A 111,770-nucleotide genomic window follows, 5' to 3' on the forward strand; every position below is an offset into this window, starting at 1 on the left:
TCCCCGAAGACCAGATCACCGACCGCAGCAGCCGCTTCCTGGCCGCCGAGCTGGTCCGCGAGAAGATCATGCGCCAGCTCGGCGCCGAGCTGCCCTACCAGATCACCGTGGAGATCGAGGAGTTCAAGCAGGAAGGTCGCATCCTGCATATCCATGCGCTGATCCTGGTGGAGCGCGAGGGGCAGAAGAAGATCATCATCGGCGACAAGGGCGAGCGGATCAAAAGCATCGGCCAGAACGCGCGCAAGGACATGGAAGTGCTGTTCGACTCCAAGGTCATGCTCAACCTCTGGGTCAAGGTCAAGGGCGGCTGGTCCGACGACGAGCGTGCCCTGCGCTCGCTGGGCTACGGCGACCTCTGACCGTTCCCGGCAGCCCGGCGCCAGCCGGGCGCCATTCCTCTCGCGCCCGGTCGACCCGCCATGTCCTTCGCCGCCGCCCAAGCCACCTACGTGCTGCATAGCCGGCCGTACAAGGAAACCAGCGCCCTGGTGGACTTCTTCACCCCGCTGGGTCGCCTGCGCGCGGTCCTGCGCGGCGCCCGCGGCAAGGCCGGCGCCCTGGCGCGGCCATTCGTGCCGCTGGAAGCGGAGTGGCGCGGGCGCGGCGAACTGAAGACCGTGGCCCGCCTGGAAAGCGCCGGCATTCCCAACCTGCTCAATGGCCAGGCGCTGTTCAGCGGTCTCTACCTCAACGAGCTGTTGATCCGCCTGTTGCCGGCGGAAGACCCGCAGCCGGAAATCTTCGCCCACTACGCCGCGACCCTGCCGCTGCTGGCGGCGGGGCGACCCATAGAACCGCTGCTGCGCGCGTTCGAATGGCGCCTGCTGGAGCAACTGGGCTATGGTTTCGCTCTCGATGTCGACATCGATGGGCGCCCGATCGAGCCGCAGGCGTTGTACCAGCTTTTGCCAGAGGCCGGCCTGGAGCCGGTGGCGCAACTGCAACCCGGGCTGTTCCAGGGCTCCGAACTGTTATCCATGGCCGACGCCGACTGGAGCGCCCCCGGCGCCCTGGCGGCGGCCAAGCGCCTGATGCGCCAGGCGCTCGCTCCCCATCTGGGCGGCCGGCCGCTGGTCAGCCGCGAGCTGTTCATGAACCGTAAGGAGTCACCCCGTGACTGAAGCCACTCGAATTCTGCTCGGCGTGAACATCGATCACGTCGCCACCCTGCGCCAGGCCCGGGGCACCCGCTATCCGGACCCGGTGAAGGCCGCCCTGGACGCCGAGGAAGCCGGCGCCGACGGTATCACCGTGCACCTGCGCGAGGACCGCCGGCATATCCAGGAACGCGACGTGCGGGTGCTCAAGGAAGTGCTGCAGACGCGGATGAACTTCGAGATGGGGGTCACCGAGGAAATGCTCGCCTTCGCCGAGGAGATCCGGCCGGCGCATAGCTGCCTGGTCCCCGAGCGCCGCGAGGAACTGACCACCGAGGGCGGCCTCGACGTCGCCGGCCAGGAACAGCGCATCCGCGACGCGGTACGACGCCTGGCTGCGGTGGGCAGCGAAGTGTCGCTGTTCATCGATCCCGATCCGCGGCAGATCGAGGCCTCCGCCCGGGTCGGCGCGCCGGCTATCGAACTGCATACCGGTCGCTACGCCGACGCCGAAGACCCCGAGGAGCAGGCCCGCGAGCTGCAGCGGGTACGCGAGGGCGTGGCCCTCGGGCGTTCCCTCGGCCTGATCGTCAACGCCGGGCATGGCCTGCACTACCACAATGTCGAGCCGGTCGCGGCCATCGACGGCATCAACGAGCTGAACATCGGCCACGCCATCGTCGCCCACGCCCTGTTCGTCGGCTTCAGGCAGGCGGTGGCCGAGATGAAAGCGCTGATGCTGGCCGCGGCGACCAAGCGCTGAGGCAATCGCGCCCCGCTTGCCGTCGACCTGCGGGGCGGATGAAAGCATGAAAAAAAGCCCATCCGAGGATGGGCTTTTCCCTATCCGCTGTCAGGGCTTGCGCGCCACCAGCGTGGCGCGCATCGGTGCCGGCAGGCCTTCGACGGTTCGCGAACGGTCCTGCGGATCGAGGAATTCCGGCAGCGACTGGAAACGCATCCATTCGGTGGAGCGTTGTTCCTCGACGCTGGTCAGGCTGACGTCGACGCAGCGCGCGTCGGCGAACCCGGCGCGGCGCAGCCAGAGTTCCAGGGCCGCCACCGAGGGCAGGAACCAGACGTTGCGCATCTGCGCGTAGCGGTCCTCGGGCACCAGCACGGTGCTGGCGTCGCCTTCCACCACCAGGGTCTCCAGGACCAGTTCGCCGCCGCGCTTCAGGCAGTCCTTGAGCGCCAGCAGGTGGTCGATGGGCGAGCGACGGTGATAGAGCACACCCATGGAGAACACCGTGTCGAAGCCTTCGAGCTTCTCCGGCAGGTCTTCCAGGGCCAGCGGCAGGTGCCAGGCCGGCAGCTCCGGCAGGTAGCGCTTGGCGGCGAGGAACTGGCAGAGGAACAGCCAGTTCGGATCGACCCCGACCACGCTTTCCGCGCCGGCGCCGAGCATGCGCCACTGGTAGTAGCCGTTGCCGCAGCCGACGTCGAGGACGCGTTTGCCACGCAGTTCGACATGCGGCGAGACACGCTCCCATTTCCAGTCGGAACGCCATTCGGTGTCGACCTGCACGCCGAAGAAGTCGAAGGGGCCTTTGCGCCAGGGAATCAGCCCTTGCAGCGCTTCCTTCACCTGCGCTTGCAGCGCCGCATCGTGGTCGCTGTGCAGGGCGAAGCGCTGGGCCAGTTCGACCTTCGGCGCGGGCACCTGGGGCAGGCGCTGGACCGCGCTCCACCAACGGGCCAGGTCGCCGTGGCCTTCCTCGATGCGCGCGGCGATCTGCGCGGGCAGGCTGGTCGCCCAGCCGTACAGCGGCGAGCCGGCGAGGTGTCGCTGGAGGGCGTCGAGGGCGAGGTGCTGGATCATGGCAGGGCGATCATCGAGGCGAAGTTGAGACACTGGAACCATTGGCTGACCCGGCTGAAGCCGGCGGCCAGCAGCCGTTCACGGTGTTCCTCGAAGGTGTCGGGGAGCATGACGTTTTCCAGCGCGCTGCGCTTCTGCGCGATCTCCAGCTCGCTGTAGCCGTTGGCACGCTTGAAGGCGATGTGCAGGTCGGTGAGCAGCGCGTGCTCCTGCGCATCGGCGAAGCGCAGTTTCTCCGAGAGGATCAGCGCGCCGCCGGGCAGCAGCGCCTGGCGGATCCTGCGCAGGAGGCCGAGGCGCTGGTCGGGGGCGACGAACTGCAGGGTGAAGTTCATCGCCACCAGCGAGGTGGGTTGCAGGTCCAGGGCGAGAATGTCGGCCTCGATCAGCTCGACCGGCAGCAGCTCCTGGTACATGGCGTCCTGGGCATGCAGGTATTCACTGCAGCGCTCGATCATCGCGTGCGAGTTGTCCACCCCGATCACCCGGCAGCCGTCGTTGCGGACGTGGCGGCGCAGCGACTGGGTGACCGCGCCGAGCGAGCAGCCGAGGTCGTAGAGCACGCTGTTCGGCTGGGCGAACTGCGCGCCGAGTACGCCGATGTTCTCGACGATGGTGGGGTAGCCCGGCACGGAGCGCTTGATCATGTCGGGGAACACGCGCACCACGTCTTCGTTGAATACGAAGTCGGCGACACGTTGCTGGGGTTGGGCGAACAGGCGATCGGACTCGCTCACGCGGGTGACCTCGGGCATCACGGCTTTTCAGGGGGCCGAATTGTAGCCGAGGGACGAGCGTCGCCCAACTGCGCGGCGACGATTCACCCATGCGCGCAGGCGAATCACCTGAGCTTGTCGGAGAAGTACTCTCCCGCGCCCTGCAGCGGACCCAGCGGGTTCTTCTTGTCTTCCAGGCGATGGATGTTCGGTTCGCCGTTGCTGACCTTGTGCACCAGCACGTCGTTGACGAAGACGAACACTGCCTTGAACGACCAGCCCTGCAACTCCCGTTTCTTGCGGAAGTTGAACACGTCCGCCCAGAAGCTGCCGACCCGCTGGGTGTCGGTCTTGCTGAAATCGAAGGCGTAGCCGATGCAACGGTCCTTCGCTTCCAGGCATTGCACCAGGCCGCCCGGCAGGTAATCGATGGGGATGTTCGGCTGGATGAACATGAGCCGCACGTCGATGAACGACAGCATGCGGCCGTTGCCCTGGGTCAATGGATCGAAACCCAACCCGAACAGCTGCGAACGGGTCGTGCTGCCGGGTTGCGCCTGGGAATAGCGCAGTTCGGCATCGAGGTAGTCGACGAAGGGGGATTGGACTTCCGCTCGTTCGCTGGGCAGCAGGCTGCCGCAGGAGGAAACGAAGACAGTGGATGCCCAGAGCAGTGAGTAACGAAGAGCGGTGCCCATGACGCGCCTCCTTTCGGTGCCGTCGTAGATTGAGTAATAGACGACGCCAAAAAGGCCTGCCGGAATTTATTCAATCGGCTGAAAGCAGCGTGGTTGCTGGTCTGGCGGCGGATTTCCGGCGGCCCGGAAAGTCATTCGAAAGAAAGCCTATAGCGCTCGCCGAGGACCTTCAGGGTGCCTTCGCGACGCAGTTGGCGCAGTCCTTCGTCGAGTTCCGCGAGACGCGCGTCGACCTCCGGCAGGTGCGGGCTGAGGCCGACGTGCAGCGGCTGCCGCCCGGGCAGTTCGCCGGCGCGGCGGACCTGTCCGGCGAGCTGCGGATGATGCTCCAGGTAGTGCTCGATGATGTCGCGGTCTTCCAATAGCACGTCGATGCGGCCGAGCAGCAGTTTCTGCAGGTTGCGCGGCAGCACGCGCTCGCCGCCGAGGACCTGCAGGTGCAGGTCGTCGTCGCCGGCCTGGCTGCGCCAGGCTTCGAAGCGCGGATTGTTCACGTAGCCCTGGGCGAGGCCCAGGCGCTGGCCGAGCAGGGAAGCATCGCCGGAGTAGCGCCAGTCGCTGTCGTGGCGGGTGTAGAAGGCCAGCTCGACCCAGCCGATGGGCTCGCTGCCGACCCGCAGGCCGTCGAGTCCATAGGCGCCGACCAGGCCGTCGCGATGGCCGTCGCGGACCATCTGCACGGCGCGCGGCCAGGGCAGGCTGTCGAAGTGCGGTGGCTCCCGAAGGACCTGGCTGAGCGCTTCGACCAGGTAGCCGGGCCGCTGCGGCGTGCCAGGGCACAGGTAGGGGCAGCCGTCGTCGCCTGCGAAGCGCAACGGTTCGGCCAGCGTGGGCAGCGGAGCGGCGCAGGACAGGGCGAGCAGGACGAAGGAGGCGCGGAGCATGGAGTCCTCGGGGCGACGGGGCCTGTCAGGATAGGCCAGGTCGCCACGGCGCAGGACGTCGGTCTTCGTACAGAATGTGTCCGCCGGGGGCAGCGGTTTCAGCGCACCTGGATCGCGCAGGAAAAGCTTTCCGCCGGTTCCGCGTCCTTTTCCCAGGGCCGCCGGTAGACCAGTTCCAGGCGGTCGTCGCCGCTGGCGGCGACGCGGAAGCGCCAGGTCGATTCGCCGCCGCTGCCAACCAGGCCGCTGTCTTCTTCGGAATTGCTGTAGACCTCCGGGCCAAGGCGCTTGAGCACACTGGCGGCGGGGTTGTGCAGTTCCCAGCGGAAGCCGGTGGTGGGATTGCTCGGCAGGGTCAGCACCAGTTCCTGGCCTTGCGTCAGCTTCAGCGGCGAACAGTCGTCGGCGTCGTCCAGGGTGACCACCGGCTTCTGTTGCCCGGCGCAGCCGGCCAGGACCACGATGGACAATGGCAGCAGCAGACGGGAGGGGGAAAAGGACATGCAGCGCTCCTCGGCTCGAATGGAAAGGGCGCCAGCATAAACCCTGCCGGCGCCCGAGCGCCAAGGTTGGCGCGGCGGGTTGCCGAACCCGGCGGGCCTCCCCCGCCGGCTCAGGCCGGGAACAGCACCTTGGCCACGTCGCCGTAGCGCTTGGCGAAATGCACGGTGAGCCCTTCCTTGAGATAGTCGGGCAACTCTTCGAAGTGGCCGCGGTTGGCTTCCGGCAGGATCAGCTCGAAGATCTTCTGCCGGCGCGCGGCGATCACCTTCTCGCGGACCCCGCCGATGGGCAGGACCTGGCCGGTCAGGGTCAGTTCGCCGGTCATCGCCACGCCTTTCTTCGGCACCTGGTTGCGCGCCAGGGAGAGCAGGGCGCTGGCCATGGTGACGCCGGCGCTGGGGCCGTCCTTGGGCGTGGCGCCTTCCGGCACGTGCAGGTGGACGAAGGCCTGGTCGAAGAAGGTCGGGTCGCCGCCATACTTCTTCAGGTGCGAGCCGATGTAGCTATAGGCGATCTCGGCGGATTCCTTCATCACCTCGCCGAGCTGGCCGGTGAGCTTGAAGCCACGGTTCAGCGTGTGGATGCGGGTCGCCTCGATCGGCAGGGTGGCGCCGCCCATGCTGGTCCAGGCCAGCCCGGTGATCACGCCGATCCCGGAAAGCACCTGCTCGCTGCGGAACACCGGCATGCCGAGGTAGTCCTCGAGGTCCCTGGGACCGATCTTCACCTTCGACTCGGGATCCTCCAGCAGCTTGACCACCGACTTGCGCACCAGCTTGCCGAGCTGTTTCTCCAACTGGCGCACCCCGGCTTCCCGCGCATAGCCCTCGATCACCGCACGCAGCGCGGCATCGCTGATGCTCAGGCGGCCCTTGGGCACGCCGGCCTTTTCCAACTGCTTGGGCCACAGGTGACGCTTGGCGATGGCCAGTTTTTCCTCGGAGATGTAGCCGGACAGGCGGATCACTTCCATCCGGTCGAGGAGCGGTCCGGGGATCGAGTCGAGGGTGTTGGCGGTGCAGACGAACAGCACCTTGGACAGGTCCAGGCGCAGGTCCAGGTAGTGGTCGAGGAATTCGACGTTCTGCTCCGGGTCGAGGGTTTCCAGCAGCGCCGAGGCCGGGTCGCCCTGGTAGCTGGCGCCGAGCTTGTCGATTTCGTCGAGCATGATCACCGGGTTCATCACCTCGACTTCCTTCAACGCCTGCACCAGCTTGCCGGGCAGGGCGCCGATGTAGGTGCGGCGGTGGCCCTTGATCTCCGCCTCGTCGCGCATGCCGCCGACGCTGAAACGGTAGAACGGCCGGCCGAGGCTCTCGGCGATGGATTTGCCGATGCTGGTCTTGCCCACCCCCGGCGGGCCGACCAGGAGCACGATGGAACCGGCGATCTCGCCCTTGAAACTACCCACGGCGAGGAATTCGAGGATGCGATCCTTGATGTCGTCGAGGCCCGCGTGATGCTTGTCGAGGACCTTGCGCGCATGCTTGAGGTCGAGCTTGTCCTTGCCGTACACGCCCCAGGGCAGGGCTGTGGCCCAGTCCAGGTAGTTGCGGGTGACGGCGTACTCGGGCGAGCCGCTCTCGAGGATCGACAGCTTGTTCAGCTCTTCGTCGATACGCTTGCGCGCCTGCTCGGGCAGCACCTTGCCTTCCAGGCGGGCGCGGAATTCGTCGGCGTCGGCGCTCTTGTCGTCCTTGGTGATGCCCAGCTCCTGCTGGATGATCTTCAACTGTTCCTTGAGGAAGAATTCGCGCTGGTGTTCGCCGATCTTGCGGTTGACCTCGGCGGACAGCTCCTTCTGCAGGCGCGCGACTTCCACCTCCTTGCGCAGCAGCGGCAAGACCTTCTCCATCCGCTTGAGGATCGGCACGGTGTCCAGCACTTCCTGCAGTTCGCCGCCGGGCGCGGTGGTCAGGGCCGCGGCGAAGTCGGTGAGTGGCGAGGGGTCGTTGGGACTGAAGCGGTTCAGGTAGTTCTTCAGTTCCTCGCTGTACAGCGGGTTGAGCGGCAGCAGCTCCTTGATCGCGTTGATCAGGGCCATGCCGTAGGCCTTCACTTCGTCACTGGGATCGATCGGGGTCTTCGGATAGTCCACCTCCACCATGAACGGCGGACGATGGCGCTTGATCCAGCCCCGGATACGCACCCGCGAGAGGCCCTGGGCGACGAACTGCAGCTTGCCGCCCTCGCGCGAGGCATGGTGCACCCGGACCAGCGTGCCGTGCTCGGGCAGGCTGTTGACGTCGAAGTGGCGCGGATCTTCCGGAGGATTGTCCATGAAGAACAGGGCCAGCGAATGGTGGTCGGTCTTGGCCACCAGTTCGAGGGTTTCCGCCCAGGGTTCTTCGTTGACGATCACCGGCAGCACCTGCGCCGGGAAGAAGGGGCGGTTGTGGATCGGGATCACGTAGAGGGTGGTCGGCAGGGTCTGGCCGGGCAGCACCAGGCCGGTGCCGGCGGGCTGCGCGTCGCTGATGTGTTCGGGATTAACGTCCTGGTCGCTCATGAGGCACCTGACTGACTGAAACATGAGAGTCTAGATGGGGCCCCGGGGGCGGGTTTCAATCCCTGTCCGTTCAAGGATGTTGCCGAAGGTTTCCACGCAGCACGCGGTACGCGGGTACCACTTGCGGCAAGGTGCTGGGCAGCGTCGGGCAAGTCGAGTAGAGTGCGCAAAAATTGAGCAGTTGCCGTTCATGTTCGACACCCGCCTCATCCGTCTGCCCGACCAGTCGCACACCCACGCCCACGAACATCACCAACTGGTGATGTCGCTGGCCGGGCGCGCCGAATTCGAGGTCAATGGCTGTGGCGGGGAAGTCTGCCGGATGCGCGCCTGCCTGGTGCCGGGCGAGGCGGGCCACGTGTTCGCCGGGGTGGGCGACAACCGCATGCTGATCATCGACCTGGGCGAGGACAACCCGACCCCGGAAGACCCCGACCTGCTCGCGCGCCTGTTCGAGGCGCCGCGCTACCCGACCCTGGACGCCGACTTCCAGAACCTGCTCAGCTACGCCGGCGCCGAACTGGCCCGCTACGGCAGCGACCCGTTGCTGACCCGTGCCCTCGGCGGAGTGCTGATCCGCGCCCTGCACCTGCGCCTGTTCGGCGAGCAGCAGCCCCTGGCGGCCAGCGGGCCGCTCGACCTGGAGCGCCTGGACGCGCATATCGTGCGGAACCTGGCGCGACGCATCACGGTCGCCGAACTGGCCCAGGTCGCCTGTCTCAGCCCGAGCCATTTCCATGCGCAGTTCAAGGACAGCGTCGGCCTGACCCCACACCAGTACCTGCTCAAGGTCCGCCTCGACTGCGCCGCGCGGTTGCTGAGGGAAAGCCGCCTGCCCCTGGTGCGGATCGCCGAGGAATGCGGCTTCTCCAGCCAGAGCGCGCTGACCACGGCGATGCGCCGCTACCTAGGGCTGACGCCGAAGTCGCTGCGCAAGGGCTGAGCGCCGTCCGCCACCTTCGGCGGATAACCGCAGGCGGTTATTCGCCCTACCGGCAGGAGTCCATATACGGATAACGGCGCGGACGTCATCCGCCGAGCGAATTCGTCCCGCACGGCCTGTCTCAGAACGCCACCTTCACCCCCGCCTCGATGCCGCGTCCCGCCGCCGGCACCCGGTCGCGCAGGATCGAACTGGCGTAGCGCACGGTCTGGTTGGTCAGGTTGGTGCCCTTGACGAAGGCCAGCCAGCGGCTCTCGCCGAGGTCGAAGTTGTAGCCGAGGCTGGCGCCGAGGGTGGTGTAGCCGTCGGTGGAGAGTTCTTCCTCCGGCACGCGGTGCTGCGAGGCGGCGTGTTCGACGTCGACCCGCGCCTGCCACTGCTGCAACTCCCAGATCAGCGCGGTGTTCAGGCGCAGCGGGGCGATGCGTGGCAGCGGTTCGCCGGTGTCCTTGTTCTTGGCGCGGGTGTAGTCCCCGGAGAGTTCCAGGTCGAAGTTGCCGTACGGGCTTTCCAGCAGGTGGATGCGGTCCTGCGCCTCGACGCCGTAGAAGTCCGCGCGAACGCCGCTGTAGAGGTATTCCGGCAGCGCCTCGTCGTCGCTGGCGGCGACCACTTCGCCTTCCTCGTTGCGATGGCGACCGCTGGCGAGCAGGCCGATGTAGTTGGAGAAGCGGCTGTAGAACACCCCGACGCTGCCCTTGTGCACGCCGTTGTCGAAGCGCAGGGCGAGGTCGGTGGAGACCGCCTTTTCCTTGTCCGCGTCGGCATCGCCTACCTCGTAGGTGCCGGTGGCGGCGTGCGGACCGTTGGCGTACAGCTCGTAGAAGGTCGGTGCGCGCTCGGTGTAGCTGAGGGTGGCGGCCAGCGACCAGATCGGCGTCAGCTTGTACACCGCGCCGGTGGACAGGCTGCCGGTGGTGAAGCTCTGTGAACCGTCGTTCTCGGCGAAGCGCTCGTTGCCCTTGGCGTCGGGGTCCACGCGGGTGTGCTCCAGGCGGGCGCCGAAGCTGAGGTCGAGGCGGTCGCTGAGCTTCCATTCCTCCAGGGCGAACAGCGCGGCGCTGTCGGTTTCCGTGTGCGGCACGAAGGCTTCCTCGCCGAGGGCGGAGAAGCGGCTGTTGGCGAACTGCGCGCCGACCACCCCGTTCAGCGGGCCGAGCGGGCGGTGGCGGGCCTCGATGCGGCCTTCGTAGCCTTCGTTCTTGAAGGTGGTGCCGGTCTCGCCGTCCTCGATTTCCTTGTGCTCGTACTTGGTATAGGCGGCGTCCAGCTTCAGCGAGGTGAACGGGCCTTCGAGGTCGCGGATCTCGGAGGCGAAGGCGTAGCGGTCCTGCTGCATCTTCAGGCGCACGTCGTCCTCGGCCGGCGAGCCATAGTTGCTGTCATAGCCGCTGTAGGAGAGGCCGGCGTAACCGTGCTCCCAGTGATAGGAGCCACCGACGGCGCCGCCGTCCTGGCGGCCGTCGCTGTTCTGCACCCGATGCTTGCCGGTGTCGCCGTCGATCTGCCGCTGGCGGCTGGAATGGGCGTAGCCGGGAATCCTGACGTCGTTGAACTCGCGGCTGGCGGCGTCCACGTGCAGAGCGAAGTTGCCGTCGCCGGCCTCCAGTGCGCCGGAGCGGCTACGGGTGGTGTCGGCGCCGCCGTAGCGCAGTTCGCCGCTGCCGTGGATGCCGTCGACGGGTTCGCTGGGGATGCGGTTGTCGAAGCTGTTCACCACCCCGCCGATGGCATTGCCGCCGTAGAGCAGGGCGGCCGGGCCGCGTACCACTTCCAGGCGCTCGACGCTGTTGGGGTCTTCCGGCACCGCGTGGTCGTAGGACAGCGACGAGGCGTCGAGCGCGCCGACGCCGTTGCGCAGCAGGCGGATGCGGTCGCCGTCCATGCCGCGGATCACCGGTCGGCTGGCGCCCGGTCCGAAGTAGGTGGAGGACACCCCGGGCAGGCCGTTGAGGGTTTCGCCGAGGCTGCCTTTCTGACGCAGGGTCAGCTCGTCGCCTTCGAGCACGCTGCTGGGCGTGGCGGGAGATTCGTTGCCCAGCGGGTTGGCGGTGATCACCTGGGAGGGCAATTCGCTGGTGCGGCCGTCGGCGCCGAGCGTTTCCCCCGAAACGATCAGGCAGGCCAGCGCCAGTGGCGTGAGAGGCCAGAGCGGACGGGAAGGGAAAAGGCCGGAAGAGGACATTGCGGGCTCCATGGTCATGGGTCGGACTTTTTTCAGGCCAAAGCGAACACAGGCCCTTCCCGGAGGAGGGGCGACGGGGTCGGATCGGCGTATTTATTGGGATGTTATATTATTTCTTTTTGTGTCGATAGACCCGCGTAGCCACTCTGCATGGCGTCGTGCCGACGAGCAGCGGCAATGTCCGCATGCCTGCCGGCGAAGAGGAACGGGAAAGTTCCGCGGCCAGGAGTTTTCCGCAAAAACTCCAGAGTCTTTCGCAAGAATCGCCCCTCTCGCAGCCACTACATTCCGCTATCCGCTGGTGCCTCGCGCCGGCGGAATGGGCCTGACCCATACTGATCCGTATTCCCGCGCCACAGGACGTGCCGCGCCGCCGGCACAACCCGTCGGCGGCGGTGCCCCGGGCAATGGACGCCTGGCCGGACTTCTTTCAATAACAATGGCTCCACAAGAGGAGGGCGTGATGTTCAAAGCCAGTCACGTCTTGCAGGGCGAGGACCAGACCCGGTCCGCAGCCGAATTCTTCCCTGTCATCAGCGCCAACTACGCGGTCGACGAGGAAGCCTACCTGGGCGAACTGCTGCAGCTCGCCGACCCCGGTCCCGACGGCATCGAGGCTATCCGCCGCAACGCCCGCGCACTGATCGAAACCGTGCGCAGCCGGGACAACGCCGTCGATACCCTCGACGCACTCCTGCGCCAATACAGCCTGGACACCCAGGAAGGCCTGATGCTGATGTGTCTGGCCGAGGCGCTGTTGCGTGTGCCTGACGCGGCGACCGCCGACGCGCTGATCCGCGACAAGCTGTCCGCCGCCGACTGGCAGCGCCATCTCGGCCAGAGCGACAACGTTCTGGTCAATTTCGCCGCCTGGGGCCTGGTGATGACCGGCAAGGTGGTGAACATCGACGAACGCACCGACGGCCGCGCCCCGAGCGTCATCAGCCGGCTGGTGCAGCGCTCCGGCGAACCGGTGATCCGCGCCGCGATGAACCAGGCGATGAAGCTGATGGGCAAGCAGTTCGTGCTTGGCCGGACCATCTCCGAAGCGCTGAAGAACGGTCGTCCATGCCGCGAGCAGGGCTACACCTATTCCTTCGACATGCTCGGCGAGGCCGCGCTGACCGCCGCCGACGCCGAGAAATACATGGCCGACTACCGCCAGGCCATCGACACCGTCGGCGCCGAGCCGCAGGTCGGTCCGGGGCCGCGGCCGTCGATCTCGATCAAGCTCTCGGCGCTGCATCCGCGCTACGAAGTGGCGCAGCGCGAGCGGGTGCTCAGCGAGCTGTTCGCCAACGTCCTGGAACTGGCGGTGCGCGCGCGCAAGCTGAACGTCGGCATCACCATCGACGCCGAGGAAGCCGATCGCCTGGAGCTGTCCCTCGAACTCTACGAGAAGCTGATGCGCGACCCGGCCATCGCCGGCTGGGGCGAGTTCGGCCTGGTCATCCAGGCCTACTCCAAGCGCTGCCTGCCGGTGCTGGTATGGCTGACCCTGCTCGGCCGCGAGCTTGGCGCACGCATCCCGCTGCGCCTGGTGAAGGGTGCCTACTGGGACAGCGAGATCAAGCAGTGCCAGGTGCAGGGCGCCGATGGCTACCCCGTCTACACCCGCAAGGAAGGCACCGACACTTCCTACCTGGCCTGCGCCCGCTACCTGCTCAGCGAGCACACCCGCGAGGTGATCTACCCGCAGTTCGCCAGCCACAACGCCCACACCGTGACCGCCATCCTCGCCCTGGCCGACGAAGCCAGGGCCGCCGGCGGCGAGGAGCGCGACTTCGAGTTCCAGCGCCTGCACGGCATGGGCGACGCGCTGTACGACACGGTGATCGAGAAGTACCGCCGCAACGTGCGCATCTACGCCCCGGTCGGCGCGCACAAGGACCTGCTGCCGTACCTGGTCCGCCGCCTGCTGGAGAACGGCGCCAACTCTTCCTTCGTGCACAAGCTGGTGGACCCGCGCGTGCCGGTGGAGACGCTGATCCAGCACCCGGTTACCCAACTGCGCCAGTTCAAGACGCTGGCCAACGACCGTATCCCTCTGCCCCAGGCGATCTTCGGCGCCGGGCGGAAAAACTCCCAGGGCATCAACATGAACATCCAGAACCAGTGGAACGAGCTGGAGCTCGCCTACAAGCCGCACCTGACCCGCCAGTGGCAAGCCGCGCCGATCGTCAACGGCGAGAAACTTTCCGGCCCGGCCCACGAAGTGCGTTGCCCGTACGACCTGGAGAGGCTGGTCGGCAGCGTCCAGTACGCGTCCGCCGAGCAGGCCGGCAAGGCCCTCGACGTGTTGCAGGCGGCCTGGCCGCGCTGGAGCGCCACCCCGGTGGACGAGCGTGCCGGCATCCTCGAGCGTCTCGCCGACCTGCTGGAAGCCCAGCGCGGCGAGCTGATGGCGCTGTGCACCCTGGAAGCCGGCAAGTCGTTGCAGGACGGTATCGACGAGATCCGCGAGGCGGTCGACTTCTGCCGTTACTACGCCCAGCAGGCCCGCCAGCGCCTGGTCCGCGAGGAATTGCGCGGCCCGACCGGCGAGCGCAACGAACTGTTCTACGAAGGCCGCGGCATCTTCGCCTGCGTCAGCCCGTGGAACTTCCCGCTGGCGATCTTCCTCGGCCAGATCAGTGCCGCGTTGGTAGCCGGCAACACCGTGCTGGCCAAGCCGGCCGAGCAGACCAGCCTGATCGCCGCGCGCACCGTCGAACTGATGTTCGAAGCCGGCCTGCCGAAGGACGTTATCGCCTTACTGCCGGGCGACGGCGCCACCCTCGGCGGCGTGTTCTGCCGTGACGCGCGGGTCGCCGGGGTGGCCTTCACCGGCTCCACCGACACCGCCCGCATCATCAACCGCCAACTGGCCGAGAAGCCCGGCGCCATCGCCACCCTGATCGCCGAGACCGGCGGGCAGAACGCGATGATCGTTGATTCCACCGCTTTGCCGGAACAGGTGATCAAGGATGCGGTACAATCCGCGTTCACCAGCGCCGGCCAGCGCTGCTCCGCGCTGCGCGTGATGTACGTGCAGCAGGACATCGCCGAGCGGGTGATCGAGTTGCTCAAGGGCGCCATGGCCGAGCTGAAGGTCGGCCCGACCGACGTGCGCGTCAGCGACGTCGGCCCGGTGATCGACGCCGAGGCCAAGGCCGGCCTGGAGCAGCACATCGCCGCGCTGAAGGCCGCCGGCAAGCTGATCGCCGAGACCAAGGTGCCGGGCAACCTGAACGGTCACTTCGTCGCTCCCGTCGCGTTCGAGATCAGCGGCATCGACGAGCTGAAGAAAGAGAACTTCGGCCCGGTGCTGCACGTGGTGCGTTATGCCGCGCAGGACCTGGAAAAGGTCGTGCAGGCGATCAACGCCACCGGTTTCGGCCTGACCATGGGGGTCCATAGCCGCAACGAGGAAACCGCCCGTCGCATCGAAGAGCTGGCGCGGGTCGGCAACCTCTACATCAACCGCAACCAGATCGGCGCGGTGGTGGGCGTGCAACCGTTCGGCGGCCACGGGCTGTCCGGCACCGGTCCCAAGGCCGGCGGGCCGAACTACCTGCTGCGTTTCGTCAGCGAGCGCACCACGTCGGTGAACACCACCGCGGTGGGCGGCAACGCGTCGCTGCTGTCGCTGGCCGACGCCGAGTGATACTCCGTTCCCGGGCGCCTTGGCGCCCGGGTCGGTTTCCGGGGTTCGCCGTGGCGGACGCCGAGGGAAATGACCGCCGTTCCGGTGCGTGCCCGGAGCGGACCATAAAGGACGATTTTCCCTGCCCGACAGGGGAGGGATCGTGAGGCGTGGGCCTGTTCGGACTCGTTTGAGGCCACCCACGTTTCCGGCTTGCTCCGGCAAGCGCTCACGGAGTGACGCCACAAGCGCCATTCTGCCAACCAAGGGCCCGCTACCCGTTGCTTGCACACGCAAGGGCCCGGATAAAAACAAGCAATAGGGGAGTCCCTATGAGTGTCAATACGCCCACGCTGATCACCTTCGTGATCTACATCGCGGCCATGGTCCTGATCGGCCTGGCGGCATATCGCTCCACCAACAACTTCTCCGACTACATCCTCGGTGGCCGCAGCCTCGGCAGCTTCGTCACGGCGCTGTCCGCCGGCGCCTCCGACATGAGCGGCTGGCTGCTGATGGGCCTGCCCGGCGCGGTGTACCTGTCCGGCCTGTCCGAAAGCTGGATCGCCATCGGCCTGATCGTCGGCGCCTACCTCAACTGGCTGTTCGTCGCCGGCCGCCTGCGGGTGCAGACCGAGCACAACGGCAACGCGCTGACCCTGCCCGACTACTTCACCAACCGCTTCGAGGACAACAGCCGCCTGCTGCGGATCTTCTCGGCCCTGGTGATCCTGGTGTTCTTCACCATCTACTGCGCTTCCGGCATCGTCGCCGGTGCGCGCCTGTTCGAGAGCACCTTCGGCCTCTCCTACGAGACCGCGCTGTGGGCCGGCGCCGCGGCGACCATCGCCTACACCTTCATCGGCGGCTTCCTCGCGGTGAGCTGGACCGACACCGTGCAGGCCTCGCTGATGATCTTCGCGCTGATCCTCACCCCGGTGATCGTGATGCTCGCCACCGGCGGCGTCGAGCCGACCTTCACCGCCATCGAGCTGAAGGACGCGACCAGCTTCGACATGCTCAAGGGCGCCTCCTTCATCGGCGTGATCTCGCTGATGGCCTGGGGCCTGGGCTACTTCGGCCAGCCGCACATCCTGGCGCGCTTCATGGCCGCCGATTCGGTGAAATCGATCCCGGCCGCGCGCCGCATCTCCATGACCTGGATGATCCTCTGCCTCGGCGGCGCGGTGGCCGTGGGCTTCTTCGGCATCGCCTACTTCCAGGCGCATCCGGAGCAGGCCGGCGCGGTCAGCGACAACCCCGAGCGGGTGTTCATCGAGCTGGCCAAGATCCTGTTCAACCCGTGGGTCGCCGGCGTGCTGCTGTCCGCCATCCTCGCCGCGGTCATGAGCACCCTGAGCTGCCAACTGCTGGTCTGCTCCTCGGCGCTCACCGAGGACTTCTACAAGGCCTTCCTGCGCAAGGGCGCCAGCCAGCTGGAACTGGTCTGGGTCGGTCGCGCCATGGTGCTGCTGGTGGCGGTGATCGCCATCTGGCTGGCCGCCAACCCGGAAAACCGCGTGCTCGGCCTGGTGTCCTATGCCTGGGCCGGCTTCGGCGCCGCTTTCGGCCCGCTGGTGCTGTTCTCCCTGCTGTGGAAGCGGATGACCCGCAACGGTGCGCTGGCCGGCATGATCGTCGGCGCAGCGACAGTGATCCTGTGGAAGAACCTGTTGGGCTGGACCGGCCTGTACGAGATCATCCCCGGCTTCCTCTTCGCCAGCGTCGCCATCGTCGTCTTCAGCCTGCTCGGCAAGGCGCCTTCGACGAGCATGCTCAAGCGCTTCGACGATGCGGAGCAGGAGTACCGCGAGGCGCACCAGGGTTCTGCCGCTCCGGTAACCCAGCGCTGATCGAGCCTGTGGGCGCGTGAAGCGCCCGCGCATGGAGACGGCCCGCCCCGCAAGGTGCGGGCCGTCGTTTTTTCCGGCGGCTGCTGCGCCTGGCCGCGCAGGACGGATAACGGCAGCCGCGTTGTTCCTGTCCCGCCGCGCCGCTCAGGCGTCCCGCTCCAGCCGGCAAGCGTGCCCCGACTGTCGTGCCTCCAGCCTCAGCCATTCGAAGAATGCCTTCACCGGCGGATGACGTTCCCGTCCGGGCACGCATAGCGCGCTGTAGCCGGCGCCGTCGACACTGATATCCGCTCTGTAGGGTTGCAGCAGGCCGCTGGCGACGCTTTCCGAAACCAGGATCGAACTGGCCAGCACCAGTCCCTGGCCGGCGATGGCCGCCTGCAGGGCATAGTGCTCCTCGTCGTACTGGCGGATCACCGGCTGGCCCTCCATCCAGTCTTCGCCGGCCTGCGCGCACCAGGCCTCCCAGCCGTGGGCGTAGAGCCTGGAGTTGTGCCAGCGCACGCTGATCAGGGTCGGCTGCCGTTCTCCGGCCAGGGCGACCTGGGCCGGCGAGCCGTAGACCGCGAAGCATTCGTCGAACAGGCAGAGACCGTAGAAGTTCGGGTAGTCGTCGAGGCTGTAGCGGATCACCAGGTCGATGCTGGCGTCCTGGTGCAGGTCGAGGACTTCGCAGTTCGTGTCCAGGCGCAGGTTGATCTGCGGGTGCGCGGCGTAGAAGCGGCCGAGACGCGGCACCAGCCAGAGGGCGGCGAAGGCCGGGGTGGTGGAGACCGTCAGGTTGCCGCCGCTGCGCTGCGGACGCAGGGTGTCGACGCTCTGCGAAATTTCCAGCAGGGCCCCGTGCAGGCTGCGGAACAGCCGTTCGCCGCAGTCGGTCAGGCGCACTTTCCGTGGCAGACGCTGGAACAGCGGAACGCCGAGCCAGGCTTCCAGCGAACGGATCTGGTGGGAAACCGCGGTTGGCGTTACCGCAAGCTCCTCGGCGGCGGCCTTGAAGCTCGACTGGCGGGCCGCCGATTCGAAGGTGCGCAACGCGGTCAGCGGCAGGGAAGCGAACATGGGAATCTCCATGGGTGAACTGAATTCACCCTGAACAACTATTGCTCATTTGTCGGGAACCCCCGCTGCCAATAATTTCTGGCTCCAGGAGAAGGGCCTTGAGGCCATTCGAGTCTAGCCGAATCCAAGGAGATACAGATGAGTAGAATTCTTGCAGTGCATGCCAGCCCGCGAGGCGATCGCTCGCAATCCCGGCGTCTCGCCGAGGTTTTCCTGGCGACCTATCGCGAAGCCCATCCGCAGGCCCGCGTGGCTCGCCGCGAAGTCGGCCGGGTACCGCTTCCGGCGGTCACCGAGGCCTTCGTTGCCGCCGCCTTCCATCCCCAGCCGGAACAGCGTTCGCTGGCGATGCAGGCCGATCTGGCGCTGAGCGACCAACTGGTCGGCGAACTGTTCGACAGCGACCTGCTGGTGATCTCCACGCCGATGTATAACTTCAGCGTGCCCAGCGGCCTGAAGGCCTGGATCGACCAGATCGTGCGCCTCGGGGTGACCTTCGATTTCGTCCTCGACAATGGCGTCGCCCAGTACCGGCCGCTGCTGCGCGGCAAGCGTGCGCTGATCGTCACCAGTCGCGGTGGCCATGGCTTCGGCCCGGGCGGCGAGAACCAGGCGATGAACCACGCCGATCCCTGGTTGCGCACCGCGCTGGGTTTCATCGGCATCGACGAGGTCACGGTGGTCGCGGCGGAAGGCGAGGAATCCGGCGGCAGGTCCTTCGAGGACTCCTGCGCCGAGGCGGAACAGCGCCTGCTGGCGCTGGCGCGGTCGGCCTGAGGAGCCGCCATGGCCTGGTTCCATCTGCTGGTGGCGGCGGCCTTCGAGGTCGCCTTCGCCATGGGCATGAAGTTCTCCAACGGCTTCGGCAGGCTCTGGCCATCGCTGCTGACGGTGGTCGCGGCGATCGGCGGGATCTATTTCCTGACCCTGGCGCTGCGCGAGTTGCCGGTCAGCGTCGCCTATCCGATCTGGACCGCGATCGGTTCGCTGGGCACGGTGTTCCTCGGCGTCCTGCTGCTTGGCGAGAGCCTGACGGCGGTGAAGCTGATTTCTGTCGGGTTGATCGTCGCCGGGGTGGCCGTGCTCAAGTAAGCGATGCGGCATTTGGCCTACAATCGGCCGCGTTTCCGTTCCTTCGAGAGCAGCCATGCTGACCACCCTGGCGGTGTCCAACTACCGCACCCTGCGCGACCTGGTGATGCCGCTGCGGCGCCTGAACCTGATCACCGGCGCCAACGGCGCCGGCAAGTCCAACGTCTACCGGGCCTTGCGCCTGCTGGCGGACAGCGCGCGCGGCGAAGTGATCCCGTCGCTGGCGCGCGAGGGCGGCCTGCCATCGACCCTGTGGGCGGGACCGGAGGACATCAGCCGGGCCATGCGCAGTGGCGCCCAGCCGATCGAAGGCAGCGTGCGCCGGCAGTCGGTGAATCTGCGCCTGGGCTTCGCCGGGGAGGATTTCGGTTATTGCATCGACCTCGGCCTGCCGGAGCCAAGCCAGAGCAAGTTCGGTCTCGACCCGGTGATCAAGCGCGAATGCATCTGGGCCGGCCCGTTCCTGCGCCCGGCCAATGTCCTGGTCGACCGTCGCGGGCCGTTGTTGCGCGCACGCGGCGGCGGCGGTCGCTGGGAAGTGGCGGCGCAGCACCTCGCCACCTTCGACAGCATGCTGGGCGCGGCGGTGGACCCGCGACAGGTGCCGGAACTGCTCGGCCTGCGCGAGCGGATCCGCTCCTGGCGCTTCTACGACCATTTCCGCAGCGACGCCGAGGCACCGGCGCGGCGTCCGCAGATCGGCACCCATACGCCGGTGCTGGGCGCCGACGGCGCCGACCTGGCCGCGGCCCTGCAGACCATCCGCGAGATCGGCGATGCGGCGGCGCTGGACGAAGCGGTGGACGATGCCTTTCCCGGCAGCCGCCTGCACATCGACAACCCGGGAGGGCGCTTCGACGTGCTGATCGAGCAGCCCGGCCTGCTGCGGCCGCTGCGCACCGCGGAGCTGTCGGACGGCACCCTGCGCTACCTGCTGTGGATCGCCGCGCTGTTGTCGCCGCGGCCGCCGGCGCTGCTGGTGCTCAACGAACCGGAAACCAGCCTGCATCCCGACCTGCTGCCGGCCCTCGGGCGCCTGGTCGGCCAGGCCGCGCAGCACTCCCAGGTGCTGGTGGTGTCGCACGCCGCGCGGCTTGTCGCGACGCTCGAAGAACACCCGGAATGCCATTCGCTGGGGCTGGAGAAGGACTTCGGCGAGACCCGCATCCAGGGGCTGCGCGAGCTGGACCGGCCGGCCTGGTACTGGCCGGTGCGCTGAACCGCTACAGGCGGCCGATCTGTTGCGGCGACAACGGTACCTGGCAGCGGGTGGCGGTGCGTGGGTCGAGGTAGTCCCTGAGGAGCGGTGCCATGCCCTTGAGTACCTGCACCGGCAGGGCCGAGGTGAACTTGAACTGGCTCGACTCGCTGCCGTCGACGTAGGCGGTGAGGGTACCGAAGTGCCGCGGGCCGATGTAGAAGACGAAAGTGGCGGTGCGGTTCAGTGCCTTCGAACTGCGCACGTGGCCGCCGGCGCTGAAGGTCTGCAGGCGGTTGTCGCCGGTGCCGGTCTTGCCGCCCATCACCAGCGGTGCGCCGTCCGGACGGCTGAAGGTGCCTTGCAGGCGCCGCGCGGTGCCGGCGTCGACCACCTGGGACAGCGCGTTGCGCAGGGTGGCGGCGACCTCCGAGGTCATCACCCGCTGGCCGAGGGTGGCTTCCGGGGCGAAGCGCGTCTCGTAGGGCGTACCCAGGGCGAAGTCGAGGTGCTCCAGGCGCAGGGTCGGCATGCGCACGCCATCGTTGACGATGATCCCCATCAGTTCGGCCAGCGCCGCCGGGCGGTCGCCGGAGCTGCCCAGGGCGGTGGCGTAGGACGGCACCAGGTGATCGAAGGGATAGCCGAGTTTCTTCCATTGCTGGTGCAGGTCGAGGAAGGCCTCCACCTCCAGCAGGATGCGGATGCGCTTGTCGCGGGCGTTCTTGTGCCGCGACTTGAACAGCCAGCCGTAGACCTCCTTGCGCTCGGCGCCGCTGGCCGCCACCGCCTCGCCGAAGGTCGCCTGCGGCTGCTTCTGCAGATAGCCGAGCAGCCATAGCTCCAGCGGGTGCACGCGGGCGACGTAGCCCTGGTCGTTGAGGTTGAACTTGCCCGGGCCGTAGCGCTCGTACAGCTCGGCGGCGCGCTTGTCGGTCAGGCTGCCGCGGGGCAGGCGTTCGCGGAGGAAGGCGCTGAAGCTCGCCAGGTCGGCCTGTGGCTGCAGGTAGCGATGGATCGCAGCCAGCCGCACCGGCCAGGGACGCAGGCCGTCGAGGAAGGTCTCCAGGCGCTGGTTGGCGTCCTTGTCGCGGTACTTGACCCAGAAGCGGCGCAGGTAGACCTGGCTTTCCTTGTCGACGAAACGGTCGAGGTAGTCGGCGCGGCGCGGGTCCTTGTCGTCGGCCAGCAATTGCACCTTGCTCCCGGCGTTCTGGTAGATGTCGTGGCGGATCAGGTCGCGCAGCAGGCGCACGAAGGGCAGGTTGATCGATTCGCGCAGGGCTTCCAGCAGCATCGGCCGGCGGCCGTTGTCTTCCTTGCGGAAGTTGTTGAAGGTGTGCAGCCCGCCGCCGGTGAAGAAGCTCTCGTAGGGGCTGGCCGAATAGCGCCGTTCCATGGCCGCCTGGAGCATCGCGGAAAGATCGCGGTCGCGGCTGGCGACCAGGTGGTCGATGCCCCAGCGGAGGATGAAATCGAGCGGCTCCACTTCCACCTTGCGCAGCTCGGCGACGCTCATGCCGCCATAGTCGCGGTGGATCTGCGCGACGGTCTCCAGGTAGCTGGCCAGCACCCGTAGCTTGGCGGTGGAGCCCAGCTCCAGCTTGCTGCCTTCGTTGATGTCGAAGGGCTGGTCGGTGTTGTCGGTCTGCACCCGCACCTGGTTGCCGCTCGGCGTACGTTCGAACAGGGTGAAGCTGTAGCGTACCGAGCGGGTCGAGGTCGGGGTCAGCAGGCGTTCGCCGATCAGCCCGAGTTGGGCGGCGTAGTCCGGGTCGGCGAGTTTCTGCAAGTAGGCGGTGACGCTTTCCTGCAACTCGTGCTGGAGGGTGGTATTGGCCCGCAGGTCGAGACGGTCGAGGTCGTACAGTGGCACGCCGAGCATCCCGGCCAGGCGGGTGCGAGCCAGGGTCACGCCCTTGTTGGTCGGCAGCGGTTGCACCGTCGGCTGGCTGCGTGGGTCGCGGAACGCCAGCTTCTGCGCCAGCGCCGCATCGCGTAACGGCGCCTCGATGACGCCGGCCTGGGTCAGGACCCGCAGGTGGCTGTCGGTCATCCGGTCCAGCTCGTCGCGGCCGCGCGGCGCCAGATAGAAGGAAGGCCGGCGGTGGGCGATCATCAGCGCCAGCACCTGGCGCAGGGCCAGGCCCTGGGCGGCGAGTCCGGCCTTGCCGTCGAGGGCCTCGCCGACCTGCCGGTAGTCGGCGCCGTACCAGACCCACAGGCCATCGGCCAGGCCGGTGACCTCGCCGTAGCCCGGCGCCGCCGATAGCGGCACCGAGTTGAGGTAGGTGAGCACGATGTCCTGGCGCGCGGCGAAGTTGGCCGGGCCTTCGCGATAGCTGCGTACGCTGGCCGAGAGCATCTGCCGCAGCTTGTCGCCGATGCTGCCGGTGCGCCCTTCGGCAGAGTGGCGGTATTTCTCGATCTGGGTCGCCAGGGTGCTGCCGCCGGAGGAGTGCGCGCTGAAGCCGAGCATCTTGCCGACCTGCGACAGCGCCGCCTGGGTGAAGCGACCCCAGTCCACCGCCGGGTTGAGGTAGGGGCGTTCGTGATCGAGCAGGTCGCGGTTCTCGATGAACAGCAGGCTCTGCACCGCCAGCGGCGGCAGGCTGGCGAAGTTCGCGTAGCGCCGTTGCGGATAGCGGAAGTCGTAGATCGGCACGCCGCGGCAATCGGCGATGTCCAGCCCGGCCTGGGCCTTTTCCGCGTAGGGCGGGAACAGCCGGTGTTCGGCGTAGCGCATCAGCGCCGGGGAGAAGTGCGCCTGGCGGGTGATGGCGTAGTCGCGGTCGTACAGGCGCTGCATGAACGAAGGCAGCAACTGGTAGCCGAGGCGGCGGTCGAAGGGGCCGTCCGCCGGGAACAGGATGGCCTCGCTGGGACCCTGGCGCACCTCGTAGTCCAGGGTCGCGGCGTAGCGTGCCAGCTCGCGTGCCTGCAGCCGCGAGGTGTGCGCTTCGTGAAGTACCACGATGCCCACCGCGGCGAGGATCGGCAAGGCGAAGCCGATCAGCATCAGGCGTTGGCGGAGACGGCTTTTTCGAGGAGAAGCGGAGGCAGGGAGACTGCAGGGTTGCAGCTCGGAAGGGTCGTTCGTGGATCGTTCTGATGCACCCATGCTCGCACCGCCTGTAGCTGCGCAATTCATCCGCACCTGGGGGGAAGTCTAGTTGTCCCGCTGCAACCCTGCTGTCATTCGTGCAAGGAAAATCTCCCCGGCGGCAATCGGACGACCGAGGATTGGAGCGGCGTGGCGCAGGGGTTAGAGTGTCTGTCTGAGTTCCTTGTGTTTCGGGTCCGGAATGTCGATGCGCACACTTTTCCCCCTTCTCGTCGGTGTCGTCCTGGCGGGTTTCTCCGGCCTCGCGGCGCAGGCCGCGCCGGCGCCCTTCTACAAATGGCAGAGTAAGCTCGACGGCCAGGTCGCCTGCATGCAGACCTCGCCGGGAGACGGCTGGGTCAGGCTCGACGGCCCCTACCGCGACCTCCGCTGCCGCGAACCCCTGCGCTGACCCCATGGAGCGCAGCCGACGGCTCGAACGCAGCTGGCGCGGCAATGCCGAGGCCTGGGCTCGCGCCGTGCGCGAGGGACGCCTGGAAAGCCGCCGCCAGGCCACCGACGACGCGATTCTCCAGGCGCTGCGCCAGCGCGCGCCGCGGCGCCTGCTGGATATCGGCTGCGGCGAGGGCTGGCTGTGCCGGGCGCTGGCCGGCGAGGTCGGCGAATGCGTCGGCATCGACGCCTCGCCGGAACTGATCGAACTCGCCCGCGCTGCGGGCGGAGGTAGCTTCCGGCGCCTGGCCTACCGCGAGCTGGATGCGGCCTCGGGGCTCGGTCGTTTCGACGCCCTGGTGTGCAATTTCTCCCTGCTCGACGAAGACCTTGCCGGTTGCCTGGCGGCCTGGCCGGCGCTGCTGGAAAGCGGCGGCGAGTTGCTGATCCAGACCCTGCATCCCTGGGCCGCCGGCGACGAGGACTACCGCGACGGCTGGCGCGAGGAGCGCTTCGACGGCTTCGGCGAAGGCTTCCGCGACAGCATGCCCTGGTATTTCCGCACCCTGGAGTCCTGGCTGGCGCTGCTCGACGGCAGCGGCTGGCGCCTGCGGGGCCTGAGCGAAACCGTCCATCCCCGGCTCGGCAGGCCGCTGTCCCTGTTGCTGCGGGCGGGACTCGCCGAGTGAAACCTTTCAGCCCCGCAATGGGCGTTGCAGAGCGCTTACGCCTTTGGTCCAGTTGCCCTGTTGCGGGGCATGACGGCCTCGAAATCTTGTGTAAAACTCCGGCCCGACCTCAGTTGTAGTCGACTCCCGCAATGCCCACGTTCGCTCCACGAGAGCGGACAGCCTCTTCCGGTGTGCAGTCCTGGAACCTATGACGCCCCGTCGTCGCCCGCTGTGCGGTATCGCGCAGGGGCCGCGCCGTTGGTGAAATCCGCTTCCCTACCCCGACCGCACGAGCGAGTCCGCAACTGATCTATCTCAATAACAAAATGAGGTTGTTCCCATGTCGTCTGTCGGCGAACAGAAGGTTCAAGACGGCTCCCTGAAGCGCGAGCTCGGTGAGCGACACATCCGCCTGATGGCGCTCGGCGCCTGTATCGGCGTCGGCCTGTTCCTGGGCTCGGCGAAGGCCATCCAGATGGCCGGCCCGGCCATCATGATCTCCTACATCCTCGGCGGCCTGGCGATCCTGGTGATCATGCGCGCCCTCGGCGAGATGGCGGTACACAATCCGGTGGCCGGTTCCTTCAGCCAGTACGCCAAGGATTACCTGGGCCCGCTGGCGGGCTTCATCACCGGCTGGAACTACTGGTTCCTCTGGCTGGTGACCTGTGTCGCCGAGATCACCGCCGTCGCCGTCTACATGGGCATCTGGTTCCCCGACGTGCCGCGCTGGATCTGGGCCCTGGCGGCCCTGGCGAGCATGGGCACGATCAACCTCATCGCGGTGCGTGCCTTCGGCGAGTTCGAGTTCTGGTTCGCCCTGATCAAGATCGTCACCATCCTGGCGATGGTGGTGGTCGGCATCGGCATGATCGTCTTCGGCTTCGGCAACGACGGCATCGCCACCGGCATCTCCAACCTCTGGGCCCACGGCGGCTTCATGCCCAATGGCATCCAGGGCGTGCTGATGTCGCTGCAGATGGTGATGTTCGCCTACCTCGGGGTGGAAATGATCGGCCTCACCGCCGGCGAAGCGCGTAACCCGACCAAGACCATTCCCAGCGCGATCAACTCGGTGTTCTGGCGCATCCTGCTGTTCTATGTCGGCTCGCTGTTCGTGATCATGTCGCTCTATCCGTGGAACGAGATCGGCACCCAGGGCAGCCCCTTCGTGATGACCTTCGAGCGCATGGGCATCAAGACCGCCGCCGGGATCATCAACTTCGTGGTGATCACCGCCGCACTGTCGTCCTGCAATGGCGGCATCTTCAGTACCGGGCGCATGCTCTACAGCCTGGCCCAGCATCGCCAGGCCCCGGCCTTCTTCGGCAAGGCCTCGCGCAGCGGCGTACCGCGCCGGGCGCTGATCCTGTCGATCCTGGCGCTGCTGCTGGGCGTGTTGCTGAACTACCTGGTGCCGGAGAAGGTGTTCGTCTGGGTGACCTCCATCGCCACCTTCGGCGCGATCTGGACCTGGGCGATGATCCTGCTGGCCCAGTTGCGCTTCCGCAAGACGCTCAGCCCGGCCGAGTGCGACAAGCTGCAATACCGCATGTGGCTGTACCCGCTCAGTTCCTACCTGGCGCTGGCGTTCCTGGTGATGGTGGTGGTGCTGATGGCCTTCTTCGAGGACACCCGCATCGCCCTCTACATCGGCCCGCCGTTCATCCTGCTGCTGACCGTCCTGTACTACGCCTTCAACCTGGCGCCGAAGGAGCCTGCCGGCGCCGGCGCGGTAAGCCGCGCGGCGTCCTGAGCGGTGTAGCGCCGGAAAGGAAGAAGGGCCTCGGACGAGGCCCTTTTTTCGTTGCGCCGATATCCGGCCCGGTGCGGCGGATAACGCCGTTGGCGTTATTCGCCCTACCCAGGCTGGGGCATCAGCCCGCCAGCATGCTCAGCATCACCGCCGCCAGCAGGCCGACGTACACCCGTGCATGCAGCGCATCGGGAATCCGCCCGATCAGCGGGGTCGCCAGGCGGATGCCGAGCCAGCCGCCGCCGGCCAGGGTGGCGAAGGCCAGCAGGTCGATGTAGCCGACGAAGCCTCGGCCCAGGCCTTGCTCCTGGTAGCCGGCCAGGACCAGGTAGGTAAGGGTGCCGCCAAGAGCCACCGGCAGGCTCAGCGGGTTGGCCATGGAGGTCGCCTGGGTCATGCTCAGCCCGCAGCGGCGCAGCAGCGGTACGGTCATCACGCTGCCTCCGACGCCGAGGAAGGTGGCGATCGCACCGATCAGCATTCCGCCCAGGCGCGTCTCGCCGACACCCAGCGGCCGCGCCTGGCGCTCCTCGGCGCGGCTGAGGAAGCCGCGGCGCAACAGGCAGTCGAGGATGGTGATGGCGAGGTAGGCGACGAAGGCCAGGCGGATGAAGTCGCCGCTGGCCAGGCCGACCAGCGCCGCGCCGAGCACCGCGCCGACACCGATGTACGCGCCCAGCGGCCAGACATAGGCGCGCAGCAGGCTGCCGGCGCGCCGGTGGCGATAGGTGGCGAGGGCGGCGTTGACGATCATCACGCAGGTCGAGGTGGCCACCGCGACCTGCATGGCCGCCTGGGCCAGCGGGTCGTCGGCGGCGCGACCGAGTTGCAGCAGGTGATAGAGCAGCGGCACCACCACGAAGCCGCCGCCAAAGCCGAACAACACGGCGCTGACCCCGGTGAGGCAGCCGCAGAGAAAGAGCAGGAGATAGAACATGGCGGGTTTCCGGAGCGAGAGCGGAAGGCCAGCTTAGGTGTCCCGGGGTTGGCCCGCTTTGCGAGGTTGGCCAATACTATTCGCCTTTCGGCCAGGTACTTCGACCATGCGCAACGCTTCCATCGAGCAGTACGACGCCACGCCCCGGGCCGTGGTGGCCATGGGTACCGACTATCCCGACGGCTACCTGCTGCCGCGCCATCGGCACCGTCGCGCGCAATTGCTGTACGGTGCCAGCGGGGTGATGCAGGTGCGTACCGGCGACGCCGGCTGGGTGGTGCCGCCACAGCGCGCAGTGTGGATTCCGCCGGGCGTCGAGCATGAGGTGCGAATGCTCGGGGTGAGCACCCGCAGCCTGTACATCGAGCCCGGCAGCGCCACGGCGATGCCGGCGCACTGCCAGGTGCTGGCGGTGTCGCCGTTGCTGCGGCAACTGTTGCTGGCGGCGGTGGACATGCCCCTGGAATACGACACCGAAGGTCGCGACGGCGCGCTGGCGACGCTGTTGCTCCATGAGCTGGCGGCGGCCGAGACGCTGCCGCTGCACGTGCCCTTGCCGCCCGAGCCGCGCTGGCTGGCGCTTTGCGAGGCGTTCCTCGTCGAGCCCGACATCCGCGCCAGCGCCGAGCGCTGGGCCGGGCTGCTGCATACCAGCCTGCGCAGTTTCAACCGCACCTTCCGTCGCTACACCGGCCTCAGCTTCGGGGCCTGGAAGCAGCGCGCCTGCGTGGTGCAGGCACTGGCGCGGCTGGCCGGCGGCGAAACGGTCACCGCCATCGCCCTGGACTGCGGCTACCAGAGCCCGGCAGCCTTCTCGACCATGTTCCGCCGGGTCCTCGGCCAGCCGCCCAGCGCCTTCCAGGCGGGCGCGCTCAGATCGCCAGGAGGTCCATGAAGCGGTTCACCGGCGTGGCTTCCAGTGACGCCTGGTGGCTGCACAGGTCGAAGATCCTCTGGCAGCGCTGCGGCGGGAAGCGCGTGGCCAGGTTGGCCTTGAACTTCTCCTGCAGCAGCGGAATGCCCTCGGCGCGCCGGCGGCGATGGCCGAGCGGGTACTCCACGGCGACCTGGCCGGTGCTGCTGCCGTCGTCGAAGAACACTTCCACGGCGTTGGCGATGGAGCGCTTGTCCGCCTCCAGGTATTCACGGCTGTAGCGCGGCTCCTCGACGATCTCCATTTTCTCGCGCAAGCGGTCGATCAGCGGGTGGGCGGCGTGGAAAGCGTCCTCGTAGTGCTCGGCCACCAGGTCGCCGAAGATCAGCGGCACGGCGGTCATGTACTGCAGGCAATGGTCGCGGTCGGCGGGGTTGGCCAGCGGGCCGACCTTGGAAATGATGCGGATCGCCGACTCGTGGGTGGTGATGACGATGCGGCTGATCCGTTGCAGGCGGTCCTTCACCAGCGGATGCAGGCGCACGGCGGCCTCGGCGGCGGTCTGCGCGTGGAATTCGGCGGGGAAGCTGATCTTGAACAGCACGTTTTCCATCACGTAGCTGCCGTAGCCCTGGGGGAAGCTGAAGCGCCGCTTGTCCTCGGGCTTGGTCGCCAGGTCCTTGCTGGTGTGGCTGAACAGGACATCGTAGAAACCCCACTGCGGCGCGCTGAGCACGCCGGGGATGCCCATCTCGCCGCGCAAGGCGATGTCCGCCAGGCGTACGCCGCGGCTCGTCGCGTCGCCAGCGGCCCAGGACTTGCGCGAGCCGGCGTTCGGTGCGTGACGGTAGGTGCGCAGGGCCTGGCCGTCGACGAAGGCGTGGGAGAGGGCGGCCAGCAGTTGCTCGCGGTCGGCCCCCATCAGCTTGGCGCAGACGGCGGTGGACGCGACCTTGACCAGCAGCACATGGTCGAGGCCGACGCGATTGAACGAGTTCTCCAGGGCGATCACGCCCTGGATCTCGTGGGCCATGATCATCGCTTCCAGTACCTGGCGCATGCTCAGCGGCGCTTCGCCGTTGGCCAGGCGTTTCTGCGAGAGGTGGTCGGCGACGGCGAGGATGCCGCCGAGGTTGTCCGAGGGATGGCCCCACTCGGCGGCCAGCCAGGTGTCGTTGTAGTCCAGCCAGCGGACGATGCAGCCGATGTCCCAGGCGGCCTTGACCGGGTCGAGCCGGAAGGAGGTGCCCGGCACCCGCGCGCCGTGCGGGACCAGGGTGCCCTCGACCAGCGGGCCGAGGTGCTTGGTGCATTCCGGGAAGCGCAGCGCCAGCAGGCCGCAGCCGAGGGTATCCATCAGGCAGTTGCGGGCGGTGTCCAGGGCCTCCGCGGAATCGATGCGGTAGTCCAGCACGTAGTCGGCGATGTCCTGCAGGACGGCGTCGTAGTCGGGACGTTGGTTGAGATCGACGTTGGCACTCATCGCGTACTCCAGTGGTTCGTAAGTGGTGGGTTTCCTCTCGGGTCAGGCTGGTTCGGGGATGGTTTTTCTTGTCGTGGCTGCAAGACGCCCCGGCCTTTCGCGGTGGCGGAAGGCCGGAGCAAGGATAGGTCGGTTCAGAAGGCCTCGCCGGGTACGCGCACCCAGCCTTCCATGAGGATTCGCGCGCTGCGGCTCATGATCGCCTTGGTCACCGTCCATTCGCCGTTCGCCTGGCTGGCCTCGGCGCCCACTCGCAGGGTGCCGGAGGGATGGCCGAAGCGTACCGCGCTGCGTTCGCCGCCGCCGGCGGCGAGGTTCACCAGGGTGCCGGGAATGGCCGCGGCGGTGCCGATGGCCACCGCCGCGGTACCCATCATCGCGTGGTGCAGCTTGCCCATGGACAGCGCGCGGACCAGCAGGTCGATATCGCCGGCCGCCACCAGCTTGCCGCTGGCGGTGCGGTAGTCGCGGGGCGGGGCGACGAAGGCGATCTTCGGCGTGTGCTGGCGGGTCGCGGCTTCCTCGGGGGTCTTGATCAGGCCCATGCGCAGGGCGCCGGCGACGCGGATCCGTTCGAAGCGCGCCAGTTGCTGCGGGTCGCCGTTGATCTCTTCGCGCAGCTCGGTGCCGCGGTAGCCGATGTCCTCGGCATTGACGAACACCGTGGGAATCCCGGCGTTGATCATGGTCGCCTTGAAGGTACCGACCCCCGGCACCTCCAGGTCGTCCACCAGGTTGCCGGTGGGGAACATGGCGCCGCCGTCCTCGCCGTCCTCGGACGGGTCGAGGAACTCCAGCACGATCTCGGCCGCCGGGAAGGTCACTCCGTCCAGTTCGAAGTCGCCGGTTTCCTGGACTTGGCCGCCGCTCACCGGCACGTGGGCGATGATGGTCTTGCCGATATTGGCCTGCCAGATGCGCACCTCGCAGATGCCGTCTTCCGGTATCCGCGCCGGATCCACCAGCCCGGCGTGCAGGGCGAAGGCGCCGGCCCCGGTGGAGAGGTTGCCGCAGTTGCCGCTCCAGTCGACGAAGGGCTTGTCGATGGAGACCTGGCCGTAGAGGTAGTCGACGTCATGGCCCGGCTGGCTGCTCTTCGAGAGGATCACGCACTTGCTGGTGCTGGAGGTGGCGCCGCCCATCCCGTCGATGTGCGCGGCATAGGGGTCGGGACTGCCGATCACCCGCATGAACAGCCGGTCGCGCGCCTCGCCGGGGACCCGGCAGGATTCCGGCAGGTCTTCCAGGCGGAAGAACACGCCCTTGCTGGTGCCGCCGCGCAGGTAGGTGGCGGGGATGCGGATCTGGGGTGGGTGGGCCATGCGTCGTCGTCCTCGGCAATCGAATTCAAGGGCAGCGGCTGCGTTCGACAGCCGCTGCCGGTCGTCGGCGGATGACGCTACGCGTCGTCCGTCCTACCAGGGTGTTTCGCCGGCGCCATCAGGCGCCGGCCGCCTCCAGGAAGTCCTGGGCGAAGCGTTGCAGTACGCCGCCGGCTTCGTAGATGGAGACTTCCTCGTCGCTGTCCAGGCGGCAGGTCACCGGCACTTCGAGCCGCTCTCCGTCGCGCCGGTGGATGACCAGGGTCAGGTCGGCGCGTGGCCGGCGAGCGCCGAGCACGTCGAAGGTCTCGCTGCCGTCGATCCCCAGGGTCAGGCGGGTGGTACCCGGCTTGAACTCCAGCGGCAGCACGCCCATGCCGATCAGGTTGGTGCGGTGGATGCGCTCGAAGCCCTCGGCGACGATCGCCTCCACCCCGGCCAGGCGCACGCCCTTGGCCGCCCAGTCGCGCGAAGAACCCTGCCCGTAGTCGGCGCCGGCGACGATGATCAGCGGCTGCTTGCGCTCCATGTAGGTCTCGATGGCTTCCCACATGCGCATCACCTTGCCTTCCGGCTCGACCCGCGCCAGCGAACCCTGCTTCACGCTGCCGTCGGCGTTGCGCACCATCTCGTTGAACAGCTTCGGGTTGGCGAAGGTCGCGCGTTGCGCGGTGAGGTGGTCGCCGCGGTGGGTGGCGTAGGAGTTGAAGTCCTCCTCGGGCAGGCCCATTTTCGCCAGGTATTCGCCTGCCGCGCTGTCGGCGAGGATCGCGTTGGACGGCGACAGGTGGTCGGTGGTGATGTTGTCCGGCAGCACCGCCAGCGGGCGCATGCCGCGCAGGGTGCGTTCGCCGGCGAGGGCGCCTTCCCAGTACGGCGGGCGGCGGATGTAGGTGCTCGTCGGGCGCCAGGCGTAGAGCGGGTCGACCTTCTCGCGCTCGCCGTGGGTGATGTCGAACATCGGGATGTAGACCTGGCGGAACTGCTCGGGCTTCACCGCCGCCCTGACCACCGCGTCGATCTCCTCGTCGCTCGGCCAGAGGTCCTTCAGGCGGATCTCCTTGCCGTCCGCCACGCCGAGCACGTCGCGCTCGATGTCGAAGCGGATGGTCCCGGCGATGGCGTAGGCCACCACCAGCGGCGGCGAGGCGAGGAAGGCCTGCTTGGCGTAGGGGTGGATGCGCCCGTCGAAGTTGCGGTTGCCGGAGAGCACCGCGGTGGCGTACAGGTCGCGCTCGACGATCTCCCGCTGGATCGCCGGGTCGAGGGCGCCGGACATGCCGTTGCAAGACGTGCAGGCGTAGGCCACCACGCCGAAGCCGAGGGCTTCCAGGTGCGGCAGCAGGCCGGCTTCGCGCAGGTATTCGGTGACCACCTTGGAGCCGGGTGCCAGCGAGGTCTTCACCCATGGCTTGCGGACCAGGCCGAGGCGGTCGGCGTTGCGCGCCAGCAGGCCGGCGGCGATCACGTTGCGCGGGTTGCTGGTGTTGGTGCAACTGGTGATCGCGGCGATGATCACCGCGCCGTCCGGCATCAGGCCCTCGGCTTCCTCGGCGCGGGCCCGCTCGAGGTTGCCGGCGATGCCTTTCGCCGCCAGTTCGCTGGTGGCGACCCTGGCGTGCGGATTGGACGGGCCGGCCATGTTGCGCACCACGCTGGACAGGTCGAACTTCAGCACCCGCTCGTACTCGGCGTCGACCAGGCTGTCGGCCCAGAGCCCGGCGGTGCGCGCATAGGCCTCCACCAGGGCGACCTGCTCGTCGTCGCGGCCGGTGAGGCGCAGGTAGTCGATGGTCTGCTGGTCGATGGCGAACATCGCCGCGGTGGCGCCGTATTCCGGAGCCATGTTGGAGATGGTCGCGCGGTCGCCGAGGGTCAGGCTGGAGGCGCCTTCGCCGTAGAACTCCAGGTAGGCGCCGACCACCTTCTGCTTGCGCAGGAACTCGGTCAGGGCCAGCACCACGTCGGTGGCGGTGATGCCCGGCTGGCGACGGCCGCTCAGCTCGACGCCGACGATGTCCGGCAGGCGCATCCAGGAGGCGCGGCCGAGCATCACGTTCTCCGCTTCCAGGCCGCCGACGCCGATGGCGATCACGCCCAGGGCGTCGACGTGCGGGGTATGGCTGTCGGTACCCACGCAGGTATCGGGGAAGGCCACGCCGTCGCGCGCCTGGATCACCGGCGACATTTTCTCCAGGTTGATCTGGTGCATGATGCCGTTGCCCGGCGGGATCACGTCGACGTTGCGGAAGGCCTGCTTGGTCCAGTCGATGAAGTGGAAGCGGTCCTCGTTGCGGCGGTCCTCGATGGCGCGGTTCTTGGCGAAGGCCTCGGGGTCGTAGCCGCCGCATTCCACCGCCAGCGAGTGGTCGACGATCAGTTGCACCGGCACCACCGGGTTGACCTGGGCCGGGTCGCCGCCCTTGTCGGCGATGGCGTCGCGCAGGCCGGCGAGGTCGACCAGAGCGGTCTGCCCGAGGATGTCATGGCAGACCACCCGCGCCGGGTACCAGGGGAAGTCGAGGTCGCGCTTGCGCTCGACCAGTTGGCGCAGCGAAGCCTCCAGGGTCGCCGGGGCGCAGCGGCGCACCAGGTTCTCGGCGAGCACGCGGGAGGTATAGGGCAGCTTGGCGTAGGCGCCGGGCTGGATCGCCTCGACCGCCTCGCGGGCGTCGAAGTAGTCCAGGCGGGTGCCGGGGAGCGGTTTGCGGTGTGCGCTGTTCATGGCTCGGACTCAATCACGGGGTGTTCGGAAGCGTGTCGCTCGCGCCGTGGCGCAGCCCACGCCGGCCTTTCGAATTCTGGGTGCGGCAACCGTCCGGCGCGCTCGCGTTCGGCGCGCCGGACGGCGTGGATCAGCGTTGCTCCAGCGGCACGAACGCGCGCTGTTCGACGCCGGTGTACTCGGCGCTCGGGCGGATGATGCGGTTGTTGGCGCGCTGTTCGAAGACGTGGGCGGTCCAGCCGCTGGTCCGCGAGCAGACGAAGATCGGCGTGAACAGCTTGGTCGGGATGCCCATGAAGTGATACGCCGAGGCGTGGTAGAAGTCGGCGTTGGGGAACAGCTTCTTCTGCTCCCACATGGTCTTGTCGATGGCTTCGGAAACCGCGAACAGGACCTTGTCGCCGACCTCGTCGGCGAGCTGCTTCGACCAACCCTTGATCACTTCGTTGCGCGGGTCGGAATCCTTGTAGATGGCATGCCCGAAGCCCATGATCTTGTCCTTGCGCTCGAGCATCTTCAGCAGCTCGGCGGTGGCTTCCTGCGGCGAAGAGAAGCGTTCGATCAGTTCCATCGCCGCCTCGTTGGCGCCGCCGTGCAGCGGGCCGCGCAGCGAGCCGATGGCGCCGGTGACGCAGGAGTAGAGGTCGGACAGGGTCGAGGCGCAAACCCGCGCGGTGAAGGTGGATGCGTTGAACTCATGCTCGGCGTAGAGGATCAGCGAGACGTTCATCACCTTCACGTGCAGCTCGCTGGGCTTCCTGCCGTGGAGCAGGGCGAGGAAGTGCCCGCCGATGGTCGGCTCGTCGCTGTTGCAGTCGATGCGCTGGCCTTCGTGGGTGAAGCGGTACCAGTAGGTCATGATCGCCGGGAAGGCGGCGAGCAGGCGGTCGGCGACGTCGCGCTGCTGGTCGAAGCTCAGCTCCGGTTCCAGGGTGCCGAGGACCGAGGCGCCGGTGCGCATCACGTCCATCGGGTGGGCGTCCTTCGGAATCCGTTCGAGAACTTCCTTCAGCGCCTGCGGCAGGTCGCGCTGGCCCTGGAGCTTCTTCAGGTAGGCGTCGAGCTGTTGCTTGTTCGGCAGTTCGCCGTAGAGCAGCAGGTAGGCGACTTCCTCGAAGATCGCCGCCGCCGCCAGGTCGCGGACGTCGTAGCCACGGTAGGTCAGGCCGGCGCCTTCCTGGCCGACGGTGGACAGGGCTGTCTGGCCGGCCACCTGGCCACGCAGGCCGGCGCCACTCAGTACTTTTGCTTCAGCCATTGCTCTCTCCTTTCTTGAATTTTTTCTGGATGCTGCAACTCGGTTTCACGGGGTTCGCGGACCGGCGCTCAGGCGCACGCCGGGCTCGATGCTCAGGCGTTCTTCTTCTGCGCGAAGAGCGCGTCGAGCTTCTGCTCGAAGCTGTGGTAATCGATGCGATCGTACAGCTCCATGCGGGTCTGCATGGTATCGATCACGTTCTTCTGGGTGCCGTCGCGACGGATCGCGGTGTAGACGTTCTCCGCCGCCTTGTTCATGGCGCGGAAGGCCGACAGCGGGTAGAGCACCAGGGACACGTCGGCGGAGGCCAGTTCGTCGGTGGTGAACAGCGGGGTGGCGCCGAACTCGGTGATGTTGGCCAGCACCGGCACCTTCACCGCGGCGGCGAACTCCTTGTACATGGCCAGTTCGGTCATGGCTTCCGGGAAGATCATGTCGGCGCCGGCCTCGACGCAGGCGCAGGCGCGGTCGATGGCGGCCTGCAGGCCTTCCACGGCCAGCGCGTCGGTGCGCGCCATGATCACGAAGGAGTCGTCGCTGCGGGCATCGACGGCGGCCTTGATGCGGTCGACCATCTCCTGCTGCGAGACGATCTCCTTGTTCGGCCGATGGCCGCAGCGCTTGGCACCGACCTGGTCCTCGATATGCATCGCGGCGGCGCCGAACTTGATCATCGACTTCACCGTGCGGGCGACGTTGAACGCCGAGGAGCCGAAGCCGGTGTCGACGTCCACCAGCAGTGGCAGGTCGCAGACGTCGGTGATCCGGCGCACGTCGGTGAGCACGTCGTCGAGGCCGCTGATGCCCAGGTCCGGCAGGCCCAGGGAACCGGCGGCGACGCCGCCGCCGGACAGGTAGATGGCCTTGAAGCCGGCGCGCTTGGCCAGCAGGGCGTGGTTGGCGTTGATGGTGCCGACCACCTGCAGCGGGTGCTCGGTGGCCACGGCTTCGCGGAAGCGCTGGCCGGGGGTAAGGGACGTCTGGCTCATCACGGACCTCTTAGACGGTGGAGGAAGCGGAGGCGAGCTTCGCCGGCTGGGGTTCCAGCTGGCGCTCGATATTGCGGCGCGACGCACTGATGTGGCGGCGCATCAGCAGCTCGGCCAGTTCGCCGTCACGGTCGGCGATGGCGTCGAGAATGCGGTGGTGTTCGGCGAAGGCCTGGCGCGGCCGGTTCGGTGTGGTCGAGTACTGGATGCGGTACATCCGCACCAGTTGGTAGAGCTCGCCGCAGAGCATGCGGGTGAGGGTGGCGTTGCCGCTGCCCTGGATGATCCGGTAGTGGAAGTCGTAGTCGCCTTCCTGCTGGTAATAGCCGCGCCCGGCCTGGAACGCCTCGTCGCGCTCGTGGGTGTCGAGCACCCGGCGCAACTCGTCGATCTCGGCCTGGCTCATGCGCTCGGCGGCCAGTCGGCAGGCCATGCCTTCCAGGGACTCGCGGATCTCGTAGAGTTCGATCAGCTCGGCGTGGCTCAGCGACACCACCCGCGCCCCGACATGCGGCACCCGCACCAGCAGGCGCAGGCCTTCCAGGCGGTGGATCGCCTCGCGCAGCGGGCCGCGGCTGATGCCGTAGGTGCGCGCCAGCTCCGGCTCGGAGATCTTGCTGCCCGGCGCGATCTCGCCGCTGACGATGGCGCTCTGGATCTTGCGGAAGACGTGTTCCGACAAGGTCTCGCCGTCGTCATGGGCAATCTCGAGAGGGGGCGGGTTCTGGGTCATGGTACTGGCTGTCCGGGTCGATGTGTCGACAATGTTTGCGAAAGCTACCGCCTGGATTGCGTGGGGTCAATCATTCGTCGCTTGATTGTCGACAATCGTCTAATGCATCGCTGGTCTATGCTTTCCCCTCCAGTCGCTGTGCCAGGAGAGAGTTTCGTGGGCATCTATGACCGTTACGTGTTGCCGCGCCTGATCGACTTCGCCTGCGGCATGGGCGACGTGATGAAGCAGCGTTCGCTGCTGGTGCCGCGCGCCCATGGGCGGGTGCTGGAGGTCGGTCTGGGCACCGGGCTCAACCTGGGCTTCTACGATGCGGCGAAGGTGTCGGCGATCGTCGGCGTCGACCCGGCCGCGCAAATGCAGGCGCTGGCCCGCGAGCGCGCGGCGCAAATCGGCATCCCGGTGGAAATGGTCGCCCTCGAGCTTGGCGAGATCCGCGCCGAGGCGGAAAGCTTCGACACCATCGTCTGCACTTTCACCCTTTGCTCCATCGCCGCGCCGCTGCCGGCGCTGGGCGAGATGCGTCGGGTGCTGAAGCGTGGCGGCGAATTGCTGTTCTGCGAGCACGGGCGCGCGCCGGACGCCTCGGTGCTGGCCTGGCAACGGCGCCTGACGCCCTGGTGGAAACCGCTGGCCGGCGGTTGCCACCTGGACCGCGACATGCCGGCCTTGCTGCGCGAGGCCGGCTTTCGCATCGACGAGCTGGAACAGGGCTACCTGCCCGGGCCGCGGCCGATGACCTACGTCTACCGCGGCGTCGCGCGCTGAATCCGGGCGGCGCTCAGAGCGCCTTGGGCAGGGGCGCGAACAGCGCGTCGATATCGGCCTCGTCGAGCTTCCAGCCGTCGCCGTTGCCTTCGCTGAACAGGCCGTCGGCGAGGGCGGCCTTTTCCTGCTGCAGGTGCTGGATCTTCTCTTCCACCGTGCCGCGGGCGATCAGCCGGTAGACGAACACCGGCTTGTCCTGGCCGATGCGGTAGGCGCGGTCGCTGGCCTGGTTCTCCACCGCCGGGTTCCACCAGGGATCGTAGTGGATCACGGTGTCCGCCGCGGTCAGGTTGAGGCCGACCCCGCCTGCCTTCAGGCTGATCAGGAACACCGGCACCTTGCCGCTCTGGAAGCGCTGTACCGGGGCTCGGCGGTCGCGGGTCTCGCCGGTCAGCAGGACGTAGTCGACGCCGCGCTGGCGCAGGGCGTCCTCGATCAGCGCGAGCATCGAGGTGAACTGCGAGAACAGCAGGACCCGGCGACCCTCGGCGATCAGTTCGTCGAGCATGTCGAGCAGGTAGGCCAGCTTGCCCGAGCTGAGCGCCCGGCCGCTGCGCGCGCCGTCTTCCTGGCGTTGCAGCAGGCGCGTATCGCAGCAGACCTGGCGCAGCTTGAGCAGCGCCTCGAGGATCACGATGCGGCTGCGCGCCAGGCCGCGCCGGGCGATCTCCTCGCGGACCTTGCGGTCCAGCGCCAGGCGCACGGTCTCGTAGAGTTCGCGTTGCGCCTCGCTGAGTTCGACGAACTGGGTGAACTCGCTCTTCGGCGGCAGTTCCGAGGCCACCTGTTCCTTGGTCCGTCGCAGCAGGAACGGCCGCAGGCGCGCGGCCAGGTGGCTGAGGCGTGCCTCGTCGCCGTGCTTCTCGATCGGCGTGCGGTAGTCCTGGGCGAACTGGCGGGCATCGCCGAGCCAGCCGGGCATCAGGAAATGAAACAGCGACCAGAGTTCGCCGAGGTGGTTCTCCAGCGGCGTGCCGGTCAGGCACAGGCGATGCCGTGCCGCTAGCTCGCGGGCGGCGACGGCGGCCTTGGTGGTGGCGTTCTTGATGTTCTGCGCCTCGTCGAGGATCAGCAGGTGGAACCGCCGCTTGCCCAGCTCGGCGGCGTCGCGTGGCAGCAAGGCATAGGTGGTCAGCACCAGGTCGTGCTCGTCGATGCGGGCGAAGTCGCGGCGCCGGCCGGCGCCGTGCAGGGCCAGCACGCGCAGATCGGGGGCGAAGCGCTCGGCCTCGTCCAGCCAGTTGGGGATCAGGCTGGTGGGCATCACCACCAGCGCCGGCGTGTCGAGCCGCCCGGCCTGCTTTTCCAGGAGCACGTGGGCCAGCGACTGCAAGGTCTTGCCCAGCCCCATGTCGTCGGCCAGCACGCCGCCGCTGTCGAGTTCGCGCAGGGTCTGCATCCAGCTCAGGCCTTCGAGCTGGTAGGGCCGCAGTTCGGCGCGCAGGCCTTGCGGCGGGGTCGCCGGACGAGCCTGGAAACTGCGTAGGCGGCGGGCGAAGTCGCGCAGGTTGTCGCCGCCTTCCCAGGCCAGCGGCAACTCGTCGAGATCGGCCAGGCGCGCCGCGTCCGGTGCGCCCAGGCGCAGCTTGCGCTGCGGTTCGGGGTCGCCCAGGTAGAAGTCGGAAAGCGTCGCCAGCACCGGCTTCAGGCGGCCGAAGGGCAGCGCCACGCGCAGCGGCGGGTTGAGTTCCAGGCGCAGCACCAGTTGCTCTTCGTCGGCGTGCCGGGCGAGGGCGCGCGGATCGAGCAGGGCCGGGCTGCGGCGGATCAGCTCGGTCAGAGCCGGCAGCAGGCTGACCCGCTGTCCGGCGACCTGGATGCCCAGTTCCAGCTCGAACCACTGGCGGTCGTCGGCTTCCTCGACCTCGGCGTACCAGGCGTCGATGGGCGTCAGGTCGTAGGCGAAGTCGGCGCGGATGTCGATGAACCAGCCCTGCTGGCGCAGGCGCGGCAGGTCGTCCTGCATGAAGTGCAGCCAGGCGTTGTCGCCGGGCAGTTCGAACATCTCGCCGGCGCTTTCCTCGAGCGCGTCGCTGCGCCGGGTCGCCGGCTTGAAGCCGAGGCGGCGCAGGGTCTCGCGGTATTCCTGCTCGTGCGCCGGACGCCGTTCTATACGCCGCTGGGCCACCCGTGGCTCGCTGCCGGGACGCCCGGAAACCGCCTCGCCGGCATAGATGAAGGCCAGCGCCGCGCGGTGCCGGGAAATGCTCTGCATGCGTCCGCTGCGCAGGTCGTAGCCGCTGTGCACGTGGCTGCCGAGGGTCAGCCGCGCATACGGCCGGGCCGGGTCGATGGCCAGGCTGAGCTGGGTGTCTGGGGCGGAGGGTGAAGTCATCCGGTATGTCCTTCGGCGGAACCAGCCGAAACCGCAAACAGCCGATATTACCAAGCTCGACGCGCTTGCGCAGAGCGGAGATGGACGTATGGCGAGGCGGGCGGGGACGGCGGGATACGACCCGCTCTCGTCGGACCCCGGCAATCCCAGGCGTGCCGCGACCTGGCGGTCGTCCGGAGCAAGTACAAATGCGAACGTAATTGAGATACAGTCGCAAACCTTCCGAATCGACGACCGCCTCGCCACCCGCGAGCGCGGCGTCGCCGTGCCAGCCAGACGAGGTAGCGACGATGCAAGGCCCTGTTTCCACCCGGGACGCCGCCCCATGACCAGCCAGGCCCTGGCCGGCGGACTGTCCGTCACCGGCCGCATCCTCGTCGCGGTCCTGCTTGGCTACGCGCTGGCCTATGCGGTCACCGTCTGCCTGAGCATCTACCTGCCGCTGCCGCGTCCCGACCGGGTCTCGTTCGGCAGCCTCGGCTGCTTCGCCGTGTGGGTCGCGGCCATCGTCTACGCCTTCGCCGCGCGCAGCGCCTGGCGCGCCTGCTGGGTGCTGGCGCTGGCCAGCCTGGCGCTGGGCGGCCTGGCCTGGCTCGGCCTCGACTACGGAGCGCGTCCATGAACCTGCGTCAATCGATGTCCGGCCTGCATACCTGGTCGGGGCTGCTGGTCAGCTGGCTGCTGTTCGTCATCGTCTTCGCCGGCAGCCTGGCCAGCTTCGACAAGGAGCTGACCCGCTGGATGCAGCCGGACCTGCACCTGCCCGGCGCGCAGTCGCTGGGCGCCGACCAGGTGCGCGACTGGTTGCGCCAGCGCGCTCCCGATGCCCATGCCTGGTGGATGCTGCCGCCGAGCGCGCGGGCGCCTTACTGGAACGCCGGCTGGGAACCGCGCGACGGCAGCGAGTTCAAGGCCTTCCAGCTGGACGCGGTGAGTGGCCAGCCGCTGCCGAAGACGGTCGGCGGCGAGTTCTTCTTCACCCTGCACTACGACCTGCACGCCGGCATGGTCGGCCTGTACATCGTCGGCATCGCCGGGATGCTGATGCTGGTGGCGCTGGTCAGCGGGACCATCGTGCACCGGCGGATCTTCAAGGACTTCTTCACCCTGCGCCCGCAGGCGGCGCGGCAGCGCGCCTGGCTCGACGCGCACAACGTGCTGGGGGTGATCGGCCTGCCGTTCCACCTGATGATCGCCTACACCGGCCTGGTGATCTTCATCGTCTACTACATGCAGGCGGGCCTGCAGGTGGTCTACCAGAACGATAGCGAGCGCTTCTTCCATGAAGTGCAGGGCTCCTACGAACGCGAGGAAGTCGGCCGCCCGGCGGGGCCGCCGGCGTCCATCGACGGCCTGATCGTCGAGGCCGGCAAGGTCTGGGCCGACGGCGGCGCGCCGGGCTGGATCAGCGTCCACCATCCCTATGACGAGGCGGCCACCGTGGACATCCGCCGGCGCGACGCCTCGCGCATCCTCGACGACCAGCGCACGGTCAACTTCGATGCCTCCAGCGGCGAACTGCTGCATGCCCAGCCGTCCTATGCGCCCGGCTACGCCACCTACGGCTGGCTGACCGGCCTGCACATGATCCAGTGGGGCGGCCAGTTGGTGCGCTGGATGTACCTGTTGCTCGGGCTGTCCGGGGCGATGATGATCTTCGGCGGGTTGCAGGTCTGGCTGGCCAAGCGCGAGGCCCGCGGCAGTCGCGGCGTTGGTCTGGTGCGGGCGCTGAACCTGGCGGTCTGCGGCGGCCTGCCGCTGGCCAGCCTGGCGCTGCTGTGGGGCAACCGCCTGCTGCCGACGCAACTGGCCGGCCGCGACACCTGGGAGATCCGCGTGTTTTGCGCCAGTTGGGCGCTGGTCGCGCTGTGGGCCATCGTCCGCCGCAACAGCGGGACCCTCGGTCGCACGCAACTGCGCCTCGCCGCCGTGCTGGCGCTGGGCCTGCCGCTGCTCGGCCTGCTGCGTAGCCCGGAAGGCAACCTGCTGGCCAGCCTGCAGCGCGGCGACTGGGTGCTGGCCGGCGTCGACCTCAGCCTGCTGGGCCTCGGCCTGCTCTGCGCCTGGCTCGGCTGGCGACGTCGGCAAGCGTCGAGCAAGCCTGCCCGGCGACGCCTGAACGTCCAGGAGGTGGCCTGATGCTGCTGGTCTTCGGCCTCAACCTGCTGGCCTTCACCGCTCTCTGCCTGGCCATGAACCGCCACCACAAGAACCTCCTCGGCCACCAGCCGTCGGCTTCCCGGGTGCTTCTGCTACGCGGCGTGGCGCTGCTCGACCTGGGCCTGGCGCTGGCCTTCTCGATCCACCGGCAGGGCGTGGAGATCGGCATCGTCTTCTGGTCCTGCTTGCTGATGCTGGCGGCCGGCACGCTGGTCCTGCTGCTCGCCTGGCGGCCACGCTGGGCATTGCCTTGCGCCGCCGGAGTGCCGTTGCTCGGCGGAGTGCTGGCGCTGCTGCGCTGAAGGGCGCGCCGCCCATCCGTGCCTCGGGGGCGGTCCGGTCCAGCGTCTATGCTGGTGGTCGTGCTTTCCCCCGGAGGTATGCGCCATGCACACGCCCGCCAGCAACACCGTCGCCAGCGTCATTCCCTGCCTGCGTTACCGCGATGCGCCGGCCGCCATCGACTGGCTGTGCCGGACCTTCGGCTTCCAGCGCAAGCTGGTGGTGCCCGGCGAGGACGGACAGGTGCTCCACGCCGAGTTGACCTACGCCAGCCCGAACGGCGCCAACGGCATGCTGATGCTCGGCTCGAGCGTCCGCGACAACGCCTACGGTCGGCTGATGCGGCACGTCGATGAAGCCGGCGGCAATACCCAGAGCCTCTACCTGGTGGTCGCCGATCCCGACGCCCTGTTCCGCAGCGCCCAGGCCGCCGGCGCCGAGATCGTCATCGACATCAAGGACGAGGACTACGGCGGTCGCGGCTTCACTTGCCGCGATCCGGAGGGCCACGTCTGGAGCTTCGGCAGCTATGATCCCTGGGCATGAGGCCCCGTCCATTCACCACAGGAGACGCTGCATGAAAACGCTCACGCTGATCGATGGCCAGGAGGTCGCCGCCATCGGCCAGGGTACCTGGCATATCGGCGAGCAGCCCGGCGAACGCAAGCGCGAGGTCGCGGCGCTGCGCGAAGGCATCGAGCTGGGGATGACGCTGATCGATACCGCCGAGATGTACGCCGAGGGCGGCGCCGAGGACGTGGTCGGCGCGGCTATCGCGGGACGCCGCGAAGAGGTCTTCCTGGTCAGCAAGGTCTACCCGCACAACGCCAGCCGCAAGGGTCTGCCGGCAGCCTGCGAGCGCAGCCTGCGCCGGCTCGGTTGCGAAACCATCGACCTCTACCTGCTGCACTGGCAGGGCCGGTATCCGCTGGAGGAAACCATCGAAGCCTTCGAGCGGTTGCGCGACCAGGGCAAGATCCTGCGCTGGGGCGTGTCCAACTTCGACCTGGGCGACATGTACGAACTGGACGGCAGCGCCTGTGCCGCCAACCAGGTTATGTACAACCTGGAGGAACGCGGTATCGAATACGACCTGCTGCCCTGGTGCCAGGAGCGCGGCATGCCGGTGATGGCCTACTGTCCGGTGGGGCAGGGCGGCAGGCTGCTACGGCACCCGGCGCTCGGCGAGATCGCCGCGCGCCACGACGCCAGCAGCGCCCAGGTCGCCCTGGCCTGGCTACTGGAGCAGGGGGTGATCGCGATCCCGAAGGCGGTGACGTCCGCTCACATCCGCCAGAATGCGGCGGCGGCCGACCTGGAACTGAGCGCCGACGACCTGCGGGCGCTCGACCAGGCGTTCCCGTCGCCTACCCGCAAGCGAAACCTGGCGATCGTCTGAGTGGAGTACGGGAGAAACGGCCTGCGCTTGTTTCCCCTGGCCGCGGGAATATGACGAAGTTGGCGAGGAAATATTTAAAAAGGAATAAGTAAATATTTATTTCCTGCGTGGGAACTTTCTTCAACTTAACCTGTATTTTTCGCTGTCCCACAAAAAAGCCCCGTCGGGGACGGGGCTTTTCCTTGCATTCGCGCTGATGCTTGCATGATTCAGGCAGCCAGTGTTTTCTTGCGAACTCGATTGATCACTTCTTCCATTTTGCCGGAGTCGTCGTACTGCTCCGGATACAGGCGCTCGCTGTGGCAGGCCACGCCATGCTGGTCAACGATGGTGAAACTGAAGTTTCCTTTACGAGTTGCCTGGATCAGGCAGTCGAACGGCGCAAATGCGGCGGTTAGGGTGCGAATTGCATCCTGAGTACGATGTTGAATAGACATATTCTTATGTTCCTTTACTTTCACGCTTATGGAGCAGCGTATATTGCAAATGTTCCCGCTCCGTGACAGTGCCAAGAAAGCTTTGTGTCGGGGGAACGTACTGGTTATGCCGGCTTTTTTCGAAAAGAGCAAGCTGGCAGTTCAGGTACTAATCAGAGGATCGATTGGCAGGAAAGTTTCCAGGCCAGGATCCTGATCAATCTGCGGGTGGTATTGCGGGACGCCGGTCTTCCCATCGGCCCTGCGTGGCAGGGGATTGCTTCAGAAGAGTGGCGACCGAAGAACCATCGGAAGGCTGTAACCCTGATGGTAGAGCCCTTTTCATCTGTGGGCCCGGTCGTGGGGTAAAGCCTGATTGACTTTCAGTTTGGTACGCAGTCCCGGATTGTATGTCTTTCGACGAAGAAAGGCCAGGACATTTTTTGAGCAGATGTCGCCCCGGCGGCGGGAATGTTTGAGCATTTGTTTCGGCGGACGCCTGCCAACCGGGCAAAGGTTATGGGCCTGGCGTCGGCGGCGCGTGGCAGGATTGCCGTTCCATCGCCGCGCCGAGGTTATTCATGCCGTCGCCCGCTCGCACGCTGCTCCTGGCCTTCGTGTCCGCCTGGTTCCTGCTGGGTGGGCTGGGCCATTTCGTCTTCACCGATTTCTTCGTCGGCATCGTCCCGCCCTACGTGCCCTGGCCGCTGGCGGCGGTGTGGGTCAGCGGGGTCTTCGAACTGCTCGGCGCCGCCGCCCTGCTGGTGCCGGCATGGCGCCGGCTGGCGGCGTGCGGGCTGTTCATCCTGACCCTCTGCGTGACCCCGGCCAACCTCTACATGTGGCAGCACCCCGACCTGTTCCCATCCTTCCCGCCGACGCTGCTGGCCGCTCGCCTGGCGCTGCAGGCGTTCCTCCTCGGCTGCATCCTGGCGCTGATGCTGGCGCGGGACGAGGCGCCGCTGGCACGACGCTAGGCGCAGGCGAAAAAAAGCCACTGTGCGGGGGTGGACAGTGGCCGGGAATGCCAGGAGATGGAGGAGCAATCGGACCTGGCGTGGATAGAGTAGTAGCCGCTCTGTCGAGGGTCTGTATGGCTATTGGTGGACTTTGTGAAGAAGTGCAAAGTAGAGCGGCCAACGGACGAACGGTGTTGCACGCGGCGGGACGCTCGCGGTAGTTTTTTCCCATGATCACGTTTCCCGTGGTCGCCCTCGAAGCCCGGCCCCAGCGCCGGGCTTCGTCGTTTCCGCCCGCCGCGCAACGGACGCAGCGGGCGGCGACCGGTGCGAAAGGCTCTGGCGTGCGCCCGCATGGCGTCCGGCCAACTTAAAGTTCGGTTGTGCCGACTGCTGTCATAACGCCATCGTTCAGTGGCCTCGGTGAGCCCCCGTACCCCCAGTTCGCTGGGGCTTGCCTTTGGTGTATCCCTTTTGCCCGGCCGCGTGCCGGGCTTTTTTATGCCCGGTCTTCTTCCTTCCGGTTTAGCCGGGGCCCGCGTTTCCTCGGCCGGCCCCTGAACCTCATCGCTGCATCGACGTCCCTAGCTACAGGCGAGCCTGTGGCCGGGGGCTTTCCATCATCCGCAAAAAGGTGAAAACCATGCTGACCATCGACTACAACAGCTATCGCACCACTACCCCCTACGGCAAACGCGTGCGCTTCCTGGTGCTGCACTACACCGCGCTCGACTTCGCCGCTTCGGTCAAGGCGCTGACCACCGGCGCCGCCAGCGCCCACTACCTGATCCCGGCGCCGCACGACCCCAGCTACAAGGCCGCCGGCTTCAAGGGCCAGCGCATCTTCAACCTGGTCGCCGAGGAAGACCGCGCCTGGCACGCCGGCGTCAGCGGCTGGGCGCGCCGCGACAACCTCAACGACACCTCCATCGGCATCGAGATCGTCAACCTCGCCCGCGACGACGACGGCGTGTTCACCTTCCCCGACTACGAGCGCTCGCAGATCAACGCACTCAAGCAACTGGCGAAGAACATCCTGCAGCGCTACCCGGACATGACCCCGAAGAACGTGGTCGGCCACTCCGACATCGCCGTCGGGCGCAAGTCCGACCCGGGTCCGAAGCTGCCCTGGAAGGAACTCTACGAGGCCGGTATCGGCGCCTGGTACGACGACGCCACCCGCGATCGCTATCGCGAAGGCTTCGAGCGCGACGGCCTGCCGCCGCGCGCCGACCTGCTGGAGGCGTTCCGCCTGTACGGCTATGCGCTGCCGGCGACGGTCGACGACGCCTACTTCGCCAGCCTGCTGCGCGCCTTCCAGATGCATTTCCGCCCGGAGAACTACGACGGCGCGCTGGATGTGGAGACGGCGGCGATCCTCTACGCTCTGAACGAGAAATACCCGGCCTGAGCCATTAACCGCGAGCGGCCGCCCGATGCGGCGGCCGCTCCCTTGCCCACCCCCATGGAGGACTTGCCATGACTGCCGTCGCACAGGTCGTCGCCAAGGCGGAAATGCTGATCCGCCGCCCCATCGCCGAGGTCTTCGAAGCCTTCGTCGATCCGGCCATCACCGCCAGGTTCTGGTTCAGCCGCGGCGATGCCCGCCTCGAAGCCGGGAAACGGCTGCGCTGGCACTGGGACATGTACGGGGTTTCCCAGGAAATCGAAGTGAAAGACCTGCAAACGAACCGCCGCATCCTCATCGAATGGCCGAATGGCGACAGCAACCCTTCCCAGGTGGAGTGGCTGTTCGAGGAACTGCCCGGCGCCGGGACCTTCGTCAGCATCCGCAACAGCGGTTTCGTTGGCACCCCGGAAGAAGTCATCCCGCGGGTGGTCGACGCCACCGAAGGTTTCACCCTGGTGCTGGCCGGACTCAAGGCCTGCCTGGAGCATGGCATCGCCTTGAACCTGGTGGCCGACCGTTTTCCCCGCGGTCTCGATGGCTGAGCATTGCCTGAGTGCGCGTCCCGCACCGCGCAGCGTGCCCTCAGGCAATGCTCAGCCGAACGCGAAATCGGCCAGCAGTTGCAGGTTCAGGCCGACGATCGCCAGCGCTACCGCCCAGGCCAGCCACCGGGTCCCGGCGCCGATCGCCAGCGGGCCCATCAGGCGCCGGTCGGAAACGAACTGTAGCAGCGGGATCACCGCCAGCGGCAACTGCATCGACAGGATCACCTGGCTGAAGATCAGCAGCCGCGCGGTGCCGTCCTCGCCGTAGAGCAGGGTCACCAGCAGCACCGGCAGCACCGCGACGCCCCGGGTCAGCAGGCGCCGCGCCCAGGGCGCCAGGCGCAGGCGGAGGAAGCCCTCCATGACGATCTGCCCGGCCAGGGTGGTGGTGACCGTCGAGTTGAGGCCGGACGCGAGCAGCGCCACGGCGAACAGCAGCGAGGCGAGTTCCAGGCTGAGCAATGGCGAGAGCAGCGCGTGGGCCTGCTCGATATCGACCACTTCGGTGTGCCCGTTGCGGTGGAACACGCTGGCGGCGACGATCAGGATCGCCGCGTTGACCAGCAGCGCAAGGGTCAGCGCCAGGCTGCTGTCGGCCACCGCCCAGCGCAGCGCCTGGCGCTTGCCGGCGAGGCTGCGCGGGTAGGCGCGGCTCTGCACCAGCGAGGAATGCAGGTAGAGGTTGTGCGGCATGACGGTCGCGCCGACGATGCCAATCGCCAGGTACAGGGCAGCCGGGTCGCTGAGCACTCGCGGGCTCGGCAAGAACCCTTGGAGCACCTCGCCGAGTTCGGGGCGCGAGAGCAGCAACTGTACCGCGAAGCAGGCGAAGATCAGTGTCAGCAACGCCACCACGAAGGCCTCCAGCGGCCGCTGGCCACGTCCGATCAGGACCAGCACCAGCAGCGCGTCGCCCACGCAGAGCAACGCGCCCCAGGCCAGCGGCAGGCCGAACAGCAGCTTCAGGGCGATGGCGGTGCCGATCACCTCGGCCAGGTCGCAGGCGATGATCGCCGTCTCGCAGGCCAGCCACAGCAGGCGGCAGGTGCTCGGCGAGTAGCGTTCGCGGCAGGCCTGGGCCAGGTCCAGGCCGCTGGCGATGCCCAGGCGCGCGGACAGCGCCTGCAGCAGCATCGCCATCAGGCTGGAGAGCAGGATCACCGAGAGCAGCAGGTAGCCCAGTTGCGCGCCGCCGGCGACGTCGGTGGCCCAGTTGCCCGGGTCCATGTAGCCCACCGCGACCAGGTAGCCGGGGCCGGCGAAGGCCAGCAGGCGGCGCCACCAGTGGCCGCCACCGGGGACTTCGACCGGTTGTGCGCGACCGGGCTCGGCGGCCTGGGTGGCCGGGGTATCCTTCGCGGACATGACGAAGCTCCTGCCGGACGCGTGCCGGCGCTGCGCGCCTTTCCCGGCGCGCCGTAGCGCGCGGGTTGGGCGAGCGGTTCAGGGGCAGGAAGTAGGAATTCGGTCAGGCCGAGGCCGCCAGTTGCCGGTGCAGGTCCGGCAGGTCGCTGGCGATCAGGTCCCAGTCCTGCTCGGCGGCGAGGTCCTGGGTCTGGCCGGGGCCGTATTCCAGCGGCCGGGCGATGAACGCGGTCTTCAGGCCGAGGGCGCGCGCGGCCTTGAGGTCGTAGTTGTGCGCCGCGCAGAGCATCACCTCCTGCGGCGGCAGGTCGAGCAGGCGGCAGGCGCCGAGGTAGACCTGCGGGTCGGGCTTGTAGTGGCCGAACAGGTCGGCGCACAGCAGCATGTCCCAGGGCAGCCCGGCGTGCCGCGCGACGTCGAGCATCAGCGCGGTGTTGCCGTTGCTCAGCGCGGCGAGCCAGTAGTCGGCCTTCAGCGCGTGCATCCCGGCGAGCGTGTCCGGCCACGGCCGCAGGCGGTGCCAGAAGCCAGTGATGCGTTGCAGCAGGGCCTCGTCCAGCGCCAGGCCGAACTCTCCGGCCAGGGCCTCGAGACTCTGCCGGTGCAACTGGTCGAGGTGCTGCCAGGGCGCCTGGCCGTTGCGTACCCGGTCCATCGCCGGCTTGTATTGCTGGCGCCAGCGGTCGGTCAGTTCCACGCAGGGCAGGGTCCCGCCGAGTTCGCGCTCCAACGCCTGGAACTGCTCGATCAGGCTGGAACGCCAGTCCACCAGGGTACCGAACACATCGAACAGGATCGCGCGCATCGTGCCTCCTCGGCCGTGGCCGTCATCGCTTCAGTGCTTCTGTGGCAGCGCGGTAGGCAGGCCGCGGCCGCTCCAGGCGGTGACCACAAGGGCTACCGCCGCCATCAGGCAGAGCGCCAGCCAGCCGGGGACGAAGCTGTGGCTGAAGTCCTTGAGCAGCCCCAGCGCCGGCGGCGCGAGAACGATCGCCAGCTGGTTGATGGCCATCGCCAGGCCGAGGGCGAAGCCGGTCTTGCCGACCGGCGCGGTATCCGCCACATAGGCCACCCAGGGACCGTACCAGCCGAAGCCGAAGAAGCCCAGCCAGGCCACTACCAGGCCCATCCCCAACGGTGATTGCAGGGGCAGCAGGACCAGCGCCAGCAGGCCGAGGATCACCGCGCCGAGGCAGACCATCACCGGGAAGTAGCGCCCGGCGCGGCAGCGGTCGCTCCAGGCGGCCAGCAGGATGCGCCCGGCGACGCCGCTGCCCTGGGCGACGAACAGCAGGGTCGCGGCCATGCCGATGCCGATCTCCAGGGTCTCGTGCAGGTAGAGCACGGTGAACACCAGGATGCCGTACTGCACCGAGATCAGCGCCACCCCGGAACAGACGATGTTCTTCATCGCCGGGTCGGTGATCATCGCCAGCCGCGACTTCACCACCGCGCCCAGGTCGCGTTCGGCGGGGTTCGCGCCGGGCGCGGGGGCGTCCGGCGGGGTGCGGTAGAAGAGCATGAAGGCCAGCGCGCCGAGGAACGCCACCAGGCCGCCGGCGAGGAATGCGCTGCGCCAGCCGTAGATCCCCGCCAGGTACGGCAGCAGCGCGGCGGACAGCGCGCCGCCCAGCGGCAGCCCGGCCTGGCGGATGCCCATGGCGAAGCCCAGCTGGGTCTTGGCGAACCAGCGCGACACCGATTTGCTGCCGCCCGGCTGCGCCGTGCTGTAGCCGGCGCCGACGACCACCAGGAACAGCAGGATGGTCAGGTAGTCGGTGGCCCACAGCGAGGCGCAGAGGGCCAGCGCGACGATCAGCGTGCCGAGGCCGACCACCAGCCGTTCGGAGTAGCGGTCGAGCAGCTCGCCGGCCACCAGCAGGCCGACGATCGGCACCAGCTGCGCCGCCGACACCAGCAGGCCGATCTGCAGCGACGAGAGTTGCAGGTCGTTCTGGATGAACACGGCGATCGCGCCGATGCCCTGGACGAAGAAGCAGGCGCAGGCCTGGGCGAAGGTGGCGATCAGCAGGATGACCCAGCGGTAGCGCTGGGTCGGGTTCGCGGCGAGGGCGGCGGTCACTGGACGAACTCCCGTGCGATGGTGAAGTTGGCTTCGCCGAGCGGATGCAGGCGCTGCAGCGACAAGTATTCGCCGAGGGTGCGTTCCATGCCCATGCGCTGGAAGATCCGTTCGCCGTCGAGCTCGGCCTCGGCGCCGTTGGCGCGCAGTTCGTCGAGGGCCTGGCGCAGCAGTTGGCAGTTGTCGCTGAGCGTCACCCGGCCGTCATCGTCCACCGCGTAGGGCGTGTCCTCCATGCCGACCCGCAGCACATCGACCTGGCTGTCCGCCTGCGCGGCATAGGCGGCCAGCCGGCGCACCGCGCAGAGCGGGGTGCCGGCGTGAGGACCGACGTCGAGCGGCCGGAAGTGCTGCGCGGCATGCTGCGGCATCACCGCCGCGCCGACCGTGATGCTGACCTTGCGCTTGCGCACGCCGGGTTCGCCGATGTCGTACTCCAGGCTCTTGGCGCTCTCGATCACCGCGCGGAACTGCTGGTAGGTCTCCGGGAACGGCAGGCGTGGCGAGAAGCCGAACAGCAGGATCACGTTCAACTGGCCGGAACCGCCCAGGCGCAGGCGCGGGTGCTCCACGGCGAAACGGGTCATGGCGTAGCTGCGCACATGCTGCACCCACTCCACCTCGTGGAACAGGCCGAGCTTCTGGCGCGCCTGGATGGCGTTGCGGTAGACCTGGAACTGGGTCATCGGCGAGGTCACCCCGTAGTCGGCGCCCTTGCTGGTGGAGTGGGTCTGCAACTCGGCCCTTTCCAGCGCCGTCGACGGCTGGTAGTCGCGCAGGTCGGCGAGGAAAGCCGGGCTGGAGGCATAGTCGAGGTCGAGCTTGCGCCTTTGCTTCTCCAGCTCGCAGATCACCTGCAGTTCGATGGCCGCCTGGATCGTCACGAAGTGCGCACCGCCCAGGTGCAGCGGGATGGCGCAGTGGCTGACCCGCTCCCACTCGCCGAAGCGGCGGATGTTCTCCTGCACCTCGCTGCCGTTGCGGCTGGCGCCGAAGCTCAGCATCAGGTCGGGGAAGCGGTTCTGCAGGGCGCGGCTGACCGCCTGGTAGATGTCGTTGTCGGTGGTCTGTTCCTGGGTCAGCGGGTTGCGCGCATGATAGTGGTAGTAGCGGCAACCCATCTCGTAGAGCTGGCGCGCTTCGTCCAGCAGTTCGCCGGGGGCGGTGCGGATGGTGGCGCCGGTGCAGATGCTGTCGAGCAGGCGGTCACCGGTGGCGGCGTGGTTGCGCGGGGTGAACTTGGCGCCGGTGGAGGCGCATCCGAGAATCAGGGTTTTCCGGGATCCGGTCATGGTCGTCTTTCCTCCATTCATCATTCCATTGAGGGCGGAGCGGTCCGCGGCGGACCGAAAGGCTGCCCAGGGCGTCGAAAGTCGTCGGTGTCTCAGGCAGGTGAAAGATGTCGCTGGCGGGATCGTTATGCGTTGTTCTACGAGAGGGATTTAAACCGCATGGCGGCGGCCGTGCGCGGCGCATTCGGCAACGCTCGTTGCCGCCGGCACAAAGACCTTGCGCAAATCGCCCGGCGTTGCGCCAACCGCCGGCACGGCGGCGCAACGTTGCCATTCGCGCAAGGTCGCTCAACTGGCGGCGCGCTGTCGCAGGCAATCCTCCAGGGCCTCGCCGAGGCGCTCGATCTCGCCGTCGTCGGTCAGGTAGTGCGGAGTCAGGCGCAGTACCCCCGGCAGCGCCTGCTCGCGCAGCGCCCAGCGGGCATACTGCGGGCCGATGTAGGAGGCGTTCACGCCGCGCGCGTGGAGGCGCTTCAGCCATTGCTCGCCGCTCAGTTCGGGGGCCGCGTAGGTCATCAACGCGCTGGCGTGCGGCCCTTGTTCCAGCGGCGTCCAGCCGAGCCGGCGGTAGAGCTGCTGGGCGATGCGTTCGCGCAACTGGCGGTTGCGTCGGGCGATGCGCCGGACATCGGTCTGCAACAGGTAGTCGCAACTGGCCTTGAGCGCCAGGCGCAGCCCCGGGTTGAACTCCGAGCATTCGAAGCGCCGCGCGTCATCCCGCGCCTGCAGGGCGAAGGCGTCGCTCCATTGCGCGCCGCCGACGTCCAGCCCGTCGGGCAGGGCTAGGCGCTCCAGGGCACGTTCGCCGAGATAGAGCACGCCGAGTCCCTTTGGCCCGCGCAGCCACTTGCGTGGCGGGAACACCAGCACGTCGCAGCCGGTCGCCTCCACCGCCAGCGGCAACTGGCCGACCGCATGGCTGGCATCGAGGAAGAACAGCCCGTCATGGGCGCGGATGCGCTCGGCTACGCCCTCCAGCGCGGTAGCCGCGCCATGCCCGGTGGGCACCGCGCTGAGCGACAGCAGCGGCGTCTGGCCGGGGGCGAGGTCGTGCAACTGCTCGTCGAGCCGTTGCAACAGCTGTGCGGCGTCGCCGCGTGCGTCGATCAGGCGCAGCTCCAGCCCGCGCTGCTGGCGCGCGGCGAGCAGGCACAGGCTGTTGGAACCATATTCGTCGAAGCTGCTGATCGCCCGTATCCGTGGATGGACGGCCAGGGCCGCGGCAAAGGCCACCGACCAGGCGCGGCTGGCGCAGTCGAGCAGGGCGATGTGCCGTGGCTGGGTGCCGAGCACTCGCGCGACGCTGTCGCGGACCGCCAGCAAGGGCTCGGCGAAATGCTCGGCGGCGCGCTGCACGCCCCAGCGCCGCTCGGCTTCCAGCCAGCTGTCGAGGGCGTCGTAGAGCACCTGCGGCGGCAGGCTGGCGGAGCCATGGGCGAAGTGCGCGTAGCTGCCCCAGGCCGGGGTCTCGCGGCGCAGGCGCAGCAGTTCGTCGGCACCGAAGGCGTCGGGGCCGGCGGGGAAGAGCGCGCTCATGGCCGCACCGCCGCGATCAGTTCCACCTCCACCGCGGCGCCGCGCGGCAGCTCGGCCACGCCGACGGCGGCGCGGGCGTGGCCGCCGCGCGCGCCGAGCACCTCGTCGAAATACTCGCTGGCGGCATCGATCACCGCCGGCTGCTGGACGAAACCCGCCGCGCTGGCGACGTAGCCGGTCACCTTGAGCAGCCGCTCGACCCGTTGCAGGCCGCCCAGCGCCTCCTCCAGCGCCAGCAGGCAGCACGCCGCGCAGAGCCGGGCGGCCTGGCGGGCCTGTTCCAGGTCGAGTTCGCTGCCGACCTTGCCGGTCCAGCGCAGCTCGCCGTGCTGGCGCGGCAACTGGCCGCTGACGTAGGCGATGCCGGCGTGGAGCACCACCGGCTGGTAGGCGCCGCCGGCGACGATGGCCGGAGCGGGGGATGTCTGCATGGTCCTGTCCTCGTGGCGGACCCGCCCGGCCACGATGCTCGGGCGGGTCGATGGCTGGAAAAGCGCGACCTCACTACTGTGGGCCGGTTTTCCCGGTCTGTTTTGCGGGAGTCGACGAGCTGCTTGCCAAATCGGCAAAACAAACCGAACTTTAGCCTTGCAACAGGCACCGCCGCGCGAAGTAGACTGAAAACGCCCGACCGTTGAGGAACGCGCAACGATGATCGACCTGGTGATGCTCAAGGACTTCCTCGTCCTCTGTCGGATCAAGAGCTTCAGCCGTGCGGCGCAGGAGTGCCATGTCTCCGTGTCCGGGCTCAGCCGGCGTATCCAGACCCTGGAACAGTGGCTTGGCGCGCCGGTGTTCGAGCGCCACAAGCACGCCCTCGAACTGACCGAGGCCGGCCGCCAGTTGCAAGGCGTGGCGCAGGACGCGGTGCGCGCCCTGGACAACCTGCGCCAGTCGATCCGCGAGCGCGACGAAGACGCCCAGCGGCGCATCCGTTTCTGCGCCCCGCACATCCTCTCCTCGGTGTTTTTCCCGCACTGGATTCCGCGTCTGCAGGCGGACTTCCGCAGCGCCAAGTTCAGCGTCGACTGCGATTACCTGCCGCAATGCCTGTCGCGCCTGCGCGACGGCTCGGTGGACTACGTGGTGGCGTTGCTCGACGAAGGCGAGGCGGTGTCGCGCCGCCTGGGCATCGACAGCGAAGCCGAGTTCCAGCGCCTGGAGCTTGGTCACGAACAACTGGTGGCGGTCTGCGCGCCGGACGCCGCCGGCCAGCCGCTGTTCAACCTCGACCGCCTGCAGACCGAAGCGCTGTCGTTCCTCGGCTACTCCGAGGAATGCCACCTGGGCTGGGCCCTGGAACCGCTGCTGCGCGACAGCGGCCTGTTCCTCCAGCGCCATCACAGCTCCAGCCAGACCGAGGGGCTGCGCTTCTTCGCCCAGTCGCGCCTGGGCGTCGCCTGGCTGCCGCATACCCTGGTCCGCGAGGACCTCGCCAGCCGTCGCCTGGTGCGCGCCGGCGGCCAGCGCTTCGACGTACCGCTGCGCTACACCCTGATCCGTCGCCGCCTGCCGCTACCCGGCGAGGCCGAACGCCTGTGGACCTTCCTCGGCGAGCTGGCGCGCCCGGCGCCGCGCTACGCGGTGGTCGGCGCGGCCTCCTGAGCCGCCGTCTCGGCGAGCAGGGCGCGGCGGAATTCACCGACCAGGTCGTCCTGCGCCGAACCGCTGCGGCTGACCATCACCAGCTCGCGCTGGAATTCCAGCGCGCCCAGTTCGATCACCCGTACCCGCGCCGGCTCGCGTAGCCACAGCCCGGCCCGGGGCAGCAGCGCCACGCCGAGACCGTTCTCCACCATCCGCGCGATCGCGTCGATCTCGTCCAGCTCCATCACCTGGCGCGGCCTGAGCTGCTGCGCCTCGAGGAAATCGCCCACCAGGCGACCGCCGAAGGACACATGGTCGTAGCGGATGAACGGTTGCGTGCGCAGCAATTCCAGCGCATCCGTCGCGGTGCATTGCGGCGGCGCGATCAGCACGAACGGCTGGCGCTCGACCCGTTGCGCGGAGAGCCCGCGCGGCAGGTTGAACGGCGGGCGGATGAGGATCGCCAGGTCCAGTTCGGCGGCGTCCACCTGGTCCAGCAGGTGCAGCGAGACGCCCGGCACCACCTGCGGCTCGATGTGTGGCGCCTGTTCGGCGAGGCGCTTGAGCACCTCCGGCAGCAGCCCGGTCTGCGCCGTGTTCACCGCACCGATGCGCAGGCGTCCGCGCGGGCTGTCGCCCTGGCCGATGCCGTCGAACAGCGCGAGGATCTGCTCGGCCGTACGCACCGCCTGCCGCCCGGCCTCGTTCAGGTGCGCCGCGCGCGGCGTGCGCTTGAACAACTCGACGCCGACGCTGCGTTCCAGCGCGCGTATCTGCGCGCTCACCGCCGACTGCGTCAGCCCCACCTGTTCCCCCGCCGCGGCGAAGGAGCCCCGGCGCGCCACGGCGACCAGGGTGCGGAGTTCGCGGATCATCCAAGCCTCGAAAAAAGTATTGCTCAGGCGAAATATTATGCGCTTTCCATCGAAATCGGCACGGCAAATAATCCCGGCACACCCACAGAGGAACCGCGCCATGAGCCTGATGCCCTTCCACCTCGCCATCCCCGTCCACGACCTGCCCGCCGCCCGGCGCTTTTACGGCGAGGTCTTCGGCCTGAGCGAAGGCCGCTCCGCCGAGCACTGGGTCGACTTCGACTTCTTCGGCCACCAGTTGGTCATCCACCAGCATCCGCAGACCGATTCCCAGCGCCACGCCGGCAGCAACCCGGTGGACGGTCACGACGTGCCGGTGCCGCACTTCGGCGTGGTCCTCGCATGGGACGACTGGCACGCCCTGGCCGAACGCCTGAAGCAGCGCGGCACCCACTTCGTGATCGAGCCCTACATCCGCTTCAAGGGCCAGGTCGGCGAGCAGGCCACGCTGTTCCTCTTCGACCCCTGCGGCAACGCGCTGGAGTTCAAGAGCTTCCGCGACATGGACCAGTTGTTCGCCAAGTGAGATTGCCGGCGCTCCGCCTGGAGGCTGCGCTTACTGCGCGCAGTCCGTGCAGAACTCCAGCGCCGCGCAGCTGGACTGCTCATCTGGCAGGCTCGACGTCGCGCACTCTTTCTTGCGCACCACGCTACCCAGCGGCGCCAGCTTGAATCGCTTCGGCGGCGGGCTGGCCGGCTTTGCGCTTTCCGTCCCGTCGAGGTCGGGCTTGAAGGCGTGTTCAAGGTCGCCCAGGCGTTCGTCCAGGGTGGCGGAGCAGGCGAGGGCGGGCGTCAGGGCCAGGATGAGCAGGAGAACGCGGTAGGGCATGGGGTTTCCGGTGTGGGTGGCGATGCGCTGGAGCCGGGCACGGCATCCCCGCATGACGAGGAATCGAAGCGGCCATTCAAGGCGATTGCGTGTTGGCGATGGGATGCGCTCGCCCTCTGTTTGGCATTTTGTGAAGCGCTTCGCACCTTGCCCGAGCGGCGCCTTGTCCTGGCAAAACCGTCACCGCACAGTCCCCTTCCACCTTCATCCCCCTGCGACGCACCTCGCAATGCAACCAGCATCCCGGCTGCGCCACCCTCTACCTGGACAGCAGCGCAGCCAGCGAAGACCTGTTCGACACCGCCCGCCGCCGGCTGGAGTCGGCGATCGGAACGCTGAGCGTCCTCGACCTGTTCGACGAAACCGAAGACCGGCGAAAGCACCGCCGCATCACCGGCTCCTTGCTGTCGTTGCTCAGCGACGCCCTGTCGCTGTTCGAGGCGGAGTACGCACGCAGACAACGATAACCGACGGAGGCAGTGCCCCCGGCCCGTTCTCGTTAATGGTCATAAATGGCCAAGGCTGGGCAGGACTGGGGCTGGAGAGGAGGGGACGGGCCAAGCTCTGTGCTATGCCGGCCTGTATGGGCGAGTAATTTCGACACTTTTTCGACACACGGAATGAGGCTGCCTCGCGGGTCCTGGTGCGTCCATCTGGGACCGGATCGTCTTCAGGACTCCGTGCGCTCGGTCCGTTGTCGGGAAGCGCTCTCTTTGAGTAGGATTCCTTTGATGGAATATTCCCTGGGGGTTATATTTTGTGGCGTGGGATATCGAGTACACCGACGAGTTCGGTGATTGGTGGGGTTCTCTGTCTGAGGATGAGCAGGAGTCGCTAGCTGTGACGGTTCGCTTGCTTGAGGAGCGAGGGCCATCCTTGGGGCACCCCCACAGCAGCGGCATCAATGGCTCCCGCCATGGCCATATGAGAGAGCTACGGACTCAACACGGCGGGCGACCTTTCCGAACGCTTTACGCGTTTGACCCCAGACGCTCCGCGATACTGCTGATCGGTGGCGACAAGACTGGCGATGATCGTTGGTACGAATTGAACGTGCCTATTGCCGACCGCCTCTATGACGAACACTTGCACCAGCTCCGTGAGGAGGGACTGATCGATGGCTAAGAAATTCTCCGACCTTCGGGCGCAAATGTCGCCTGAGGCACAGGCCCGCGTCGAGGCCAAGGCCCAGGAACTGTTGGCTGAAATGCCCCTGAATGAGTTGCGCCAGGCTAGAGGTTTGTCGCAGAAGATGCTGTCTGAAGTGCTGCAGGTGCAGCAGCCGGCAATTGCCAAGATGGAGCGGCGTACGGATATGTACATTTCCACCTTGCGCAGCCACATCGAAGCCATGGGCGGCCAGCTGGAAGTGATTGCACGCTTCCCGGATGGTGCGGTGAAAATCAGCAACTTCGCGGATATCGAAGAGGCAGGCGCCTAAGGCTATTCGTTACGACAGTTCTTCGACTTCAAAGCCTTATAGCTGTTTCCAATTTAAAGGTATTTTAGATATCACCGATAAGAAGTAAATGACGCCAATGGAGATGGTCTTATGGGTTTGAAGAAGTTTTAGTAAGGTGTAAAGAAGACAGATTTTGAGTTTGAGTTTGAGTTTGGGTTTCGAGTCGCGAATCTATTAAAGAGGGATGGTTGTTGAATAATAAGTAATAGATACTGTTTGGGTGATATTGAAGGCACGATTAGATAGGTTGAATTCTTGCTTATAAGCACTCTTGTGAGGGGCAGATATTTTTTCTGTCAGGCTCGCCTCATAGGGAGTTTAGCCTTGACGAGCACTTTTGATCCCAGAAAACGTAAGCCCCTACAGGCGCTCCGGCAGCGTATTCGTCGCGTCCAGGTAAGGCTCAGCGCTGAGCAGTTTGTCGCGCCACCGGGGAATCTCGCTGTCTTCCACATCCAGCCGTTTCAGCCATTGATCGGCCGCCCAGCCCACCAGCCGCAATTCGCCGTCGTGGGAGCCGCCGTGTAGCGAGCCGACGGTTTCATAGCGAATGCCTTTGAGCGCGTGGTTCAGCAGCACATACGGAGCGGGTCTGGAGTCTTCCGCATCACCCGCGATATAGGGATAGGCACCGGCCTGGATTACCACGCCATCGCCGTAGCGGTAGAAGGCAAAGTGGCTGGAGGGCAGTTGCGCACGCAGGGCATCGAGCCCGCCGGCCAGCGCCAGGCGCTCGTTGTTCAGGAGGGTTAGCCAACTGACAGTTTTGATTCTTGTAGGTTTGAACTCGGGAGTATTGGCCAGCAGACAAGCCGTCCCTACATCCAAACCCGGCATACGCGCCGCCATAAAGGCTTCGGAGGGCTCGTCATTGTCCCAACTGGTCGGCGAGAGATTGTAGGCATGCCCCGCATACCCCTGCTCCGGCTCTAGTCGCCGTGCGAAGTCAATAAACAGCTGTAGGAAATCCAATGGCTGCCGCTCTTGATATAGCAGAGGTACGGAGAACTCCAGAACACTAAGATCATGGCCCATTTTGGCTTGCCAGCTCCGCTTGCCGTAAATATCAAACAGCCAGGCGCCTGCATCGCGGGATTTCTTGCCGCTGGTGTAGCAGAAGCTGAGATGATCGTCTTCATCCATTGCCCCCATCATCTCGCGCAGTGGTTGGGTGTCACGGTATGCGGTCAGTGGCTTTCCTTGTGCAGGCTCTTCACGCCAGAGCCAGGTGAGGTGAGGCTCTGCCAGGCGCTTGAACTCATCGAAGCATTGGCATAATGACTCACGTACCAGTGGGGTATGGGCCTCTTTGAAGTAGAGAGTACCACGTAGGCAAAGCACGGCACCGATATAGTCTTCGGGGCCGCCCTTCATCAACAGGTTGCCGGCTATTTCCAGTAGATGGGGTTGCTTGGCTAACTCTGCAGCCAGATCGAATGGCTGTTCCATGGGCTTTTCCTCTTGATCAATAGGCGGGAATCATCGGGCGAGGGGAACGGCCTCGGGTCAAGACGAACATCACTCCACCTGCGATGGCGACGGCCCACCCTGCTTGCTCTACTGGCACCTTGGATCGTTGATTTTCCTGGCCACAGTCGCAGTCGGAGGGTTTCATTTCAACAATCTTGTTCTTGTTGCCGGCAATCGCTGCATAATCCTCAAGTTGTTCCCTATTATGTGGGTCAGGCGGAAACTTCATCTCCACCACCTGTTTGATATTGTCCTGGGTTGGCGGCCTGTTGGGATTCTGAACGATGATCACGTCGGGCCTGCGAATCATTCCTTTCCCTGGCTTGAACGGCGGATGCTCCGGATCTTCATCCCAATACTTGCTGATCCATCCCGGTATCCAGCCATGTGGACTGTTACCGGTCTGGCTATCGAGAATCGGCTGCGGTGGGTTCTTGGTCATGTCGTAGCTGACCTCGGGCTTGTAGGGGCTGCGTCCCTGGAGAACTTCGTCCAACTCTCCCAGCCGCTGTGCCACGCACGCCTGCTTGAGGCTTTTGCCATCCTGGCTGAGGTTGGGCGTGCTGCTGCAATGGCAGACCGCCGAGCACAGCACCTTCTTGTCCTGCGGATCGAGCCTGGATTCCAGGGGGCCGACGGGGTTGGTCCTGCCTTCGGGGCTCATGCCTCCCCGGGACAGGCTGGGCTGGTCGCTCATGCGTCGCCCCTCTGCACCAGGTCGATGTAGAGGGTCTCCGCGGTGGGGCGCTCGATCCAGGAGGTCATGCCGTCGGCATCCGTGGTGTCGAAGGCATTCCAGCCGCCACTCGACCAGACCCTGACCCGGCGTCCGGCGACGGGCTTGCCCGTTTCGTGGTCGATGAGCTGGAAGCGCCCGGAACAGGGCACGCTGTTGCGGTTAAGGGGAAGGGCGGGAGCGCGCGGGGCGGGCGTGAAGACGTCGCCGATGAGTACCGTCCCCGAGCCGCCGATCACCACGTTGCCGTGCGCCCCGATACTACCCAGCGTCACCGCCGGTAGGCCGTTGATGAGTACCGTCGACGAAACGGCTGAGATCATCGGGCTTCCGCAGGCTGAGGTGTCGCCTTGCCGTGCTGCCGGCAGGCCGTCGAAAACGACGTCGGGAGAGCCCTGGACGATGGGGTTGCTGCCATGCCCTGGCACTGGGCAGGTCGTTGGATCGGTGACGCGGGCGGCGGGTTTTCCACTCATGTGCGGGTCCTTGCATCAGTGAGATGTGCTGGCCGTTCTGGCGGCCAATTCGGGATTGAACGAGTCGGCACCTATCGCCAGCGGAAGAAACGCAGAAGGGGACTTCTCCTTGTCCCACCTCCCGGCATTGGTTTCTTCTCCGGCCCGCCGAGGACCGTAGCGAGGTGCGCCGGTCAGTCTTGAGGGTGCGACGCGGAAGCGCCGGCTACCTGCAGCGCTGCAACTTCCAGCCGGGCGTCGCGGCGGGTCTGCTCCGTATGGCCCTGGATGATGCCGGGAATCAGGAAGGCATCGACGATCCACCAGATGCCGGTAATGATCAGGGGGAACAGGGTGAAACAACCGATCAGCGTGATGATCAGTTGGGTAACCGCCGTGCCGGTTTTCCCCAGGTAGAAGCGGTGTGCGCCGAAACCGCCCAGGAAGAACCACAGAAGATAGGCGGTGCCGGTGGATTTCTGGGCGTTGGAAACTTTCTGCTCCACGAGCATTTCAGACTGTAGTGACATGAGTTTTCCCACTGATCCATGCGGAAGACATGGTGGGAATTGAAACGTTGCCAACGGTGTTTTTTCAAGCGTCCAGTCTGAGGATGTTTTTGATTTGTAGTTTTATTGCGGGGCTCTGGAAGAGTCGGCCAGGAGTCGGAACTCCTGGGCTTCGTAGAAGTGCTTAAAACAAACTGGCGAGTGGCTGGAGTTTATTGGCGAAAGGCGTCCGGCCGGGCGCCTTTCGCTTTTGTCCGTTAACTTCATAGTGGCGTGGTTTCGAACTTTATCTTTTGATAGTTCTCGAAAATGAACCTGTCTTCCGGCGACAGGGCCGTTTCGTCGAAGGGCAGGATCGCGCCGTCATGCATGACCTTGTAGTCGCGAGAGGTGATTTTCGTCTCCGCCGTGGTGAATGTACTCATGAAGCGCTTATGGGCATCCCCCTGGAACTCCTTCCTGTGCTGGAGGAAGTAGGCGAAGTCCATGTGCCCAACCATGAAGACGATGCTCCAGTCCTTCCTGGCGGCTATGTCCCATTTCCACATGGCGGAGAGTTTCCGCCTAATGGCCTGGTCGGACTCCCTCAGGGCCTTCTTGAGACAGTCGAAGGCGTAGGTACTGTCTATGTCGAATTCGCAGATGGTCAGGTAGTTCACGAACTTTTCGCCGAAGACACAACTGGAGCCGAGGGTGAAAATCTCGTATCCCGGGTAATACCTGCGAAAGAAATCAAGTTCCGTCAGGAACCAGTCTTCCAGTGCGGGTCGGCTGCTCTTTCCGTAGACGTTCTTGACGATGTCTGGCGTATATTCGAACCCTTCGCTGGTGCAGGTTAGAACGTTCTTCTCATCTTTGGCGATGACTATCCTGTTTTTTGCTCCTTTCGGTTCCTTTTTCATTTTTCTTGTCCTTCGAGCGTCTGTGGAGGCCGGTTTATCGTGTTTTGGAATCTCTGTTTTAGGTTTCGCTTTCCAGGGATATAAGACGCCTGCTTACCCTGGTAGTGAGTGTCTAGCTCAAATTCTTTTTCTGTGCTTGACGAAAAGTATGCGTCGGTTTCTCGGAGGCTCGTTTTCTTGGACGGGGAGTTTCGAACCTGAATCCATGAATGTTTTCCTGCCAGCGTTCCAGAGCCTTGTTGGCGGCGGAGTCGAACGGTCTCATTAACAGATTCGGGAAATATCATTCCGCGCGTCCGCAACCAAAAGAGCGGGCTGGCGAAGCTCGCCGGGTGTCGGTCACGGTAGGGGAGGGAGCAGCAAGGCGAGCCGGCAACAGGAAAGGCCCGGCGCTGGAGGAGCAGGCAAGGGACTGGGCAAAGAAAAAGCCCCTGAAATTCACGGAAAATCAGGGGCTTATCGTTTGCGTTTGGTGGAGCCGGGGGGATTTGAACCCCCGTCCGCCAGCTCTCCGCTATCGGTTCTACATGCTTAGCCAGCTCTACTGAGTTAACTCCGCGCCGCCCGAGTGGCAGGGTGCTTGGAGCGAGCTGTATGAGTTTTAGCCGTTACGTCTACAGCGAACTTGGCGGCGATCCTGTTCTATCTGACAGTCGTTTCGGGTTTACAGGCATCCCCTAGCGACTGCTAGCCGCATTAAGCAGCTAGAGCGTAGTTGTCGTCGTTGGCAACTATAAGTTTGCAGCAGCGAATTTACGAGTTCTGCTACCAGCTCGGCATGCCCCTCAAGTTTTGTTACCGGCGTCGAATCCTAATCGGCCCCAAAACCTTGACAGGTCGACGACCAGTCTACGGCAAAGGGCTGCGAGAGTCCAATCCGCCGCTCATAAACCTTTGACGCCGCTGGGTTTCCCCTCCGGAGGCGGGCTCAGGTCCAGGGGTTTGTCCGGTGCCTTGGCGTTCCGCCCGGGCGCCAGCTGTTTTTCCACGTCGGCCTGGATCGCCTGCAGCACCGGTTGCAGGTCGCGCATGTTGTCGCGGACCTCGGAGTAAGGGTGGTCCTTGGCGAAAGCGGCGATGCGTTCCAGCAACTGGGCGCGCACCGGGGAGGGCAGGTGGATGAACAGCTCGGGCATTTCCTTGGCCAGCTCGGCGGAGTAGAGCACCAGGTCCTGGCGCTCGAACTGGGCGGTGAGGCCGAGGTAGTCGAGGGCGCTGCCGGTGAGCATCGCCGCGGCCGCCTTGGTTTCCTGCATGCCCTGCAGACGCGCGGGGTTGCGCTGTTCGGCCTGGGACAGGGTCATCCAGAATTCGACGGTGAGGGTGAACAGGATCGACTGCTCGCGCAGCGAGTAGCTCATCAGGCCCAGCGCCTCGGCGCCGTAGGGCTGCTTGGCGGCGCGGAAGTCGAAGTACAGGCGCATCAGCTCCTTGAGCTTGAACAGCACTTCGCGGGCCTCGTTCTGGCGGATCTCCAGGGGGCTGTAGATGTTCAGCTGCGGGCGGAAGTTTTCCTCGCTGACCATGCGCAGGTAGAGCGGCCCGGTGAATTCGCCGCTGCGTCGCGGCAGGGCGTTTTTCTGGGTTTCCTCGATCTTCTTCAGGGCGTCGATCAGCACCTGGTAGTCGTGGCTGTCCCAGGGCTTCTGGATGTCCGGGATGCGCTGGCCGAGGTAGTAGAGGTCGGCGGCCGCGAGCGGGCGGCCGAGAACCAGTAAAAGGATGGCCAGCGGCCAGAGCAGGCGGCGTGATAGGGTCGGCACGGACTTTCCTTGCGGGGCGCGTGGATCGGCCTAGGTTAGCGATGGCCGGGGCCGCCGTCACCCCGCGCTTCGATTGGGGCGGACGGGATGGCAACGGCGCAGTGGGACGGCTTGCAGGCGGTATTCGAGGACCTCGGCGGCTACGGCGCGCTGGCGCGCCAGGCGGCGCAGGGCGAGGGGCCGCTGGTGGGGCATCTGCAACGGACCAACATCCAGCTCGCGGCGATCCCGGTGTTCACCCGCAAGGGAGTCGCCGAGACCACGGTCAACGACCTGCTGGAGGCGGCGCGGGTCTCGCGGCGGACTTTCTACAAGTATTTCGCCGGCAAGCTGGAGGTGCTGGAAAGCATCTACCACAGCGCCGTGCAATTGCTGCTGGCGCGCTTCGGCGGGCTGCGCAGCGAGGCCGGCAGCGACGAGGACTGGCTGCGGGCGATGGTCTCGCTGTTCTTCGACTACCACCTGGCGGTCGGTCCGATCATCCGCATGATGCAGGAGGAGGCCCTGCATGCCGGCTCGCCGCTGGCGGCGCACCGGCAGCGCGCGCACCTGAAGATTATCGAGCTGTGGGCCGAGCGCCTGGGCGCCCAGGGTGCGGCCCACGATGCGCTGACCTACCGGGTGCTGATCTGGGCGATGGAGGCGGCTTCGCTGGAGCTGCTCAATGCCAGCGACCCGCTGGAGCTGCCGCGGGTCAAGCGGGTGCTCGGCGACCTGCTGGTGGGTACGCTCTGTCCCAGCACCCAGGCTCCGACGAGACTGCAAGGGTAACAGCCGGGCAGTCGCCGCTCGCGCCTACAGAACCTAGGTTGGGCTCGCAGCCCGCCGTGGCCATGCTCTGATGCCCTGTCATAACAACAAGACGGGAGACGTGCGTCCATGTCCGCGACACCCTATCTGCTGCAACCGCCGCTGGCGGTCGGATTCGCCCGCCTGGGCTTCGGCTCCCTCTCGCTGGAGTCGTTGCGCGAGCGCTACGCCGCACCGTCCAGCGGCTCGCGCTTCATCGAGCTGGACGGTTTCCCGCTGCACTACCGCGACGAAGGCAGCCGCGACAAGCCGGTGCTGGTGATGATCCACGGCGTGGTCGCCTCGCTGCACACCTGGGACGACTGGGTGAAGGCGATGTCGCCCTACTTCCGCATCGTGCGCTTCGACGTGCCGGGCTTCGGCCTGACCGGGCCGGGGCGTGACAGCCGTTACTCCGGCGAGCGCATGGTGGCGATCCTCGGCCAGTTGCTTGATTTCCTGAAGATCGACAAGGCCTCGATCGCTGGCAACTCCCTGGGCGGCTATATCGCCTGGAACTTCGCCCTGGCGCAGCCGCAGCGAGTGGAGCGGCTGGTGCTGATCGACCCGGCCGGTTACCAGATGCGCAAGGTGCCGTGGATGATCGCCTCGGCGGCGCTGCCCGGCTCGACCCTGGCGATGCCGCTGTGGATGCCGCGGGCGCTGATCGCCCAGGGCATCAAGGAAGTCTATGGCGAGCCGGGGCGGATCAAGCCGGGGGTGGTCGACCGTTACTACGACCTGAGCCGCCGCCCGGGCAACCGCAAGGGCATGATGGAGATCTTCCGCGTGTTGCTGAAGGTCAACCGCGAGGAACTCGGCACCTCCGGCGAACGCATCGCCCGGATCGTCGCGCCGACCCTGCTGATGTGGGGCGAACGCGACCGCTGGATCTCGCCGAAGCACGTACCGCTGTGGCAACGCGACCTGCCAGGGATCCAGGTGAAGACCTATCCGGGCGTCGGGCATATCCCCATGGAGGAGATTCCCGAGCAGACCGCGGCGGATGCACTGCGCTTCCTGATGGCCTGATCCCAGGCCGTCATGAAGAAGCCCGCGCTGGTCAGTCGCGGGCTTTTTAATGCATGGACGAAAGGCCGAAATACCAGGCAGGGCAGGGAAGCGATGCAAGCCCCTCTCGCGGCGCGGAGGGGCGGCGAGGAGGGTCAGGCGGCCTTCGGTTCCGGTTCGAACTGGTCGCGGTACTGCTCGATGAGGTGCAGGTTATTGTGCTGCCAGGGGTGGAAGTCCTTCTTGTAGAAGTCCAGGTACACGCCCACCAGCGAGCGGAACACGCCGTCCTTGCCCCACAGCCACTTGATGCCGTCGCGCCAGACCTTGAAGTTCCACAGCAGGCCGTCGCGCTTGAGCATGTGGACCAGGCCCTTGGTGGTGTCGAGGGCGAAGAAGAAGGTGCCCTGGACCATCGCCCGGCGGCGCAGCCTGGCCTTGCCGTTGACCAGCATGAACACGTCGTAGGCCACCGCCTTGTGCTCGGTTTCCTCCAGTGCGTGCCAGCGCCACAGGCGGGCCATGGTCGGGTCGGCGCCTTCCAGCCACCTGGGGTTGCTCAGCAGGCCGTCGGCCATGATCGCGGTGAGGTGCTCCAGGGCCGCGGTGGCCGCCAGTTGCCGCGACGGGTGCAGTTTCTGCTGGGCGAAGCGGATGCGCCGCTTGGCACCGCCTTCCAGGCGGTCGATGTCGTAGCCGAGGGCGCGCAGGCGGTCGCTGTAGACCAGGTGCTCGCGGCTGTGGTGGCCTTCCTGGCCGATGAAGCCACGGATCTGTTGCTTCAGCGCCGGGTCCTCGACCCGCTCGCGGTAGTGGCGCACGGAGTCGATGAAGAAGCGCTCGCCATCGGGGAACAGCACCGACATGGCGTTGAACATGTGGGTCTTGAAAGCGTCGCCGCTGTGCCAATGGCGCGGCATCGGATCGGGCAGGTCGAAGTCCAGATGACGCGGGCGGATCTCCAGACCTTCGGGGGTGGTGCTGGCCATAGCGGCTCCCTGTGATGGTGAAGGACCATGGGATCGACTATCGCTTGCGGGGGATAGCCTCACAAGGTTATCTTCTGCCAACTTTCCGGTCATATCCGGCCAGCGGTCAGAACAATAAACAGCCATGAAACAACCGCTCAATTTCACCGCCGAACTGGTGCCGGTGGCCTATGCCGAGGCACTCCTCGATCTCGTCGCAGAGTACGGCGTGTCCCGCCAGGCGCTGTTCGACGCTGCGCGGGTGCGTCCCGAGGTGCTGGACAGCCCGAACGGCCGCCTGTCCTTCCTCGACTTCAACCAGCTCACCTACAGCGCCCAGGCCCTGTGCGGCGAGCCGGCGCTGGGGCTGGTGCTCGGCCAGCGCCTGAACGTCTCCGCCCACGGCATCCTCGGCTACGCGGTGCTGTCCAGCGCCAACCTGGGCAAGGCCATCCAGTTCGCCCTCAAGTACTACCGGGTGCTCGGCCTGGCCTACGAACTGGAACTGGTGCTCGATGACGGCCGCGCCGAGTTGCGCGCGGTGGAGTCGATGCCGCTGGGCGCCGCTTCGGTGTTCGCCGCCGAGGGCCTGATGGCGACGCTGTATTCCATCGCCTGCTTCCTGGTCGGCGAGCCGTTGCAGGACGTGCGGGTCGGCTTCGCCTATCCGCCGCCGGCCCATGCCCGGCGCTACGCCGAGGTGTTCGGGGTGGCTGCGGAGTTCGAGCAGCCCTGGCACTGGCTGAGCATGCCCAGCGAGTACCTGGAACGACCGATGGCGCTGGCCAACCCGGCCACGGTGCAGATGTGCGAGCAGCAGTGCGAGGCGCTGCTGGCCACCCTGGACGTCCAGGAAGGCCTGCTGACCCGTGTGCGCCGCCTGCTGCTGGCGCGTCCCGGCGACTTCCCCGACCTCGAACAGGCCGCCCGCGAACTGCACACCAGCGGGCGCAGCCTGCGCCGGCACCTGTCGTCGCTGGGCACCACCTACCAGCAGGTCCTCGACGATGTGCGCAAGCGCCTGGCCCTGCAATACCTGACCACCACCCAGCTACCGCTGTACGAGATTGCCCTGTTGCTCGGCTTCAACGACTCGTCGAACTTCCGCCGGGCGTTCCGCAAGTGGACCGGCAAGCTGCCCAGCGACTACCGCGAAGCGCCCTGAGCCGACGCCGACGGTCCTCGGCACCAGGCGGATGTGCCATGCTTGGCGTTTCATAGAAATCCATGGCGCGCTTGCCGCGCCGACCGTGATCGGAGTCTTGCATGTCGACATCCCCCGCGCTGATCCGCGAAACCTTTCCCGTCGGGCCTTTGCAGTGCAACTGCACCATCATTGGCGATCCGCTGACCAGGAAGGCCATCGTCGTCGATCCGGGCGGCGACCACGAACTGATCCTGCAGCGCCTCGACCGCCTCGGCCTGCAGGTGGTCAGCATCATCCATACCCACGCGCACCTGGATCACTTCCTCGCCTCCGGCGAGATGAAGAAGCGCACCGGCGCCAGCCTGCACCTGCACAAGGACGACCAGTTCCTCTGGGACAACCTGGAGATGCAGTGCCAACTGTTCGGCGTGCCCTACACGCCGGTGCCGGCCCCGGACCGCTGGCTGGCCGACGACGAGGAACTGGCCTGCGGTTGCGGAGTGGCACTGCACACGCCGGGGCATACGCCGGGCTCGATGAGTTTCTGGTTCCCCCGGGCGAAGCTGCTGATCGCCGGCGACACCCTGTTCCGCCGTGGCATCGGCCGCACCGACCTGTGGGGCGGCGACTCGGCGGCGATCCAGCGTTCGATCAGGCAGCGCCTGTACAGCCTCGACGAGGACGCCACGGTGGTCGCCGGCCACGGCCCGGACACCACGCTGGGCGAGGAGATGCGCGAGAATCCCTTCGTCAGGGGCTGAAAAGGATTTTTCCGAGCATCGGGAATTTTGCCACCTGGCTATGCTCTAAGATGTCGGCCGCCCCTCACGCAGGGGCGTTTCAGTACCTCGAGGAGTAGTTTTCCCATGTTCACCTCCCGTTGCCTGCCTCTGGCCGCAGCCGTCACCGCACTGGCGCTGCTCGCCGGTTGTGCCAACAACAACCCCTACGACACGCAAAGCCAAAGCCAGGGTGGCATGAGCAAGACGGCCAAGTACGGCGGACTGGGTGCGCTGGCCGGCGCCGTCGCCGGCGCCGCGATCGACCACAACAACCGTGGCAAGGGCGCGTTGATCGGCGCTGCCGTTGCCGGCGCGGCCGCCGCGGGTTATGGCTACTACGCCGACAAGCAGGAAGCCGAGCTGCGTCGGCAGATGGAAGGCACCGGCGTGGAAGTGCAGCGCCAGGGCGACGACATCAAGCTGATCATGCCGGGCAACATCACCTTCGCCACCGATTCGGCGAACATCGCTCCGAGCTTCTACGCGCCGCTGAACAACCTGGCGAACTCGTTCAAGCAGTACAACCAGAACACCATCGAGATCGTCGGCTACACCGACAGCACCGGCAGCCGCCAGCACAACATGGACCTGTCCCAGCGTCGTGCGCAGAGCGTGGCCGGCTACCTGACCGCCCAGGGCGTCGACGGCACCCGCCTGAGTACCCGCGGCATGGGCCCGGACCAGCCGATCGCGAGCAACTCCACCGCCGACGGTCGCGCGCAGAACCGGCGCGTCGAGGTCAACCTGCGACCGGTTCCGGGCGCCCAGGGCCCGGCGCAGACCCAGCCGCAGTACTGATCGCGGCCTGGAAGAAAAAGCCCGCCATTCGGCGGGCTTTTTCATGGGCGCTGGTCGGCGCTCTTCGTCCTACGCCTTGGCGTTACCGGGAAACTCGCGGTGCAGGCTGTCGAGCAACTGGTCCTTGCGCTCCCACAGCTGGTTGACCCATTGCTGGAATTCCGCGCGGTAGCCGGCGTCCTGGTCGTAGCTCTTGCCGACGAACTGGCGCGGAATCTCCAGTTCCTCGAAGCGCACCACGACGTCCTTCAGGCGTCCGGAAAGCAGGCACCAGAAGGTCGGGCTGCCGTCCGGGTAGTGGATGGTCACGTTGACCAGGGTCTTCAATTGCTCGCCCATGGCGTCGAGGACGAAGGCGATGCCGCCGGCCTTGGGCTTGAGCAGGTGGCGGAACGGCGACTGCTGCTCGTCGTGCTTGGCGCGGGTGAAACGGGTGCCTTCGAGGAAGTTGAACACCGCTACCGGGATGCGGCTGAACTTGGCGCAGGCCTTGCGCGTGGTCGCCAGGTCTTGGCCTTTCTTCTCCGGGTGCCTGGCCAGGTAGGCCTTGCTGTAGCGCTTCATGAAGGGGAAATCGAGGGCCCACCAGCACAGGCCGATGATCGGGACCCAGATCAGTTCCTGCTTGAGGAAGAAGCGCAGCAGCGGGATGCGCCGGTTCAACTGGTATTGCAGGACGAGGATGTCGACCCAGCTCTGGTGGTTGCTGGTGACCAGGTAGGAGTGTTGGTACTCCAGGCCCTCCAGGCCCTGGACGTTCCAGCGGGTGCGCTGGACCAGGTTCATCCAGCCCTTGTTGCAGGCGATCCAGCCTTCGGCGATCAGGCTCATGATCTTGCTGCACATGCGCTGGGCGGCGGCGAACGGCAGGAGCAGCTTGACCAGGGTCATGCCGAACAGCAGGCAGGCCCAGCACAGGGTGCTGGACACCAGCAGCAGGCCGGCCAGGGAGCCGCGCAGGAAATGGGGGAGAAACGACAGCATCAAGGAGTCCTTGTACGTAGGCGCCCGGCCAGGGCCGGGCGCGTGGAGCGGGGCGTGGTCCCGCCGTTCACATGGCACATCCTCGTGCCTGGCCGAAGCCAGTGCCGCCCACTGGGCGGCGTTCCTTCAGGCCGGGGCCTGGGCGTCCGCCTGGATGGCGGTGAGGGCGATGGTGTAGACGATGTCTTCCACCAGCGCGCCGCGCGACAGGTCGTTCACCGGTTTGCGCAGGCCTTGCAGCATCGGCCCGACGCTGACGCAATCGGCGCTGCGCTGCACCGCCTTGTAGGTGGTGTTGCCGGTGTTCAGGTCGGGGAAGATGAACACCGTGGCCTGCCCGGCCACCGGGCTGTTCGGCGCCTTCTGGCGGCCGACGCTGGCGATGGCGGCGGCATCATACTGCAAGGGTCCGTCGATCAACAGGTCGGGGCGCTGCTCGCGCGCCAGGCGGGTGGCCTCGCGAACCTTGTCGACATCCACCCCGGAACCGGAGTCGCCGGTGGAGTAGCTGATCATCGCGACCCGTGCAGGGATGCCGAAAGCCTGCGCCGACGCGGCACTCTGCACGGCGATCTCGGCCAGGTCACTGGCCGAAGGATCGGGATTCACCGCGCAATCGCCGTAGACCAGCACCTGGTCCGGTAACAACATGAAAAACACTGACGACACCAGGTTGTAGCCGGGCGCGGTCTTGATCAGTTGCAGCGCCGGGCGGATGGTGCTGGCGGTGGTGTGGATGGCGCCGGAGACCAGGCCGTCGACCTCGTCCAGGGCAAGCATCATGGTCGCCAGGACCACGCTGTCCTCCAGTTGCTGCTCCGCCATCGGCGCGTTCAGCCCCTTGCCCTTGCGCAGCTCGACCATCGGTTCGACGTAGCGCTGCCGCACCAGGTCCGGGTCGATGATCTCCAGGCCTTCCGGTAGCACGATGCCCTGGGCCTGGGCCACCGCCTGGACCTCGTCCGGCTTGGCCAGCAGCACGCAGCGGGCGATGCCGCGCGCCTGGCAGATCGCCGCCGCCTGCACGGTGCGCGGCTCGCTGCCCTCGGGCAGGACGATGCGCTTGCCGGCCTTCTGCGCGCGTTGCACCACCTGGTAGCGGAACGCCGGCGGCGACAGGCGCAGCTCGCGCGGCGTACCGCAGCGCTGCTTGAGCCATTCGAAATCGATGTGCCCGGCGACGAACTCGGTGACCCGCTCGGCGCGCTCGCGGTCGTCCACCGGGATTTCCTTGTTCATCCGGTTCAGGTTGGTCGCGGTGTCGTAGGAGCCGGTGGCCACCGACAGCACTGGCAGGCCTCCCTGCAAGGCGCCGCGGCAGAGTTCCATGATCCGCGGGTCGGGCGGGAAGTCGCTGCACAGCAGCAGGCCGGCCAAGGGTACGCCGTTCATCGCGGCCAGGCTGGCGGCAAGGATGATGTCGTCGCGGTCGCCGGGGGTCACCACCAGCACGCCGGGCTTGAGCAGTTGCACGGTGTTGGGCACGGCGCGGGCGCATAGCACGATCTTCTGCACCCGGCGCTGCTCGTAGTCGCCGGCGTTGATCACCCGTGCGCTGAGCAGGTCGGCGATGTCGCGGGTGCGCGCGGCGTTGAGTTCGTCCTGCCAGGGAATGCAGCCGATCAGGCGGAAGTCGTCGCGCAGCAGCGGCGAGTGTTCGGTGAGGCGCCGGGCGAAGTCCGCCACGCCGTCCTCGGCGTTGGCCGCGTCGGCCTCGCCGCGGACCTTGTTGAGGATCACCCCGAGCACCTTCGGGTCGCGCGGGCCGCCGAACAGTTGGGCCTGGATCTCGATACGGTCGGTCAGTTCGGTGAGCGTCTCGTTTTCCGGCGCGGAGACCAGGATCACCTCGGCGTCGAGACTCTTCGCCAGGTGGAAGTTGACCCGCGCGGCGTAGCTGGCGTGACGGGTCGGTACCATGCCTTCGACGATCACCACGTCCTTGTCGGCGGCGGCGCGCTGGTAGAGGCTGATGATCTCTTCGAGCAGTTCGTCCAGTTGGCCGTCGCCGAGCATCCGCTCGACCTGGGCCAGCGGCAGCGGCTTCGGCGTATCCAGGCCGTGGGTGCGCGCCACCAGTTCGCTGGAGCGCTCCGGGCCGAGGTCGCCGGGATGCAGCTGGGCGATGGGTTTGAAGAAGCCGACCTTCAGCCCGGCGCGTTCCAGGGCGCGAAGCAGGCCGAGGCTGATCGAGGTGAGGCCGACGCCGAAACCGGTCGGGGCGATGAAGAAGGTATGCATCTGGGCTCCTTAAGCCGTGCGTTTGGCCACGCCGCCTGGTTGGGCGGGGGCGTCGATCCAGTTCAGTCGAGCAGGGCCAGCGTGTCGAGGGCGATCTGCCGCTCTTCGTTGGTCGGGATCACCAGTACCCGCGGATGCCCCGCGGCCTGGATCGGCCCGGCGACGCCGCGCACGCAGCGGGCGTTGGCCTCCTGGTCGAGGCGCAGGTCGAACAGCCGCAGGTGGGCGGCGGTCTTGGCGCGCACCAGCGGCGAGTTCTCGCCGATGCCACCGGTGAAGATCACCCCGTCCAGTTGCGGCAGGGCGCAGCTCATCGCCGCCAGGGACTTGGCCAGGCGGTAGCAGAACACCTCGATCGCCAGGGCCGCGCCGGGGTGGCCCTGCTCGCGCTCCTGCTCCAGGGTGCGCATGTCGTTGGACAGGTCGGAGAGGCCGAGCAGGCCGCTTTCGTTGTTCAGCATCGAGTCGATGCGCTCCAGGCTCCAGCCCAGGGTCCGCGCCAGGTGGCTGTGCAGGTTGGGGTCGACGTCGCCGCTGCGGGTGCCCATTACCAGGCCTTCCAGCGGGGTCAGGCCCATGCTGGTGTCGAGGCTCTGGCCGTTGACGATGGCGCAGGTCGAGCTGCCGTTGCCGAGGTGGGCGCTGAGCCAACTGCTGTCGCCGACCGCCAACCCGGCCATTTCCGCGGCGCGGTGGCTGACGTAGCGGTGGCTGGTGCCGTGGAAGCCGTAGCGGCGCACGCCATGCTCACGGTAGAGGGCCTCCGGCAGGGCGTAGCGGTAGGCGTGCTCCGGCAGGCTCTGGTGGAAGGCGGTGTCGAACACGGCGACGTGGGGCAGCTTGGGAAACAGCGTCATCGCTGCCTCGATGCCTTGCAGGTTGGCCGGGTTGTGCAGCGGCGCCAGCGGCGCGGTGGCCCGGATCGCCTCGACCACCCGGTCGTCGATGCGCGTGGCATGGGTGAACAGCTCGCCGCCATGCACCACCCGGTGGCCGATGCCGTGGAGCTTGCCGCCCGCGGCGTTCTGCACCATCGGCAGCAACTGGGCGAGGGCGGCGCGGTGGTCGGCGTTGGGAATCATCAGGCTGTCGCTGTCGCCGCCGCGCTTCCAGCGCAGCACCGCATCGCGGCTGCCCAGGCGCTCGGCGAGGCCGTGCAGGGGAAACAGGGAGTGGGCCTCGTTGACCAGGGCGAACTTGATCGACGAACTGCCGCAGTTGATCACCAGTATGTTGCGTGAGGGCATCACTGCTCCTTGGTCTGCTCTTCTTCTTCCCGGGCACACCAGCCGCAGCGAAATTCGCGGCCGAGCTGTCTGTGCCGCTCGTTTTCGTCAAGGACCCAGGCGCGCGATTGCCAGGGCGGTTGGTGGCGCAGGTGTTGAGTATGGCCACAGGACAAGACTGCCACCCAATGGCCTTCCTCGTCCTGATGAAAATCAATCACCCGCGACGGCGCCCGCGCGCCCCGTTCATCAGGGGCGCGGTCGCTTTCGGGGCTATTGATGCGTACACTTACGCATTCATCTTCTTTATCGAAAAGGTTTCGAACCATGCAGATCGCGGCCAACAAGGCGGTTTCCATCGACTATACCCTGACCAACGACGCCGGGGATGTCATCGACAGTTCCGCTGGTGGCGCGCCGCTGGTCTACCTGCACGGTGCCGGCAACATCATCGTCGGCCTGGAGAAGGCCCTGGAAGGCAAGAACGTCGGTGACGAACTGAGCGTCGCCATCGAGCCGGAAGACGCCTATGGCGAATACAGCGCCGAACTGGTCGCGACCCTGACCCGCGAGATGTTCGAAGGCGTCGACGAACTGGAAGTCGGCATGCAGTTCCACGCCTCGGCTCCGGACGGCGGCATGCAGATCGTCACCATCCGCGACATCGACGGCGACGACGTGACCGTCGATGGCAACCATCCGCTGGCCGGCCAGCGCCTGAACTTCAAGGTCAAGGTAGTCGACGTGCGCGAGGCCAACGCCGAGGAAATCGCCCATGGTCACATCCATGGCGAAGGCGGTCACCACCACTGATCGGCGTTCATTCGCCGATTGATGGCCTGGGCCGTCCGCCGGCGGAACTGCTAAGCTGGTATAGCGAAAGGCGCCTTTGGGCGCCTTTCGCGTCATGCGCCATGCCTGGGCTCTTTACCCCGTCCCTGGGGATGCGCCGCAGCCAGGGTTCTTGCCCGGTGCGGGGCTTGGCACGTTGTGTCGCTGAATGCGCAAGGAGTACGTCATGAGTGCCTTTCACGATCTCACCCTGCAGGGGTTGGATGGACAGGACCTGCCGCTTTCCCCGTTCAAGGGCAAGGTGCTGCTGGTGGTCAATGTCGCCTCCAAATGCGGCCTGACACCCCAGTACGCCGGCCTGGAGAATCTCTACCAGACCTACCGCGAGCGCGGTTTCGCGGTGCTCGGCGTGCCCTGCAACCAGTTCGCCGGCCAGGAGCCGGGCAGCGAGGCGGATATCCAGTCCTTCTGTAGCCTGAACTATGGCGTCAGCTTCCCGATGAGCGCCAAGGTCGAGGTCAACGGCAGCGCGCGGCATCCGCTCTATCGCCTGCTGGCGGGCGAGGGCGCGGAGTTTCCCGGCGACATCACCTGGAACTTCGAGAAATTCCTCCTCGGTCCCGACGGTCGCGTGCTGGCGCGTTTCAGCCCGCGCACGGCGCCGGACGACCCGGCCCTGGTGCAAGCCATCGAGAAGGCCCTGGGTTGATCTCCCCCGCGGGACGCGTTCGCGTCCCGCCGCTTCCTTTCCTATCTTGCGCCGGTTCATGACGCAACGCGATAAGTCCCTGCCTGTAACGCCTGATCACCGCCGTTGATAATGCTGGGCGGACGAGACGACCGGTCATATTCTCTCGTTCCATGACTAGCAACCGACTCGACAAGCGCGAACTGATCCTGGCCAAGGGCTCCGAGGTCATGACCCGGCGTGGCTACCACGGCACCGGGGTGCTGGAGATCGTCCAGGCCGCGCGCATCCCCAAGGGCTCCTTCTATCACTACTTCGACAGCAAGGAAGCCTTCGCCCAGCAGGCCCTGGAGCACGTCTACGCGCCGCGCCTGGCGCGCTACGCCCAGGCCCTCGGCGACAGCCGCTTCAGCCCGCGCGAGCGGGTGCTGCGCTACTACGGCGAGCTGCTGGAGCACTTCGCCCGCCAGGAAAAGCCCGAATACCACTGCTTCATCGGCAGCCTGAGCTTCGAGATGGCCGAGCTGTCGCCGCCGATCGCGGCCAAGGTCGAGTCGATCCTGCAGGCTTCCGCGCAAATCCTCCAGGACTGCCTGGAGCAGGCGCGCGAGGCCGGCGAACTGGCCGCCGACGAGGACTGCGCGAGCCTGGCCGGCTTCATCGGCTTCGCCTGGCAGGGCGCCCTGGCGCGCTTCAAGGTCGGCGCCGGCCTCGCTCCGTTGAATGCTTTCATGTCGCGCCTGGAGCTGCTGCTCCGCGCCTGATACCTGCCCGAACCTCCCATTCCCCCTCAGGAGTCCGTCCATGAGTGCCCCCGTAGAAGCCCTGTTCCAACCGTTCCGTCTCGGCGCCCTGGAGCTGCCCACCCGTGTGGTGATGGCGCCGATGACCCGCAACTTTTCCCCGGGCGGCGTACCCAACGCCAAGGTCGTCGAGTACTACCGCCGGCGCGCCGCCGCCGGCGTCGGCCTGATCGTCAGCGAAGGCACCACGGTCGGCCACAAGGCCGCCAACGGTTATCCGAACGTGCCGCGCTTCTATGGCGAGGACGCCCTGGCCGGCTGGAAGCAGGTGGTCGACGCAGTGCATGCCGAGGGCGGGCGCATCGTTCCGCAGCTCTGGCACGTCGGCAGCGTTCGGCGCCTGGGCGTGGAGCCGGACGCCAGCGTGCCCGGCTACGGCCCGATGGAGAAGGCCAAGGACGGCAAGGTGCTGGTCCACGGCATGAGCAAGGCCGACATCCAGGAGGTCATCGCCGCCTTCGCCCAGGCCGCCCGCGACGCTCAGGCGATCGGCATGGACGGGGTGGAGATCCACGGCGCCCACGGCTACCTGATCGACCAGTTCTTCTGGGAAGGCAGCAACCAGCGGGACGACGAGTACGGCGGCAGCCTGGCCAATCGCTCGCGCTTCGCCGTCGAGCTGGTGCGGGCGGTGCGCGCGGCGGTCGGCGCGGATTTCCCGATCATCTTCCGCTTCTCCCAATGGAAGCAGCAGGACTATTCCGCGCGCCTGGTGGAAACCCCGGAGGGCCTGCGCGAGTTCCTCGCGCCGCTGGTGGAGGCCGGCGTCGACATCTTCCACTGCTCGACCCGCCGCTTCTGGATTCCCGAGTTCGAAGGCTCGGAACTCAACCTGGCCGGCTGGACCCGCGAGCTGACCGGCAAGCCGACCATTACCGTGGGTAACGTCGGCCTGGACGGCAGCGAGTTCCTGCAATTCTTCGGCAAAACCGACGAGGTGGCGCAGCCGGCGAGCATCGACGGCCTGGTGGAGCGCCTGGACAAGGGCGAGTTCGACCTGGTCGCGGTGGGCCGCGCGCTGCTGGTGGATCCGGAGTGGGCGGTGAAGGTCCGCGAGGGGCGTATCGGCGACATCAAGCCGTTCAGCCGCGAGGCCCTGGCCAGCCTGGTCTGAAGGCGCGTCCGCGACGCACCGGCCCGGCGCCGCGCCGGCAAGCAGATCCCACCCCTCGGGGTGGGATTTTTCATGGCCGTGATTTTTTCCGAAAACCCGCCGTGCGACCGGCTGACTTCAAAGTCCGAAACCGGCATTGTATGACCGCCAACACAACAATAGGCCGAGAAACGGCCAGAGGAGCGAATCCATGCGTATCGGCCTGGTGGTCGACGCGACCTGCGACCTGCCGCCCGAATTCCTCGCCGCCCACGGCATCCGCGTGATGCCGATCGGGATCCGCCTGGGCGAGCAGCGGCTCATCGATCGACGCGACCCCGACACCACCCTGAGCTTCTACCGCGACCACCTGCCCAAGGTCGGTAGCAAGGACGGCAGCCAGCCGCTCTCCGCCGCCGAGTTGCAACAGTGGTTCCTCGACGAACTGGTGACCGACTTCGACTACGTGGTCTGCCTCACCGTCGACAGCCTGCGCAGTCCGATCTTCGAGCACGCCACCCAGGCCTCCTTCGGCCTGCTCCAGCATTACCACGAGCGCCGCCACGCGGCCGGCATCGCCGGTCCCTTCACCCTGCGCGTACTCGACAGCCACTCGGTGTTCGCCGGCATCGCCTGCCTGGCGGCCGAGGGCACGCGCCTGCTGGCGCAGGGCAGCCACCCCAACGCGCTGCGTACGCGCCTCGAACAGCTCAGCCAGCAGACCTGCACCTACCTGGTCGCCGACGACCTGGGCCACTTGCGCCGGCGCGGCTTCCAGAAGGGTGATCGCAGCGGTTTCGTCGACCGGGTCAAGGGCGCGGCGCTGGGGTTGGGCTCGCTGCTCGACGTCAAGCCGGTGTTCAGCCTGGCCGATGGCGAGGACAAACCGGTGGCGCTCTCGCCGAGCTTCGAGAAATCGGCGGAGAAGCTGTTCGGCTATGCCCTGGCGCGGGTACAGGCGGGTGAGCTGCTGGCACCGCAACTGGGGCTCAGCTATGCCGGCGATCCGACCGCGCTGCGCGACCTGCCGGGCTTCGCCGCGCTGGAGAACGCCTGCCGCGAGCGCGACATCCACTTGCACCTGGGCATGCTCAGTCCCACCGGCGGCATCAATCTGGGCGCCGGGGCCATGAGCCTGGGCTTCATCGCCGCGCCGAAAGCCTTTGCCTGAGACCTACTCGCGGCTGCGTGGCAAGGCCCCGCCATCCTCCGCCGGCGGCCGCTCGGGCTTCGACCGAGCGGGCTGGACCAGCGGACTGGCGCAGGCGTCCTCCAGGTAGTTCTGGAAGTGCTCGACGATGCTGTCCCAACCTTGCCGGCTGGCGTGCTGGCGGGCGTTGAGACGGACCCGGCGCAGGCGTTCCTGGTCGTCCAGCAGCCAACTGGCGACTTCGACGAAGCCGCTCTTGTCGCCCGGCGCGGCGAGCACGCCGTTGTGCCCATGGCGGATGTGCTGGCCGGCGGCGGCCTGGTCGAAGGCGACCACCGCGAGGCCGGCGGCCTGGGCTTCGAGGACCACGTTGCCGAAGGTCTCCGACAGGCTTGGGAAGAGGAACAGGTCGCCCGAGGCGTAGTGGGCGGCCAGGGTTTCGCCGCGCTGGACGCCGCAGAACAGCGCTTCGGGCAGGTCCCGTTCGAGGTGCTTGCGCTCCGGCCCGTCGCCCACCAGTACCAGGCGCAGCTTCAGCTGCGGATGGGCGGCGCAGAGCGCGCGGAAGGTGCCGCCGAGCAGGCCGAGGTTCTTCTCCGCCGCCAGCCGGCCGACGTGCAGTACGGCGATGTCCTGTTCGCCCAGGCCCCAGCGCCGGCGTAGTTCGGGATCGCGCCGGGAGGGATGGAAGAGTTGGCTGTCGACCCCGCGGGAGAGCAGGTTGAGGCGTTCGAAACCGCGCCGTTGCAATTCCATGCGCTGGCTGCCGCTGGGCACCAGGGTCATCTGCGTGCGGTTGTGGAACCAGCGCAGGTAGCCGGTGACCAGCCGGGTCAGCGGGCCGAAGCCGTAGTGCTCGCTGTACTGCTGGAAGTTGGTGTGGAAACCGCTGACCGCCGGGATGCCCAGGCGCCGCGCGGCGCGCAGGGCGGAGAAGCCGAGCGGGCCTTCGGTGGCGATGTAGAGCACGTCCGGGCGCTGGCGCTTCCAGCAGCGCAGCAGCTTGTGCAGGCTCGACATGCCCCATTGCAGGCCGGGGTAGCCGGGCAACGGCCAGCCGCGGGTCAGCACCAGCTCGGCGTCGCTGCGCCGGCCGTCGTCGCCGGGCTGGCGCGGGCGCACCACCTGAACCCGATGGCCAAGCTGCTGGAGACCGGCATGCAGGCGACCCAGGGTATTGGCGACGCCGTTGACTTCCGGTGGGTAGGTTTCGCTGATCAGGGCGATGCTTAGAGGTCTGCTCATGACGTCAGTGTCGACCGACGCCGTGTAGCGGATGTGAAGTTTTGGTGACGCTTGCGTGACGGCGCCCCGGTCGGGGCGCCGTGGATTTCAGCGTTGCAGCAGGCGTGGGTTCTCCTCGCCGAAGATCTGCTTGCGCAGGGCCTTGAGGCGTTCGTCGATGGCGGCGTGACGCTGCTCCTCGCCGTCGACGCTGGCGAGCACCTCGGCGATCACCTTGTCCGACTCTTGCGCGTATTCGCGCAGTTGCTCTTCCTCGCCAGGCGTCGGCGCTTGCTGCTGGACGGAGGCGTTGTCCTTGAGCGCCATCCAGATCTCGAAGTCGAGCGCCTCGCGGCGCCTGGCATCGGCTTCCACATAGGGCGTCAGACGCTGGATCTCCTCGAAGGTCTGGCGCGGATCGGCGCCGACCGCCACCTCGCGCTTGAGCTGTTCGATCAGGCCTTCGGCGGCCTGCTTGCGTTCGATCTCGGACATCTGCCCGGCGTTGCGGCCGAACTCGCCGAGTTGCTGTTCCAGGTTGTCGGGAGCGGTGGCTGTATTCATCTCGGGGGCTCGGGAAGGAATGGAAGGTTTTGCCGCCGGTGTGGCCTGCGGGGGAGACGCGAAGGGCGCGACGGGCGCCGGCTCCGATGGGTAAAGCAACAGGACGGCGCCGATGGCCGTGCCGCAGAGCAGCAGGGCCAGCAAGGTCCAGGTCAGGGTAGGTCTCATCGATGGACTCCTCGCTTCAGGTCGCTGCGATGTCGAGCAATGGATCGCTCCTGCTCGGCTTGCCGGTCTCGACGTGTCCGGCCAGGCGGCGGAGATAGTTGGCTTCCGTATTGCTGGCGGTCACGCTGAGGTCGTACCAGCCCTGGCTGCTGCGTAACAGCCACACTTCACTGATCGCCTGGTTCGGTTCGAGTTCATAGCGACGGCTGCCCTCCTGGGTATAGGCCGGGTTCGGCGTCACCGTCACGCTGCACGGCAGGCGGCCGAGATTGCGGATGTTCAACTGCAGGTTGCCGTTGCGTTGATAGGTGACCGATACCTCGGGCCGCGCCATCTGCGCGGCGAGATGCAGGTTGCCGTGGAACTCGCGGAAGAAGCCGTTGGGGCCGTGCACCTCGAAGGCGTAGCGGCCGTTGGCGTCGAGCAGGTCGTCGAGTTCGTCGTTGAGGGTCCGGCCCAGTTCCTCTCCGCTTTCCTGGACCACCGGATAGCTGGTCACGGTATAGAAGCGCGGATTGCCGACTTCCCGCGGCTGCACCTGGAATACCGCAGCGGAGTGTCCCTGCGGATTGCCCGGCAGGCTCATGCCGTCGTTGCCCAGGGTCAGGCGCAGCTTGCCGGTGGCGATGTCGAGGGCCAGCGTGGCGTGCAACTGGTAGGGCACCGCGAGGGTAGGGCGCTGGCCCTTTTCCTGGCCGGGCAGGCTCTTGGGCTCGTAGGACCAGTATTTGGGACTGGGCCGGTAGAACTGCTGCCAGTAGGCGTCCTCCTTGCGCGCGTCGCTCTGCGGGACGTTGGTCAGGTCGGGGGCGACCTGGGTATCGCCTGCGCCCTGGAAGTCGAACAGCGAAGTCAGGTCGCCGCAGACGGCACGCCGCCAGGGCGAGATGTTTTCCTCGACGACGCCGAAGCGGCGTTCGAGGAAGCGCAGCACCGAGGTATGGTCGAACACTTCGGCGCTGACCTTGCCGCCCTTCGACCAGGGCGAGATGGCGATCAGCGGGACGCGGTGGCCGAGCCCGATGGGCAGCCCGCTGGATGCCTCGATCTCGCCGGCGGTGCTGACCGTGGAAAGGCCGACGCCATCCTTCCACGGCGGCACCGGGGCGCTGGCGTGGTCATAGAAGCCGTCGCCCTCGTCGTAGTTGAGGATGAACACGGTCCTGGCCCAGACCTCGGGGTTGCTGGTCAGCGCGTCGAGCACCCGGGTCACGTAGTACTCGCCGAACGAGGGGCCCCACCAGGGATGCTCGCAGTAGCAGTAGGGCGCGACGATCCAGGACACCTGCGGCAGCGTGTTTTCTTGCACATCCTTGCGCAACTGGTCGACGCCGCGGGCGAGCATGGCGCGCTGCCAGAGGTCCGAATCGCGCGGAGCGTTCTTGAAGTTCCTGAACCAGGCGAGGGCGTTGCAGTCGTAGTTGTTCTGCTCCTGGAGCCGGTATTTCCAGTAGGCGTCGACGTACAGGTACCAGAGTGACGAGGAGCGGTAGCCGCCTTCCTGGTAGACCCGCCAGTCCACGCCAGCGGCGCTTAGCCGCTCGGGATAGGTGGTCCAGTCCACCGTGCCGCTGGCGCCGATGGTGCCGTCGCCCATGTCGTTGCCGATGTGTACGTCCTTGCCGTCGCCGCTGGGGGCGGCGCGTCCGCTCATGTGGTAGAGGCGGTTCGGATTGGTCGGGCCCATCATCGACTGGTGGTAGGCCTCGCACAGGGTGAAGGCGTCGGCCAGGGCGTAGTAGTAGGGAATGTCGCCGCGCTTGAAGTAGCCCATGGCTTCGGGGTACTGCACCGCCATCCACTTGTCGTTGCGGCCCTGGTTCCAGATCGCGTGGAAGGCCGACCATTCATGGTTCTGCGAACTCACCCACTGGGCGCTGGTGACTTTGGTATCCCAGTGATAGGGGGAGAACTCGTACTTGTAGTTCTGGTACCAGACCGGCTTGCCGTCCTGGCGCTTGAGCGCGCGAGGATCGTTGAAGCCGCGGACGCCGTTGAGGTGGCCGAAGTAGTGATCGAAGCTGCGGTTCTCCTGCATCAGGATGACCACGTGCTGGACGTCCTGGATGGTTCCGGTGCGGATGTCCGGCTCGACGGCCAGGGCGCGCCGGAGCGTCTCCGGGAACAGCCCGGAAAGGCCGGCCAGGGTAGCGGCCTGGGCGCCGTGCTTGAGAAAGGTTCGACGGCGGAATTTCCAGTTTTCGGTCATCGTTTTATTTCCCGGGTGGTTTTTTGATTTCCATCAATCTGCGTACTTCTTGTTTCGAGATGATTAATCGTCTTCGCTGTTTTTCCGGCAGGGAATACAGCGAGCCGATGGTTTCATGGCGATAATTTATCGGTTGATCCCGAAAGCGACTTCGATATGACCTTGAGCGACAACTTGAGAAGTTTTTCGGGATAAAAACAAAGGGCATGGAAATAGAGTTCCATGCCCTTGTCGGCTGAATGAAAGGTCACTTGTTCATGTGTTTTAAATCACATTTTATTTGACGACTTTCATGCGTCATAAAGTTGGCAGGCGAATCTCGCAACCTTGGCTGGAGCCCGCTAGGGAGTGGTGCCGAGCACCTCGAAGGAGCGGGTCGAGCCGCCGATTTCGCTGATCTTCTGGGTCCAGAAGTTCTTCGCGTTGCCATAGTGCCTGATGTAGTAATGGCCGGGCTCGGTCCCTGGCGGAATGGACCAGCTGATAGTCGCTTTCGAGGCAGATATACCCACTCTCTCCCAGTGGTATTGAGTATCCCAGTCATTATCGGTGGCAACGGTCACGGGCGTCTGTTTGCCATCCTTGCCGATATTCACCACTTCCAGGAAAGTCTTCTCGGTGCGCAAGTCATTCTTCGGATGTCCGGTCACGAAAGCGACGGTCACCTTGTCGCCGATGCGATAACTTTCCCTGGGTTGTTGCAACACGTCGCCGAAGGACTTGCCGATATAGGGATCGTCGGCCACTACTCCGGTCTGGAAGTTCATCTGGCAGCAGGACAGGTCCGGCGCTATCGCCGAGGTTTCCACCGGCAGGCGTTCGCGCAGCGCCACTGCCATGTCGACGAACAACTGCTGGTAGGCGGCCTGGGTCCAGGGGCCGTAGAGGGTCGAGCCGCCTTCGTATTCCTGGGCGGCGTATTCCTCGCGGGTGGTGACGTAGCTGGCATAGGCATTCGCGTAGCCATTGAAGATCACATGGCGGATACCGGCCGCTTCGCTGGCCGCCTGCACCGCGCGGCGGATCCGCACCCCGGCCATCACGGTGAACTCGGCGGGGGCGCCGAGCAGTTCCAACTGGCCGATGCGGAACATCTGGATCGGCAGCACCGTCGGCGTCCAGGGGTAGGGTTTCTTGTTGCCGGTGTCGGCGAGGATGGTCTTTTCCGCCTGGCATTGCACCAGTTCCTGCGGCGGCACGCCGGTGAGCAACCCGCCCAGGGCCGAGAGGAACGGATTGTTGCCTTCATCCAGCCCCAGCGGGCTTGGACCGTCTTCGGTGCTACCGGCGGCCAGACTGGTGCCGATGGCCGCGGTGCACAACTGGCGCGGCTGGCCGTCGGTGAACTCCGGGCGGATCGGCAGGCGGGTGAAGTCGACGAAACGGAAGCGCGAATCCAGTTCGCCGAGCACTTCCTCCTGGGCCTGGCCGGCGATCTCGTAGGCCTTGGCGAATTGGCGCAGACCGATCTCGCGGGTGTTGTCGAACTCGTTGTCGAAGGGACCGGAGCCGGGCTTCAGGTTCAGGTTGGGCGACAGGTTGCCGGCATTGGTCTGGGCGAAGGCGGCGACGAAACCGCTCTTGCGGCTGACGTCGTGCTCCCAGTGATAGGAGGCGTAGCCCTTGTTGTCCGGGGAGATCAGGTGATTGGCGTTGGTCATCGAGGTGCTGTGCACCGGGAACCAACTGATCGCGCCGGCCAGCTCGCCGTTGGCGTCGACGAAGCTGAGCACGCTCATCTGCGGGTCGATGCCATCCTCGTAGCCGGCGATGTCCGGGTTCTTCAGGTGCGACAGCAGCGAACGGTTGCGGCTGGCGTTGCGCAGCTCGCCGCTGCCGTAGAACAGGCGGCCGGGCTGCAACCTGGCCTGGGCCCGCTCGATGGAGCGGACGATGCCGTCGACGATGGCGTTGAAGGTCTTTTCCTGGAAGCCGAGCACCGACAGGTTGTACATCGCGTAGTGGGAGAAGCCGCCCGGACCAGAGTGGGTGTGGGTGGCGGCGAGCATCACGTTGTTCTCGTCGTAGACACCGGGGTACTTCGCCTTGAGCCGGGCCAGGACCTTCAGGTGCACGGCCTGGAAGATCATCCCCAGGTCGGTGTTGACGTAGACCAGGCGACGTCCGCTGGCCGCTTCCTCGATCACGAAGGCACGCGCCCACTGGCGCATGTGGATGCCGGCGGTTTTCTGTTCGAGGGAGGAGTAACCCATCATGCCGACTTCGGCGGCTTCGCCGGTGATGTCCGCCTTGCCCAGGCCGAAGCGGTAGGGCAGGTCGTCGGCCCTGGCAGGCATGGAGAGCGCCAGCAGGACGCAGGACAGCAAGAGCGCGGTGAATGCGGAACGTGACATGGCGACCCTCTTCTTGTTTTCCGCCGCTGGGCGGGCTGGGGACGGTGGTCATCGAAAGCGGGCCGGAGCCTGCCTCGCCTGGTTGCCACTGTAGTGCCAGGGTGGTGGAGTCGAGGGGGGCGTAGCGGACAGGAAGGGGGTGAGCGCCGGCCATCCTGCATGGACGGCAAGGCCGGCGGGTAAAAAAAGGCCGCCTGCGTGGGGAGGCACCGGCGGCCAGTCGGTTCGGCAGCGTCGAGCCGGTCTGCAAGGGCTGACGCAGGTCTCGGCTGCGGCCTGCGCCGACGCTCCCGAGGGCATTCGTAGTGTGCCCGACGCCGGCTGTCAGGGCGCTGACGCCCGCCTGACAATGCCGACAGCGGACACCGGGCGCATGCTTATTTCACCAGCGCCTTCTCGCCTTCCTCGCGGACCCAGAACAGGGTGGCGCCGGCGACGGCGGCGGGCATCATGACCAGGTTGACCAGCGGGATCAGCAGCGCCAGGTAGGTCATCCCGCCGAAACCCATGCACGCCCAGCGCTTGCTGCGCAGCCAGGCGAGCATCTCGTTCCAGCCGAGCTTGTGGTTGTCCGCCGGATAGTCGATGTACTGCACCGCCATCATCCAGATGCCGAAGAGGATCCACAGCGGCGTGGCGATCAGGTTGACCCCGGGCACGAAGCTCAGCACCAGCAGCACCAGCGCGCGCGGCAGGAAGTAGGCGAGCTTGCGCATCTCGCGACCCATGGTGCGCGGGATCATCGCCAGCAGTTCGGCCCAGCTGAACGGCGGGAAGTCGTCGCGGCCGCGAACCACCACCTCGACCTTTTCCGAGAGGAAGCCGTTGAACGGCGCGGAGATGATGTTGGCGACCATGGTGAAGGTGAAGAACACGATCACCAGCACCAGCAGGACGAACAGCGGCCAGACGATGTACTGCAGGAAGCTCAGCCAGTCGGGCAGGCTGGGCATCAGCAGGTCGACCCAGTGGCTGAACTGCTGCATCGCGAAGCCGATCAGCAGGGCGAACACCAGCAGGTTGAGGGTCAGGGGGATCAGCACGAACAGGCGCAGGCCGGGACGCATGATCAGCTTCAGGCCTTCGCCGAGGTATTGCGGGCCGCTCAGGGCTGGCATAGGGAATGGTTCTCCGATGGGATGCGGGCTGAAACCTTAGCAGACTGGCGAAAGCCCGCGACAGAGCCTGTTTGACCGCGCATTTCAGGCTGGCGCCCGGTACAGGCAATAGTGGTTGCGCTGGCGCTTGGCCTCGTACATGGCGCTGTCGGCGGCACGGACCAGTCCTTCGGCATCGCCGGCATGCCGCGGGTAGAGAGCGATGCCGATGCTCGGGGTGACGAAGTCGATGCGTTCGCCATTCAGCGCGATCGGTTGGACCAGCGCCGCCAGCAGGCGTTCTGCGAGGCGCTGCGGATTGTTTTCCTGGCTGTCCTCGAGGAGCACGGCGAATTCGTCGCCGCCCAGGCGGTAGGCCTTGTCCGGCTGCCGCAGGGTGCTGCGTACCCGTTCGGCGACGGTCCTGAGGAGGGCGTCGCCGACGTCGTGGCCGAAGCGGTCGTTGACCTCCTTGAAGCGGTCCAGGTCCAGGTACAGCAGCGCCAGTTCGCTTCCGCCGGAGCCGGCGCGAAGCAACGCCTGGCCGAGCTGTTCGTCGAAGGCCTTGCGGTTGCCCAGGCCGGTCAGCGGGTCGCGGTAGGCCATTTCCAGCAATTGCTGCTGGTAGGCGATCTGGTCGCTGACGTCGCGGACGATGCCGCGGTAGCCCCGCAGTTCGCCCTGCAGGTCGTGGATCAGCGAAACCGTGGCTTCGAAGTAGCCGAGGCTGCCGTCGGCGCGCTGCAGGGGGATGGCGAAGGTCTTGCCTGCGCCGCTCTGCATGGCGCGCTGGAAGGGTTGGCGGGCACGCGCCAGGTCGTCTTCGCCGAGCAGTTCGTAGTAGGGGTGGCCGATCAGCGTTTCGCGCGTCTGACCGAGCAGTTGGCAGAGCGCGGGGTTGACGGTGAGGATCATGCCGTCGACGTCCATTTCGAAGTAGCCGTCGCGCATCGACTGGAGGATCGCCCGGTCGCGCGCCTCGCTGTGTTCCAGGCGCTCGAGCATCTGGTTCATCTCGCCCGCCAGTTGTCCCAGCTCGTCGTTGCCGAAGTCGCTCAGGCGTATCGAGTGGGCGTTGCGTCCGACTTCGGCGACCTCCCGGTTGAGCCGTTGGACCCGGCGCAGGACCCACAGCTCCAGGGCCAGGTAGCCGACCAGGAAAGCGCCCAGCGCGACCAGCAGGGAGGCGCCGAGGAAGAAGTTGATGGCCTTCTCGCCCTGGATGTAGAGCAGGCGTCTCTTGGTGATGTCGAAACGCAGCTGCGGCTCGCCGCTGGAACTCAGGTACTGCACCGAGACCTGCTGGACATGTTCGCCGATGAATCGCCGCGGGCTGAGCAGGGCCTGGTTGTGGGTACTGCCGCTGCGGCTGCGCAGCGGCTTCCAGGTGGAGTCGGTGGCGATGTTGGGCATCGGTTGCAGGTCGGCCTGCATCTGTTCGCGGAGGTTGGCCAGGCGTTCCCGGTCGAGGAAGTAGCCGGCGAGGATCGCGCCCTTCGCCGGCGCGCTACCCTGGTTGTTGCTGATAGGCACGCTGACCAGCAGGGTCGGCAGGTTGTCGACCAGCAGCAGCTCGCTCAGGCTGTGGTCGGTGCGTCCGCGAAAGTCCAGCGCGCCGAGGCGGATGGCGCGTTGCTGCAGTGCCTCGAGCAGGGCCTGGTCGCTCGCCGAGGGGGCGCCGAAGAGCACGCGCTGGTCGGGCGCGGGCGGGGACCACTGCTTCAGTTGCAGGTGACCCCGGTCGTCGAGGAACAGGACGAAGTCGAATCCCAGGTCGTCGAGCATCTCGTGGTCGAGGTTTTCCTGTTCGAAGGTCTCGTTGGGGCGCTGGATGAAGTCGTAGCTGGCATCCCACCAGGCGTAGGTGCGAACGATGTCCAGGTGGCGCTTCAACTCGAAGTCCAGCCGGTTGTGCAGGACGGTGGCGCCCTCTTGCAGGCGTTGCTGGTCCTCTCGGTCGAAACGGCTCAGCAGGATGCTTTCCGACAAGAGCCAGATACCGCCGAGACTGGCGGCCAGCAACGGCAGGAACAGCCAGAGCAGGCGTGTGCGTAGGGGCATGCGGTGAGGACGGGTAATGGACGACAGCATGAGTCTAGCCGCAGGTTGGGAGCATAGGCGGACTCTATCGTGCGAATTGAAATTCGACATTTCAATGCATCGTCGTGGCTGGGTAACCTGCGCTGCATATTCTTCCGGGAGCCTGGCGTCGCCGGGCGGAACCCAACCTTCTAGGAGCCTCGCGATGAGCGTACTGGTCAACAAGCAAGCCCCCGATTTCACTGCCGCCGCGGTCCTCGGCGACGGTTCCATCGTCGATGCCTTCCAGCTTTCCAGCCTGCGCGGCAAGTACGTCGTGCTGTTCTTCTGGCCGCTCGACTTCACTTTCGTCTGCCCCTCGGAAATCATCGCCCACAACAACCGCATGGATAAGTTCCGCGAGCTGGGCGTCGAGGTGGTCGGTGTCTCCATCGACTCGCAGTTCACCCATCACGCCTGGCGCAGCACGCCGGTGGAGAAGGGCGGCATCGGCGCGGTCGAGTTCACCATGGTCGCCGACGTCAAGCACGAGATCACCCGCGCCTACGGTATCGAGCACGAAGACGGCGTGGCCCTGCGTGCCTCCTTCCTGATCGACCGCGCCGGGGTGGTCCAGCACCAGGTGGTGAACAACCTGCCGCTGGGGCGCGAGGTGGACGAGATGGTGCGCCTGGTCGAGGCCCTGCAGTTCACCGAGGAACACGGCGAGGTCTGCCCGGCCGGTTGGCGCAAGGGCCAGAAAGGCATGAAGGCGAGCGCCGAGGGCGTGGCCTCGTACCTGGCCGAGAACGCCGAGGCACTGTGATCCCGCTGCCGGGCGCGAAGTGTGCCCGACCGACCTTTTTCCGGGGCGACCGCTCCTTCCAAGCCTTCCCCATGTGCTTTGGTGGCCCCGTTTTTATTCGCGCCGACGCTGATGTCGGCAGGAGTCCGACGAGATGCCCGATACCCTCCGCCACGCCCGAGTGATCATTCTCGGTTCCGGTCCCGCCGGTTACAGCGCGGCTGTCTACGCCGCGCGCGCCAACCTCAAGCCGCTGCTGATCACCGGCATGCAGGCCGGTGGCCAGTTGACCACCACCACCGAGGTCGACAACTGGCCGGGCGATCCCCACGGCCTGACCGGCCCGGCACTGATGCAGCGGATGCAGGAGCACGCCGAGCGCTTCGAGACCGAGATCGTCTTCGACCACATCCATGCCGTGGACCTGGCCGGCAAGCCGTTCACCCTGCGCGGCGACAATGGCACCTACACCTGCGACGCACTGATCGTCGCCACCGGTGCCAGCGCGCGCTACCTGGGGTTGCCGTCGGAGCAGGCGTTCATGGGCAAGGGCGTGTCGGCCTGCGCCACCTGCGACGGTTTCTTCTACCGCAACCGCGAAGTGGCGGTGATCGGCGGCGGCAATACCGCTGTCGAAGAGGCCCTGTACCTGGCCAACATCGCCAGCCGGGTGACCCTGGTGCATCGTCGCGAGACCTTCCGCGCCGAGAAGATCCTCCAGGACAAGCTGCAGGCGCGGGTCGCCGAAGGCAAGATAGTGCTCAAGCTCAACGCCGAGGTCGATGAGGTGCTTGGCGACACGATGGGCGTCACCGGAGTGCGCCTGAAGAACCGCGATGGTGGCAGCGAGGAGATCGCCGTGGATGGCATGTTCGTCGCCATCGGCCATACTCCCAATACCTCGCTGTTCGAAGGGCAACTGGCCCTGAAGGACGGCTACCTGGTGGTCAACGGCGGGCGCGAAGGCAACGCCACCGCGACCAACGTACCGGGTGTGTTCGCCGCCGGCGACGTGGCCGACCACGTCTACCGCCAGGCGATCACCTCGGCCGGCGCCGGCTGCATGGCCGCGCTGGATGTGGAGCGCTATCTCGATTCGCTCTGATGAGAAGACAGCCCTGAGTGCTGCGTGCAAGGAAGGCCCCGCTTCGGCGGGGCTTTTCTTTGTCCGTTCGGAAAGCCGCGGGCAGTGGGTCGTCCGGTTACGCATCCGCCGACGGCGGACATCGGGGCCGAGCGGCGTACCGGCAGAACACGACTTAAGGACGGCGGACTGCGAATAGAGCAATTGCTCTAGCCGGCCTAGAATCCAGACGCTTCATCCTTCCCACGACAAGACAATAGAAGGAGCGTCATCCATGTTTCTCAGCCCTAGCGCGATCTGCCTGCTCGGCCTGATCGCCTGGACCCTGTTGCTGGTCTTCCTGCTGGTCAGCCAGCGCGGCCTGCTGGTACTCGGCGGGCGGATGGCGGTGAACGCCTTCGCCGCCGATGGCAGCAACACGCCTGGCGGTTTCGGCCAGCGGCTGGTGCGAGTCCATGCCAACTGCGTGGAGAACCTGCCGCTGCTGGCCGGCGCGCTGCTCTACGCGATCGCCAGCGGGCAGAGCAGCCTGACCGACCCGTTGGCGCCACTGGTGCTCGGCGCCCGGCTGTTCCAATCGCTGATGCACCTGGTCAGCACCTCCGCGCTGTTCGTCTGGCTGCGTTTCGCCGGCTTCTTCGTGCAGTTGCTGGTGCTCGCCTGGTGGCTGCTGCTCCTCGCGGGGCTGGCCTAGCGGCGCCGGCTCAGTCGCCGGCGGCCAGTTGCTCGGCGAATACCTCGCGGTCGACGTTCGCTCCGCTGAGGATCAGGCCTACCTTCAGCCCCTTCAGGCGCTCGCGCTCCTGCCAGGCGGCGGCCAGCGCCGCCACCCCGGCGCCCTCGGCGACGTTGTGGGTGCTGGTGAAGCACAGGCGCATGGCCGCGCCGATCTCCCTGTCGCTGACCCGCACCAGGCGATCGGCGCCGGCCAGGATCATTTCCAGCGCGCTCGGGTCCGGCGTACTGCACGCCATGCCGTCGGCCAGGCGGGTGTCGACCGGGTGGCTGATCGCCGTGCCGGCCTCGAACGACAGGGCGTAGGCCGGCGCATGGGTGGACACCACGCCGACGATGCGGGTCTTCAGGCCCAGCGCGTCGCGCGCGGCGATCAGGCCGCAGATGCCCGAACCCATACCGATCGGCACGTAGACTTCGTCAAGGTCGGCCAGCGCGGCGAACAACTCCAGGCTGTAGCTGGCGACCCCGGCCACCAGCCAGGGATGGAACGCCGGAATCAGGTGCAGGCCTTCGTGCCGGGCGCGCTCGGCGGCGTATTCGCGGGAGGCCTGGAAGTCCTCGCCATGCTCGATCAGCTCCGCGCCGAGGCTGCGCATCGCCGCGTTCTTCTCGCGGCTGTTGCCGTGCGGCACGACGATGATCGGCTGGATGCCGTAGCGGCTCGCCGAGAAGGCCACCGACTGGCCGTGGTTGCCGCGGGTGGCGCTGATCACGCCGGCCGGCCGCTCACCCTGGTGCGCCAGGTGGTGGAAATACACCAGGCCGCCGCGCAGCTTGAAGGCCCCCACCGGCAGGTGGTTCTCGTGCTTCATCCACACTTCGCAACCCAGTGCCTCGCATAGCAGTGGCCAGCGTATCTGCGGCGTCGGCGGCAGGCTCTGGTGGACGATGGCGGCGGCTTGTTGGAGGGCGGCGAGAGAAAAAGGCATGCGTGGTTTCCCCGTGCTGGTGGTCGGACCAGCCTAGGGAGCGCACGGCAGATTGAACAGGCACACGTAGCCAGGGTTTCGCCGGGGGACTGTACCGTTGCGCGGATTCGCCGTCTCGCGGCGGGTGCCTGGCGGCGAAAACGACTGCCGCCCGGAGCGGGCGGCAGTCGAGGGCGTTACAGCAGGGTCCAGGCGTCCTGCCAGGCCATGCCCTTGCCCGGGGCGTAGTAGAGGTCCCAGCCCTTGCACCAGCCGGAGTTCGGGTAGGGCTTGCACTGGTAGCGCTTGCCATCGGCACCGCGCACTACGGTCCCGGCGTCGTATTGCTGCAGGCCTTGCGGATAGTCGAAGTCGACCTTGCCGTCGCCGCCCGGCTGCTCGCCGCCGCCCTCGACCGGCAGTTCGATGTCGACCTGGAAGCGGTAGCCGGCCTGGCGCACGTAGACCTGGTTGTCCTGCGAGCTGGCCACCGGGCTGACCGCCCCGTAGGCATCCAGCACGCCGACGTTGACCAGGGTGGAGTCCTGGTTGACCTTCTGCGCCAGCGCCAGCGGCCATTGCTTGGCACCGTTGTTGCCCTGGGCCAGGGTCAGGCTGTGACGCTGGGCGTCGCGGCCCTGGGCATCGAACAGACGCAGGGTGACGGTAGCACCGGCTGGCAGGTCCTGCTGCGCGCGCAGGTTGCCCAGCGCTTGCCAGGGGTTGGCGACGGCGCCGCTGAAGCTCACGTCGATGCAGGCGTAGAAGGCTTCCGGGCTGTCCGAGCGCTGCCAGACGTTATAGATCACATGCTTGCCGGTCTTGCCCTGGGGCAGCGGGCAGTTCATCCGGTAGGTGCCGTTCTCCAGCTTGACGCTGGTGATCGAGCAGAACGGCGCGGGTTCCAGGTCGCTCCAGGCCAGCGGCTTCTCGGGGTTGTAGCCGTCCTTGGTGATGTAGAAGTCGAAGTAGCGGGTCGCGTGCGGCGCGCTGGCCTTGTAGACGAACTGGAAGTTGCCGCTGGCGTCCGGCGCAATGGCAGTGCTGGGCCAGTCGCTGCGAGCCAGGTTCAGGCCCTTGAACAGTGCCTTGCCGGCGCCGCAGAGCTGGCCGTCGGGGACCACCGCCTGGTGGTTGCCGTTGGCGTTGCCCTGGTTGACGCCATTCCAGTCGTACAGCGCCTGGGTGCCGCCGGCGGCGACGGCGGCCTTGCAGGCGGCCGACTTGGGATTCTCCGGACCTTCGAGGAAGCAGCCGTAGACCCGGCTGGGCGGCGTTTCCATCGAGCCGTGGGCATGGGCTGCCTGGGGCAGGAACAGGGCGAGGGTGAGTGGCAGGAGTGCCAGGGTGGCTGAGTAGTGTTTCATGACAAGTCCTTTTTTCCAGAACCGGATTCATTTCGAAGCGGGCTGATCCTAGCCCTCGGTGCCGGTTTGAGGTCCCTACCAAATGTGACGGGCCGGTCAGATTCGCTACCCATTCCTGATGGATGTCGCGGAATGCAAAGCGGTCGGCACCCGCACTGTGAGCCGGTAGAGGCAGGCAAAGGGCCGCCATGGGGGCGGGGAAGGCAAGCCGGCGGGAAGGTGGCGGACCTGTCAGAACGATCAGTGTCCGCGCCCGGCCGCAGCCGGGCGGGAAGGGAACTAGACCTGGCTGCCGAGCTGTTCGGCGCGACGCAGCCAGCCCTGGCGCTGTTCCTCGCTGGAACTGCGCATCGGCGCGAACTCTTCCAGGCGGCGGGTGGCGATGCCACAGGCGCCGAGCACGCTGCGCACCATCTGCCGGTGCGCCGGCGGGCCCTTGAGGAAGCGCAGCCGCGACAGCGGCTGGTCGTGGCAGACCAGCAGGTCGGCGCTGCGCCCGCCCAGCAGTTGCTCCCAGTCCTTGTCCTGGGTGCCGCGGTAGCGGAAGGCGAAGCCCGGCTGCAGGGCGCGGTCGAAGAAGCCCTGCAGCAGCGCCGGCAGGCCGCCCCACCAGACCGGGTAGACGAACACCAGGTGCTCGGCCCAGTGGATCTGCCGCTGCGCTTCCAGCAGGTCGGGTTCGAGCACCTGGCTCTGTTCGTAGCCTTCGTGGAGGATCGGGTCGAAGGCCAGTTCGCCCAGCTTCAGTTCGCGCACCACGTGATCCTTGCTGCGCGCGCCCTGGGCGTAGCATTCGGCGAGCAGGTGGCAGAAGCTCTTGCGCTTGGGCGAGCCGACGATCAGCAGGATGCGCTTGCCGTCGCCTTCCAGCGGGGTGGCGCCGGTCTTGGCGGTTTCAACCATGGTGGCCGGCCTCCAGCATCTGCTCCGGCCGTACCCATTCGTCGAACTGCGCTTCGTCCAGGTAGCCCAGCTGCAGCGCCGCGGCGCGCAGGGTGGTGCCTTCGGCGTAGGCCTTCTTGGCGATTTCGGCGGCCTTGTCGTAGCCGATGTGCGGGTTCAGTGCGGTGACCAGCATCAGGCCGCGCTCCAGCAGGTCGGCCATGCGCTGGGCGTCCGGCTCCAGGCCGGCGACGCAATGCTTGTTGAAGTTGCGGCAGCCGTCGGCGAGCAGGCGGATGGACTCCAGCAGGTTGTAGACGATCACCGGCTTGAACACGTTGAGTTGCAGATGGCCCTGGCTGGCGGCGAAGGAAATCGTGCTGTCGTTGCCCATGACCTGGCAGGCCAGCATCGACAGCGCCTCGCACTGGGTCGGGTTGACCTTGCCGGGCATGATCGAGCTGCCCGGCTCGTTGGCCGGCAGCTTCACCTCGGCGAAGCCGGCGCGTGGGCCTGAGCCGAGCAGGCGCAGGTCGTTGGCGATCTTCATCAGGGCCACCGCCAGGCTCTTCAGGGCGCCGGAGAGGATGACCAGAGGCTCGTGGCCGGCCAGGGCGGCGAACTTGTTCGGCGCGGCGACGAAGGGCAGGCCCGATTCGGCGGCGATTTCCGCGGCGATGGCGTCGGCGAAGCCCTTCGGCGCGTTGAGCCCGGTGCCCACCGCGGTGCCGCCCTGGGCCAACTGGTAGACCGCCGGCAGCGCCGCGCGGATGGCGCGCTCGGCGTAGTCGAGCTGGGCGACGAAGGCCGAGAGTTCCTGGCCGAAGGTGATCGGCGTGGCGTCCATCAGGTGGGTGCGCCCGGTCTTGACCAGGCTGGCGTGCCGCGCCGACTGTTCGGCGAGACCGCCGGAAAGCTCGGCGATGGCCGGCAGCAATTGTTCGTGCACGGCCTTGGCGGCGGCGATGTGCATGGCGGTGGGGAAGCTGTCGTTGGAACTCTGCGCGCGGTTGACGTGGTCGTTGGGATGCACCGGCGACTTGCCGCCGCGCGGATTGCCGGCCAGTTCGTTGGCGCGGCCGGCGATCACCTCGTTGACGTTCATGTTGGTCTGGGTGCCGCTGCCGGTCTGCCAGACCACCAGCGGGAAGTGTTCGTCGTGGCGGCCTGCGAGGACCTCGTCGGCGGCCTGTTCGATCAACCGGGCGACTTCCGGCGGCAGTTCGCCGAGGTGGTCGTTGACCCGCGCGGCGGCTTTCTTGATCAGCGCCAGGGCGTGGATCACGGCGAGCGGCATGCGCTGGCCGCCGATGGCGAAGTTCTCCAGCGAGCGCTGGGTCTGGGCGCCCCAGTAGGCGTCGTCGGGCACCTCGATGGTGCCCAGGCTATCGGTTTCGGTCCGGCTCATGAGTGTTCTCCAGGGTGCGTATCCGGCAGTTTAGGCCTTCGCTCCCGCCTTGGGTTCCGCTGCCGTCGCTTCCTCGTGGGCATTTTTCGCCGCGCTGCGGGTCGGAAATAGATTGCCCGCCGCCGGCGTCACCAGCGCGCGCGGGTCGAACCGATCCAGCCGAGGGCGCCGTCCACCGGCACGCAGTCGCCGTCGTCGTGGCGCAGGGTGCCATTGAAACGGCCGAACCACTGGCGGGTATTGGCATAGAACAGGCCGACGCTGGGCCGCGCCTGGTGCAGCTGTTCGGGACGGAAGAGCAGCTCGACGCGACCGCAGGCGCTGTCCAGGCGCCATTCGGCCAGCGGGTCGCGAGGCTCGCGGATGTGCACGTCGTCGAGCACGCGGCTGAGCTTGCCGCCGAACCACAGGGCGTTCTCGCGCAGGTCGCTGGCTTCGGTCCAGCCGGTGCCGAAGTTGCCGGCGATGCCGCCGGGGGCGGCGAAGGCGGCGCGGGTCCAGTAGGTATGCAGCGGCCAGACGCCGCGGCCGAAGTCCAGCGCGGCGAAGCTCTGGCCCGCCTGGCAGTCGTAGCGCCGGCGGCCGAGTTGCAGGCAGCCGCTGATCGGCAGGCCGAGCTGGCGGCTACAGGCATGGAAGGTGTGTTCGCCCATCGGCACCACCAGGTTCACCGACTCCAGGTGCGACGGTCGTCGCACTTCCAGCGCCAGCTCCAGCGGCAGGCCGCCGAGGTCCGGGGCCTGGCCGGTGACGCGCAGGCGCCCGGGCTGTTCGTCGAAGCGCAATTGCAGGCGGGGATGCTCGAAGGCATGGCTGGCCTGCGGCTCGTCGGGCAACTGGCAGCCGAGGCCGAAGAAGCGGATCTGCGTGTGCGCTACCGCCTGGCCGCTGTCCAGGTCGAGGAAATAGGCGGCGCCGTAGGTCAGGTAGTCGAGGTCGGCGATGGTCAGCGAGAGCATCCAGCCGGGGCTGACGATGCACCAGTGGTTCCAGCGCTTGCGCCGGCCGAAGTGGCCGGGGATGTGGCAGAGCACCCGCGGCCGGGCGGACCAGCCGACCGCCCGGGGATCGAGCCGGCCGTGGCTGTCGCAGAGGTTGCGCAGGGGCGGGGGCGATACGGCGAGGGTATCGGCGGCGGTTCCGTTCATCTAACACATCCATGTGACAGGCTGACGCAAGCATGCCGGCTGCGGAAGGAAGGCGGCAAGTACCCACTACAGAACTGATAGTAGACGGCATGGAGCGGGCGGGCGCCGGATAGGATTCTCCCGATATTCGGCGCCGCGCTTGAGCGGATTTCGAACTTAGGCGCAGAATGTCGGGTCCCACGGACACATCTACCCAACCTCAAGGATTTTCCATGACCCGTCTTCGCCTCATCGGCAGCGCCGTGCTGCTCAGCCTCAGCTCCATGGCCATGGCCGATTCCGCCAGCCAGGCCGAGCAATTCCTCAAGCTGGTCCATGCCGACAAGCTGACGGTCCCGGTCTATGCCCAGGTGCAGCAGATGCTGGCCCAGCGCTTCGCCCAGGCCAAGGCGCCGGAGAGCAAGAAGGCGGTTCTCGAGCGTTACCAGGCCAAGGCCAATGCCGAACTGGACCGCGCCATCGGTTGGGACAAGATCAAGCCCGAGCTGATCAAGCTCTACACCACCAACTTCACCGAGTCCGAGCTGAAGGACCTGAATGCCTTCTACCAGTCGCCGCTGGGCAAGAAGGTGCTGGAGAAGATGCCGCGCCTGACCGCCGAATCCGCCCAACTGACCCAGGCCAAGCTGCAAGGCGCCGTCGAGCCGGTGAACAAGCTGATGGCCGACATGGACAAGGAACTCGGCGTCGCCGCGCCGGCCCAGAAGAAAAAGTGAGTCGTGATTCGCGATGAGCATGCGTGACCGTATCCAGACCGCCCTGCAGCCCCTCGATCCGCAACACGTCGAGGTGCTCGACGAGAGCCACATGCACAGCCGCGGGCTGGAGACCCACTTCAAGGTGGTGCTGGTCAGCCCGCAGTTCGCCGGGTTGAACGCGGTGAAGCGGCACCAGAAGGTATATGCCACCCTCGGTGGGTTGATGGGCGAGTTCCACGCCCTGGCGCTGCATACCTTCACCCCTGAGGAGTGGAGCCAGGCCGCGGTGCCGGCCTCGCCGACCTGCCGCGGCGGGAGCAAGCACGACATACCCTGAGACGGCGTCCGTCGCGGCGGGGTGCAGAGCCTGCCCCTGCTGCGCTAGACTACGCACCCAGCGCCGGCCTTCCGCCGGCGTTGTCGTTTCCATGGCGCCAGCGGCTGGCGCTTTTCGTTCCGGTCCGCCCTTTACGCGGGCGACCACCTGGAGGCTATATCCCCATGACATCCATCGTCGTGGCGGCGCTGTACAAGTTCGTGACTCTCGACGATTACGTGGCGCTGCGTGAACCCCTGCTGCAAACCCTGCTCGACAACGGTGTGAAAGGCACCTTGCTGCTGGCCGAGGAAGGCATCAACGGCACCGTCTCCGGTAGCCGCGAAGGCATCGATGCGCTGTTCGCCTGGCTGCGCAGCGATCCCCGGCTGGCCGATATCGAGCACAAGGAATCCTACTGCGACGAACAGCCGTTCTACCGCACCAAGGTCAAGCTGAAGAAGGAAATCGTCACCCTCGGCGTGCCTGGCGTCGATCCGAACAAGCAGGTCGGCCAGTATGTCGAGGCGAAGGACTGGAATGCCCTGATCAGCGATCCGGAAGTCCTGCTGATCGATACCCGCAACGACTACGAGGTGGCGATCGGCACCTTCGAGGGCGCGGTCGATCCGAAGACCAGGTCGTTCCGCGAGTTCCCCGAGTACATCAAGGCCCACTACGACCCGGCGCGGCACAAGAAGGTGGCGATGTTCTGCACCGGCGGCATCCGCTGCGAGAAGGCTTCCAGCTACATGCTCGGCGCCGGTTTCGAGGAGGTCTTCCACCTCAAGGGCGGCATCCTCAAGTACCTCGAAGAGGTGCCGCAGGAACAGAGCCTGTGGCGCGGCGACTGCTTCGTATTCGACAACCGCGTGACCGTGCGCCACGATCTTAGCGAGGGCGAGTACGATCAGTGCCACGCCTGCCGCAACCCGGTCTCGCTGGAGGACCGCCAGTCCGAGCACTACGTGCCCGGCATCAGCTGTCCGCACTGCTGGGACTCGCTGAGCGAGAAGACCCGCGCCGGCGCCCGCGAGCGGCAGAAACAGATCGAACTGGCGCGGCAGCGCAACCAGCCGCACCCGCTCGGTCGCGATCCGCGCCAGTCCACGCTGGAGAACTGAACCTTGGCCAAGGCCCGCCTGCTGTACGTGATGGACCCCATGTGCTCCTGGTGCTGGGGCTTCGCCCCGGTCGCCGAGGCGCTGTCCCGGCAGGCGGCCGCCGACGGCGTCGCTTTCCACCTGGTAGCCGGTGGCCTGCGCGCCGGCCACGGCGCGGCGCTCGACCCGAATACCCGCGGCTACATCCTCGGCCACTGGCAGACCGTGCAGCAGACCACCGGCCAGCCGTTCCGCTTCGACGACGCGTTGCCCGAAGGCTTCGTCTATGACACCGAGCCGGCCTGCCGGGCCCTGGTGGCGGCGCGCAGCCTCGACGAGGAAAGCGCCTGGCCGCTGGTGAGGGCGATCCAGCGGGCGTTCTACGCCGAGGGTCGCGATGTCACCCAGGCGGCGGTGCTCGCCGACCTGGCGGAAGCGGTGGGAATTCCACGCATCGAGTTCGCCGCGGTCTTCGACAGCGGCGAGGCGCGCGACGCCACCGCCGCCGATTTCGCCTGGGTCCAGGACCTTGGCATCGCCGGGTTCCCGACCCTGCTGGCCGAGCGCAACGGCCAACTGGCGTTGCTCACCAACGGCTACCAGCCGCTTGCCGAACTTTCACCCTTGCTCGGCCGCTGGCTGGAACGGGGCCGGCATGAGTGAGCGCGGAGACCGCCTGAGCTGGGCGGAGATTCGTCGACTCGCACTGCGCCACAAGAAAGCCCTGTTGCTCGCCAACCTGGTGGCGGTGCTGGCCACCCTCTGCACCGTGCCGATCCCCTTGCTGCTGCCGTTGCTGGTGGACGAAGTGCTGCTCGGCAAGGGCGACGGCGCGCTGCGTTTCATGGACCGCCTGTTGCCCGCCGACTGGCAGGTGGCGTTCGGCTACATCGGCCTGATGCTGGCGGCGACCCTCCTGTTGCGGGGGGCGGCGCTGGTGTTCAACGTGCTCCAGGCGAAGCTGTTCGCGCGGCTGTCCAAGGACATTGTCTACCGCATCCGCCTGCGTCTGATCGAGCGCCTCCGGCATATCGCCCTGGGCGAATACGAAACCCTCGGCGGCGGTTCGATCAGCGCCCACCTGGTGACCGACCTGGACACCCTGGACAAGTTCGTCGGGGAAACCCTCAGCCGCTTCCTGGTCGCCTTGCTGACGCTGCTCGGCACCGCCGCGATCCTGGTCTGGATGCACTGGCAGCTGGCCTTGCTGATCCTGCTGTTCAACCCGCTGGTGATCTGGTCCACGGTACAACTGGGCAAGCGCGTCAAGCACCTCAAGAAGCTCGAGAACGACAGCACCGCGCGCTTCACCCAGGCGCTCACCGAGACCCTCGAGGCGATCCAGGAAGTCCGCGCCGGCAATCGCCAGGGCTATTTCCTCGGCCGCCTCGGCCACCGCGCCCAGGAAGTCCGCGACTACGCCGTGGCCTCGCAATGGAAAAGCGACGCCGCCGGGCGCGCCAGCGGCCTGCTGTTCCAGTTCGGCATCGATGTGTTCCGCGCCGCGGCGATGCTTACCGTGCTGCTCTCGGACCTGTCGATCGGCCAGATGCTCGCGGTGTTCAGCTACCTCTGGTTCATGATCGGTCCGGTCGAACAGCTGCTCGGCCTGCAATACGCCTACTACGCCGCTGGCGGCGCGTTGCAGCGGATCAACGAGTTGCTGGCGCGGGCCGACGAGCCGCGCTACCCGCCGCTGCGCGATCCGTTCGCCGGCCGCATGACCGTTGGCATCGAGGTGCGCGGGCTGGATTTCGCCTACGGCGAGGACAAGGTCCTGGAGCAGTTGGACCTGAACATCGGCGCCGGCGAGAAGGTTGCCCTGGTCGGCGCCAGCGGCGGCGGCAAGAGCACGCTGGTGCAACTGCTACTCGGCCTCTACAGTGCGCAGCGCGGCAGCATCCGCTACGGCGGGGTGCCCCTGGAGGAAATCGGCCTGGACTGCGTGCGCGAACATGTCGCGGTGGTTCTCCAGCATCCGGCGCTGTTCAACGACAGCGTGCGGGCCAACCTGACCATGGGCCGCGAACGCAGCGACGAGGCCTGCTGGCGGGCTTTGGAGATCGCCCAGTTGGCCGACGGCGTGCGGCGCCTGCCGCAGGGGCTGGACACCGTGGTCGGGCGTTCCGGGGTGCGCCTGTCGGGCGGTCAGCGGCAGCGCCTGGCGATCGCCCGGATGATCCTCGCCGAGCCCAAGGTGGTGATCCTCGACGAGGCCACCTCGGCCCTCGACGCCGCTACCGAGTACGCCCTGCACCAGGCGCTCGGCGACTTCCTCGAAGGCCGCACCACATTGATCGTGGCTCATCGGCTGTCGGCGGTGAAGCAGGCCGACCGGGTCCTGGTCTTCGATGGCGGGCATATCGCCGAAGACGGCGACCACCAGCAACTGATCGCCGAAGGCGGCCTCTACGCCCGGCTCTACGGACATCTGCAACAGATGTGAGGCGCCAGGCTGTCGCCTGGCGGTTTTTCTCGTATATTCCATATAAGACATCCGGTTTTTATTGGCTGCGGCAATAAAAAACGCTGTCTGTTCCGCCAGGTGCAGGGCAGGTTCGGCAAACAGCCACTAGACTCCTACTGTTTGCCGGGTGTCCGCCTCCTCCAGCGTCGTGGCTGCCGGCAGGCAAGGCCTCGGGAGTTCTGCGACGGGATCTTGAGCGGCCGACAGGTGATGCAGTCAGGGGTGACGGAGACGGCACCCGATCGCTTAGCGCCAGTTTGAATGGTAGATGGAATGAGGCAGAACCGGACTCTCGACAAGCCCCGCCTGCTCGGCCTGGTATGGCCCTTCATCGTCGTGGTGCTGTTGCAGGCCATGCTGGCGGGCGGCAGTCTCTACGTCCTCTCCGCGGTGCGCAGCTATGTCGGCGGCGAAAGCCTCTGGTCGAAGGGCCAGAAGGATGCCATCTACTATCTCACCCTCTATGCCGACTCACGCGCCGACGAAGACTTCCGCCGCTACGAGGAGGCCATCGCGATCCCCCTCGGCGACCGCGAGATGCGCCTTGCCCTGGACCAGCCCGACCCGGACATCGAGGCGGCCCGCCAGGGCATCCTCAAGGGCGGCAACCATGCCGACGACGTTACCGCGATCATCTGGCTGTACCGCAACTTCCACGACTTCAGTTACTTCGAGCGCGCCATCGAGCTGTGGCTGGTGGGCGACAAGTACGTCATGGAACTGATCGACGTCGCCGGCAAGATGCGCGCGGGCATCGGCACCGGGCAGGCCAGTGCCGAGCAGGTGCAACAGTGGAAGACCGAGATCCACGCGATCAACGAGAAGGTCACGCCGGCGGCCAAGGCCTTCAGCGACGCCCTCGGCGAGGGCTCGCGGGCCTTGCTCAGGCTGCTGCTGGTGGCCAACCTGACCACCGCCAGCGTGCTCATCCTCCTGGCGTTCCTGCGTACCCGGCAGCAACTGATGCAGCGCCAGGAAGTGGAGAACGCCCTCGATGCCGAGCGCGAACGGGCCCAGATCACTCTGGCCTCGATCGGCGACGGAGTGATCACCGCCGACACCCAGGGGGGCATTTCCTACCTCAACCCGGCCGCCGAGCAGATGACCAACTGGACGCTGGACAAGGCCCGCGGCCTGCCCCTTGCGTCGCTGTTCCGGATCGTCGACGAAAGCTCGCGGGAGGAGGGCATGCTGCTGATCGAGCAGATCCTCAGCGGCGAGATCGACGGCGGCCGCGAGCATTCCAAGCTGGTCCTGCGCCACGACGGCAGCAGCGTGCCGGTGACCCTGGTGGGTGCACCGATCCATCGCGGCGGCGAGATCACCGGGGTGGTCCTGGTGCTTCACGACATGACCCGCGAGCGCCAGTACATGGCGCGCCTGTCCTGGCAGGCGACCCACGATGCGTTGACCGGGCTGACCAACCGCCGCGAGTTCGAGTATCGCCTGCAGATAGCGCTGGAACGCCTGGAGCGCAACAGCGGGCGGCACGCCCTGATGTTCCTCGACCTGGACCAGTTCAAGCTGGTCAACGACACCTGCGGCCACGCCGCCGGCGACGAACTGCTGCGCCAGGTCTGCACCCTGCTGCAACAAGGCTTGCGCGAGGGCGACACGCTGGCGCGGCTGGGCGGCGACGAGTTCGGCATCCTGCTGGAGAACTGCCCGGCGGAAAAAGCCGTGGAGATCGCCGACCATCTGCGCAAGACGGTCCAGGACCTGCACTTCACCTGGAGCGGGCAGCCGTTCAACTGCACCGTCAGCGTCGGCCTGGTGCACCTGCTGCCGGGTATCTCGACCCTCGAGGAGGCACTGCGCTCCGCCGACATGGCCTGCTACATGGCCAAGGAAAAGGGCCGCAACCGGGTCCAGGTGTTCCATCAGGACGACGTCGAACTGTCGATGCGCTTCGGCGAGATGACCTGGGTCCAGCGCATCCACCTGGCGCTGGAGGAAGACCGCTTCAGCCTCTATGCCCAGCCTATCGTGCCGCTGGGCGAAGGCGCGGAGGAGGGCTTGCACGTCGAACTGCTGCTGCGCCTGCGCGACGAGGGCGGGCGCCTGGTGCCGCCGCTGAGCTTCATACCCGCCGCCGAGCGCTATGGCCTGATGACGCTGATCGACCGCTGGGTGGTGGAGAATGCCTTCCGCACCCTCGTCGAGCGCGCCCAGGACCCTCGCGCCGAGCCGATCGGCACCTGCGCCATCAACCTCTCCGGCGCGACCATCGGCGACGAGTCGTTCCTGCAGTTCCTCACCGAGCTGTTCGCCCGTTACCGCATTCCGCCGCAGACGATCTGCTTCGAGGTCACCGAAACCGTGGCGGTTGCCAACCTGGCCAGCGCCATCCGCTTCATCAACGAGCTCAAGGACACCGGTTGTCGTTTCTCCCTGGACGATTTCTGCGCCGGCATGTCGTCCTTCATCTACCTCAAGCACCTGCCGGTGGATTACCTGAAGATCGATGGCAGCTTCGTCAAGGACATGCTCGAGGATCCCATCGATCGCGCCATGGTCCAGGTGATCAACCATATTGGCCACGTGATGGGCAAACGTACCATCGCCGAGTTCGTCGAGACCGTCGAAGTGATGGAGGCGCTGCGCGAGATCGGCATCGACTATGCCCAGGGCCTGGCCATCGGCGCGCCCCTGCCGTTCAGTCGCCAGCCTCCGGGCGCAGGGCTGGATGCCCAGGGCCTGTGGCCGAGCCTCGGACAGAACCTCCGGTAGGTGACCGCGGAGCGAAGAAAGAGTAGTTTCGCTGCTATGAGGCCGTTGCCGAGAAGAAGAGAAGGGAGACGGGTGTGAGCGAGTTCTTTGACCGTACGGGCCCCTTGCAGGAGGCGGGAAGCTATCCGCAGTGGGCGCAGCAACTGATCGTCGACTGCCAGGCGAGCAAGGACCGGGTTTCCGGCCACGAGCTGTACCGGCGCATGCGCGACGCCGAGCTGAGCCCGGCGCTGATGCGCCTGTACCTGATCGGCGGCTGGCCGGTGGTCGAGCAGTTCCCCTTGTACATGTCGCAGAACCTGCTGAAGACCCGTTTCGCCCGCCATCCCGGCGAAGACATGGCGCGCCGCTGGCTGATGCGCAATATTCGGGTCGAACTCAACCACGCCGACTACTGGCTGCACTGGGCCGAGGCCCACGGTGTGAGCCTGGCCGAGATCCAGGCGCAAGACGTGCCGGCCGAACTGCACGCGCTCAGCCACTGGTGCTGGCACACCTGCGCCAGCGACTCACTGCCGGTGGCCATGGCCGCCACCAACTACGCCATCGAAGGCGTCACTGGCGAGTGGTCGGCGCTGGTCTGTTCGAACGGCGTCTACGAAAACGCCTTCCCCAAGGAAGGCCGCAAGCGCGCCATGAAGTGGCTCAAGCTCCACGCCCAGTACGACGATGCCCACCCCTGGGAGGCGCTGGAGATCATCTGCACCCTGGCCGGCACCAATCCCAGCGCCGAGCTACGCCGGCAACTGCGCGACGCGATCTGCAAGAGCTACGACTACATGTACCTGTTCCTCGAGCGCTGCATGCAGCTGGAGGAGGCGCGCAGCGCCCGCAAGCTCGCGGTCGGCGCGGAGTAGTCTTGCGCGCAGCGGAATCCCGGCGTGTTCTGCCGGGATTCCGCTGGTCCTCAAGGCACCAGGATGATCTTCTCGCAGGTGCCTTCGTTCACTGCCCGGTACTGCTCAACGCCCTGCTCCAGCGGGACTTCCCGCAGCCCGTCCGGCAGCGGCAGGCGGCCTTGGTCGAACAGTTTGCCGAAGGCGTCGAGGAAGCCTGCGCAGGTTTCCACGCCATAGAGCAGCGAGTTGATCCCCACCACCGAGCCACCGCGACGGTACAGGTTCAACGCCGGCAGGCGCACATGGCCGTCGGCTGGTGCGGCGATGATCGCCAGGCGACCGAAGGCGGCCAGCGCCGGGACCGCCGCCTCGAGCCAGAAACCGGTCGTATCGAAGATCACCTCGGCCCCGCCGGGGAAGATCCCTTCCACCTGTGCCGCCAGTTCGGCCGGCTCGCCCAGCAGCAGCGCGGCGATGCCCTGCGCTTCCAGCGCCTGGCGTTGCTCCTCGCGCCGCACCGCGCCGATCGCTTCGGCCCCCAGGGCCTTGGCCAGCGCCAGCGCGGCCTTGCCGACCGCGCCGCTGGCGCCGATTACCAGGAGCCGGGTGCCGGCCTTGACCTGGCTGCGTTGCAGGGCGTCCCAGGCGGTGCTGTAGGGCACCCCGCAACTGGCGGCCTGGGCGAAGCTCAGGCTTTCCGGCTTGAGCGCGACGCCGGCGGCCGGCAGGGTCAGGAACTGCGCGTGGCTACCGTCGCGGAAGAATCCCGGCTCCCGCCCGGTGCCCCAGACCGCCTGGCCGAGCAGGGCCTTCGGTCCCTCCACCACCACCCCGGCGAAGTCGCGGCCCGGTACCCGGGGCAGGGTGGTATAGGGGAAGCGGCCGAGGACGTTCTTCACGTCGCTCGGATTCAGCCCGGCGGCGCGGATTTCCACCCGCACCTCATCGGCGGCGGGAAGCGGGTCGGGCATGTCCACCAGCTTGAGGGCGGCGAGGTCGCCGGTACGGTCGAATTGCAGTGCTTTCATCGGGGGCTCCGTGTCGTCGCGGCGATCAGTGCAGCCACTGCTGCAGCAGGTCGCGGCCAAGGGGGAAAAGCTGTTCGCCGAGCTGCATGCCAAGCAGGCCGACCAGGGCGATGGCGGGTGGCGCCGGCGAGCGGAAGTCGAGTACGGCGTAGAGCACGCCGACCAGCAGGCCGATGCCGAGGGAGATCAGGTAGTTCATGGCGGCTGACAGGGACGGTGAACGATGGTGCCAGTCTAGTTGGCCGAAAAAACATCTATCGGCCAATCGCTATCGAATACCGGTCAAGGCTGGAACGGCTGGTGATGCTCGGCCCTGTACTCGGTGGGAGAGACGCCCAGCTCGCGGCGGAACATGTCGCTGAAGGCGCTCGGCGTATATCCCAGGGCATGGGCGATGCCTGCCACCGGACGGCCATCGATCAGTGCGGCGGCGGCGGTCGCCAGTTGCACCTGCCGCCGCCAGTCGGCGAAGCCCATGCCCAGGCTGCGCTGGAACAGGCGCGAGAGGGTCCGCACGCTGGCCCCGGCGTCTTCGGCCAGGCGCTCCAGGCCGATGTCCAGGGAGGGATTGGCCATCACCGCCTGGCACAGCGCGAGCAGGCGCCTGTCGGAGGCGTCCGGCAGCGGTACGCGGAGGCTGGAACGGCGCGCGCGACCGAGTTCGAGCACGGCGAGATCGGCCAGCGCCCGATAGTAGTGGGGGTCGCTCTGTCGTTCCTGCTCCACCAGGCTGACGATCAGCTCGCGCAGCAGCGGGCCGACCACCAGCACCAGGGTGCGGTCCTCCAGGCCGCGGGAGAGTTCCGGGCTCAGGTAGATGTTGCGCATCTGCAACTCGGACGCGATCCGCACCGCATGGCGCAGGCCCGGCGGCAACCAGACCGCCCGTTGCGGCGGGACCGGCAGGGCCTCGTCGGGCGTCTCCAGCCACATCATCCCGGACACCGCATAGAGTACCTGGCCCCAGGCGTGCTCGTGGGCATCGACGCGGTGCCCGGCAGGATAGCTGCGGGCGACGCCGCGCAGGGGCCGGCGGCTGTCGCTCAGGTCGGGTGGGGCGGGTCGTGCCATGGGAATGCCGTCGCGGAGTAAAGACGCAGGTTAACCGCTTGACGCCGATCATGCAGCGCCGGCTTTCAGCGCAGCCGTGACAGCGCTGCTGGCAGTTTTTCGCTCCGCCCTGTAAAGATAATTTTACGAAGACCGGGCGTTCGCCATGCATGCCGCCGGCGCGTAAGGAATAGTTGCCAGAAACCCTGCGCCAGGCCCTGCGCCGGGCCCTGCCGACGGCTTGTCCGCCGCGCCGCCACGGGGTGAGATGAAGGCATCTCCCATGTCGCCGGCCGCCTGGACCGGCGGCGGTCCATTCAACAAGAACAACGAGGAGGCCGGATGAACGCCGTGGCCAAGATCGAACAGCACAATCCCATCGGTACCGACGGATTCGAATTCGTCGAGTTCACCGCCCCCGACGCCAAGGGCATCGAGCAGCTGCGCCAGCTGTTCAACATGATGGGCTTCACCGAAACCGCCAAGCATCGTTCCAAGGAAGTCTTCCTGTTCCAGCAGAACGATATCAACATCGTGCTCAACGGCAGCCCGACCGGGCATGTCCACGAATTCGCCCTCAAGCACGGCCCGAGCGCCTGCGCCATGGCCTTCCGGGTGAAGAACGCTTCCCAGGCCGCCGCCTACGCCGAATCCCAGGGCGCCAAGCTGGTGGGCAGCCACGCCAACTTCGGCGAGCTGAACATCCCTTCCCTGGAAGGCATCGGCGGTTCGCTGCTGTATCTTGTCGACCGCTACGGCGACCGCAGCATCTATGACGTCGACTTCGAGTTCATCGAAGGCCGCAGCGCCAACGACAACTCGGTCGGCCTGACCTACATCGACCACCTGACCCACAACGTCAAGCGCGGCCAGATGGACGTCTGGTCCGGTTTCTACGAGCGCATCGCCAACTTCCGCGAGATTCGCTACTTCGATATCGAAGGCAAGCTCACCGGCCTGTTCTCCCGCGCCATGACTGCGCCTTGCGGGAAGATCCGCATCCCGATCAACGAGTCGGCCGACGATACCTCGCAGATCGAGGAATTCATCCGCGAATACCATGGCGAAGGCATCCAGCACATCGCCCTGACCACCGACGACATCTATGCCACCGTGCGCAAGCTGCGCGCCAACGGCGTGAAGTTCATGTCGACCCCGGACACCTACTACGAGAAGGTCGACACCCGCGTCGCCGGGCATGGCGAGCCGCTCGAGCAACTGCGCGAACTGAACCTGCTGATCGACGGCGCCCCGGGCGACGACGGCATCCTGCTGCAGATCTTCACCGACACGGTGATCGGCCCGATCTTCTTCGAGATCATCCAGCGCAAGGGCAACCAGGGCTTCGGCGAGGGCAATTTCAAGGCCCTGTTCGAGTCCATCGAGGAAGATCAGATTCGCCGCGGCGTGATCTGATCCCGCTGCCGCCAGCCTGTTCCGGGGCTGGCGGTTTTCCTTGCGCTCCGCGTTTCCGTTCCAGCGGCGCCGATCGCGCCAGCCTTGCCCGCACCGCCGAGCCACGAGCCTGGCGGCCCATTCACGTCACGTACAACAACAAACAGGTGACGCATGATCCGTGAGTCCTTCCTTCGCCCAGCCGACCGCCCGCCGCCACGCGCCCCGCATGGCGCTCGCCGTGCGCCTGCCGCCTGAGCCGCACGGCCCCGTTTCGCCTCCGACAACAATAAATTTCCACTTGCGTGAGATAACTCAATGGACGGCCAACATCCGCATTCGGGCGAGCTCAAGCGCGGCCTGAAGAATCGTCACATCCAGTTGATCGCCCTCGGCGGCGCCATCGGCACCGGCCTGTTCCTTGGCTCGGCCGGGGTGCTCAAGTCGGCGGGCCCGTCGATGATCCTCGGCTACGCCATCGCCGGCTTCATCGCTTTCATGATCATGCGCCAGCTCGGCGAGATGATCGTCGAGGAGCCGGTTGCCGGCTCCTTCAGCCACTTCGCGCACAAGTACTGGGGCGGCTTCGCCGGCTTCCTCTCCGGCTGGAACTGCTGGGTGCTGTACATCCTGGTCGGGATGTCGGAACTGACCGCGGTCGGCAAGTACATCCACTACTGGTGGCCGGAGGTGCCGACCTGGGCCACGGCGGCGTTGTTCTTCGTCGTCGTCAACGCGATCAACCTGGCCAACGTCAAGGCCTTCGGCGAAGCCGAGTTCTGGTTCGCGATCATCAAGGTGGTGGCGATCATCGGCATGATCCTGCTCGGCTGCTACCTGCTGTTCAGCGGCAGCGGCGGTCCGCAGGCTTCGGTGAGCAACCTCTGGGCACACGGCGGTTTCTTCCCCAACGGAGTGAGCGGCCTGGTGATGGCCATGGCGATCATCATGTTCTCCTTCGGTGGCCTGGAAATGCTCGGCTTCACCGCGGCCGAGGCGGACAAGCCGAGGACGGTGATCCCGAAGGCGATCAACCAGGTGATCTATCGCATCCTGATCTTCTACATCGGCGCCCTGGTCGTGCTGCTCTCGCTGACGCCCTGGGACAGCCTGCTGCAGACCCTCAACGCTTCCGGCGATGCCTACAGCGGCAGCCCGTTCGTGCAGATCTTCTCGATGATCGGCAGCGGCACCGCCGCGCACCTGCTGAACTTCGTGGTGCTCACCGCCGCACTGTCGGTGTACAACAGCGGCACCTATTGCAACGGCCGCATGCTTCTCGGCCTGGCCGAGCAGGGCGATGCCCCGCGCGCGCTGGCCAGGGTCGACAAGCGCGGCGTACCGGTACGCGCCCTGGTGGTATCGGCGCTGGTGACCTTCCTCGCGGTGGTGGTGAACTATGTGATCCCGCACCAGGCGCTGGAGCTGCTGATGTCGCTGGTGGTGGCGGCGCTGGTGATCAACTGGGCGATGATCAGCATGGCGCACCTGAAGTTCCGCGCGCAGATGGACCGCCAGGGCACCCGCACGCACTTCCGCGCGTTCTGGTATCCGTACGGCAACTACCTGTGCATGGCCTTCGTGGTGTTCATCCTCGGCGTCATGTTGCTGATCCCCGGCATCCAGGTCTCGGTCTATGCCATCCCGGTCTGGCTGCTGGTGATGTGGGCCTGCTACCGACTCAAGGGAGCCCCGCGGCCGATGCCGGGCCTGCGGGTGAAGCCGGTCACCGAGTGATCGATGGGGCGCCGGCGCGCAGAGGAGAGGGGAGCGCTCCTTTGCGCGTCCCGGCGGCCCACAAGACTTTTTCTAGGGGCGCCTGTCGTTGACGCGGCAGGTGCCGAATTCCTACAGTGGCAGCGCCATTTTTTCTCGTTAGAGGGATTTCCATGAAAAAAGCGCTCTGGCTGCTTCTGGCTGCCGTTCCCGTGGTCCTGGTCGCCTGCGGCGGCAGCGACGACGACAAGCAGACCGCCCAGGTCGATTACCTGGCCCTGCCGGGGGATGCCAAGCTGGATACCCGCAGCGTCGACTACAAGTGCGAGAACGGTCGCAAGTTCACCGTGCAGTACCTGAACAAGGGCGACAACAGCCTCGCCGTGGTGCCGGTCAGCGACAACTCGACGCTGGTCTTCAGCAATGTGATTTCCGCCTCCGGCGCCAAGTACGCCGCCGGCCAGTACATCTGGTGGACCAAGGGCGAGGAAGCCACCCTCTACGGCGACTGGAAGGGCGGCGAGCCCACTGACGGGGTCGCCTGCAAGGAGCGTTGAGTTCGACCTGGCGCCTTAGCCGAAATGAAGGAACCCGGCCGCGGCCGGGTTTCTTTTTGCCTGCTTTTCCGCTCGGCAAAGGGGTTATGCTGGCAGCCCCGTTGGTCCACCGTGCCGCCCCATGCTGATCATCTCCAATGCCGTCCACCTGCCCGATCATGAGATCGAGCTGAATGCCATTCGCGCCCAGGGCGCCGGCGGGCAGAACGTCAACAAGGTCTCCAGCGCGGTGCACCTGCGCTTCGACATCCAGGCCTCGTCGTTGCCGCCGTTCTACAAGGAGCGTCTGCTGGCACTGAACGACCAGCGCATCAGCGGCGACGGCGTGGTAGTGATCAAGGCCCAGCAGTACCGGACCCAGGAGCAGAACCGCGAGGATGCCCTGGAGCGCCTGGCGGAGTTGATCCGCAGCGTGGCCAAGGTGCAGAAGGCGCGGCGCCCGACCAAGCCTACGCGCGGCTCGCAGAAGCGCCGGCTGGACGGCAAGACCAAGCGCGGCGCGGTGAAGGCCGGGCGCGGCAAGGTGGATTTCTGAGCCGGCCGGTCTTCGCGACGGATCAGCGTACGGCCTGGGCCACCGGCTGGCCGAGGCCGCGCTCGCGGTCGCGTTGCAGGCGATAGGCCTTGGCCGCGGCCGGGATCGCAGTGACCTGGCCGGTTTCCAGCCAGCGTCGCAGGCGGGTGGCGTCGGCGAAGTGGGTGTACTTGCCGAAGGCGTCCAGCACCACCAGATTGACCGGGCTGCGGTTGATCGTGGTGCGCATCACCAGGCAGTGGCCTGCCTCGTTGGTGAAGCCGGTCTTGGTCAACTGAATGTTCCAGGTCTTGTTGTTGATCAGGTGGTTGGTGTTGCGGAAGCCCAGGGTGTAGTTGGGGTGGCGGAAGGCCACGGTCTTCTCCGGAGTGGTGCTCCACTGACTGAGCAGCGGGTACTGCCGGCTAGCCACCAGCAGGCGGGTGAGGTCGCGAGCGGTGGAGACGTTGTGCAGCGACAGCCCGGTCGGCTCGACGTAGCGGGTGTTCTTCATTCCGAGGGCGTGGGCCTTGGCGTTCATCGCCTTGACGAAGGCGTTCTTGCCGCCCGGATAGTTCTGCGCGAGGCTGGCGGCGGCGCGGTTCTCCGAGGACATCAGGGCGAGCAGGAGCATGTCCCGGCGGCTGATCTGGCTGCCGACCCGCACTCGGGAAAACACCCCGCGCATTTCGCTGGTCTCGCTGATGGCGATCGGCAGTACCTCGTCCAGCGGCAGTTTCGAGTCGAGCACGACCATGGCGGTCATCAGCTTGGTGATCGAGGCGATCGGCACCACCAGGTCGGGGTTGCGCGAGTAGAGCACCTTGCCGGTGTTCTGGTCGGTAACCAGCGCGCTGCCCGACGCCAGCTCCTGTTGCAGCGGCAGCCCGGCCTTGGGCGGCGGGGAGGCGGATACCGCGGTGGCAACGCTGAGGGACAGGAACAGGGTGACCAGTGACAGGAGACGGTTTCTCACGTGCGTTGCTCACTAAGACGAGAAAGTGGGGCCGTGGGGCGCAGTGTGAACTGGTGCCCATAATTGAGCATTTTATGCTCTTTTGTAGGAAAAGCACGTAGGGCTTTGAAAGTGCTGACTTATGGTTGGCCCGGTTCGGAGAGGTTCGGCGGATAACGCCTGTGGCGGTATTCGCCCTACGCCCACAAGGTCGTGGTGCGGTAGGGCGAATAACCGCAACGCGGTTATCCGCCGCCTCGGCGGGAGTGCGCGGCATTCGCTGGGGCGAAAAAAAGCCGGCCATCACAGCCGGCTCAGGGTAACCGTGAGGGTTCAGTCCGCGCAGACCTGGGCGATGGCTTGCGCCAGGCGGTCGAGGCG

General features: G+C 66.7%; 104 protein-coding genes and 1 other RNA gene (2 of these 105 only partly in view). 51 read left to right on the top strand and 54 right to left on the bottom strand.

What is annotated here, in order from left to right:
* The 3 genes in view from era to pdxJ are tightly spaced (at most 60 nt apart) and all read left to right on the top strand, a layout consistent with a single transcriptional unit that may run on beyond the window.
* A protein-coding gene (era, locus tag LT948_RS00525; RefSeq protein WP_003085566.1) for a GTPase Era crosses the window boundary here: on the top strand, positions 1-362 show its final stretch. Its footprint begins 556 nt before the window's first position; only the last 362 of its 918 coding nucleotides appear in the window; its start codon lies off the left edge, out of view; its stop codon occupies positions 360-362.
* A gap of 60 nt (positions 363-422) precedes the next feature.
* Positions 423-1,124 (top strand): DNA repair protein RecO, encoded by a 702-nt coding sequence (recO, locus tag LT948_RS00530; RefSeq protein ID WP_003085569.1) that lies wholly within the window; start codon positions 423-425, stop codon positions 1,122-1,124.
* Positions 1,117-1,863, top strand: a complete 747-nt coding sequence (gene pdxJ, locus LT948_RS00535; RefSeq protein WP_003101974.1) for a pyridoxine 5'-phosphate synthase — start codon at positions 1,117-1,119, stop codon at positions 1,861-1,863. Before recO ends, pdxJ begins: the two co-directional genes overlap by 8 nt.
* A 90-nt stretch (positions 1,864-1,953) precedes the next feature.
* Here pdxJ and cmoB read toward each other — a convergent pair whose 3' ends face one another.
* The 6 genes from cmoB to lon all read right to left on the bottom strand — a co-directional run bounded on the left by cmoB (position 1,954) and on the right by lon (position 8,233).
* The gene (cmoB, locus tag LT948_RS00540; RefSeq protein WP_003085573.1) at positions 1,954-2,922 is read right to left on the bottom strand and encodes a tRNA 5-methoxyuridine(34)/uridine 5-oxyacetic acid(34) synthase CmoB; all 969 of its coding nucleotides are present in this window, start codon (positions 2,920-2,922) and stop codon (positions 1,954-1,956) included.
* Positions 2,919-3,659, bottom strand: coding sequence for a carboxy-S-adenosyl-L-methionine synthase CmoA (cmoA, locus tag LT948_RS00545; protein WP_003123029.1), 741 nt, complete (start codon positions 3,657-3,659; stop codon positions 2,919-2,921). The genes cmoB and cmoA overlap by 4 nt, the downstream gene beginning before the upstream one ends.
* 104 nt (positions 3,660-3,763) lie before the next feature.
* Complete coding sequence (locus LT948_RS00550; RefSeq protein WP_003085577.1) at positions 3,764-4,336, bottom strand: hypothetical protein; 573 nt, start codon at positions 4,334-4,336, stop codon at positions 3,764-3,766.
* Between the two features lie 131 nt (positions 4,337-4,467).
* Positions 4,468-5,220: a substrate-binding periplasmic protein gene (locus LT948_RS00555; RefSeq protein WP_003110243.1), complete on the bottom strand. Its 753-nt coding sequence runs from the start codon at positions 5,218-5,220 to the stop codon at positions 4,468-4,470.
* Positions 5,221-5,318: 98 nt separating this feature from the next.
* Complete coding sequence (locus tag LT948_RS00560) at positions 5,319-5,723, bottom strand: protease inhibitor I42 family protein (RefSeq protein ID WP_023092188.1); 405 nt, start codon at positions 5,721-5,723, stop codon at positions 5,319-5,321.
* Positions 5,724-5,833: 110 nt separating this feature from the next.
* Positions 5,834-8,233, bottom strand: coding sequence for an endopeptidase La (gene lon, locus LT948_RS00565; protein ID WP_023092187.1), 2,400 nt, complete (start codon positions 8,231-8,233; stop codon positions 5,834-5,836).
* Positions 8,234-8,423: 190 nt separating this feature from the next.
* Here lon and LT948_RS00570 point away from each other — a divergent pair, with 190 nt between their 5' ends.
* Positions 8,424-9,176: an AraC family transcriptional regulator gene (locus LT948_RS00570; protein WP_003085585.1), complete on the top strand. Its 753-nt coding sequence runs from the start codon at positions 8,424-8,426 to the stop codon at positions 9,174-9,176.
* A 121-nt stretch (positions 9,177-9,297) separates the two neighbouring features.
* On the opposite strand, the gene LT948_RS00575 is transcribed toward LT948_RS00570, so the two are convergent.
* Positions 9,298-11,361, bottom strand: coding sequence for a TonB-dependent receptor (locus LT948_RS00575; RefSeq protein WP_015503446.1), 2,064 nt, complete (start codon positions 11,359-11,361; stop codon positions 9,298-9,300).
* Between the two features lie 463 nt (positions 11,362-11,824).
* Here LT948_RS00575 and putA point away from each other — a divergent pair, with 463 nt between their 5' ends.
* On the top strand, positions 11,825-15,007 hold the full coding sequence (gene putA / locus LT948_RS00580; protein ID WP_023092186.1) for a bifunctional proline dehydrogenase/L-glutamate gamma-semialdehyde dehydrogenase PutA: 3,183 nt from the start codon (positions 11,825-11,827) through the stop codon (positions 15,005-15,007).
* Positions 15,008-15,318: 311 nt separating this feature from the next.
* Positions 15,319-16,839, top strand: a complete 1,521-nt coding sequence (putP, locus tag LT948_RS00585; protein WP_003085592.1) for a sodium/proline symporter PutP — start codon at positions 15,319-15,321, stop codon at positions 16,837-16,839.
* Between the two features lie 144 nt (positions 16,840-16,983).
* Here putP and LT948_RS00590 read toward each other — a convergent pair whose 3' ends face one another.
* Entirely contained in the window at positions 16,984-17,913 is a 930-nt protein-coding gene (locus LT948_RS00590) for a LysR substrate-binding domain-containing protein (protein ID WP_004348238.1), read from the bottom strand.
* 126 nt (positions 17,914-18,039) lie between these two features.
* Here LT948_RS00590 and azoR1 point away from each other — a divergent pair, with 126 nt between their 5' ends.
* From azoR1 to LT948_RS00605, 3 genes are read left to right on the top strand one after another with little or no spacing between them, the layout of a single operon-like run.
* Positions 18,040-18,678: an FMN-dependent NADH-azoreductase AzoR1 gene (gene azoR1, locus LT948_RS00595; RefSeq protein WP_023092185.1), complete on the top strand. Its 639-nt coding sequence runs from the start codon at positions 18,040-18,042 to the stop codon at positions 18,676-18,678.
* A 9-nt stretch (positions 18,679-18,687) separates the two neighbouring features.
* A complete protein-coding gene (locus LT948_RS00600; RefSeq protein WP_023092184.1) occupies positions 18,688-18,993 on the top strand; it encodes a DMT family transporter in 306 nt (101 codons plus the stop codon).
* Positions 18,994-19,048: 55 nt separating this feature from the next.
* The gene (locus LT948_RS00605) at positions 19,049-20,212 is read left to right on the top strand and encodes an AAA family ATPase (protein WP_023092183.1); all 1,164 of its coding nucleotides are present in this window, start codon (positions 19,049-19,051) and stop codon (positions 20,210-20,212) included.
* Positions 20,213-20,216: 4 nt separating this feature from the next.
* Here the strand turns inward: LT948_RS00605 and LT948_RS00610 are convergent, their stop codons facing one another.
* On the bottom strand, positions 20,217-23,342 hold the full coding sequence (locus LT948_RS00610) for a transglycosylase domain-containing protein (RefSeq protein WP_003140922.1): 3,126 nt from the start codon (positions 23,340-23,342) through the stop codon (positions 20,217-20,219).
* 154 nt (positions 23,343-23,496) lie between these two features.
* Here LT948_RS00610 and LT948_RS00615 point away from each other — a divergent pair, with 154 nt between their 5' ends.
* The 3 genes from LT948_RS00615 to LT948_RS00625 all read left to right on the top strand — a co-directional run bounded on the left by LT948_RS00615 (position 23,497) and on the right by LT948_RS00625 (position 26,114).
* Positions 23,497-23,706, top strand: a complete 210-nt coding sequence (locus LT948_RS00615; protein WP_009875978.1) for a hypothetical protein — start codon at positions 23,497-23,499, stop codon at positions 23,704-23,706.
* 4 nt (positions 23,707-23,710) lie between these two features.
* The gene (locus LT948_RS00620) at positions 23,711-24,376 is read left to right on the top strand and encodes a class I SAM-dependent methyltransferase (RefSeq protein ID WP_023092182.1); all 666 of its coding nucleotides are present in this window, start codon (positions 23,711-23,713) and stop codon (positions 24,374-24,376) included.
* A 322-nt stretch (positions 24,377-24,698) separates the two neighbouring features.
* Positions 24,699-26,114: an amino acid permease gene (locus tag LT948_RS00625; RefSeq protein WP_023092181.1), complete on the top strand. Its 1,416-nt coding sequence runs from the start codon at positions 24,699-24,701 to the stop codon at positions 26,112-26,114.
* Between the two features lie 121 nt (positions 26,115-26,235).
* Here LT948_RS00625 and LT948_RS00630 read toward each other — a convergent pair whose 3' ends face one another.
* Entirely contained in the window at positions 26,236-27,051 is an 816-nt protein-coding gene (locus LT948_RS00630) for a sulfite exporter TauE/SafE family protein (RefSeq protein ID WP_023092180.1), read from the bottom strand.
* Between the two features lie 106 nt (positions 27,052-27,157).
* On the opposite strand from LT948_RS00630, the gene LT948_RS00635 reads away from it, so the two are divergent.
* A complete protein-coding gene (locus tag LT948_RS00635; protein ID WP_009875980.1) occupies positions 27,158-27,946 on the top strand; it encodes an AraC family transcriptional regulator in 789 nt (262 codons plus the stop codon).
* Here LT948_RS00635 and prpD read toward each other — a convergent pair.
* The 6 genes from prpD to LT948_RS00665 all read right to left on the bottom strand — a co-directional run bounded on the left by prpD (position 27,924) and on the right by LT948_RS00665 (position 36,435).
* Complete coding sequence (prpD, locus tag LT948_RS00640; protein ID WP_003109750.1) at positions 27,924-29,408, bottom strand: 2-methylcitrate dehydratase; 1,485 nt, start codon at positions 29,406-29,408, stop codon at positions 27,924-27,926. The genes LT948_RS00635 and prpD overlap by 23 nt on opposite strands.
* Before the next feature lie 134 nt (positions 29,409-29,542).
* Entirely contained in the window at positions 29,543-30,730 is a 1,188-nt protein-coding gene (prpF, locus tag LT948_RS00645) for a 2-methylaconitate cis-trans isomerase PrpF (protein WP_023092179.1), read from the bottom strand.
* A gap of 118 nt (positions 30,731-30,848) precedes the next feature.
* A complete protein-coding gene (gene acnD / locus LT948_RS00650) occupies positions 30,849-33,455 on the bottom strand; it encodes a Fe/S-dependent 2-methylisocitrate dehydratase AcnD (RefSeq protein WP_023092178.1) in 2,607 nt (868 codons plus the stop codon).
* Between the two features lie 130 nt (positions 33,456-33,585).
* Positions 33,586-34,713: a bifunctional 2-methylcitrate synthase/citrate synthase gene (gene prpC, locus LT948_RS00655; RefSeq protein ID WP_003085628.1), complete on the bottom strand. Its 1,128-nt coding sequence runs from the start codon at positions 34,711-34,713 to the stop codon at positions 33,586-33,588.
* Positions 34,714-34,805: 92 nt separating this feature from the next.
* Positions 34,806-35,702: a methylisocitrate lyase gene (gene prpB, locus LT948_RS00660; protein ID WP_003103044.1), complete on the bottom strand. Its 897-nt coding sequence runs from the start codon at positions 35,700-35,702 to the stop codon at positions 34,806-34,808.
* Positions 35,703-35,712: 10 nt separating this feature from the next.
* Complete coding sequence (locus tag LT948_RS00665; protein WP_003085635.1) at positions 35,713-36,435, bottom strand: GntR family transcriptional regulator; 723 nt, start codon at positions 36,433-36,435, stop codon at positions 35,713-35,715.
* Positions 36,436-36,552: 117 nt separating this feature from the next.
* On the opposite strand from LT948_RS00665, the gene LT948_RS00670 reads away from it, so the two are divergent.
* Positions 36,553-37,203, top strand: coding sequence for a class I SAM-dependent methyltransferase (locus LT948_RS00670; protein ID WP_073656955.1), 651 nt, complete (start codon positions 36,553-36,555; stop codon positions 37,201-37,203).
* 13 nt (positions 37,204-37,216) lie between these two features.
* Here the strand turns inward: LT948_RS00670 and LT948_RS00675 are convergent, their stop codons facing one another.
* A complete protein-coding gene (locus LT948_RS00675; RefSeq protein ID WP_003140910.1) occupies positions 37,217-39,208 on the bottom strand; it encodes a DEAD/DEAH box helicase in 1,992 nt (663 codons plus the stop codon).
* Between the two features lie 655 nt (positions 39,209-39,863).
* On the opposite strand from LT948_RS00675, the gene LT948_RS00680 reads away from it, so the two are divergent.
* The 5 genes from LT948_RS00680 to LT948_RS00700 all read left to right on the top strand — a co-directional run bounded on the left by LT948_RS00680 (position 39,864) and on the right by LT948_RS00700 (position 43,379).
* Positions 39,864-40,160, top strand: coding sequence for a DUF3649 domain-containing protein (locus LT948_RS00680; protein ID WP_023092175.1), 297 nt, complete (start codon positions 39,864-39,866; stop codon positions 40,158-40,160).
* On the top strand, positions 40,157-41,677 hold the full coding sequence (locus LT948_RS00685) for a PepSY-associated TM helix domain-containing protein (protein ID WP_023092174.1): 1,521 nt from the start codon (positions 40,157-40,159) through the stop codon (positions 41,675-41,677). The genes LT948_RS00680 and LT948_RS00685 overlap by 4 nt, the downstream gene beginning before the upstream one ends.
* Positions 41,677-42,000, top strand: coding sequence for a DUF3325 domain-containing protein (locus LT948_RS00690; RefSeq protein WP_004364132.1), 324 nt, complete (start codon positions 41,677-41,679; stop codon positions 41,998-42,000). Before LT948_RS00685 ends, LT948_RS00690 begins: the two co-directional genes overlap by 1 nt.
* An 85-nt stretch (positions 42,001-42,085) precedes the next feature.
* Positions 42,086-42,526 carry a VOC family protein gene (locus tag LT948_RS00695; RefSeq protein ID WP_003085641.1) on the top strand — a complete coding sequence of 147 codons (441 nt, stop codon included), beginning with the start codon at positions 42,086-42,088 and terminating at the stop codon, positions 42,524-42,526.
* A 31-nt stretch (positions 42,527-42,557) separates the two neighbouring features.
* Positions 42,558-43,379, top strand: coding sequence for an aldo/keto reductase (locus LT948_RS00700; RefSeq protein ID WP_023092173.1), 822 nt, complete (start codon positions 42,558-42,560; stop codon positions 43,377-43,379).
* A gap of 209 nt (positions 43,380-43,588) precedes the next feature.
* Here LT948_RS00700 and LT948_RS00705 read toward each other — a convergent pair whose 3' ends face one another.
* Positions 43,589-43,816, bottom strand: coding sequence for a hypothetical protein (locus tag LT948_RS00705; protein ID WP_003085644.1), 228 nt, complete (start codon positions 43,814-43,816; stop codon positions 43,589-43,591).
* A 560-nt stretch (positions 43,817-44,376) separates the two neighbouring features.
* Between LT948_RS00705 and LT948_RS00710 the strand changes: the two genes are divergently transcribed.
* The 3 genes from LT948_RS00710 (at position 44,377) to LT948_RS00720 (ending at position 46,707) form a co-directional block, all read left to right on the top strand.
* Positions 44,377-44,772 carry a DoxX family protein gene (locus LT948_RS00710; protein ID WP_003114197.1) on the top strand — a complete coding sequence of 132 codons (396 nt, stop codon included), beginning with the start codon at positions 44,377-44,379 and terminating at the stop codon, positions 44,770-44,772.
* 625 nt (positions 44,773-45,397) lie between these two features.
* Positions 45,398-46,165, top strand: a complete 768-nt coding sequence (gene ampDh3 / locus LT948_RS00715) for an N-acetylmuramoyl-L-alanine amidase AmpDh3 (RefSeq protein ID WP_003114198.1) — start codon at positions 45,398-45,400, stop codon at positions 46,163-46,165.
* 68 nt (positions 46,166-46,233) lie between these two features.
* Positions 46,234-46,707, top strand: a complete 474-nt coding sequence (locus tag LT948_RS00720; protein WP_003085649.1) for an SRPBCC family protein — start codon at positions 46,234-46,236, stop codon at positions 46,705-46,707.
* Between the two features lie 51 nt (positions 46,708-46,758).
* Here the strand turns inward: LT948_RS00720 and LT948_RS00725 are convergent, their stop codons facing one another.
* The 6 genes from LT948_RS00725 to LT948_RS00750 all read right to left on the bottom strand — a co-directional run bounded on the left by LT948_RS00725 (position 46,759) and on the right by LT948_RS00750 (position 53,417).
* A complete protein-coding gene (locus tag LT948_RS00725; RefSeq protein ID WP_033995176.1) occupies positions 46,759-48,075 on the bottom strand; it encodes an Nramp family divalent metal transporter in 1,317 nt (438 codons plus the stop codon).
* 103 nt (positions 48,076-48,178) lie between these two features.
* The gene (locus tag LT948_RS00730; RefSeq protein WP_003116497.1) at positions 48,179-48,880 is read right to left on the bottom strand and encodes a haloacid dehalogenase type II; all 702 of its coding nucleotides are present in this window, start codon (positions 48,878-48,880) and stop codon (positions 48,179-48,181) included.
* A 30-nt stretch (positions 48,881-48,910) separates the two neighbouring features.
* On the bottom strand, positions 48,911-50,158 hold the full coding sequence (locus tag LT948_RS00735) for an MFS transporter (protein WP_003085654.1): 1,248 nt from the start codon (positions 50,156-50,158) through the stop codon (positions 48,911-48,913).
* On the bottom strand, positions 50,155-51,450 hold the full coding sequence (locus LT948_RS00740) for a 3-keto-5-aminohexanoate cleavage protein (RefSeq protein ID WP_033995175.1): 1,296 nt from the start codon (positions 51,448-51,450) through the stop codon (positions 50,155-50,157). The genes LT948_RS00735 and LT948_RS00740 overlap by 4 nt, the downstream gene beginning before the upstream one ends.
* A 288-nt stretch (positions 51,451-51,738) precedes the next feature.
* The gene (locus LT948_RS00745; RefSeq protein ID WP_023092171.1) at positions 51,739-52,986 is read right to left on the bottom strand and encodes an aminotransferase class V-fold PLP-dependent enzyme; all 1,248 of its coding nucleotides are present in this window, start codon (positions 52,984-52,986) and stop codon (positions 51,739-51,741) included.
* Positions 52,983-53,417 carry a RidA family protein gene (locus tag LT948_RS00750; RefSeq protein WP_003114204.1) on the bottom strand — a complete coding sequence of 145 codons (435 nt, stop codon included), beginning with the start codon at positions 53,415-53,417 and terminating at the stop codon, positions 52,983-52,985. Before LT948_RS00750 ends, LT948_RS00745 begins: the two co-directional genes overlap by 4 nt.
* A 220-nt stretch (positions 53,418-53,637) precedes the next feature.
* Between LT948_RS00750 and LT948_RS00755 the strand changes: the two genes are divergently transcribed.
* The gene (locus LT948_RS00755) at positions 53,638-54,591 is read left to right on the top strand and encodes a LysR family transcriptional regulator (RefSeq protein ID WP_003085661.1); all 954 of its coding nucleotides are present in this window, start codon (positions 53,638-53,640) and stop codon (positions 54,589-54,591) included.
* Here LT948_RS00755 and LT948_RS00760 read toward each other — a convergent pair.
* Positions 54,564-55,448, bottom strand: a complete 885-nt coding sequence (locus LT948_RS00760) for a LysR substrate-binding domain-containing protein (protein WP_003140892.1) — start codon at positions 55,446-55,448, stop codon at positions 54,564-54,566. The genes LT948_RS00755 and LT948_RS00760 overlap by 28 nt on opposite strands.
* A 100-nt stretch (positions 55,449-55,548) precedes the next feature.
* Between LT948_RS00760 and LT948_RS00765 the strand changes: the two genes are divergently transcribed.
* Positions 55,549-55,974, top strand: a complete 426-nt coding sequence (locus LT948_RS00765) for a VOC family protein (RefSeq protein ID WP_003140891.1) — start codon at positions 55,549-55,551, stop codon at positions 55,972-55,974.
* A 30-nt stretch (positions 55,975-56,004) separates the two neighbouring features.
* Here the strand turns inward: LT948_RS00765 and LT948_RS00770 are convergent, their stop codons facing one another.
* On the bottom strand, positions 56,005-56,277 hold the full coding sequence (locus tag LT948_RS00770; protein ID WP_024947448.1) for a hypothetical protein: 273 nt from the start codon (positions 56,275-56,277) through the stop codon (positions 56,005-56,007).
* A gap of 206 nt (positions 56,278-56,483) precedes the next feature.
* On the opposite strand from LT948_RS00770, the gene LT948_RS00775 reads away from it, so the two are divergent.
* The 3 genes from LT948_RS00775 to LT948_RS00785 all read left to right on the top strand — a co-directional run bounded on the left by LT948_RS00775 (position 56,484) and on the right by LT948_RS00785 (position 57,718).
* Positions 56,484-56,744, top strand: a complete 261-nt coding sequence (locus tag LT948_RS00775; RefSeq protein WP_052155056.1) for a hypothetical protein — start codon at positions 56,484-56,486, stop codon at positions 56,742-56,744.
* 292 nt (positions 56,745-57,036) lie between these two features.
* Positions 57,037-57,402, top strand: coding sequence for a type II toxin-antitoxin system RelE/ParE family toxin (locus LT948_RS00780; protein ID WP_003111825.1), 366 nt, complete (start codon positions 57,037-57,039; stop codon positions 57,400-57,402).
* On the top strand, positions 57,395-57,718 hold the full coding sequence (locus LT948_RS00785) for an XRE family transcriptional regulator (RefSeq protein ID WP_003111824.1): 324 nt from the start codon (positions 57,395-57,397) through the stop codon (positions 57,716-57,718). Before LT948_RS00780 ends, LT948_RS00785 begins: the two co-directional genes overlap by 8 nt.
* Positions 57,719-58,099: 381 nt before the next feature.
* On the opposite strand, the gene LT948_RS00790 is transcribed toward LT948_RS00785, so the two are convergent.
* The 7 genes from LT948_RS00790 to LT948_RS00820 form a co-directional block, all read right to left on the bottom strand.
* Positions 58,100-59,188, bottom strand: coding sequence for a DUF3396 domain-containing protein (locus LT948_RS00790; RefSeq protein ID WP_033995173.1), 1,089 nt, complete (start codon positions 59,186-59,188; stop codon positions 58,100-58,102).
* Positions 59,189-59,204: 16 nt separating this feature from the next.
* The gene (locus LT948_RS00795; RefSeq protein WP_031756445.1) at positions 59,205-59,906 is read right to left on the bottom strand and encodes a VRR-NUC domain-containing protein; all 702 of its coding nucleotides are present in this window, start codon (positions 59,904-59,906) and stop codon (positions 59,205-59,207) included.
* Positions 59,903-60,421, bottom strand: a complete 519-nt coding sequence (locus LT948_RS00800; protein ID WP_003140886.1) for a PAAR domain-containing protein — start codon at positions 60,419-60,421, stop codon at positions 59,903-59,905. The genes LT948_RS00795 and LT948_RS00800 overlap by 4 nt, the downstream gene beginning before the upstream one ends.
* Positions 60,422-60,594: 173 nt before the next feature.
* Positions 60,595-60,930, bottom strand: a complete 336-nt coding sequence (locus LT948_RS00805; protein ID WP_003140884.1) for a TM2 domain-containing protein — start codon at positions 60,928-60,930, stop codon at positions 60,595-60,597.
* Between the two features lie 242 nt (positions 60,931-61,172).
* Positions 61,173-61,811: a hypothetical protein gene (locus LT948_RS00810; protein ID WP_003109444.1), complete on the bottom strand. Its 639-nt coding sequence runs from the start codon at positions 61,809-61,811 to the stop codon at positions 61,173-61,175.
* A gap of 470 nt (positions 61,812-62,281) precedes the next feature.
* Positions 62,282-62,634, bottom strand: a transfer-messenger RNA (tmRNA) gene (gene ssrA / locus LT948_RS00815).
* A 61-nt stretch (positions 62,635-62,695) separates the two neighbouring features.
* Positions 62,696-63,574 (bottom strand): hypothetical protein, encoded by an 879-nt coding sequence (locus LT948_RS00820; RefSeq protein ID WP_015503429.1) that lies wholly within the window; start codon positions 63,572-63,574, stop codon positions 62,696-62,698.
* A gap of 87 nt (positions 63,575-63,661) precedes the next feature.
* Here LT948_RS00820 and LT948_RS00825 point away from each other — a divergent pair, with 87 nt between their 5' ends.
* Together LT948_RS00825 and LT948_RS00830 are read left to right on the top strand one after the other, a co-directional pair.
* Positions 63,662-64,345: a TetR/AcrR family transcriptional regulator gene (locus tag LT948_RS00825; protein ID WP_003085795.1), complete on the top strand. Its 684-nt coding sequence runs from the start codon at positions 63,662-63,664 to the stop codon at positions 64,343-64,345.
* 108 nt (positions 64,346-64,453) lie between these two features.
* Complete coding sequence (locus tag LT948_RS00830; protein ID WP_003085798.1) at positions 64,454-65,395, top strand: alpha/beta fold hydrolase; 942 nt, start codon at positions 64,454-64,456, stop codon at positions 65,393-65,395.
* Between the two features lie 134 nt (positions 65,396-65,529).
* On the opposite strand, the gene LT948_RS00835 is transcribed toward LT948_RS00830, so the two are convergent.
* Positions 65,530-66,363, bottom strand: coding sequence for a metal-dependent hydrolase (locus LT948_RS00835; RefSeq protein WP_003109433.1), 834 nt, complete (start codon positions 66,361-66,363; stop codon positions 65,530-65,532).
* Between the two features lie 124 nt (positions 66,364-66,487).
* On the opposite strand from LT948_RS00835, the gene oruR reads away from it, so the two are divergent.
* The 3 genes from oruR to LT948_RS00850 all read left to right on the top strand — a co-directional run bounded on the left by oruR (position 66,488) and on the right by LT948_RS00850 (position 69,069).
* The gene (gene oruR, locus LT948_RS00840; RefSeq protein WP_003114220.1) at positions 66,488-67,507 is read left to right on the top strand and encodes an ornithine utilization transcriptional regulator OruR; all 1,020 of its coding nucleotides are present in this window, start codon (positions 66,488-66,490) and stop codon (positions 67,505-67,507) included.
* 101 nt (positions 67,508-67,608) lie between these two features.
* Positions 67,609-68,250, top strand: coding sequence for an MBL fold metallo-hydrolase (locus tag LT948_RS00845; protein ID WP_003085806.1), 642 nt, complete (start codon positions 67,609-67,611; stop codon positions 68,248-68,250).
* 105 nt (positions 68,251-68,355) lie between these two features.
* Positions 68,356-69,069: an OmpA family protein gene (locus LT948_RS00850; RefSeq protein WP_003085808.1), complete on the top strand. Its 714-nt coding sequence runs from the start codon at positions 68,356-68,358 to the stop codon at positions 69,067-69,069.
* A 69-nt stretch (positions 69,070-69,138) separates the two neighbouring features.
* On the opposite strand, the gene LT948_RS00855 is transcribed toward LT948_RS00850, so the two are convergent.
* From LT948_RS00855 to LT948_RS00870, 4 genes are all read right to left on the bottom strand, one after another.
* The gene (locus LT948_RS00855; protein ID WP_033995171.1) at positions 69,139-70,053 is read right to left on the bottom strand and encodes an acyltransferase; all 915 of its coding nucleotides are present in this window, start codon (positions 70,051-70,053) and stop codon (positions 69,139-69,141) included.
* Positions 70,054-70,179: 126 nt separating this feature from the next.
* Positions 70,180-72,294, bottom strand: a complete 2,115-nt coding sequence (gene pta / locus LT948_RS00860; protein ID WP_003085813.1) for a phosphate acetyltransferase — start codon at positions 72,292-72,294, stop codon at positions 70,180-70,182.
* A gap of 62 nt (positions 72,295-72,356) precedes the next feature.
* Entirely contained in the window at positions 72,357-73,541 is a 1,185-nt protein-coding gene (locus tag LT948_RS00865; RefSeq protein ID WP_003085814.1) for an acetate kinase, read from the bottom strand.
* The gene (locus LT948_RS00870) at positions 73,541-73,879 is read right to left on the bottom strand and encodes a DUF3565 domain-containing protein (protein ID WP_003109430.1); all 339 of its coding nucleotides are present in this window, start codon (positions 73,877-73,879) and stop codon (positions 73,541-73,543) included. The genes LT948_RS00865 and LT948_RS00870 overlap by 1 nt, the downstream gene beginning before the upstream one ends.
* Here LT948_RS00870 and LT948_RS00875 point away from each other — a divergent pair.
* The 5 genes from LT948_RS00875 to LT948_RS00895 all read left to right on the top strand — a co-directional run bounded on the left by LT948_RS00875 (position 73,848) and on the right by LT948_RS00895 (position 78,067).
* Positions 73,848-74,333: an FKBP-type peptidyl-prolyl cis-trans isomerase gene (locus tag LT948_RS00875; RefSeq protein ID WP_003085816.1), complete on the top strand. Its 486-nt coding sequence runs from the start codon at positions 73,848-73,850 to the stop codon at positions 74,331-74,333. The genes LT948_RS00870 and LT948_RS00875 overlap by 32 nt on opposite strands.
* 205 nt (positions 74,334-74,538) lie before the next feature.
* A complete protein-coding gene (locus LT948_RS00880) occupies positions 74,539-75,021 on the top strand; it encodes a glutathione peroxidase (RefSeq protein ID WP_003109429.1) in 483 nt (160 codons plus the stop codon).
* Positions 75,022-75,173: 152 nt separating this feature from the next.
* Positions 75,174-75,764 (top strand): TetR/AcrR family transcriptional regulator, encoded by a 591-nt coding sequence (locus tag LT948_RS00885; protein ID WP_003085819.1) that lies wholly within the window; start codon positions 75,174-75,176, stop codon positions 75,762-75,764.
* Positions 75,765-75,804: 40 nt separating this feature from the next.
* Complete coding sequence (locus tag LT948_RS00890) at positions 75,805-76,917, top strand: NADH:flavin oxidoreductase (protein ID WP_003085824.1); 1,113 nt, start codon at positions 75,805-75,807, stop codon at positions 76,915-76,917.
* Between the two features lie 190 nt (positions 76,918-77,107).
* Positions 77,108-78,067, top strand: coding sequence for a DegV family protein (locus LT948_RS00895; protein WP_003085826.1), 960 nt, complete (start codon positions 77,108-77,110; stop codon positions 78,065-78,067).
* Positions 78,068-78,070: 3 nt separating this feature from the next.
* On the opposite strand, the gene LT948_RS00900 is transcribed toward LT948_RS00895, so the two are convergent.
* From LT948_RS00900 to LT948_RS00925, 6 genes are all read right to left on the bottom strand, one after another.
* The gene (locus LT948_RS00900; protein ID WP_003085828.1) at positions 78,071-79,291 is read right to left on the bottom strand and encodes a glycosyltransferase family 4 protein; all 1,221 of its coding nucleotides are present in this window, start codon (positions 79,289-79,291) and stop codon (positions 78,071-78,073) included.
* A gap of 87 nt (positions 79,292-79,378) precedes the next feature.
* Positions 79,379-80,002, bottom strand: a complete 624-nt coding sequence (gene plcR / locus LT948_RS00905; protein WP_009315289.1) for a phospholipase C accessory protein PlcR — start codon at positions 80,000-80,002, stop codon at positions 79,379-79,381.
* Between the two features lie 16 nt (positions 80,003-80,018).
* A complete protein-coding gene (locus LT948_RS00910; RefSeq protein WP_033995168.1) occupies positions 80,019-82,211 on the bottom strand; it encodes a phosphocholine-specific phospholipase C in 2,193 nt (730 codons plus the stop codon).
* Between the two features lie 341 nt (positions 82,212-82,552).
* Positions 82,553-84,565 carry a ceramidase CerN gene (gene cerN, locus LT948_RS00915; RefSeq protein WP_033995165.1) on the bottom strand — a complete coding sequence of 671 codons (2,013 nt, stop codon included), beginning with the start codon at positions 84,563-84,565 and terminating at the stop codon, positions 82,553-82,555.
* Between the two features lie 377 nt (positions 84,566-84,942).
* Positions 84,943-85,683, bottom strand: a complete 741-nt coding sequence (gene cysZ / locus LT948_RS00920) for a sulfate transporter CysZ (RefSeq protein ID WP_003085838.1) — start codon at positions 85,681-85,683, stop codon at positions 84,943-84,945.
* An 84-nt stretch (positions 85,684-85,767) separates the two neighbouring features.
* On the bottom strand, positions 85,768-87,723 hold the full coding sequence (locus tag LT948_RS00925; RefSeq protein ID WP_033995164.1) for a sensor domain-containing diguanylate cyclase: 1,956 nt from the start codon (positions 87,721-87,723) through the stop codon (positions 85,768-85,770).
* A 184-nt stretch (positions 87,724-87,907) separates the two neighbouring features.
* Here LT948_RS00925 and LT948_RS00930 point away from each other — a divergent pair, with 184 nt between their 5' ends.
* The 3 genes from LT948_RS00930 to LT948_RS00940 all read left to right on the top strand — a co-directional run bounded on the left by LT948_RS00930 (position 87,908) and on the right by LT948_RS00940 (position 90,264).
* Entirely contained in the window at positions 87,908-88,507 is a 600-nt protein-coding gene (locus LT948_RS00930; RefSeq protein ID WP_003085842.1) for a peroxiredoxin, read from the top strand.
* Positions 88,508-88,640: 133 nt separating this feature from the next.
* A complete protein-coding gene (trxB, locus tag LT948_RS00935) occupies positions 88,641-89,591 on the top strand; it encodes a thioredoxin-disulfide reductase (RefSeq protein WP_003134313.1) in 951 nt (316 codons plus the stop codon).
* A 253-nt stretch (positions 89,592-89,844) separates the two neighbouring features.
* Positions 89,845-90,264, top strand: coding sequence for an MAPEG family protein (locus LT948_RS00940; RefSeq protein WP_003085846.1), 420 nt, complete (start codon positions 89,845-89,847; stop codon positions 90,262-90,264).
* Positions 90,265-90,274: 10 nt separating this feature from the next.
* Here the strand turns inward: LT948_RS00940 and LT948_RS00945 are convergent, their stop codons facing one another.
* The 5 genes from LT948_RS00945 to LT948_RS00965 form a co-directional block, all read right to left on the bottom strand.
* Entirely contained in the window at positions 90,275-91,237 is a 963-nt protein-coding gene (locus tag LT948_RS00945) for a threonine dehydratase (protein ID WP_033995163.1), read from the bottom strand.
* A 176-nt stretch (positions 91,238-91,413) separates the two neighbouring features.
* Positions 91,414-92,583: a chitin-binding protein CbpD gene (cbpD, locus tag LT948_RS00950; protein ID WP_003109418.1), complete on the bottom strand. Its 1,170-nt coding sequence runs from the start codon at positions 92,581-92,583 to the stop codon at positions 91,414-91,416.
* Between the two features lie 279 nt (positions 92,584-92,862).
* Complete coding sequence (locus LT948_RS00955) at positions 92,863-93,486, bottom strand: NAD(P)H-dependent oxidoreductase (RefSeq protein WP_003085852.1); 624 nt, start codon at positions 93,484-93,486, stop codon at positions 92,863-92,865.
* Complete coding sequence (locus LT948_RS00960) at positions 93,479-94,873, bottom strand: class II fumarate hydratase (protein WP_003085854.1); 1,395 nt, start codon at positions 94,871-94,873, stop codon at positions 93,479-93,481. The genes LT948_RS00955 and LT948_RS00960 overlap by 8 nt, the downstream gene beginning before the upstream one ends.
* A gap of 128 nt (positions 94,874-95,001) precedes the next feature.
* Entirely contained in the window at positions 95,002-96,021 is a 1,020-nt protein-coding gene (locus LT948_RS00965; protein WP_003109416.1) for a DUF2804 domain-containing protein, read from the bottom strand.
* Between the two features lie 167 nt (positions 96,022-96,188).
* Here LT948_RS00965 and LT948_RS00970 point away from each other — a divergent pair, with 167 nt between their 5' ends.
* The 7 genes from LT948_RS00970 to LT948_RS01000 all read left to right on the top strand — a co-directional run bounded on the left by LT948_RS00970 (position 96,189) and on the right by LT948_RS01000 (position 104,192).
* Entirely contained in the window at positions 96,189-96,737 is a 549-nt protein-coding gene (locus LT948_RS00970) for a DUF2059 domain-containing protein (protein WP_003120754.1), read from the top strand.
* A gap of 13 nt (positions 96,738-96,750) precedes the next feature.
* On the top strand, positions 96,751-97,056 hold the full coding sequence (locus LT948_RS00975) for a BolA family protein (protein ID WP_003114234.1): 306 nt from the start codon (positions 96,751-96,753) through the stop codon (positions 97,054-97,056).
* Between the two features lie 164 nt (positions 97,057-97,220).
* Positions 97,221-98,159, top strand: coding sequence for an oxygen-dependent tRNA uridine(34) hydroxylase TrhO (gene trhO, locus LT948_RS00980; RefSeq protein ID WP_003085861.1), 939 nt, complete (start codon positions 97,221-97,223; stop codon positions 98,157-98,159).
* A gap of 39 nt (positions 98,160-98,198) precedes the next feature.
* Positions 98,199-98,801 (top strand): DsbA family protein, encoded by a 603-nt coding sequence (locus LT948_RS00985; protein WP_023980573.1) that lies wholly within the window; start codon positions 98,199-98,201, stop codon positions 98,799-98,801.
* Entirely contained in the window at positions 98,794-100,584 is a 1,791-nt protein-coding gene (locus LT948_RS00990; RefSeq protein WP_023875703.1) for an ABC transporter ATP-binding protein, read from the top strand. Before LT948_RS00985 ends, LT948_RS00990 begins: the two co-directional genes overlap by 8 nt.
* 294 nt (positions 100,585-100,878) lie before the next feature.
* Positions 100,879-103,335: an EAL domain-containing protein gene (locus tag LT948_RS00995; protein WP_003134291.1), complete on the top strand. Its 2,457-nt coding sequence runs from the start codon at positions 100,879-100,881 to the stop codon at positions 103,333-103,335.
* 74 nt (positions 103,336-103,409) lie between these two features.
* Positions 103,410-104,192: a TenA family transcriptional regulator gene (locus LT948_RS01000; RefSeq protein ID WP_003085869.1), complete on the top strand. Its 783-nt coding sequence runs from the start codon at positions 103,410-103,412 to the stop codon at positions 104,190-104,192.
* Between the two features lie 50 nt (positions 104,193-104,242).
* On the opposite strand, the gene LT948_RS01005 is transcribed toward LT948_RS01000, so the two are convergent.
* From LT948_RS01005 to LT948_RS01015, 3 genes are all read right to left on the bottom strand, one after another.
* Positions 104,243-105,202 (bottom strand): quinone oxidoreductase family protein, encoded by a 960-nt coding sequence (locus tag LT948_RS01005; protein ID WP_023092163.1) that lies wholly within the window; start codon positions 105,200-105,202, stop codon positions 104,243-104,245.
* Between the two features lie 25 nt (positions 105,203-105,227).
* Positions 105,228-105,401, bottom strand: a complete 174-nt coding sequence (locus LT948_RS01010; protein WP_003085873.1) for a DUF1427 family protein — start codon at positions 105,399-105,401, stop codon at positions 105,228-105,230.
* Between the two features lie 83 nt (positions 105,402-105,484).
* The gene (locus LT948_RS01015; protein ID WP_003085876.1) at positions 105,485-106,273 is read right to left on the bottom strand and encodes an AraC family transcriptional regulator; all 789 of its coding nucleotides are present in this window, start codon (positions 106,271-106,273) and stop codon (positions 105,485-105,487) included.
* A 321-nt stretch (positions 106,274-106,594) separates the two neighbouring features.
* On the opposite strand from LT948_RS01015, the gene hppD reads away from it, so the two are divergent.
* The 4 genes from hppD (at position 106,595) to arfB (ending at position 110,455) form a co-directional block, all read left to right on the top strand.
* On the top strand, positions 106,595-107,668 hold the full coding sequence (gene hppD / locus LT948_RS01020; RefSeq protein WP_003134288.1) for a 4-hydroxyphenylpyruvate dioxygenase: 1,074 nt from the start codon (positions 106,595-106,597) through the stop codon (positions 107,666-107,668).
* Between the two features lie 297 nt (positions 107,669-107,965).
* Complete coding sequence (locus LT948_RS01025) at positions 107,966-109,384, top strand: amino acid permease (RefSeq protein WP_003085884.1); 1,419 nt, start codon at positions 107,966-107,968, stop codon at positions 109,382-109,384.
* A 152-nt stretch (positions 109,385-109,536) separates the two neighbouring features.
* Positions 109,537-109,920, top strand: coding sequence for a lysozyme inhibitor (locus tag LT948_RS01030; RefSeq protein WP_003085889.1), 384 nt, complete (start codon positions 109,537-109,539; stop codon positions 109,918-109,920).
* 121 nt (positions 109,921-110,041) lie between these two features.
* A complete protein-coding gene (arfB, locus tag LT948_RS01035; RefSeq protein WP_003085891.1) occupies positions 110,042-110,455 on the top strand; it encodes an alternative ribosome rescue aminoacyl-tRNA hydrolase ArfB in 414 nt (137 codons plus the stop codon).
* A 22-nt stretch (positions 110,456-110,477) separates the two neighbouring features.
* Here arfB and pbpG read toward each other — a convergent pair whose 3' ends face one another.
* On the bottom strand, positions 110,478-111,410 hold the full coding sequence (pbpG, locus tag LT948_RS01040) for a D-alanyl-D-alanine endopeptidase (RefSeq protein ID WP_003114239.1): 933 nt from the start codon (positions 111,408-111,410) through the stop codon (positions 110,478-110,480).
* A 312-nt stretch (positions 111,411-111,722) separates the two neighbouring features.
* Positions 111,723-111,770, bottom strand: partial view of an amino acid aminotransferase gene (locus tag LT948_RS01045; RefSeq protein WP_003117127.1) — the end only. 1,152 nt of this gene lie beyond the right edge of the window; the window shows 48 of its 1,200 coding nt (coding positions 1,153-1,200); its start codon lies off the right edge, out of view; its stop codon occupies positions 111,723-111,725.

This window comes from Pseudomonas sp. CP-1 (assembly GCF_021213715.1).
In the GTDB taxonomy this organism is placed as follows: Bacteria; Pseudomonadota; Gammaproteobacteria; order Pseudomonadales; family Pseudomonadaceae; genus Pseudomonas; species Pseudomonas aeruginosa.

Coding starts and splice junctions, on each gene's coding strand:
- recO (WP_003085569.1), top strand. CDS start 423: ATGTCCTTCGCCGCCGCCCAAGCCACCTACGTGCTGCATAGCCGGCCG.
- cmoB (WP_003085573.1), bottom strand. CDS start 2,922: ATGATCCAGCACCTCGCCCTCGACGCCCTCCAGCGACACCTCGCCGGC.
- LT948_RS00550 (WP_003085577.1), bottom strand. CDS start 4,336: ATGGGCACCGCTCTTCGTTACTCACTGCTCTGGGCATCCACTGTCTTC.
- LT948_RS00555 (WP_003110243.1), bottom strand. CDS start 5,220: ATGCTCCGCGCCTCCTTCGTCCTGCTCGCCCTGTCCTGCGCCGCTCCG.
- LT948_RS00560 (WP_023092188.1), bottom strand. CDS start 5,723: ATGTCCTTTTCCCCCTCCCGTCTGCTGCTGCCATTGTCCATCGTGGTC.
- lon (WP_023092187.1), bottom strand. CDS start 8,233: ATGAGCGACCAGGACGTTAATCCCGAACACATCAGCGACGCGCAGCCC.
- LT948_RS00570 (WP_003085585.1), top strand. CDS start 8,424: ATGTTCGACACCCGCCTCATCCGTCTGCCCGACCAGTCGCACACCCAC.
- LT948_RS00575 (WP_015503446.1), bottom strand. CDS start 11,361: ATGTCCTCTTCCGGCCTTTTCCCTTCCCGTCCGCTCTGGCCTCTCACG.
- putA (WP_023092186.1), top strand. CDS start 11,825: ATGTTCAAAGCCAGTCACGTCTTGCAGGGCGAGGACCAGACCCGGTCC.
- putP (WP_003085592.1), top strand. CDS start 15,319: ATGAGTGTCAATACGCCCACGCTGATCACCTTCGTGATCTACATCGCG.
- LT948_RS00590 (WP_004348238.1), bottom strand. CDS start 17,913: ATGGAGATTCCCATGTTCGCTTCCCTGCCGCTGACCGCGTTGCGCACC.
- azoR1 (WP_023092185.1), top strand. CDS start 18,040: ATGAGTAGAATTCTTGCAGTGCATGCCAGCCCGCGAGGCGATCGCTCG.
- LT948_RS00600 (WP_023092184.1), top strand. CDS start 18,688: ATGGCCTGGTTCCATCTGCTGGTGGCGGCGGCCTTCGAGGTCGCCTTC.
- LT948_RS00605 (WP_023092183.1), top strand. CDS start 19,049: ATGCTGACCACCCTGGCGGTGTCCAACTACCGCACCCTGCGCGACCTG.
- LT948_RS00610 (WP_003140922.1), bottom strand. CDS start 23,342: ATGAATTGCGCAGCTACAGGCGGTGCGAGCATGGGTGCATCAGAACGA.
- LT948_RS00615 (WP_009875978.1), top strand. CDS start 23,497: ATGTCGATGCGCACACTTTTCCCCCTTCTCGTCGGTGTCGTCCTGGCG.
- LT948_RS00620 (WP_023092182.1), top strand. CDS start 23,711: ATGGAGCGCAGCCGACGGCTCGAACGCAGCTGGCGCGGCAATGCCGAG.
- LT948_RS00625 (WP_023092181.1), top strand. CDS start 24,699: ATGTCGTCTGTCGGCGAACAGAAGGTTCAAGACGGCTCCCTGAAGCGC.
- LT948_RS00630 (WP_023092180.1), bottom strand. CDS start 27,051: ATGTTCTATCTCCTGCTCTTTCTCTGCGGCTGCCTCACCGGGGTCAGC.
- LT948_RS00635 (WP_009875980.1), top strand. CDS start 27,158: ATGCGCAACGCTTCCATCGAGCAGTACGACGCCACGCCCCGGGCCGTG.
- prpD (WP_003109750.1), bottom strand. CDS start 29,408: ATGAGTGCCAACGTCGATCTCAACCAACGTCCCGACTACGACGCCGTC.
- prpF (WP_023092179.1), bottom strand. CDS start 30,730: ATGGCCCACCCACCCCAGATCCGCATCCCCGCCACCTACCTGCGCGGC.
- acnD (WP_023092178.1), bottom strand. CDS start 33,455: ATGAACAGCGCACACCGCAAACCGCTCCCCGGCACCCGCCTGGACTAC.
- prpC (WP_003085628.1), bottom strand. CDS start 34,713: ATGGCTGAAGCAAAAGTACTGAGTGGCGCCGGCCTGCGTGGCCAGGTG.
- prpB (WP_003103044.1), bottom strand. CDS start 35,702: ATGAGCCAGACGTCCCTTACCCCCGGCCAGCGCTTCCGCGAAGCCGTG.
- LT948_RS00665 (WP_003085635.1), bottom strand. CDS start 36,435: ATGACCCAGAACCCGCCCCCTCTCGAGATTGCCCATGACGACGGCGAG.
- LT948_RS00670 (WP_073656955.1), top strand. CDS start 36,553: ATGCTTTCCCCTCCAGTCGCTGTGCCAGGAGAGAGTTTCGTGGGCATC.
- LT948_RS00675 (WP_003140910.1), bottom strand. CDS start 39,208: ATGTTCGAACTGCCCGGCGACAACGCCTGGCTGCACTTCATGCAGGAC.
- LT948_RS00680 (WP_023092175.1), top strand. CDS start 39,864: ATGACCAGCCAGGCCCTGGCCGGCGGACTGTCCGTCACCGGCCGCATC.
- LT948_RS00685 (WP_023092174.1), top strand. CDS start 40,157: ATGAACCTGCGTCAATCGATGTCCGGCCTGCATACCTGGTCGGGGCTG.
- LT948_RS00690 (WP_004364132.1), top strand. CDS start 41,677: ATGCTGCTGGTCTTCGGCCTCAACCTGCTGGCCTTCACCGCTCTCTGC.
- LT948_RS00695 (WP_003085641.1), top strand. CDS start 42,086: ATGCACACGCCCGCCAGCAACACCGTCGCCAGCGTCATTCCCTGCCTG.
- LT948_RS00700 (WP_023092173.1), top strand. CDS start 42,558: ATGAAAACGCTCACGCTGATCGATGGCCAGGAGGTCGCCGCCATCGGC.
- LT948_RS00705 (WP_003085644.1), bottom strand. CDS start 43,816: ATGTCTATTCAACATCGTACTCAGGATGCAATTCGCACCCTAACCGCC.
- LT948_RS00710 (WP_003114197.1), top strand. CDS start 44,377: ATGCCGTCGCCCGCTCGCACGCTGCTCCTGGCCTTCGTGTCCGCCTGG.
- ampDh3 (WP_003114198.1), top strand. CDS start 45,398: ATGCTGACCATCGACTACAACAGCTATCGCACCACTACCCCCTACGGC.
- LT948_RS00720 (WP_003085649.1), top strand. CDS start 46,234: ATGACTGCCGTCGCACAGGTCGTCGCCAAGGCGGAAATGCTGATCCGC.
- LT948_RS00725 (WP_033995176.1), bottom strand. CDS start 48,075: ATGTCCGCGAAGGATACCCCGGCCACCCAGGCCGCCGAGCCCGGTCGC.
- LT948_RS00730 (WP_003116497.1), bottom strand. CDS start 48,880: ATGCGCGCGATCCTGTTCGATGTGTTCGGTACCCTGGTGGACTGGCGT.
- LT948_RS00740 (WP_033995175.1), bottom strand. CDS start 51,450: ATGACCGGATCCCGGAAAACCCTGATTCTCGGATGCGCCTCCACCGGC.
- LT948_RS00745 (WP_023092171.1), bottom strand. CDS start 52,986: ATGAGCGCGCTCTTCCCCGCCGGCCCCGACGCCTTCGGTGCCGACGAA.
- LT948_RS00750 (WP_003114204.1), bottom strand. CDS start 53,417: ATGCAGACATCCCCCGCTCCGGCCATCGTCGCCGGCGGCGCCTACCAG.
- LT948_RS00755 (WP_003085661.1), top strand. CDS start 53,638: ATGATCGACCTGGTGATGCTCAAGGACTTCCTCGTCCTCTGTCGGATC.
- LT948_RS00760 (WP_003140892.1), bottom strand. CDS start 55,448: ATGATCCGCGAACTCCGCACCCTGGTCGCCGTGGCGCGCCGGGGCTCC.
- LT948_RS00765 (WP_003140891.1), top strand. CDS start 55,549: ATGAGCCTGATGCCCTTCCACCTCGCCATCCCCGTCCACGACCTGCCC.
- LT948_RS00770 (WP_024947448.1), bottom strand. CDS start 56,277: ATGCCCTACCGCGTTCTCCTGCTCATCCTGGCCCTGACGCCCGCCCTC.
- LT948_RS00785 (WP_003111824.1), top strand. CDS start 57,395: ATGGCTAAGAAATTCTCCGACCTTCGGGCGCAAATGTCGCCTGAGGCA.
- LT948_RS00790 (WP_033995173.1), bottom strand. CDS start 59,188: ATGGAACAGCCATTCGATCTGGCTGCAGAGTTAGCCAAGCAACCCCAT.
- LT948_RS00795 (WP_031756445.1), bottom strand. CDS start 59,906: ATGAGCGACCAGCCCAGCCTGTCCCGGGGAGGCATGAGCCCCGAAGGC.
- LT948_RS00800 (WP_003140886.1), bottom strand. CDS start 60,421: ATGAGTGGAAAACCCGCCGCCCGCGTCACCGATCCAACGACCTGCCCA.
- LT948_RS00805 (WP_003140884.1), bottom strand. CDS start 60,930: ATGTCACTACAGTCTGAAATGCTCGTGGAGCAGAAAGTTTCCAACGCC.
- LT948_RS00810 (WP_003109444.1), bottom strand. CDS start 61,811: ATGAAAAAGGAACCGAAAGGAGCAAAAAACAGGATAGTCATCGCCAAA.
- LT948_RS00825 (WP_003085795.1), top strand. CDS start 63,662: ATGGCAACGGCGCAGTGGGACGGCTTGCAGGCGGTATTCGAGGACCTC.
- LT948_RS00830 (WP_003085798.1), top strand. CDS start 64,454: ATGTCCGCGACACCCTATCTGCTGCAACCGCCGCTGGCGGTCGGATTC.
- LT948_RS00835 (WP_003109433.1), bottom strand. CDS start 66,363: ATGGCCAGCACCACCCCCGAAGGTCTGGAGATCCGCCCGCGTCATCTG.
- oruR (WP_003114220.1), top strand. CDS start 66,488: ATGAAACAACCGCTCAATTTCACCGCCGAACTGGTGCCGGTGGCCTAT.
- LT948_RS00845 (WP_003085806.1), top strand. CDS start 67,609: ATGTCGACATCCCCCGCGCTGATCCGCGAAACCTTTCCCGTCGGGCCT.
- LT948_RS00850 (WP_003085808.1), top strand. CDS start 68,356: ATGTTCACCTCCCGTTGCCTGCCTCTGGCCGCAGCCGTCACCGCACTG.
- LT948_RS00855 (WP_033995171.1), bottom strand. CDS start 70,053: ATGCTGTCGTTTCTCCCCCATTTCCTGCGCGGCTCCCTGGCCGGCCTG.
- pta (WP_003085813.1), bottom strand. CDS start 72,294: ATGCATACCTTCTTCATCGCCCCGACCGGTTTCGGCGTCGGCCTCACC.
- LT948_RS00865 (WP_003085814.1), bottom strand. CDS start 73,541: ATGCCCTCACGCAACATACTGGTGATCAACTGCGGCAGTTCGTCGATC.
- LT948_RS00875 (WP_003085816.1), top strand. CDS start 73,848: ATGCAGATCGCGGCCAACAAGGCGGTTTCCATCGACTATACCCTGACC.
- LT948_RS00870 (WP_003109430.1), bottom strand. CDS start 73,879: ATGGAAACCGCCTTGTTGGCCGCGATCTGCATGGTTCGAAACCTTTTC.
- LT948_RS00880 (WP_003109429.1), top strand. CDS start 74,539: ATGAGTGCCTTTCACGATCTCACCCTGCAGGGGTTGGATGGACAGGAC.
- LT948_RS00885 (WP_003085819.1), top strand. CDS start 75,174: ATGACTAGCAACCGACTCGACAAGCGCGAACTGATCCTGGCCAAGGGC.
- LT948_RS00890 (WP_003085824.1), top strand. CDS start 75,805: ATGAGTGCCCCCGTAGAAGCCCTGTTCCAACCGTTCCGTCTCGGCGCC.
- LT948_RS00895 (WP_003085826.1), top strand. CDS start 77,108: ATGCGTATCGGCCTGGTGGTCGACGCGACCTGCGACCTGCCGCCCGAA.
- LT948_RS00900 (WP_003085828.1), bottom strand. CDS start 79,291: ATGAGCAGACCTCTAAGCATCGCCCTGATCAGCGAAACCTACCCACCG.
- plcR (WP_009315289.1), bottom strand. CDS start 80,002: ATGAGACCTACCCTGACCTGGACCTTGCTGGCCCTGCTGCTCTGCGGC.
- LT948_RS00910 (WP_033995168.1), bottom strand. CDS start 82,211: ATGACCGAAAACTGGAAATTCCGCCGTCGAACCTTTCTCAAGCACGGC.
- cerN (WP_033995165.1), bottom strand. CDS start 84,565: ATGTCACGTTCCGCATTCACCGCGCTCTTGCTGTCCTGCGTCCTGCTG.
- cysZ (WP_003085838.1), bottom strand. CDS start 85,683: ATGCCAGCCCTGAGCGGCCCGCAATACCTCGGCGAAGGCCTGAAGCTG.
- LT948_RS00925 (WP_033995164.1), bottom strand. CDS start 87,723: ATGCCCCTACGCACACGCCTGCTCTGGCTGTTCCTGCCGTTGCTGGCC.
- LT948_RS00930 (WP_003085842.1), top strand. CDS start 87,908: ATGAGCGTACTGGTCAACAAGCAAGCCCCCGATTTCACTGCCGCCGCG.
- trxB (WP_003134313.1), top strand. CDS start 88,641: ATGCCCGATACCCTCCGCCACGCCCGAGTGATCATTCTCGGTTCCGGT.
- LT948_RS00940 (WP_003085846.1), top strand. CDS start 89,845: ATGTTTCTCAGCCCTAGCGCGATCTGCCTGCTCGGCCTGATCGCCTGG.
- LT948_RS00945 (WP_033995163.1), bottom strand. CDS start 91,237: ATGCCTTTTTCTCTCGCCGCCCTCCAACAAGCCGCCGCCATCGTCCAC.
- cbpD (WP_003109418.1), bottom strand. CDS start 92,583: ATGAAACACTACTCAGCCACCCTGGCACTCCTGCCACTCACCCTCGCC.
- LT948_RS00955 (WP_003085852.1), bottom strand. CDS start 93,486: ATGGTTGAAACCGCCAAGACCGGCGCCACCCCGCTGGAAGGCGACGGC.
- LT948_RS00960 (WP_003085854.1), bottom strand. CDS start 94,873: ATGAGCCGGACCGAAACCGATAGCCTGGGCACCATCGAGGTGCCCGAC.
- LT948_RS00965 (WP_003109416.1), bottom strand. CDS start 96,021: ATGAACGGAACCGCCGCCGATACCCTCGCCGTATCGCCCCCGCCCCTG.
- LT948_RS00970 (WP_003120754.1), top strand. CDS start 96,189: ATGTCGGGTCCCACGGACACATCTACCCAACCTCAAGGATTTTCCATG.
- LT948_RS00975 (WP_003114234.1), top strand. CDS start 96,751: ATGAGCATGCGTGACCGTATCCAGACCGCCCTGCAGCCCCTCGATCCG.
- trhO (WP_003085861.1), top strand. CDS start 97,221: ATGACATCCATCGTCGTGGCGGCGCTGTACAAGTTCGTGACTCTCGAC.
- LT948_RS00985 (WP_023980573.1), top strand. CDS start 98,199: ATGTGCTCCTGGTGCTGGGGCTTCGCCCCGGTCGCCGAGGCGCTGTCC.
- LT948_RS00990 (WP_023875703.1), top strand. CDS start 98,794: ATGAGTGAGCGCGGAGACCGCCTGAGCTGGGCGGAGATTCGTCGACTC.
- LT948_RS00995 (WP_003134291.1), top strand. CDS start 100,879: ATGAGGCAGAACCGGACTCTCGACAAGCCCCGCCTGCTCGGCCTGGTA.
- LT948_RS01005 (WP_023092163.1), bottom strand. CDS start 105,202: ATGAAAGCACTGCAATTCGACCGTACCGGCGACCTCGCCGCCCTCAAG.
- LT948_RS01010 (WP_003085873.1), bottom strand. CDS start 105,401: ATGAACTACCTGATCTCCCTCGGCATCGGCCTGCTGGTCGGCGTGCTC.
- LT948_RS01015 (WP_003085876.1), bottom strand. CDS start 106,273: ATGGCACGACCCGCCCCACCCGACCTGAGCGACAGCCGCCGGCCCCTG.
- hppD (WP_003134288.1), top strand. CDS start 106,595: ATGAACGCCGTGGCCAAGATCGAACAGCACAATCCCATCGGTACCGAC.
- LT948_RS01025 (WP_003085884.1), top strand. CDS start 107,966: ATGGACGGCCAACATCCGCATTCGGGCGAGCTCAAGCGCGGCCTGAAG.
- LT948_RS01030 (WP_003085889.1), top strand. CDS start 109,537: ATGAAAAAAGCGCTCTGGCTGCTTCTGGCTGCCGTTCCCGTGGTCCTG.
- arfB (WP_003085891.1), top strand. CDS start 110,042: ATGCTGATCATCTCCAATGCCGTCCACCTGCCCGATCATGAGATCGAG.